Origin of the sequence: Streptomyces sp. GB4-14 (assembly GCF_022696125.1) — a bacterium.
GTDB lineage: Bacteria > Actinomycetota > Actinomycetes > Streptomycetales > Streptomycetaceae > Streptomyces > Streptomyces werraensis.
In genome coordinates this window covers 1541153-1656495 of record NZ_RZHO01000002.1, presented here as the reverse complement: position 1 = coordinate 1656495, position 115343 = coordinate 1541153, and the positions used below count along the sequence as shown (strand labels likewise).

Here is a 115343-nt window from a genome sequence, read left to right as displayed (position 1 = left end):
TACTGGCCGGTGCCGTTGTCGTAGCCCTGCGCGGAGGGGAACTGGCCCGTGTGGGCCGGGTTCTGCGCGCCGGGACGGCCGCCCTGCGGGGCGCCGAAGATGTCACCGCGGACGAACTGGCCCGTGGCCGGAGCGCCGGGACGGCCGTACTGGCCGGTGTCCTGGCCGGGCGCCTGCTGCTGTTCGTCGAACCGGGGGATCTCCGCCGTGGCGCCGGGACCCTGACGGTCGTCGAAGCGCGGCATCGCGGCGGTGCGGGAGACGTCCGGCTCGTCGTGGCCGCGCGGGGCGTCCATCGAGGGGCGCGGCGCCGGCGGCCGGGCGTTGTCGTCGCTCCAGCTCGGCGTGCGCTGCTGCTGGTCGCCGCCGGGCAGTTCGGGACGGTCGCCGCCGCGCGGGGGGAGCTGGGGACGGCGTCCGCGCTCGGGGCCGTTGCCCCGCTGCGGCGGCACCTGGCCCTGGTTGCCGGGCGCGGCCTGCGGGGCGTTCGGGCCCTGCTGCTGTCCGAAGCCGGCGCCCGCCGGAGCGGGACGGCCCTGCGGGGGAGCGGAAGGAGCGCCCTGGTCGAAGAGCGAAGGAGTCTGGTTGCCCGCCGACGGTCCCTGCGGTCCCCGGCCGCCGGGACGGCCCGAGCCGTCCCGCCCGGGCAGCGCGGCCCGCGGGCCCTGGCCGGCCCCGAGGCGCCCGCCGGGCGCACCCGCGCCGAGCGGACCGCCGCCGGACTGGCCGGCCCCGGCGGAGCGCCGCGCGGCGGCGGCGCCCGCGGCGGCCTGCGCTGCGGCCGGACCGCCCGCGCCACCCGGCTGACCGGGCTTGCCCTGCGGCTTCTTGCCGCCCTGGGCGACGTCGACGGGCAGCATGACCAGCGCGGTCGTACCGCCGGAGTCGGACGGGCGCAGCTGGATGCGGATGCCGTGGCGCTGCGACAGACGGCCGACCACGAAGAGACCCATGCGGCGGGAGACGGAGACGTCCACGGTGGGCGGCGAGGCGAGCCGCTCGTTGATCGCCGCGAGGTCCTCGGGGGACAGACCGATACCGGTGTCGTGGATCTCGATCAGGACCCGGCCGTCGGGCAGGGCGTGACCGGTGACCTTGACCTTGGTCTGCGGGGAGGAGAACGAGGTCGCGTTCTCCAGCAGCTCGGCGAGCAGGTGCACGAGGTCGTTGACCACGCGGCCGGCCACCTCGGTGGTCGGCACGGCGGCCAGCTCGATGCGCTCGTACTGCTCCACCTCGGAGGCGGCGGCACGGAGCACGTCGACCAGGGGGACCGGGCGGGTCCACCGGCGGCCGGGCTCCTCACCCGCGAGAACGAGGAGGTTCTCACCGTTACGGCGCATGCGGGTCGCGAGGTGGTCCAGCTTGAACAGCGAGGACAGCTGGTCCGGGTCGGCCTCGCGGGACTCGAGCTCGGAGATGAGCGACAGCTGGCGCTGGATCAGACCCTGGGAGCGGCGCGAGAGGTTGGTGAACATCGCGTTGACGTTGCCCCGCAGCAGGGCCTGCTCGGCGGCGAGGCGGACCGCCTCGCGGTGCACGTCGTCGAACGCCGCGGCCACACGGCCGATCTCGTCCCGGGAGTGCACACCGACCGACTCGACGGTGGTGTCGACGTCCTGCGGGTCCGACTCGGAGAGCTGCTTGACCAGGTCGGGCAGGCGCTCCTGGGCGACCTTGGTCGCGGTCTCCTCCAGGCGGCGCAGCGACCGGATCATGGACCGGGCCACGACGAAGGCGCCGACAAGGGACACACCGAGCACGAGGAGGATCAGCGCACCGGAGATGATCGCGTCGCGCTCGGTGGCGCTGCGCAGCTCACGGGCCTTCTGTTCCATCTCCTCGAGCAGCGAGAGCTCGATGTTCTTCATCTGCTGGATCTTGGTGGAGCTGTCGTCCAGCCAGTCACGGTAGGAGCGCGCGCCCACCGACTGCAGACCGAACTCGGAGGCCAGCGCCCGGCCGGCGTACTCGTCGGTCGCCTTGATCGTGGTGTTGCCCTCTTCGATGGGCAGCAGCAGCTCGGCGGCGGGGTCCTCGCCGTAGATGCTCTTGAAGGCGCGGAGCTCGGACTTCTGGCTCTCCAGGGCGGACTGCGCGTAGAGCCGGTCGTTCTCGTTGAGCTTGCCCTTGGTGGTGTTGCTGGCGGGCAGGGCCGCGGCCAGGACGGCGCGCTGGACCGACGCGTACTCCTTGGCGGAGGAGAAGGACGCCAGGGCACGCGTGCGCTGGATCATGTCGGGGTTGCTGGTCGCCTCCGCCATGTCCTGCGAGAGGTCGATCAGGTTCTCGATCAGGCGGTGGTAGCCCTCGACGGTCTGCGTGGAGTTGTTCTCCTGCTGGAACGCCGTGTTGCGGATCTTGGCGAGCTCGCTCAGGTCGCCGGCCAGCTGGACGAGGTTGTCGCGGACGCCCTTGAGGTTGCCGTCCTTGCTCGCCGAGTCGATCTCCTCGGAGCTGTCGAGGAAGTTCGACATCGCGCGGTCGGTCTTCTCGCGGTAGCCCTTGACCGAGAAGTCCGTGCCCTTGCCGCCGTGCGCGAGCGGACCGGCCGACTGGTCGCGCTCCTCCTGGAGCGCGTGCGCCAGCTCGGTGGCCTGCTTGGTCATGTCCGTCAGCAGCTTCATGTTGTCGAGCTGCTGGATGTCGTCCATCGACTGCTGGATACGCAGCGCGCCGAGCGAGGTGGCCGCGACCACCGGCAGCGCGAGCAGCGACACCAGACGGGTCGAGATCCGCCAGTTGCGCAGGGCTATTCGCGAACCCGGGCCGACCGGGCCGGCGGGGGCGGCCGGCGGGGTGGCCGGAGGTGCGGACGGCGCGCCGGGGCGCTCACCGCCGCCGGGCGGGGTCGGCCCCTGGCTCTGGGCGTGCTGGGGCGAGGAGCTGACGGCCTTGGGGCCAGTCCCGCCCTGCGGCTCCGGCTCCGCCGAAGCGCTGCCATCCCTCTTGAAACGTCCCTGCACTAGCGTCGCAACCTCTGAACCAGGCGCCCCTCCGCGTGAACGGAGAGGCACGGTGTCGGCGTCATAGGGGCGCCCTGAATACGCCCCCGTGGTGGTCGTGATTGTCCGGCGCCGGTTCCCCCATCTCGCCGCCACTCGGCGCGTGGTCGCGCCCCCTGTGCGCCGGCTCGATCCCTGCGGCGGTCCGTGAGATTCCAGCACAGTGCCGGATCTCCAACAAGGCCCGTGGGCTTACCCGTGACATACATGACACCCCGTGTCCGGCGTATCACCGGACGTAGAACGGGATCTTGTTCATTTAGGGCATACCGGTCCGGACCGGCGAGGGTGGGACGGTGTCCCAGTCGGCATGATCAGGAGCGGAATGGTCGCTTCAGGGGGTCAATGTCCGATTCCGGTCGTCGTCGTGCGCGCCCGGGATGCCCGGAATGTCAATCAGATCGTGAGCAAACTCACACCGAGATCACCGCTCCCCGCCCCAAGCCGCCGGGAATCGAATGTTTAGCCTGACGCTTTACAAGGACGGCAGAACTGACAACCCGCGCCCGTCCGGGGTTCTTCCCGGACCTCCGGGCGCCCGTGCACAGGACAGGGTCAAGTAAACAGTGAAGACGACGACGATGTTCCACAAGATCGCCAACCCGCGGCGCACCACGCTCGCGCACCTCGACGGTGCCGACGATCTGCAGAAGCCGGTCCAGCAGGAGCACCCCGTCGAACTCCCGGCCCAGACAGCCAACCCCAAGCGCACCGTCCTCATGGAGATCCCGGTCACGGCAGGCGCCGCGAACTGACACAGGTCCATACGCGCGGCCGCCGCGAAACGCTCAACGCGTGCCGCGCACCGACGAGGGGCGCCCCACCGGCCGAGGTGGGGCGCCCCTCGTCGGTGCGCCGGGCCGGGACCCCTGCGCGTTAGCCTGGAGCGTCAGACTCCAGCCGCTTCAGTCAAGGGGACCAGCATCCCGTGCGCATCGCCAGATTCTCCATCGACGGGAACGTCGCCTTCGGCGCGGTCGAGGGCGAGAAGCAGGACGAGCTCGTCCTGGACATCATCAAGGGCATCCCGTTCGCGGACTTCGAGCTCTCCGGTACCAAGGTCCCGTTGAGCAAGGTCAGGCTGCTGCCCCCGGTGCTCCCCAACAAGGTGGTGGCCTTCGGGCGCAACTACGCGGACCACGCGAAGGAGATGGGCAACGAGGTGCCCGACGCCCCCTTCGCCTTCTTCAAGCCCGCCACCTCGGTCGTCGGCCCCGGCGACGAGATCCAGTACCCCTCCTTCTCGCAGGACGTGCACCACGAGGCCGAGCTCGCCGTGGTCATCGGCCGGCTCTGCCGTGAGGTCCCGCGCGAACGCGTCAAGGACGTGATCTTCGGCTACACCTGCGCCAACGACGTCACCGCGCGCGACGTCCAGAAGCGTGAGAAGCAGTGGGCCCGGGCCAAGGGCTTCGACACCTCCTGTCCGCTCGGCCCCTGGGTGGAGACGGACCTCGACATCGCCGCCGCGCAGGACCTGACGATCCAGCTCACGGTCAACGGCGGCCAGCGTCAGCTCGGCCGCACCAGCGAGATGATCCACTCCATCGAGGACCTGATCGTCAACATCTCCGAGGCCATGACCCTGCTCCCGGGCGACGTCATCCTCACGGGCACCCCGGCTGGGGTCGGCCCCCTCCACGTCGGCGACGAGGTCGCCGTCACCATCGAAGGCATCGGCACTCTCACCAACAAGGTTGTCAAGCGTGGCTAGCGCATCCGGCTCCTCCGTACGCGTCCGTTTCTGCCCCTCGCCCACCGGTAACCCCCACGTGGGCCTGGTCCGCACCGCCCTGTTCAACTGGGCGTTCGCCAAGCACCACGGCGGCACCCTGGTCTTCCGCATCGAGGACACCGACGCGGCCCGCGACTCCGAGGAGTCCTACAACCAGCTGCTGGACTCCATGCGCTGGCTGGGCTTCGACTGGGACGAGGGTCCCGAGGTCGGCGGCCCGCACGCGCCGTACCGTCAGTCGCAGCGCATGGACATCTACCAGGACGTCGCGCGCAAGCTCCTCGACGGCGGTCACGCCTACCACTGCTACTGCTCCCAGGAGGAGCTGGACACCCGCCGCGAGGCCGCCCGCGCCGCCGGCAGGCCGTCCGGCTACGACGGCCACTGCCGCGAGCTCACCGCCGCCCAGGTCGAGGAGTACAAGGCGCAGGGCCGCGAGCCGATCGTCCGCTTCCGGATGCCGGACGAGCCGATCACCTTCACCGACCTGGTCCGCGGCGAGATCACCTACCTGCCGGAGAACGTGCCGGACTACGGCATCGTGCGCGCCAACGGTGCCCCGCTGTACACGCTGGTCAACCCGGTCGACGACGCCCTGATGGAGATCACCCACGTTCTGCGCGGCGAGGACCTGCTCTCCTCCACCCCGCGCCAGATCGCGCTGTACAAGGCGCTGATCGAGCTGGGCGTCGCCAAGGAGATCCCCGTCTTCGGCCACCTGCCGTACGTGATGGGCGAGGGCAACAAGAAGCTCTCCAAGCGCGACCCGCAGTCCTCGCTCAACCTCTACCGCGAGCGGGGCTTCCTGCCCGAGGGCCTGCTCAACTACCTGTCGCTGCTCGGCTGGTCACTCTCCGCCGACCAGGACGTCTTCTCGATCGACGAGATGGTGGCCGCCTTCGACGTCACCGACGTCAACCCCAACCCGGCGCGCTTCGACCTCAAGAAGTGCGAGGCGATCAACGCCGACCACATCCGCATGCTCGACGTGAAGGACTTCGCCGAGCGCTGCCGCCCCTGGCTGCAGGCGCCCCACGCCCCCTGGGCGCCGGAGGCCTTCGACGAGACCAAGTGGCAGGCCGTCGCCCCGCACGCGCAGACCCGCCTCAAGGTGCTCTCCGAGATCACCGACAACGTCGACTTCCTGTTCCTGCCGGAGCCGGTCTTCGACGAGGCGTCCTGGAACAAGGCGATGAAGGAGGGCTCCGACGCCCTGCTGCGCACCGCCCGGGAGAACCTGGCGGCCGCCGACTGGACCTCCGCCGAGTCGCTGAAGGAGGCCGTCCTGGCCGCCGGCGAGGCCCACGGCCTCAAGCTCGGCAAGGCCCAGGCCCCGGTCCGTGTCGCCGTCACCGGCCGCACGGTCGGCCTGCCGCTCTTCGAGTCCCTCGAGGTGCTGGGCAAGGAGAAGTCCCTGGCCCGGATCGACGCGGCCCTGGCGAGGCTCGCCGGCTGACCGCGCACCCGCCGTGCAGGGGCGGCTCCCGGAGATGTCCGGGGGCCGCCCCTCGGCGTTCCCCGGTGCCCTCCGGCCCGTCCCGGTACCGTCGGTGGCATGGACATCCGCGCCGTGGTCTGGGACGTCGATGACACGCTGTTCGACTACACCTCCGCCGACCGTGAGGGCATGCGCGCCCATCTCGTCGCCGAGGGACTGCTCGCGGGGTACGGCTCCGTGGAGGAGGCGCTGGCGCGCTGGCGGGAGATCACCGACCAGCAGTGGGCGCGGTTCGCCGCAGGCGAGGTCGACTTCGAGACCCAGCGCCGCGACCGCACCCGGGTGTTCCTCGGGCGTGAGCTGACCGACGCCGAGGCGGACGAGTGGTTCGAGCGCTACCTGGTCCACTACGAGTCCGCCTGGAGCCTGTTCCCCGACGTGCTCCCCGTGCTGGACGCCCTCGCCGCCAGCCACCGCCACGCCGTGCTCTCCAACTCCAGCCTGCACGTGCAGGACCGCAAGCTGCGGGTGCTCGGCGTGCACGACCGCTTCGAGGCGATCCTGTGCGCCGCCGAGCTGGGCGTCTCCAAGCCGGAGCCCGGCGCCTTCCTGGCCGCCTGCGACGCCCTCGCGCTGCCCCCGGAGCAGGTCGCCTACGTCGGCGACCACCCGGAGATCGACGGCCGGGGCGCCGCGGAGGCCGGGCTGCTCTCGGTGTGGATCGACCGCGCCGACGCCCACGCCACCCTCGAACCGCCGGCCGGTCCGCGCCGCATCGCGTCCCTCGAAGAACTGCCCTCCCTGCTGCGTGGCGATACTCGTTTTGGAGCGTCGTCGTCCTTCAGGTAATGTTCTTCCTGCGCCGCGGGGAGCGGGCCGGAAGGCCGGAGCCCCGAAGCGCAGAACTAGAACGAGATCCCCTCCGGGGCTTGCGTTCCAGTGGCCTATGGTGTAATTGGCAGCACGACTGATTCTGGTTCAGTTAGTCTTGGTTCGAGTCCAGGTAGGCCAGCTCGCAGAGCTCATCTGCACCCGCGGATCACATCCGCAAGCCCCCGTTGTGTAGCGGCCTAGCACGCTGCCCTCTCAAGGCAGTAGCGCCGGTTCGAATCCGGTCGGGGGTACAGATCCTTCCCGCGAGGACAGTCAGGGTAGCTCCCGCTGACCACACGGTGACAACATCCGGCTACGGCCGGGTGAGGATCGCTAGGGCCCCCGTTGTGTAGCGGCCTAGCACGCCGCCCTCTCAAGGCGGTAGCGCCGGTTCGAATCCGGTCGGGGGTACTGACTGGTCTAAACCATCATTGGTCTATGGTGTAATTGGCAGCACGACTGATTCTGGTTCAGTTAGTCTTGGTTCGAGTCCAGGTAGACCAGCTCGGACCTGCGGAAACGCAGGGTCCACGCCCCCGTTGTGTAGCGGCCTAGCACGCCGCCCTCTCAAGGCGGTAGCGCCGGTTCGAATCCGGTCGGGGGTACATCTTCGAAAGCCCTCCACCTCGGTGGAGGGCTTTCGTGCCGTCGGTCACTCGATGCCGTACGGCCGGGCCGACTCTTCCTCCTCCTGCGCCGACCGGTGCAGCGCGCAGCACCGGCTCGAACGGCACCGCGGACGCCACGGCCACCTCCACCTGCCGCTTCGGCTCGTCGTGGGTCGTCAAGGACCGGTTCGCATACCGGCCGGATCGGCCCGCGCGGCCGGAAGCGGCGGAAAGCACTGCGCCGTCGGCGGTGGCCGACGGCGCGTGAGGCGGGGGAGGGGTTCGCCGCGGCGTTGAGGCGGACCCGTTCCCGCGGGGCGGGTGCGGTGGACGGGGGACGTTCAGGAGCGCCGGAGCGCCTCGGAGAGGCGGGCGGCGGCGTCGATGACGGCCTGGGCGTGCATCCGGCCCGGGTGGCGCGTCAGACGCTCGATGGGGCCGGAGACCGAGACGGCGGCCACCACACGGTTCGACGGGCCGCGCACCGGCGCCGAGACGGACGCCACGCCCGGCTCGCGCTCACCGATCGACTGGGCCCAGCCGCGCCGCCGTACGCCGGAGAGGGCGGTCGCCGTGAAACGGGCGCCCTGCAGACCACGGTGCAGCCGCTCGGGCTCCTCCCAGGCCATGAGGATCTGCGCCGACGAGCCGGCCTTCATGGTGAGCGTGGAGCCCACCGGTACCGTGTCCCGCAGTCCGGACAGGCGCTCCGCCGCGGCGACGCAGATACGCATGTCGCCCTGGCGGCGGTAGAGCTGGGCGCTCTCGCCCGTCACGTCGCGCAGGTGGGTCAGCACCGGGCCCGCCGTGGCGAGCAGCCGGTCCTCGCCCGCGGCCGCGGCCAGTTCGGCCAGGCGCGGGCCGAGGATGAACCGCCCCTGCATGTCACGCGCCACCATGCGGTGGTGCTCCAGCGCCACCGCGAGACGGTGGGCCGTGGGTCGTGCCAGTCCGGTGGCACCGACCAACCCCGCGAGGGTGGCCGGGCCGGACTCCAGGGCGCTCAGGACGAGTGCTGCCTTGTCCAGAACGCCGACGCCGCTACTGTTGTCCATGCAACGATACTTGCGTCTCACTCTGTGAAACGCAAGTTCAATTTCTCGTGGAACCCGCCACTCTTGAAGCACGAAGCAACGCGGCCCGTGGACCACCGGGCCTGACGGCGGACGCCCGGTGTCAGGGGCGCGGGCGCCGTCTCACAGATCTCTAGTTGGGCCGGAGGGCAACGTGCCGGCCGGAGGGAAAGCGATGGGTAGGACACTCGCGGAGAAGGTCTGGGACGACCACGTCGTCCGGCGCGCCGAGGGCGAGCCCGACCTCCTCTTCATCGATCTGCACCTGCTGCACGAGGTGACCAGCCCCCAGGCCTTCGACGGCCTCCGCAAGAACGGCCGCCGGGTGCGCCGTCTCGACCTCACCATCGCGACCGAGGACCACAACACCCCGACCCTCGACATCGACAAGCCCATCGCCGACCCGGTCTCCCGGGTCCAGCTGGAGACGCTGCGCAAGAACTGCGCCGAGTTCGGCGTCCGGCTGCACCCGCTGGGCGACGTCGAGCAGGGCGTCGTGCACGTCGTCGGCCCGCAGCTCGGCCTGACCCAGCCCGGCATGACGGTGGTGTGCGGCGACTCGCACACCTCCACCCACGGCGCCTTCGGCGGACTGGCCTTCGGTATCGGCACCTCCCAGGTCGAGCACGTCCTGGCGACCCAGACGCTGCCGATGGCCCGCCCCAAGACCATGGCGATCACGGTCAACGGCGAGCTGCCCGAGGGCGTCACCGCCAAGGACCTGATCCTGGCGATCATCGCGAAGATCGGCACGGGCGGCGGCCAGGGCTACGTCCTGGAGTACCGCGGCGAGGCCATCGAGAAGCTCTCGATGGAGGCCCGGATGACCATCTGCAACATGTCGATCGAGGCCGGCGCCCGCGCGGGCATGATCGCCCCCGACGAGACGACGTTCGCGTACCTCGAGGGCCGTCCGCACGCCCCGAAGGGCGAGGACTGGGACGCGGCCGTCGCCTACTGGAAGACGCTGAAGTCCGACGACGACGCCGAGTTCGACGCCGAGGTCGTCATCGAGGCCTCCGAGCTGTCGCCGTTCGTCACCTGGGGCACCAACCCGGGCCAGGGCGCCCCGCTCTCCGCGTCGGTCCCCGACCCCGCCTCGTACGAGGACGCCTCGGAGCGCCTCGCCGCCGAAAAGGCCCTCGAATACATGGGGTTGGAGGCCGGGCAGCCGCTGAGCTCCATCAAGGTGGACACCGTCTTCGTAGGTTCCTGCACCAACGGCCGTATCGAGGACCTGCGCGCCGCCGCGGACGTCATCAAGGGCCGCAAAGTCGCCGACGGCGTACGGATGCTGGTCGTCCCCGGCTCCGCGCGGGTGGGTCTGCAGGCCGTCTCCGAGGGACTGGACGTGGTCTTCAAGGAGGCCGGCGCCGAGTGGCGGCACGCGGGCTGCTCGATGTGCCTGGGCATGAACCCGGACCAGCTCGCCCCCGGTGAGCGCTCCGCCTCCACCTCCAACCGCAACTTCGAGGGCCGGCAGGGCAAGGGCGGCCGGACGCACCTGGTGTCCCCGCAGGTCGCCGCGGCCACCGCGGTCCTCGGCCACCTGGCCTCCCCGGCCGACCTCGCCGCCGCCGACCGCACGCCCGCTGGAGTCTGATCAGCCATGGAAGCATTCACCACCCACACCGGCCGGGCCGTCCCGCTGCGCCGCAGCAACGTCGACACCGACCAGATCATCCCGGCCCACTGGCTCAAGAAAGTCACGCGGGACGGGTTCGAGGACGGGCTCTTCGAGGCCTGGCGCAAGGACCCCGAGTTCGTGCTCAACCGGCCCGAGCGCGAGGGCGCCACGGTCCTGGTGGCCGGCCCCGACTTCGGCACCGGCTCCTCCCGTGAGCACGCCGTCTGGGCGCTGCAGAACTACGGCTTCAAGGCCGTGATCTCCTCCCGCTTCGCCGACATCTTCCGTGGCAACTCGCTGAAGAACGGCCTGCTGACGGTCGTCCTCGACCAGAAGATCGTCGACGCCCTGTGGGAGCTCACCGAGGCCGACCCCACCGCCGAGATCACCGTCGACCTCGAGGCCCGCGAAGTGCGCGCCGAGGGCGTCAACGCCCCCTTCGAGCTGGACGAGAACTCCCGCTGGCGGCTGCTGAACGGCCTCGACGACATCTCCATCACGCTGCAGAACGAGGCGGACATCGCCGCGTACGAGGCGAAGCGCCCGTCCTTCAAGCCGCGGACCCTCACGGCCTGACCCTCGCGCCGAAGTCTTCGGCAGAGGTCGACTTTCGGCCACCGCGTCACTCCGCCCGTACCCCCGATCGGACCGATCGGGGGTACGGGCGTCTTCGTACCCGTTCGGCTCCGCGTGCCGTCTTGAGAGCCGCCAACTTGCCACGTTAAGAAGGTGGTTGTCGGGGTACACGTGTCACGTGCCCGTGGATCCCGGGTGTGCGCGGACGGCCGTCCGGCGCGGCAGTTGCCCCCTGCGCAGGCGACAACTCGCCCCAGATGGCACAATCTGTGCATGGAACACGACGGCCAACTCCAGCTCTATACGGCGGTCGCGGTCCGGCTCAAGGAAGCGCACTCAAGGGTGCGCGCACTGCAAGTCCCGGAGGGCGTACGTATGGCGCTGACCCGGAAGCTGTTGGTCATTACGGCCGCGGCCAAACATGATCTCGCCGGTGCGGCAAGGGGTCTGGAGCGGTTCATGGCGGACCTCGACGAGGGGCGGATCCCCGACGAGGAACGCTGAACCGGTCGAGACGGCCGAGTTCGTTGCGGCACAAGGGTGATTAGCCCGTTTCGTGTTTGATTTGCGGTATATATCTGCCTAACGTGCGAAAAGCTTGAACACATTCGTTCTGGCGATGTCTCCGAAGGGGAAGACGTGAACAAGGCGCAGCTCGTAGAAGCGATTGCCGACAAGGTGGGCGGCCGCCAGCAGGCCGCCGACGCCGTCGACCACGTACTGGACGCCATCGTCCGCGCGGTCGTCGCGGGGGAGCGGGTCTCGGTCACCGGCTTCGGTTCGTTCGAGAAGGTCGACCGCCCCGCCCGCTACGCCCGCAACCCGCAGACGGGCGAGCGGGTTCGGGTCAAGAAGACCTCCGTCCCGCGTTTCCGCGCCGGTCAGGGCTTCAAAGACCTGGTCAGCGGCTCGAAGAAGCTGCCGCGCGGCGGCGAGGTCGCCGTGAAGAAGGCCCCCAAGGGCAGCCTCACCGGCGGCGCTTCGGCGACGGTGAAGAAGGCCGCGGCCAAGAAGACCACGGCGAAGAAGGCCGCCACCGCCAAGAAGACGGCCGCGAAGAAGACCACGGCCAAGAAGGCCACCGCCAAGACCACGGCGAGCAAGACCGCGGCGAAGAAGGCCCCCGCCAAGTCGACGGCCGCGGCCAAGAGCACCGCCGCGAAGAAGACCACGGCGAAGAAGGCCCCGGCGAAGAAGGCGACGGCCACGAAGGCCCCCGCCAAGAAGTCGACCGCGCGCAAGACCACCGCGAAGAAGACCACCGCCCGCAAGAAGTAGCGGACGCCTCGTCTCCCCCTTCGGGCAAGCGGTACTCATGTGTCGGGCCGGACTCCCCCGGGAGCCCGGCCCGCGGTGTGTCCGGGTCCGCCGGCGCCCGTCAGAACGTCTGCAGCGTCACCAGCGTGATCCGCAGGGACGCGCCCTCGCCCTCCGTCTCCAGCCGCACCCGCTGCCCGGGACGCAGCAGCCGCAGGCCCCCCGCGTCGAACGCCGCGGCGTCGAAGGGGACCGGGGTGCCGTCGTCCAGCAGCACCTGACCGCTGCGGCTGTCGGGGTCGTAGGTGTACGCGGTGGCCTGCATGTGAGGCAGCCTACTGCTGCCCGGCGGGCAGCCGCGCGGCGGCCGCGGCCGTGCGGGGACCGACGCCCAGCGCGAGCGCGGCCCGCAGATCCCCTCCGGTGTCCACGTCCTGGCGCACGGAGTCGACCGCGTCGAGCGTGAGCTCCACGGCACCGGACGCCCGGTGCCTGGCGCGCGAACCGACGCCGAATTGCGGACGCAGTTCACGGCCGCGGCTCGCGGCGAGAAGAGTCGTGCCGAGTCCCGCGGAATCCGCGAGAAAGGACCGCGGGAATTCCGCCGCCGCGTCCAGGACCCGGGCCAGTTCGGAAGGGCGCAGCGCCGGCAGATCCGCGTTCAGCGCCGCCACCGAGGCCGCGCGGCGGGCGGCGCCCACCACCGTCGCCGCATGGGCGAGCGCGGCGTTGAGCCCGGCCCGCGGAAGGTCGGGGACGGTCCCGGCGCCCAGCGCCGCCAGCTCGCGCGCGGCCAGGGCGTCGTTGGTGACGACCACCACATCCCGCACCGCCGGACAGCCGAGCGCGGCGGCCACCGTGTCCTGCGCGAACGCCAGGGCCAGACCCGGCCGCAGACCGTCGTCCGCGGTGTCCGCCAGCCTGCTCTTGGCCTGCGGCAGGGGCTTCAGGGGTACCACCAAGGTCCACTGCACGAGTGTTGCGTCCCTCTCTTGTCACGGCCATTGTCCCCCGGGGCGGCCGACGGCCGCGGGACCGGGCGTACGGTGTTCTCGACAGACCGGCGGCCCGGGGCGACACTTGTGCGGCCCGCCCGGCCTTGAGGGGGCCGGGACCTGGGCCTGTCGTCCGTAAGAGGAAGGTGTACTCGTGCCGCGCCGCAGAATCGGCTTCTGGTACCGCTTCGCCGCGGTGATCTGCAAACCGCCGCTGGTGGTACTGCTCAAGCGGGACTGGCGCGGAATGGAGAACATTCCGGCCGAGGGTGGATTCATCACCGCGGTGAACCACAATTCGCACATCGATCCTTTGGCCTACGCGCACTTCCAGTACAACACCGGCCGTGTTCCGCGATTCCTCGCGAAGAGCGGGCTTTTCAACAAGGGATTCGTCGGCGCCGCGATGCGCGGCACCGGGCAGATCCCCGTCTACCGCGAGAGCACGGACGCGCTGAGCGCCTTCCGCGCCGCCATCGACGCCGTGGAGCGCGGCGAGTGCGTCGCCTTCTATCCCGAGGGCACCCTCACCCGGGACCCGGACGGCTGGCCCATGACCGGCAAGACCGGCGCCGCGCGCGTCGCGCTGCAGACCAAGTGCCCGGTGATCCCGGTCGCCCAGTGGGGCGCCAACGAACTGCTCCCGCCGTACGCCAGGAAGCCGCGGCTGTTCCCGCGCAAGACCAGCAGGGTGCTGGCCGGCCCGCCGGTCGACCTGTCGCGCTTCTACGACCGGGAGATGACGCCGGAACTCCTCAGGGAGGCCACCGAGGCGATCATGGCCGCCGTGACCCGCCTGCTGGAGGAGATCCGCGGCGAGAAGGCCCCCGAGACGCCCTACGACCCGCGCGTGGAGCGGATGGAGCAGCGCCGCCGGACGCGCGCGCAGCGCAACGGGCAGGACCGGACCCGCGGCGAGCGCGCCGCCGTCCGGGAAGCACGCGAAGAGGGGCTGGGCACGTGAGCAAGCCGGTCAAGGCGGCCGTCTTCGGCACCGGATCGTGGGGGACGGCCTTCGGCATGGTCCTCGCCGACGCGGGCTGCGACGTCGTGCTGTGGGGACGCCGCCCCGAACTCGCCGAGGCGATCAACTCCACCCGCACCAACCCCGACTACCTGCCCGGGGTCGAACTCCCCGACAGCCTGCGGGCCACCTCGGACGCCGCCGAGGCCGCGCGCGCCGCCGACTTCACCGTCCTCGCCGTGCCCTCGCAGACGCTGCGCGGCAACCTCGCGCAGTGGCGGGACCTGCTCGCGCCGCGCACGGTGCTGGTGTCCCTGATGAAGGGCGTCGAACTCGGCTCCGCGATGCGCATGAGCGAGGTCATCGAGGACGTCGCCAAGGTCGGCCGGGAGCGGATCGCCGTGGTGACCGGCCCCAACCTGGCCCGCGAGATCGCCGCCCGGATGCCGGCCGCCGCCGTCGTCGCCTGCACCGACGAAGAGGTCGCCCGGCGGCTCCAGACCGCCTGCCACACCCCGTACTTCCGGCCGTACACCAACACCGACGTCATCGGCTGCGAGCTGGGCGGCGCGGTGAAGAACGTCATCGGGCTGGCCGTCGGCATCGCGGACGGCATGGGGCTCGGCGACAACACCAAGGGCTCGCTCATCACCCGCGGCCTCGCCGAGACCACCCGGCTCGGCGTCGCGCTGGGCGCCGACCCGCTGACCTTCTCCGGACTCGCGGGCCTGGGCGACCTGGTGGCCACCTGCTCCTCGCCGCTGTCCCGCAACCACACCTTCGGCACCAACCTCGGCAAGGGGCTGACCCTGCAGGAGACCATCGCGGTCACCAAACAGACCGCCGAGGGCGTCAAGTCCTGTGAATCGGTGCTGGACCTGGCCCGCCGGCACGGCGTCGACATGCCGCTCACCGAGACGGTCGTCGGGATCGTGCACGAGGGCAAGCCCCCTCAGGTGGCCCTGAAGGAGCTGATGTCGCGCAGCGCCAAGCCCGAGCGACGCTGAGCGACGGCCCCCTCCGTTCGGCCCACGCACGGCGTTGCGGGCGCTGTATCCCGGCTCCGGCAGCGGGTACGCTCGTCGCGATATGAGCACCGAGAACCTCCCCCAGAGCCCCGACTCGCCGTCGCGCAAGCCGCGTGTGGCCGTCGTGTTCGGCGGGCGCAGCTCCGAGCACGGGATCTCCGTGGTCACCGCCGGCGCCGTCCTCAAGGCCATCGACCGGACCAGGTACGACGTCCTGCCGATCGGCATCGCCCAGGACGGCCGGTGGGCGCTCACCGCCGACGAACCGGAACGCATGGCGATCACCGAGCGCCGCACCCCCAGCGTCGACCAGCTGGCCGAGTCCACGGAGGGCGCGGTGGTGCTCCCCGTCGACCCTGCGGACCGCGAAGTCGTATACAGCGAGCCGGGATCGGTGCCCAAGGCACTCGGTGAGGTCGACGTGGTCTTCCCGGTGCTCCACGGCCCCTACGGGGAGGACGGCACCCTCCAGGGCCTGCTCGAACTCTCCGGCATCCCCTACGTGGGCTCCGGTGTGCTCTCCTCGGCCGTCGGCCAGGACAAGGAGTACATGAAGCGGGTGTTCACCTCCTTCGGGCTCAAGGTGGGCCCGTACCTGGTGATCCGGCCGCGCGAATGGGCGCGGGACGAGGCCGCCGCCCGCAAGCGGATCGTGGACTTCGCCGGTGAGCACGGCTGGCCGCTGTTCGTGAAGCCCGCCCGGGCCGGCTCGTCCATCGGCATCACCAAGGTCGACGACCTCTCCGGCCTGGACGACGCCATCGCCGAGGCCCAGCGCCACGACCCGAAGATCCTCGTCGAGGCGGCGCTGCGCGGACGCGAGATCGAGTGCGGCGTGCTGGAGTTCGAGGACGGTCCGCGTGCCTCGCTGCCCGCCGAGATCCCCCCGCCGGACGCGCACGCGTACTACGACTTCGAGGCGAAGTACATCGACTCCACGCCCGGCGTCGTGCCGGCGCCGCTGACCGACGAGGAGACGGCCGAGGTGCGCCGGCTCGCGGTCGAGGCGTTCGACGCGGCCTCCTGCGAAGGCCTGGTCCGGGCGGACTTCTTCCTCACCGAGGACGGCGAGTTCGTGATCAACGAGATCAACACCATGCCCGGCTTCACGCCCATCTCGATGTACCCGCAGATGTGGCAGGCGACCGGCGTGAGCTACCAGGACCTCGTCGACCTGCTGATCCAGGCGGCTCTGCGCCGGTCCACCGGACTGCGCTGAGCCGGACCCCGCGCGCGTGTCAGGAGGCGATCCCTTCGGGGATCGCCTTCTTCACGGCCGGGGCCAGGTCGATCAGCACACCCGTGCTGTCCCGCCCGTCGGCCACCTCGACCTCTACGTACGCCTCGCGGTTGGCGGTGGTGAAGCGCTGGACGCCGTCGCCCCGCCGCTCCATCAGCCAGTCGACGCCGTTGACGCCGCCGGGCACCGCGTCGGCGTCCTGACCGTTGGCCACCTCGGGATCCGTCATCTTCGGCGGCCGCCCGACACCGCACCGCAGTATGATCGCCACGCCGCCCCAGCCCGCGGTCAGTTCGGACGCGGGTTCGGGGTCGTCGCGGCTCTCACCGTCCACCGTCGCCGGCAGGACCTCGTCCAGGTTCTGACACAGCTCGGTGACCTTCGCGTCCGGGCTGGGAACCGCCGCGGACACGCTGTCGTCTGCCGAGGAGCAGCCCGCGACGGTGATCAGCACCGCGAGGGCGGAGCAAACGGCGTGCCGGTGACGGAAGGAGTTCACCGGGACAGGGTAGACGGGGGCTACAGATGCACCACCGGGCAGGTCAGGGTGCGGGTGATGCCGTCCACCTGCTGGACCTTGGCGACGACCATGCGTCCCAGGTCGTCGACGGTGTCGGCCTGGGCGCGCACGATGACGTCGTAGGGACCCGTCACGTCCTCGGCCTGGACGACTCCAGGGATCTTGCCGATCAGATCGGCGACGGTCGACGCCTTGCCGACCTCCGTCTGGATCAGGATGTACGCCTGTACCACGGAACCTCCAGGGCGGCCACGAGGATCATGTGGGGAAAAGGAACGCCACGGTATCGCGTCGCCGCTCGTCGCGGGGAGACCTGCGGGAACCGGGACCCCCGCGCCGGGGTACCGGCACGGGAGATGTTGACGGTCGGTTCGACCGTAGCGAGGACTCGGACGACCCGCGACCGGGCACGGACAGGGATAGAAGGGGCGTAAGGGAAATGAAGGGCACTGTTGGTGAGCTCGGGGAGTTCGGGCTCATCAGGGAGCTCACCTCCCGTCTCACCACCACCCCGGCGGTCCGGGTCGGCCCCGGCGACGACGCCGCGGTGGTCTCCGCGCCCGACCGGCGGGTCGTGGCCAGCACCGACGTCCTGGTGGAGGGGCGCCACTTCCGCCGCGACTGGTCCACGGCCTACGACGTCGGCCGCAAGGCCGCCGCCCAGAACCTCGCCGACATCGCCGCGATGGGCGCCGTGCCGACCGCGCTGCTGCTCGGCCTGGTCGTGCCCGCCGAACTGCCGGTGACCTGGCCCAGCGAACTCATGGACGGCCTGCGCGACGAGTGCCAGGTGGCCGGCGCGGCGGTCGTCGGCGGGGACGTCGTCCGCGGTGACGCGATCACGGTGTCCATCACCGCGCTCGGCGACCTGCGCAACCAGGAACCCGTCACGCGGGGCGGGGCGCAGCCCGGCGACATCGTCGCGGTGACCGGCTGGCTCGGCTGGTCCGCGGCCGGGCACGCGGTGCTCTCCCGCGGCTTCCGCTCCCCGCGCGCCTTCGTCGAGGCGCACCGGCGCCCCGAGCCGCCGTACCACGCGGGTCCGGCCGCCGCCGGCCTGGGCGCGACCGCCATGTGCGACGTCAGCGACGGACTGATCGCCGACCTCGGGCACATCGCCGAGGCCAGCAAGGTCCGCATCGACGTCCGCTCCGGCGCGATCGACATCCCCTCGCAGATGAACGACATCGGGCAGGCCGTCGGCGTCGACCCCATGCAGTGGGTGCTGACCGGCGGCGAGGACCACGCGATCGTGGCCACCTTCCCGCCGGACGTGAAGCTGCCCGCCCGCTGGAAGGTCATCGGGGAGGTGCTCAACCCGTCCGCGCTGCCGCAGGTGACGGTGGACGGGGCGCCCTGGACCAGCCAGGGCGGCTGGGACCACTTCGGGGACATCGAGTCATGAGCGCGCCGCCCCGGGTGCTGACGGTGGCCGGCTCCGACTCCGGCGGGGGAGCGGGCATCCAGGCCGACCTGAAGACCATGCTGGCGCTCGGCGTGCACGGCATGAGCGTGCTCACCGCGGTGACCGCGCAGAACTCCCTCGGCGTGCAGGGCGCCTGGGAACTGCCGGTGGAGGCGGTGCGCGCCCAGTACCGCAGCGTGGTCGACGACATCGGCGTGCAGGCGGTCAAGACCGGCATGCTGTCCTCGGCCGAACTCGTCGGGACCGTCGCCGACTTGCTGGCGGGCACGGACGCGCCGACGGTCGTCGACCCGGTGGGCGTCTCCAAGCACGGCGATTCGCTGCTGGCCGCGTCGGCGCTGGACTCCGTCCGCACCAAGCTGCTGCCGGCGGCGACCGTGGTCACCCCGAACCTGGACGAGGTCGCGCAACTCACCGGTGTGCGCGTGGCCTCCGAGCCGGACATGCGGCGGGCCGCGGCAGCCGTGCTGGAGTTCGGCCCGCGCTGGGTGGTGATCAAGGGCGGGCACCTCGCCGGCGGCGAGTCGGAGGAGGCCGTCGACCTCCTCACGGACGGTACGGAGGAACACTGGCTCCGCGCCCCCCGCCACGACAACCGCCACACCCACGGCACCGGGTGCACCCTGGCCTCCGCCATCGCCTCCCACCTCGCCCGGGGGCACACGGTCCCGGAGGCGGTGAGCGCGGCGAAGGCCTACGTCACCGGGGCGCTGGCATCCGGCTTCGCCCTGGGCGGGGGCATCGGTCCGGTGGATCACGGGTGGGCGCTGCGACGCGGGGAGGTCTAGCGGGGCGGGGGAGTCGCCTGTCGCTCCCGCGACCCGGGCCCCCGTCGTGCCGCGCCGGCCTGGCAGGCGGAAGCCGAACCGCGCCGCCGGGCGGCGCACCGGTCCGCGCGACCGGAATTTCCGCAAGGGCTGTCCACGCCCCCGCGCCTACCGCTCAGGGGCGCCGCGGTTCGCCCGACCGCCAGGCCGTGCCGTGCGCTGGGCGCGCGAGCGATCGGGTGCACGTCGTTCACCAGGCCGCCAAGTCCCCGCCGCGTGCCGAGGTGCTGGAGCGGTCGAGCCCACGTCGGTCACCCGGCCGTCAGGCCCACACCCGCCGCCGGGCACAGCAAAAAGCCGGTCCACCCTGAGGTGGACCGGCCCGTTGCGGCGATACCGGCTGTGGCCGCGCGCTCAGCGATTGCGTCAGCGCGAGACCTTGCCGGCCTTGATGCACGAGGTGCAGGCGTTCACGCGCTTCGGCGTCCCGCCGACCACGGTACGCACACGCTGGATGTTCGGGTTCCAGCGGCGGGGCGTACGGCGGTGCGAGTGCGAGATGTTGTTGCCGAAGCCCGGCCCCTTGCCGCAGACGTCGCAGTTGGCAGCCACGGGTCACTCCAAAGACTTCAGATGCACTTACGGTTGATCCCGGCAGGCCGGGATCCAGATCCAGGGCTCGGGGAGCCGGGCGGATCTGAGTGGCGTTGCCAGGGGAGACGCCCGATCGGATCGGGCAACCGGAGCAGCATACAACGGCTGCACCCGTAGGACGAAACTAGCATGCCAGCTCACGGGGCCGCCTGCGGCCCTCTTCCGGCAGGAGGGGGCCCACCGTCTACGCTGCGTGCCACGTCCAGCAGCTCGAGGAGGCGCAGGTGCCGCAGGTGCCGCAGACGTTCGATGCTCTCGCGGTGCGTGCCTGGTGCGGTCTCGCGCTCGACGCGCTCGGACGGGCCCGCGAGGAGATCGACGCGATCAACGTCTATCCCGTGGCGGACGGCGACACCGGCACCAATCTCTATCTGACGCTGGAGTCGGCGGCCACGGCCGTGGAGGCGGTGTTCGCCGGTCACGAGGCGGGCGGAGGCGGGGATCCAGGACCCACCCTGGCCGACGCGGTGCGCGCGATGGCGCACGGCGCCCTGATCGGCGCGCGCGGGAACTCCGGGACGATCCTCGCCCAGCTGCTGCGCGGCATGGCCCAGGTGCTGGCCGGCGACGACGCCCCGGCGCACGCCGACGGGACGGGTCTCGGGCTCGCCCTGCGGCACGCGGCCGACTCCGCCCGGCAGGCGGTGGCGCACCCCGTCGAGGGCACGGTCCTCACCGTCGCCTCGGCCGCCGCCGACGCGGCCGGGGGCGCCGGCGGCGACTGCGGTGCGGTGGCCCGCGCCGCCTACGAGGGCGCCCGCACGGCGCTCGCCGAGACCCCGGACCGGCTGGACGTCCTGCGCCGGGCGGGCGTGGTCGACGCGGGGGGACGCGGACTGGTGGCCGTCCTGGCGGCGCTGGTGGAGTCGCTCACCGGGGAGACCCCCCGGGGCGCGGCGGCACGCGGGCCCGGCCCGCACGCCCGCACCGGGGCCGCGCACACGGTCTCGGCTCCCTGCGCGGACGACGACGCCGTACCGCGGCCCGAAGGCCCCGCCTTCGAGGTGATCTACCTGCTGGAGGCCGAGGACACGGCCGTCGCCCGGCTGCGGGAGCGGCTCGACACCCTCGGGGACTCCCTCGTCGTGGTCGGAGGCGACGGCCTGTGGAACGTCCATGTGCACGTCGACGACGCCGGCGCCGCCGTGGAGGCGGGCGTCGAGGCGGGACGGCCGTACCGCATCCGGATCACCCACTTCGGCGCCGGGGACGCGCACGCGGCGGGGGCCGAGCGGACGCGCGCCGAGCGCGTCCAGCGGGCCGTGGTGGCCGTGGTGCCCGGCGAGGGCCTGGCGGGGCTGTACGCGGAGGCCGGCGCCACGGCCGTGCTCGCCCGGCCCGGGGAGCCGCCCGCGAGCGGCGAGCTCGTCCAGGCCGTACGGCGCGCCCACGCGCGCGAGGTGGTGCTGCTGCCCAACGACGCCGAGCTGCGGCACACCGCCGCCGCGGCCGCCGAGCAGGTGCGGGCGGAGGGCGTCCGGGTGGCGCTCATCCCCACCCGGTCCGCCGTACAGGGCATCGCGGCGCTCGCGGTGCACGAGCCGGAGCGCCGGTTCGACGAGGACGTGGTGGCGATGACCTCCGCCGCCGGCGCGACCCGCTACGCCGAGGTCACCGTCGCCGAGCGGCAGTCCTGGACCATGGCGGGCATCTGCCAGGCCGGCGACGTCCTCGGTCTGGTCGACGGCGACGTGGCGGTCATCGGCCAGGACCTCACCGAGACCGCGCTGGCCGTCCTGGACCGCATGCTCGCGGCCGGCGGGGAACTGGTGACCCTGGTCGTCGGCGACGGCGCCCCGGAGTCCGTCGCCGAACGCCTGGAGGCCCGGGTCCGCGAGGGCTACCTGGCCGTCGACACGGTCGTCTACGACGGCGGCCGGCAGGGCTCCGTCCTGCTCATCGGCGTCGAGTGACCCGGCCGCCGCCGCCCGGCGCGGACGGGTGAGGCGGCCCGCCGTCCCCGCTCTGTCAGTGAGGTGGTGTCCAATGGATCCCGTGCCCGCACTGGACGAACCACTGAAGAAGGTGCTCGGCCCCGCCACCGCGAAGGTGATGGCCGAGCACCTCGGCCTGCACACCGTCGGCGACCTGCTGCACCACTACCCGCGCCGGTACGAGGAGCGCGGCCAGCTCACCCACCTCGCCGACCTGCCGATGGACGAGCACGTCACCGTGGTCGCGCAGGTCGCCGACGCCCGGCTGCACACCTTCGCCTCCAGCCGCGCCCCGCGCGGCAAGGGCCAGCGCCTGGAGGTGACGATCACCGACGGCAGCGGCCGGCTGCAGCTCGTCTTCTTCGGCGCCGGTGTCCACAAGCCGCACAAGGAACTCCTGCCGGGCACCCGCGCGATGTTCGCCGGCAAGGTCTCCGTCTTCAACCGCCGCCTCCAACTCGCCCACCCTGCCTACGAGTTGCTGCGCGGGGACGCCGAGGAGACGGTGGAGACCTGGGCGGGCGCGCTCATCCCGATCTACCCGGCCACCGCCAAGCTGGAGTCCTGGAAGATCGGCAAGGCGCTGCAGACGGTGCTGCCCAGCGCCCAGGAGGCCGCCGACCCGCTGCCCGAGTCGCTGCGCGAGGGCCGCGGCCTGGTCACGCTGCCCGAGGCGCTGCTGAAGATCCACCGCCCGCACACCAAGGCGGACATCGAGGAGGCCCGCGCCCGCCTCAAGTGGGACGAGGCGTTCGTCCTCCAGGTCGCCCTCGCCCGCCGCCGGCACGCGGACGCCCAGCTCCCGGCCGTGCCCCGCCGCCCCCGGCCCGACGGTGTCCTCGCCGCCTTCGACGACCGCCTCCCCTTCACGCTCACCGAGGGCCAGCGCAAGGTCTCCGAGGAGATCTTCGCCGACCTCGCCACCGACCACCCCATGCACCGCCTGCTCCAGGGCGAGGTCGGTTCGGGCAAGACCCTGGTCGCCCTGCGCGCCATGCTCGCCGTCGTCGACGCGGGCGGCCAGGCGGCGATGCTCGCGCCCACCGAGGTCCTCGCCCAGCAGCACCACCGTTCGGTCACGGAGATGATGGGCGAGCTGGCGGAGGGGGGCATGCTCGGCGGCGCGGAGAACGCCACCAAGGTGGTTCTCCTCACCGGCTCCATGGGCGCCGCGGCCCGCCGCAAGGCCCTGCTCGACCTGGCCACCGGCGAGGCCGGCGTCGTCATCGGCACGCACGCGCTCATCGAGGACAAGGTGCAGTTCCACGACCTCGGTCTGGTCGTCGTGGACGAGCAGCACCGCTTCGGCGTCGAGCAGCGCGACGCCCTGCGCGGCAAGGGCAAGCAGCCGCCGCACCTCCTCGTCATGACGGCCACGCCCATCCCGCGCACGGTCGCCATGACCGTCTTCGGCGACCTGGAGACCTCCGTCCTGGACCAGCTCCCGGCCGGCCGTTCGCCCATCGCCAGCCATGTCGTCCCGGCCGCCGACAAGCCGCACTTCCTCGCCCGCGCCTGGGAGCGCGTGCGCGAGGAGGTGGACAAGGGCCACCAGGCGTACGTGGTCTGCCCGCGCATCGGTGACGAGGAGGACGGGGCCAAGGCGAAGAAGAAGTCCCCCGAGGAGGAGGCGGAGAAGCGGCCCCCGCTCGCCGTCCTGGACACCGCCGAGCAGCTCGCGCGGGGCCCGCTGGCCGGACTGCGCGTCGAGGTCCTGCACGGCAGGATGCAGCCCGACGACAAGGACGCCGTGATGCGCCGGTTCGCCGCCGGCGAGGTGGACGTCCTGGTGGCCACCACCGTCATCGAGGTCGGCGTCAACGTCCCGAACGCCACCGTGATGGTGATCATGGACGCCGACCGCTTCGGCGTCTCCCAGCTGCACCAGCTGCGCGGCCGCGTCGGCCGCGGCTCGGCCCCCGGACTGTGCCTGCTGGTCAGCGAGATGCCCGAGGCGAGCGCCGCCCGCCAGCGGCTGAACGCCGTCGCGTCCACCCTCGACGGCTTCGAGCTCTCCCGCATCGACCTCGAACAGCGCCGCGAGGGCGACGTGCTGGGCCAGGCCCAGTCCGGCACCCGGTCCAGCCTGCGCATGCTCGCCGTCATCGACGACGAGGAGGTCATCGCCGAGGCCCGCGCGGAGGCCAACCGGATCGTCGCCGCCGACCCGGACCTGGAGCGCCTGCCCGCCCTGCGCACGGCACTGGACGCCCTGCTGGACGAGGAGCGTGAGCAGTACCTGGAGAAGGGCTGACAGACTGGGACGCGGCCACCGGCCCGCACACACCGACCCGTACTCACGGACAAGGACCGAGGACATGACCCGCGTGATCGCCGGCACCGCCGGCGGACGCCGCCTGGCCGTCCCGCCGGGGCAGGGCACCCGCCCCACCTCCGACCGGGCGCGCGAAGGGCTCTTCTCCACCTGGCAGTCGCTGCTCGGCGGTCCCCTCGACGGCGAACGCGTCCTCGACCTCTACGCGGGCTCCGGCGCCGTCGGCCTGGAAGCCCTGTCCCGCGGAGCCGGACACGTCCTGCTCGTCGAGGCCGACGCCCGCGCGGTGCGCACCGTCCGGGAGAACGTGAAGTCGCTCGGCCTCCCGGGCGCCGAAGTGAGGTCCGGCAAAGCGGAACAGATCGTCCGCGCCGCGCCGCCGGAGCAGCCGTACGACCTCGTCTTCCTCGACCCGCCCTACGCCGTCTCCGACGGCGATCTTCGGGAGATCCTGCTCACACTCCGCTCCCAGGGGTGGCTCGCCGCCGACGCCCTCGTCACCGTGGAGCGCAGCACCAGAGGCGGAGAATTCGCCTTCCCGCCGGGTTTCGAGGCCATCCGGGCCCGTCGGTACGGCGAGGGAACGTTTTGGTACGGTCGCGCCGCCTCTACGTGCGAAGACGCACGATGACCGGACCGGAGAGCGAGGAATCACCAGTGCGCCGCGCCGTATGTCCCGGGTCCTTCGACCCGATCACCAACGGACACCTCGACATCATCGCCCGGGCCTCCCGGCTGTACGACGAGGTCTACGTCGCGGTGATGATCAACAAGTCCAAGAAGGGCCTGTTCGAGATCGAGGAGCGGATCGACCTGATCCGCACCGTCACCGCCGAGTACGGCAATGTCCGGGTCGAGGCCTTCCACGGCCTCCTCGTCGACTTCTGCAAGCAGCGCGACATCCCCGCCATCGTCAAGGGCCTGCGCGCGGTCAGCGACTTCGACTACGAGCTGCAGATGGCCCAGATGAACAACGGCCTCTCGGGCGTGGAGACCCTCTTCGTCCCCACCAACCCCACCTACAGCTTCCTGTCCTCCTCGCTCGTCAAGGAGGTCGCGGCGTGGGGCGGCGACGTCTCCCACCTGGTGCCCGCCGAGGTCCTGACGGCGCTCACCGAACGCCTGCGCAAGGACTGAACGCACCCCGGCGCCACGGACGGCGGGGGCATCCGGTGTCCACCGGACGCCCCATGGCCGTACAGTCGTCCCGTCCGTCTCCAACACAGCTGTAGAGAGTGGCGAGCACACGGTGGACGTGCAGAAGAAGCTGGACGAGATCGTCGCCGCGGTCTCCAGTGCCCGGTCGATGCCCATGTCGGCGTCGTGCGTGGTCAACCGCGCCGAACTGCTCGCCATGCTCGACGAGGTGCGCGCGGCGCTGCCCGACTCCCTTGCCCAGGCCGAGGAGTTGATCGGCGGCCGGGAGCAGATGGTCGAACAGGCCCGCCAGGAGGCCGAGCGGATCATCTCCGAGGCGCACGCCCAGCGCGGCTCGCTGATCGCCGAGACCGAGATCGCCCGCCGTTCCCAGGCCGAGGCCGACCGGATCCTCGCCGAGGCCCGCAAGGAGGCCGAGGAGATCCGCGCCGAGGCCGACGACTACGTCGACTCCAAGCTCGCCAACTTCGAGGTCGTCCTCACCAAGACCCTCGGCTCCGTCGGCCGCGGCCGCGAGAAGCTGCTCGGCACCGGCCCCGGCCTCGACGAGCAGGGCTACGAGGACGAGGACGCCCCCGAGCGCAGCCACGACCCGGAGACGCTGCGCCGCAACGCGGACGCCTACGTCGACGTGAAGCTCGGCGCCTTCGAGGCGGTGCTCGCCAAGACGCTGGAGGCGGTCGGCCGCGGCCGGCAGAAGCTGCACGGCCGGATCGCCACCGACGACCTGGGCGCGCTGGCCGACGACACCACCACCGTCCAGCACTCCAGCGACGCCGACTACCTCGCCGACCTGGCCTCCCTCGCCGAGCAGGACGCCCAGGGCCGCAGGTCCGGGCCGCAGCAGCCGCCCCAGCCCCAGCAGCCCCCGCAGCCGCAGACGCAGCCCTACGCCCAGCCGGAGCCCGCGTACGGCTACGACGTCCAGCAGGCCGACCCCTACGGCGGCTACCAGCAGCAGTACGGCGGCGCCCAGGACCCGTACGCCCAGGCCGGCGGCTACGCCCAGACCGACCCGTACGCGGCCTACCAGGGCTACGACGCCTCCCAGCAGGGGTACGACCCGGGCCAGGCCGCCCAGCACGTGCCGCCTCAGCCGCAGCAGGGGTACGCGCTGGACGAGACGAGCCTGTTCGACACCAGCATGATCACGCCCGAGCAGCTCGAGGCCTACCGGCGCGAGCGGGGCCTCTAGGGGCGGATTGGGCCGAGAGCGAAAGGTCCAGTATCCTGGCTCTTCGGTCGCGCGTATGACCGCGATCCACGCTGCCCGGAACGCATCCGTACGGCAGCGACACCCTCTGAGCTCGAAGATCGAAAGCAGGAATGGCTCTGAACGCCCGCCTCGACCACCGCAACCCCCTCGTGTTCGACACGCACGAGCTGGGGCGGCGGCCCGGTGCGCTGCAGCGCCTGACCCGTACGGTCGACGCTCCCCAGGACCTCGGTATCCAGGGAGTCGTCGGAGTGCCGGAAGGCGCCCCGGTGGAGCTCGAACTCCGGCTCGAGTCGGTCATGGAAGGTGTGCTCGTCACAGGCACCGCCCGTGCCAAGGCCGAGGGGGAGTGCGTAAGGTGTCTGGAGCCGCTCGAGCTGGAGCTCGAAGCGGACTTCCAGGAGATGTTCTCGTACCCTGACGCCGACGACCGGGGCCGCGTGATCGCGGAACCGGGCGACGACGCCGAGGACGACGAGGACCGGCTCCTCCTCGAGGACGGCCTGTTCGACCTCGAGCCGGTGCTGCGCGACGCGGTGGTGCTCGCACTGCCGATGCAGCCGGTGTGCCAGGAAGACTGCCCGGGACTGTGCTCCGAGTGCGGAGTACGGCTGGCGGACGACCCGGACCACCATCACGACGCCGTCGACATCCGTTGGGCGGCATTGCAGGGACTCGCCGGCACCATGAAGGACGGCGAGAAGGACGAGATGAGCGGCGCCGAAGCCGGCGTCGACGAGAAGCAGGAGAAGTAGCCGTGGCTGTTCCGAAGCGGAAGATGTCGCGCAGCAACACGCGCCACCGCCGGTCGCAGTGGAAGGCTGCGGTCCCCACCCTGGTTGCGTGCGAGCGCTGCCACGAGCCCAAGCAGCAGCACATCGCGTGCCCGTCTTGCGGCACTTACAACAAGCGCCAGGTCCTCGAGGTCTGAGCGGCTGGTGAGAGGCACTGTGTCCACGCCGAAGAAAAACTCTGCGGACAACCAGGCCTCGTCCCCAACGCTTCTGGAAGGGCGGCTCGGCTACCAGGTCGAGTCCGCCCTTCTGGTGCGTGCGCTGACCCATCGTTCCTACGCGTACGAGAACGGCGGTCTGCCGACGAACGAGCGCCTCGAGTTCCTCGGGGACTCCGTGCTCGGCCTCGTCGTCACCGACACGCTGTACCGCACCCACCCCGACCTGCCCGAAGGCCAGCTGGCCAAGCTGCGGGCCGCGGTGGTCAACTCGCGTGCGCTGGCGGAGGTGGGCCGCGGGCTCGACCTCGGCTCCTTCATCCGGCTCGGCCGCGGTGAAGAGGGAACGGGCGGCCGGGACAAGGCATCCATCCTCGCCGACACCCTCGAAGCGGTGATCGGCGCGGTCTATCTCGACCAGGGCCTGGAATCGGCGGCGGAGCTGGTGCACCGCCTGTTCGACCCGCTGATCGAGAAGTCCTCGAACCTGGGCGCCGGCCTGGACTGGAAGACCAGTCTCCAGGAGCTCACCGCGACCGAGGGGCTCGGCGTTCCCGAGTACCTGGTCACGGAGACCGGCCCCGACCACGAGAAGACCTTCACTGCTGCCGCCCGCGTCGGAGGCGTCTCGTACGGCACCGGCACCGGCCGCAGCAAGAAGGAGGCGGAGCAGCAGGCCGCCGAGTCCGCGTGGCGGGCCATCAAGGCCGCGGCGGACGAGCGGGCCAAGGCGGCTCAGGAGGCCGAAGAGGTCGTCCAGGCCGCCGAGGCCGAAGCCTCCGGCAAGAGCGCCGACGCCCCGTCGGCCTCCGCCTGACGTAGCACGCGCGACCCGAGCGCCCGTCCCCGCACCGGGGCGGGCGCTCGGTGCTCGTTCCACCGGTCCTGGGAGGGGACGTCATGCCCGAGCTGCCCGAGGTCGAGGTCGTCCGGCGCGGACTCGAGCGGTGGGTCGCCCACCGGACCGTCGCCGACGCCGAGGTCCTGCACCCCCGCGCGGTGCGCCGCCATCCGGCCGGCGCGGACGACTTCGCGCACCGGCTGAAGGGCCACCGCATCGGCGTCCCGCGCCGCCGCGGCAAGTACCTGTGGCTGCCGCTGGAGGACACGGACCAGTCGGTCCTGGCCCATCTCGGCATGAGCGGCCAGCTGCTGATGCAGCCGCACGCCGCGCCGGACGAGAAGCACCTGCGCATCCGCATCCGTTTCACCGAGCCGCAGTCGCCGGACGAGGGCCCGGCGGGCGACACCGAGCTGCGCTTCGTCGACCAGCGCACCTTCGGCGGACTGTCGCTGCACGACAACACCCCCGACGGCCTGCCCGACGTCATCGCGCACATCGCCCGCGACCCGCTCGACCCGCTCTTCGACGACGAGGCCTTCCACCAGGCGCTGCGCCGCAAGCGGACCACGATCAAGCGGGCGCTGCTCGACCAGTCACTGATCAGCGGCGTCGGCAACATCTACGCGGACGAGGCGCTGTGGCGCGCCCGCGTCCACTACGAGCGCCCGACGGCCGGCTTCACCCGCCCGCGCACACTGCAGCTGCTGGGCCACGTCCGCGACGTGATGAACGCGGCCCTCGTCGCCGGCGGCACCAGCTTCGACAGCCTGTACGTCAACGTCAACGGCGAGTCCGGCTACTTCGACCGCTCCCTGGACGCGTACGGCCGCGAGGGCCTGCCCTGCCGCCGCTGCGGTACGCCGATTCGCCGGCGGGCGTGGATGAACCGCTCCAGCTACTTCTGCCCGCGCTGTCAGCGGGCGCCGCGCGCCGCGTCGTAACGCTCCCGGGCCTCGAGGACGGTGTCCATGCGGTCCTCCAGGAGACGGATGAGCGCCAGCAGGTGCTCGGCGACCTCGCGGCCCAGCGGGGTGAGTTCGTAGTCCACCCGGGGCGGGTTGGTCAGCTGCGCCTCGCGGTGCACGAGCCCGTCGCGCTCCAGCGCGTGCAGGGTCTGCGACAGCATCTTCTCGCTGACGCCGTCGACGCGCCGGCGCAGCTCGTTGAACCGCAACGACCCCTCGTACAGCGCCCCCAGCGTCAGTCCTCCCCAGCGCCCGGTCACATGTTCCAGCGTGCCGCGGGACGGGCAGGACTTGGCGAACACGTTGAACGGGAGGTCCCGGTCCTCCGGGGCCGACTGCGTGGTCGTCATAGGCTCAGCGTACTTCAGAGCAGCGCTTACCGAAGGGTGGCGCTTACTGCCGGTAAGCGAAGGGGGAGGTTGGTCGTGCTGATCCGGGACGCCCGGCCCGACGAGGCCGGCGAGCTGACCGAACCGGCCCTCCGGTCGAAGGCCCACTGGGGCTACGACGAGGCCTTCATGGCGTCGTGCCGGGAGGAACCGACCGTCTCCCCGTCGGAGGTGAGGGAGCGGCGGGCCGCGCCGGCCGGACGGGACGGCCGCGTCCTCGGCTTCACGACGGTGGACGGCCGGCCGCCGGAGGGTGCCCTGGGCATGATGTTCGTGGACCTGTCGGCCCTCGGCCAGGGCATCGGCCGCGCCCTCTTCGCACACGCCCTCGCCACCGCCCGGGCCGCCGGTTTCCACCGCCTGACGATCGAGGCCGACCCGAACGCGCAGCGGTTCTACCTGGCGATGGGCGCGGTACGGACGGGAGAGACGCCGTCCGGCTCCATCCCCGGCCGGGTCCTCCCGCTGCTGTCCGTCACCCTGTGAGCGCGGGGCCGCCACGGGTAGACGCCTTCCTGTCGGAAGGGGGGAGCCGTGAAGGCACACAGCGCGCTGTCCGGCCCGACGGCGGCATTCGCCCTCGCGGGCCTGTGGGCCATGCCGGTGCGGCTGGTGATCGGAGTGCAGCGCCTCAGGGCGGGGCGGGCCGCCGACGATGGGCCGGCGCCGCCCGCCTGAGACACGACGAGGGCGTCGGCCGGCAGCTCACCAGAGCCTGGTGGCGCTGCCGGCCGACGCCCGGGCCGAGCCGCCCGGGGCGGCTCAGTAGCCGAAGTTCTGCGTCCACCAAGGGCCGCCCGGGCCCAGGTGGACACCCACGCCGAGGGTCTTGAAGTCGCAGTTCAGGATGTTGGCCTTGTGACCGGGGCTGTCCATCCAGGCTTGCATGACGGCCTCGGCGTCGGCCTGGCCGCGGGCTATGTTCTCGCCGCCGAGGTTGCTGATGCCGGCCGCCTGCGCGCGGTCCCACGGGGTGTCGCCGTCGGGGTCGGTGTGGTCGAAGAAGCCCCGGCCGGCCATGTCGTCGCTGAAGGCCGTGGCCAGCGCGGTCAGTGGTCCGTCCGCGGTGACCGGGCTGCAGCCCACCTTCGCGCGCTCGGCGTTCACCAGCCGCAGCACCTCCGCGGCGGCGGTGGCCTCGGCCGAGGTCTGGCCCTTGCCCTGGCTCTGGCCGCCCGCCTTCCGCTCGGTGTCGGGCGCCGTCCTGCGGTCCTGCGCCTGCTCCTCGGTCTTCTCCGGGGCCGCCGCGGACTCCGTCTTCTCCGGGGTCTTCTCCGCCTCGGGCGTCTTCGTCGGCGCGGTCGGGGTGGACGGCATCGCCGAGGGCGCCGGGGAGGTGGCGCGTCCGCCGTCGCGGCTCGCGGGGGTCGACGCGTCGCGGCTCGGCGCCTCGGCGGAACCGGACGTGCCGCCCTGCTCGGTCGGCAGGTTGGTCGCCACACCGGCGCCGGCCTGCACGTTGTCGCTGGGGCCGCGGTCGCCGCCGAGCTTGTAGTTCTCCAGGCCCGGCACCGCGCCGGTGGCCACCGCGACCGTGCCGATGGCCACGGCGGCGGACACGCCGAGCAGCCCGGTGCGGACCGGCGTCGCGGCCTTCTTCTTCTTGCGGCGCCGCCCGTTCGCGGGCCGGTCGTCCGCGCCGACCGACGAGGTCACGGTGGTGCGGGCGGTACGGACGGGGCGGGGCCGGGGCGTGACGTCCCACTCGGGCAGCGGGTCGTCACCGGCGAAGGAGTGACCCGTGAAGTCGTACTCGGCGGTGCGGGGGCCCGGGACGGTCGGGGCGGTCGGCGCGGCGACGGTCGGACCCGCGAGGGTGTCCGCGGCGGGCGCCGTGTAGGCGTACGCGGCCGGGGCGGGGCCTGCGTCCGGGTAGCCGCCCGGGGTGAAGCCGGCGCCGCCGGAGGAAAGGGCGGTCTCGTCCGTCGCGTACAGGTACGCCTCGCTGAGGGCGTACGTCTGCGCGTAGGCCTCCGGGTTCAGGTACGGCGCGGTGCCCATCGTGGGCGGGCCGTCGGCGCCGGCGCCTCGCGGGTCCAGGCCTTCACCGTAGGAGCCGTCGTGGTGGGTGACCCCGGCGGCGCGGCTCGTGGCGGCGCGGCCGGCGTCGGAGCGTCGGTGGCGTCCCATGTATGGCCTTCCTCGTCCTGGCGGTCGGCCGCGTCTCGCGACCAGTCCGAAACTCGACGATCACGAAACTCACACGAACGAGTGAGTTTCATATGAGATTCATGGGTGGGGACGCTACCGCATGGCGCAAGGGGGAGGAGTGCCCGGTGTGACTTTGTCCGGTTAGGTTGCAGCCATGAGCGAGGATGTGCGACTGGTCGCCTGGGTCCGCGGACATGTCCAGGGCGTGGGCTTCCGCTGGTTCACCCGGGCCAAGGCCCTGGAGATCGGCGGCCTGCGGGGCTTCGCCCTGAATCTCGGCGACGGCAGGGTGCAGGTGGTCGCCGAGGGCCCCCGCGAGCGCTGCGAGCGGCTGCTGGAGTGGCTCCAGGCCGGCGACACGCCCGGGCACGTGGACGGTGTGACCGAGATCTGGGACACACCCCGCGGCGGCTACGACGGCTTCGCGATCCGCTGACGGCCCCTGCCGGGCCGCCGTACCGAAGCCCGCCCGGGACCCGCCGGGAACCGTCCGGGAGGAAAAAAGTGCTGGTGATCGAAGCAAACGGCTTGCCGGCGGCCACCGCGCCCGCCAAGATGATCGCCACGCCCCGAGGACCCGCGAGAAACGCGACGCCGCCGCCGTCCGGCCGTATGCGCCCGGTTGTCCCCCAATACGGGGCGTGATCGTGTTGACCCTCAAACTTTTTGGTGAGACGCTGAAAGCCCCGCGCACCTTAGCTGTTTGGCATGGCTGAACGGCAGCACAACTCCAGGCCTGCCAAGCACCGCGGGTGCGAATCCCTCACGACCCACACCGCATCGGTCGGTCACTCATTGTGGAGGACCATCCATCATGGCAAAGGCGCTTCTCGGTTACGTCGGCGGCTCCGACCCGCGACTCCTCGCCGAGATGCGACGGCTCCAGCAGCGCGTCCAGGACCTGGAATCCGAGCTCGTACGGATCCAGGCGGAGAAGGACGCCCTGAAGGCTGCCGCTTCTCACGACAGGATCATGGAGAGCGTTGACGCACACCAGGCGGAGCCTGCGCTCACCTGATCACTGCACGCTCCACGAACAGCACCGCAGTGGTCGGGCTTGCTCGTCACCACCGCCAGGCAGTCAGAACTGCAAGGGACGCTTCGGCGTCCCTTCTTTCTTCACCCCTCCGCGTCCCGAACCGCTGAGCCTGCCGTCTGTCCGCGGGGAACCCCGCGCCCCCCGCGCGGCGCACTCTCTGTCCCGCGCACCTTTTCACCTTCTCAACGTCTGGCATGCCCTGCGCGTTCACCCGCGAAACCGCGCGCTCATGGAGTGAGACATGCCCGCCGGGTAGAGTCCGACGGCGTGCACCTCAAGGCCCTGACCCTCCGCGGCTTCAAGTCGTTCGCCTCGGCGACCACGCTCCGGTTCAAACCGGGCATCACGTGCGTCGTCGGTCCGAACGGCTCGGGCAAGTCCAACGTGGTGGACGCGCTCAGCTGGGTCATGGGCGAGCAGGGCGCCAAGTCCCTGCGCGGCGGCAAGATGGAGGACGTCATCTTCGCCGGCACCACCGGCCGCCCGCCGCTCGGCCGCGCCGAGGTGTCCCTGACCATCGACAACTCCGACGGGGCCCTCCCCATCGAGTACGCCGAGGTCACCATCACGCGGATCATGTTCCGCAACGGCGGCAGCGAGTACCAGATCAACGGCGACACCTGCCGCCTCCTGGACATCCAGGAACTGCTCTCCGACTCCGGCATCGGCCGCGAGATGCACGTCATCGTCGGCCAGGGCCAGCTCGACTCCGTCCTGCACGCGGACCCCATGGGCCGCCGCGCCTTCATCGAGGAGGCGGCCGGCGTCCTCAAGCACCGTAAGCGCAAGGAGAAGGCGCTGCGCAAGCTGGACGCGATGCAGGCCAACCTCGCGCGCGTGCAGGACCTCACCGACGAACTCCGCCGCCAGCTCAAGCCGCTCGGCCGCCAGGCCGCCGTCGCCCGCCGCGCCGCGGTCATCCAGGCCGACCTGCGCGACGCCCGCCTGCGCCTCCTCGCCGACGACCTCGTCAAGCTGCGCGAGGCGCTCCAGGCCGAGATCGCCGACGAGGCCGCCCTGAAACAGCGCAAGGAGGCGGCCGAGGCCGAGCTGAAGAAGGCCCTCCGACGCGAGGCGCTCCTGGAGGACGAGGTCCGCCGCCTCGCCCCGCGGCTGCACGACGCACAGCAGACCTGGTACGAGCTCTCCCAGCTCGCCGAACGCGTGCGCGGCACCGTCTCGCTCGCCGACGCACGCGTGAAGAGCGCCACCTCCGCGCCCCCGGAGGAGCGGCGCGGCCGGGATCCCGAGGACATGGAGCGCGAGGCCGCCCGCATCCGCGAGCAGGAAGCCGAACTGGAGGCCGCGCTCGAGGCGGCCGAACGCGCGCTGGAGGACACCGTCGCCCACCGCGCCGAACTGGAGCGCGAACTGGCCCAGGAGGAACGGCGCCTCAAGGACGTCGCCCGCGCCATCGCCGACCGGCGCGAAGGACTCGCCCGGCTCAAGGGCCAAGTGGGCGCCGCCCGTTCCCGTGCCGCCGCCGCCCAGGCCGAGATCGAACGCCTCGCCGCCGCCCGCGACGAGGCACGCCAGCGCGCCGTGGCCGCCCAGGAGGAGTACGAGACCCTCCAGGCGGAGGTCGACGGCCTCGACGCGGGCGACGCGGAGCTCGGCGAGCGGCACGAGGAGGCCAAGCGCGGGCTCGCCGAGGCCGAGGCCGCCCTCACCGCCGCCCGCGAGGCGGTCACCGCCGTGGAGCGGAAACGCGCCGCGACCCAGGCACGCCACGAGGCCCTGGCACTCGGCCTGCGCCGCAAGGACGGCACCGGCGCGCTGCTCGGCGCGAGGGACAGCCTCACCGGGCTGCTGGGCCCGGCCGCGGAACTGCTGACGGTGACGCCCGGCTACGAGGTACCGCTCGCGGCCGCGTTCGGCGCGGCGGCGGACGCCCTCGCGGTCTCCTCCCCGTCCGCGGCGGCCGACGCGATCCGGCTGCTGCGCAAACAGGACGCGGGACGGGCCGCCCTCCTCCTGGCCGGCCCGCCCTCCGACACCGCGGGTGAAACCCGCTCCGAGGGCGTGGGGAACGGCGCGCCCACCCCCGACACGCCCGCAGCCTCGACCCTCTCGGGGACCCCCCTCCCCGCGGAGCGCCTGGTCAGCGGCCCCGACGACCTCATGCCGGCCGTGCGAAGGCTGCTGCACGGCATCGTCGTCGTCACCACCCTGGAGGACGCAGAGGAACTCGTCCACGCCCGGCCCGGCCTCACCGCCGTCACCGCCGAGGGCGACCTGCTCGGCGCCCACTTCGCGCACGGTGGCTCGGCCGGCGCCCCCAGCCTCCTGGAGGTGCAGGCGTCCGTCGACGAGGCGGCCGCCGAGCTGGAGGAGCTCGAGGTGCGCTGCGAGGAGCTGGCCGAGGCGCAGGAGGCCGCGGCCGCCCGGCGCCGGGAGTGCGCCGCCCTCGTCGAGGAGCTGGGGGAGCGGCGCCGGGCCGCCGACCGGGAGAAGTCCGCCGTCGCCCAGCAGCTCGGCCGGCTCGCCGGACAGGCACGCGGCGCCGCGGGCGAGGCCGAGCGCGCCGGGGCCGCCGCCGAACGCGCGCAGGAGGCCCTCGACAGGGCGCTCGCCGAGGTGGAGGAGCTCGCCGAGCGGCTCGAGGCGGCCGAGGAGATGCCGTTCGAGGAGGAGCCCGACACCTCCGTGCGCGACCGGCTCGCCGCCGACGGCGCCAACGCCCGTCAGACCGAGATGGAGGCCCGCCTCCAGGTCCGTACGCACGAGGAGCGGGTGAAAGGGCTGGCCGGGCGGGCCGACTCCCTGGACCGGGCCGCCCGCGCGGAACGCGAGGCACGCGCGCGTGCCGAGCAGCGCCGCGCCCGGCTGCGCCACGAGGCGGAGGTCGCCGCCGCCGTCGCCGCGGGTGCCCGCCAGCTGCTCGCGCACGTCGAGGTGTCCCTGTCCCGCGCCGCCGAGGAGCGCACCGCCGCCGAGGCCGCCAAGGCGCGCCGCGAGGAGGAACTCGCCCGCGCCCGCGCCGAGGGACGCGATCTCAAGGCGGAACTCGACAAGTTGACGGATTCGGTTCACCGAGGCGAGGTACTAGGAGCGGAGAAGCGGCTGCGGATGGAGCAGCTGGAGGCGAAGGCGCTGGAGGAACTGGGTGTCGAACCGGCCGGGCTGGTGGCGGAGTACGGGCCGCACCAGCCGGTGCCGCCCTCGCCCCCCGCCGAGGGCGAGCAGCTCCCGGAGGACCCGGAGCATCCGCGCAACCAGCCCCGTCCCTTCGTGCGGGCCGAGCAGGAGAAGCGACTGAGGGCCGCCGAGCGCGCCTACCAGCAGCTCGGCAAGGTCAACCCGCTCGCCCTGGAGGAGTTCGCGGCGCTGGAGGAACGCCATCAGTTCCTCAGCGAGCAGCTGGAGGACCTGAAGAAGACCCGCGCGGACCTGCTCCAGGTCGTCAAGGAGGTCGACGAACGCGTCGAGCAGGTCTTCACCGAGGCCTACCGGGACACGGCCCGGGAGTTCGAGGGCGTCTTCTCCCGGCTGTTCCCGGGCGGGGAGGGGCGCCTGGTGCTCACCGACCCCGACAACATGCTCACGACGGGCGTGGACGTAGAGGCGCGTCCGCCGGGCAAGAAGGTGAAGCGGCTGTCGCTGCTGTCGGGCGGCGAGCGGTCGCTGACCGCGGTGGCGCTGCTCGTGTCGATCTTCAAGGCACGGCCCAGCCCGTTCTACGTGATGGACGAGGTCGAGGCCGCCCTCGACGACACCAACCTCCAGCGGCTGATCCGGATCATGCAGGAGCTGCAGGAGGCCTCGCAGCTGATCGTGATCACGCACCAGAAGCGCACCATGGAGGTCGCCGACGCGCTGTACGGCGTCTCCATGCAGGGCGACGGCGTGTCCAAGGTCATCAGTCAGCGTCTGCGCTGAAACGGCCCGAACTCTTCAAGATGTGAATCCTCTGTGGGATCGCTCCTTGGTCTCCTCCGTGGTCTCCTCTGTGCTTCTGCGTCTCGTAACTCACAGCCGCGGATCTATTGACTTCAAGAGTTGAAGACATAGTCTCTGCAATGTTGTTTTTACCTTCAGGTGCCTACGGCAGAAACCTTGAAGGGCTGACCCCCACCCGGCGATGTTGCCGGTGGCCCGAGGAGTACACGTGACCAGCACTGCGCAGGCACAAGCGTCAGGAGCCAGGACGGCTCACCCCGAACATCTCGGGCATGTCATCTTCATCACCGCTGCCGCCGCCATGGGCGGCTTCCTCTTCGGCTACGACAGCTCCGTGATCAACGGCGCCGTCGAGGCGATCCGCGACCGCTACGACGTCGGCTCCGCCGCGCTCGCCCAGGTCATCGCCATCGCGCTGATCGGCTGTGCCATCGGCGCCGCCACCGCCGGCCGGATAGCCGACCGCATCGGACGCATCCGCTGCATGCAGATCGCCGCGGTCCTCTTCACGGTCAGCGCCGTCGGCTCCGCGCTGCCCTTCGCGCTGTGGGACCTCGCCTTCTGGCGGGTCGTCGGCGGCTTCGCCATCGGCATGGCCTCCGTCATCGGCCCGGCCTACATCGCCGAGGTCGCCCCGCCCGCCTACCGCGGCCGGCTCGGCTCCTTCCAGCAGGCCGCGATCGTCATCGGCATCGCCGTCTCCCAGCTCGTCAACTGGGGCATCCTGAACGCCGCCGACGGCGACCAGCGCGGTGAGCTGATGGGACTGGAGGCCTGGCAGGTCATGCTCGGCGTCATGGTGGTCCCGGCCGTCCTCTACGGCCTGCTGTCCTTCGCCATCCCCGAGTCGCCCCGCTACCTGATCTCCGTCGGCAAGCACGAGCGCGCCCGTCAGATCCTCTCCGAGGTCGAGGGCAGCGAGGTCGACCTCGACGCCCGCGTCACCGAGATCGAGACCGGCATGCACCGCGAGGAGAAGTCCAGCTTCAAGGACCTGCTCGGCGGCAGCTTCTTCTTCAAGCCGATCGTGTGGGTCGGTATCGGCCTGTCGGTCTTCCAGCAGTTCGTCGGCATCAACGTCGCGTTCTACTACTCCGCCACGCTGTGGCAGTCGGTCGGCGTCGACCCGTCGGACTCGTTCTTCTACTCGTTCACGACGTCGATCATCAACATCGTCGGCACCGTCATCGCGATGATCTTCGTCGACCGCATCGGCCGCCGTCCGCTGGCCATCATCGGCTCGGTCGGCATGGTGATCGGTCTCGCGCTGGAGGCCTGGGCCTTCTCCTCGGACCTCGTCGACGGCCAGCTGCCCGCCACACAGGGCTGGGTCGCCCTGATCGCGGCCCACGTCTTCGTCCTCTTCTTCGCCCTGTCGTGGGGTGTGGTCGTGTGGGTCATGCTCGGCGAGATGTTCCCGAACCGGATCCGCGCCGCCGCCCTCGGTGTCGCCGCCGCCGCGCAGTGGATCGCCAACTGGGCGATCACCGCGAGCTTCCCGTCACTGGCGGACTGGAACCTGTCCTTCACCTACGTGATCTACACGGTGTTCGCGGCGCTGTCGATTCCGTTCGTGCTGAAGTTCGTGAAGGAGACGAAGGGCAAGCGGCTGGAGGAGATGGGCTGACGCCCCTCCGCCCCCCTTTGACCCGAGGGGCGGGGTCACCTCCCCGCTGCCCCGCCCCTCGTACGCCACCCCCCACCCGCCCCGGTTCGGATGTGTCCGAGCCGGGGCGGTGGCATGTCCGCGGACGGGTGCGGGTTGTGTGCGGCCGGCGCGTGGTTCCCCGCGCCCCTTTGGCGCCTCGGACGGCGCGCGTCTGTATGGGGGGCGTGGGGGGAGCATGGCTGATACTGGACGGGTTATGGACATCGTCATCCTTGCTGTAGTCATCGCCGTGGTCGTGCTCGGCGCGCTCGGCGGGCTGATCGTCGGGAGCCGGCGCAAGAAGCCGCTGCCCCCGCCGCCGCCCGCCGCGCCCGACATCACCGCCCCGCCGGCCGAGCCGCACGTCGGCGAAGAGGCCGAGACGCCGCGGGAGGAACCGCGGCGCACCATCGAGGAGGTTGATCTTCCGGCGGGCGCCGGTCCCGTCGTCATCGAGGAACCGCCCGCCGCCGAGGCTCCCGAGATCGAGATCCCGGAGCCCACCGCCGGCCGTCTGGTCCGGCTGCGCGCCCGGCTGTCCCGGTCGCAGAACGCCCTGGGCAAGGGTCTGCTCACCCTGCTGTCCCGCGAGCACCTCGACGAGGACACCTGGGAGGAGATCGAGGACACCCTGCTCACCGCCGACGTCGGCGTCCAGCCCACCCAGGAGCTGGTCGAGCGGCTGCGCGAGCGGGTCAAGGTGCTCGGCACCCGCACCCCTGAGGAGCTGCGCACGCTGCTCCGCGAGGAGCTGATCACGCTGGTCGGTCCCCAGATGGACCGCACCGTGCACACCGAGAACCCCGACGGCGGCCCGGGCGTCGTCATGGTCGTCGGCGTCAACGGCACCGGCAAGACCACCACCACCGGCAAGCTCGCCCGCGTCCTGGTCGCCGACGGCAACACCGTCGTCCTCGGCGCCGCGGACACCTTCCGCGCCGCCGCCGCCGACCAGCTGCAGACCTGGGGCGAGCGGGTCGGCGCCCACACCGTGCGTGGCCCGGAGGGCGGTGACCCGGCCTCCGTCGCGTTCGACGCGGTCAAGGAGGGCAAGGAGATGGGCGCCGGCGCGGTGCTCATCGACACCGCCGGCCGGCTGCACACCAAGACGGGCCTCATGGACGAGCTCGGCAAGGTCAAGCGGGTCGTGGAGAAGCAGGCCCCGCTGGACGAGGTGCTGCTGGTGCTGGACGCCACCACCGGCCAGAACGGTCTGGTGCAGGCGCGGGTCTTCGCCGAGGTCGTCGACATCACCGGCATCGTGCTCACCAAGCTCGACGGCACGGCCAAGGGCGGCATCGTCGTCGCCGTCCAGCGCGAGCTGGGCGTCCCGGTCAAGCTGATCGGTCTCGGCGAGGGCGCGGACGACCTCGCGCCGTTCGAGCCCGCCGCCTTCGTGGACGCCCTGCTGGGGGAGTGACACCCCCGGAGCCGTCCGGCCCCGTACGCGAGGAAGCGCCCGCCCCCGGAAACGGTCGGGGGACGGGCGCTTCGCCGTACCGGTAGGGGGTCAGGCGGCAGAGCGGGAGGAAGGTCAGGAGCCCGAGCAGGAAGAGGGTCAGGCGGCGGAGCGGTGCGCCACGTACGCCAGCGTGCCGAGCAGCAGCCGCGCCTCCGGCGGACGGGAGGCGGAGTCCAGGGCGGGGGAGCGCAGCCAGCGCACCGGGCCGAGGCCGCCGTGGTCCGACGGCGGCGCCGTGATGTGCGTCCCGCGTCCCAGGCCGCGCAGATCGAGGGTGCTTGGGTCGTCCCAGCCCATGCGGTACAGCAGGTCCGGCAGGGCGGCCGCGGCGCCCGGGGCGACGAAGAACTGGGCCCGGCCGTCCGGGGTGGCGGCGACCGGCCCGACGGGCAGGCCCATCCGCTCCAGCCGCGCCAGGGCGTGACACCCGGCGGGCTCCGCCACCTCGATCACGTCGAACGCCTGCCCGACGGGCAGCATCACCGAGGCGCCCGGGAACTCCGACCACAGCGCGGTCACCTCCTCCAGCGGCGCGCCCGCGCGGATCGACGGCGCGTGCTCCAGGGGGTGGGCGCCCGGCGCCCGGCAGCCCGCACGGCCGCAGGAGCAGGAACCGGCGACGGCACGGACGCCCGGCACCACCTCCCAGCCCCACAGTCCCGTGTACTCCGCCACGACCGTGCCGTCCGAGGAGCGGCCGCGCCGCCGCGAGCCGGACCGGATGTCACGGATGCCCCGACTGATGCCGATCGTGAAGCCCATGCCCCCTCCAACGGGTCCGGCGCACCGGTGGTTACGTAGCGGACGCAGAGTGTGACTCTCTGTTTCCGCCTTCCCGGTGCGACCTGCGCCAACCAGCGCCTCGATGCACGCGGGGTGGTGCGGTGGGCGCCAAGCGCCCCGGAGTGCACCCGCTGCACCCGTTCTTGTCTGCTCTGTGTCAAGTCAATCGCGGGCCGGCGACGGTGCGTTCATTCGAAGGGGTGGCGAATGGTGGCGATTGAGGTTCCGCCATGGTGGGGCGGGTGATCGTAGGGTTACTGTGTGTGCACGGTTTGGATGGGGCACATGCACTCGTGGGTATGCCGGAGGCAACCCGGCTTTCCGTTCGAAGGGTGGCAACCGCCGGACGGGCGGCCCCAACTACCGGCATTCTGATAGGGCTTGGCGCACTCAGCGACAAGTGGTCTTCAGGGATGGGGGCGTTCCAGTGAGCGGCAACAGCGGTGGCGGGGCGGGTTCTGCGAGTGCGGAGAAGCGCCCGAACGAGCTGCTCACCTCATGGTTCGTCCGCAGTGGCTGGTCCAAGGGCGAGCTCGCCCGCCAAGTGAACCGCAGGGCCCGGCAGTTGGGCGCCAACCACATCTCCACCGACACCTCCCGGGTGCGCCGCTGGCTCGACGGGGAGAACCCGCGCGAGCCGATCCCGCGCATCCTCTCCGAGCTGTTCTCCGAGCGCTTCGGCGTCGTCGTCTCCGTGGAGGACCTGGGCCTGCGCACCACACGCCCTGCGCCCTCCGCCACCGGCGTCGACCTTCCCTGGACGGGCCCGCAGACCGTGGCCCTGCTCAGCGAGTTCTCGCGCAGCGACCTCATGCTGGCGCGGCGCGGCTTCCTCGGGAGCTCGCTGGCCCTCTCCGCGGGCCCGTCCCTCATCGAGCCCATGCAGCGCTGGCTCGTCCCCTCCCCGCCCAGCCCCCTGCCCAGGCCCGAACCGGACGTCGCCCCCTCCTCGGCGCGCGCCCGCGGCCGGCTCTCCAAGCCGGAGCTGGACCTGCTGGAGACCACCACCGTGATGTTCCGGCAGTGGGACGCCCAGTGCGGCGGCGGACTGCGCCGCAAGGCCGTCGTCGGCCAGCTCCACGAGGTCACCGACCTCCTCCAGGAGCCCCAGCCGGAGGCCACCACCAAGCGGCTGTTCAAGGTCGCCGCCGAGCTCGCCGAACTGGCCGGCTGGATGTCCTACGACGTGGGGCTGCAGCCCACCGCGCAGAAGTACTTCGTGCTCGCCCTGCACGCCGCCAAGGAGGCCGGCGACCGGCCCCTCGGCTCCTACGTGCTGTCCAACATGAGCCGCCAGATGATCCACCTCGGCCGCCCCGAGGACGCCCTGGAGCTCATCCACCTCGCCCAGTACGGCAGCCGCGACTGCGCGAGCCCCCGCGTCCAGTCCATGCTGTATGCGATGGAGGCCCGCGCCTACGCCAACATGGGTCAGCCCGGCCGCTGCAAGCGCGCCGTCCGCATGGCCGAGGACACCTTCGCCGAGGCCGACGAGTGGGACGAGCCGGACCCCGACTGGATCCGCTTCTTCTCCGAGGCCGAGCTGTACGCGGAGAACAGCCACTCCTTCCGCGACCTCGCCTACGTCGCGGGCCGCAGCCCCACCTACGCCTCGCTCGCCGAGCCGCTGATGCAGCGGGCCGTGGAGCTGTTCGGCCGGGAGGGCGGCGAGCACCAGCGCTCCTACGCCCTCAACCTGATCGGCATGGCCACGGTCCACCTGCTCCAGCGCGAGCCCGAGCAGAGCACGGTTCTCGCCACCGAGGCCATCAAGGCCGCCAAGAAAGTCCGTTCCGAGCGCGTCAACACTCGTATCCGAAAGACCGTCGACACCGCCGTACGCGACTTCGGGGAGCTCGCCGAGGTCGTCGCGCTCACCGAGCGGCTCGCGGCCGAGCTGCCCGAGACCGCCCAGGCGGTCTGACCCGCGGAGCGATCCCGGACCCCGGCCGCGGCCGGCCCTCCCGAACTGCCCGACTCGGCTCCCCCATGCCAGTCATTCGGAAGGCCGGCCGCGGCCGGTCGTGTGTCTCCCCGGCCGCGGTTCCCCGCCGTACACCGAAGATTGCGCCACGATAACGATCGGCGCGCCCCGGATCCGGCGGTTCACCGACCCGTAACGCACCGGGTGCCTTCGTCACGGCGGCGAAACAACGAGGGGCTTCCACCGAAACGGCGCTGCGCCAGTCTTCATGGCGCATAACCGGCCCACCCCTCAATCCGCTCAAGGCTTCGCCCGCACGGGGCCGTACATACGACGAGGAGACGCCGATGGCACAAGCCATCACCCTGGCAGCAGACGCGCCCACGCTGTCCGCCGCCAACACAGGGTTCATGCTCATCTGTTCCGCCCTGGTGATGCTCATGACCCCCGGCCTGGCCTTCTTCTACGGAGGCATGGTCCGGGTCAAGAGCACGCTGAACATGCTGATGATGAGCTTCATCAGCCTGGGCATCGTCACCATCCTGTGGGTGCTCTACGGATTCTCCGTCGCGTTCGGCGACGACAAGGGCAGCCTCGTCGGCTGGAACTCCGACTGGGTGGGGCTGAGCGACATCGGCCTGACCGAACTCTGGGACGGCTACACCATCCCGGTCTTCGTCTTCCTGGTCTTCCAGCTGATGTTCGCCGTCCTCACCCCCGCCCTGATCAGCGGCGCCCTCGCGGACCGCGTGAAGTTCACCGCGTGGGCCCTCTTCATCGCGCTGTGGGCCACCGTCGTCTACTTCCCCGTCGCGCACTGGGTGTGGGGCGCCGGCGGCTGGGCCTTCGAGCTGGGCGTCATCGACTTCGCCGGCGGTACCGCCGTGCACATCAACGCCGGTGCGGCCGCCCTCGGCGTGATCCTGGTGATCGGCAAGCGCATCGGCTTCAAGAAGGACCCGATGCGCCCGCACAGCCTCCCGCTGGTCATGCTCGGCGCCGGTCTGCTGTGGTTCGGCTGGTTCGGATTCAACGCCGGCTCGTGGCTCGGCAACGACGACGGCGTGGGCGCGCTGATGTTCGTCAACACCCAGGTCGCCACCGGCGCCGCCGTCCTCGGCTGGCTCGCCTACGAGAAGATCCGCCACGGCGCGTTCACCACGCTGGGCGCCGCCTCCGGCGCGGTCTCCGGTCTGGTCGCCATCACCCCGGCGGGCGGCGCGGTCTCCCCGCTCGGCGCCATCGCGGTCGGCCTCGTCGCCGGTGTCCTGTGCGCCATGGCGGTCGGCCTGAAGTACAAGTTCGGCTACGACGACTCCCTCGACGTCGTCGGCGTCCACCTCGTCGGCGGCATCATCGGCTCCCTGCTCATCGGCTTCTTCGCCACCGGCAAGGGCCAGTCCGACGTCGCGGGTCTCTTCTACGGCGGCGGCCTCGACCAGTTCTGGAAGCAGTGCGCCGGTGTCTTCGGTGTCCTCGCCTACTCCTTCGTCGCCTCCGCGGTCCTGGCCCTCCTGATCCACAAGACCATCGGTATGCGAGTCTCCGAGGACGAGGAGGTGGCCGGCATCGACCAGGCCGAGCACGCCGAGACCGCATACGACTTCAGCGGCGCGGGCGGCGGCGCGGCCCGTACGCCGGCCAGCAGCCCCGCCGCCCCGGCCGAGAGCAAGAAGGTGGACGCATGAAGCTCATCACCGCCGTCGTGAAGCCGCACCGGCTCGACGAGATCAAGGAGGCCCTCCAGGCCTTCGGAGTGCACGGTCTGACCGTCACCGAGGCCAGCGGCTACGGCCGCCAGCGCGGTCACACCGAGGTCTACCGCGGCGCCGAGTACACCGTCGACCTGGTGCCCAAGGTCCGCATCGAGGTCCTGGTCGAGGACGACGACGCCGAGCAGCTCGTCGACGTCGTCGTCAAAGCGGCCCGCACCGGCAAGATCGGCGACGGCAAGGTGTGGACCATCCCCGTCGAGACGGCCGTACGGGTCCGGACCGGCGAGCGCGGCCCGGACGCGCTCTGACAGCAGACCGACCGAACAGGAGTCGCCGGGTGACCAGGACGGACATGCACGGCCAGGCAGAGGACTCGGGACCCGGCGGCTACGCGGCGGCCCGGCTGCGCCTTCTCAACGAGAAGGCGCGGTCCGGGCCGCCGCGCCGTTCCGCGCTCGCCGGCCTCACCGACGAATGGCTCGCCGGACTCTTCGCGGCCGGCGCCCCCGGAGCGCGCGGGGTGTCCCTCGTCGCCGTCGGCGGCTACGGACGCGCGGAGCTCTCCCCGCGCAGCGACCTCGACCTGCTGCTGCTCCACGACGGCAGCGCCCCCGAGACCGTCTCGGCCCTCGCCGACCGCCTCTGGTACCCGGTCTGGGACCTCGGCCTCGCCCTCGACCACTCCGTCCGCACCCCGGCGGAGGCCCGCAAGACCGCGGGGGAGGACCTCAAGGTCCAGCTCGGTCTGCTGGACGCCCGGCACATCGCCGGCGACCTCGGCCTCACCACCGCCCTGCGCACCACCGTCCTCGCCGACTGGCGCAACCAGGCCCCCAAGCGGCTGCCCGCCCTGCGGGAGCTGTGCGAGGAGCGCGCCGCACGCCACGGAGAACTGCAGTACCTCCTGGAACCCGACCTCAAGGAGGCCCGCGGCGGACTGCGCGACGCCACCGCCCTGCGCGCGGTGGCCGCCTCCTGGCTCGCCGACGCCCCCCGCGAAGGACTCGCCGAGGCCCGCGGCCGCCTCCTCGACGTACGCGACGCCCTGCACCTGACCACCGGACGCGCCACCGACCGGCTCGCCCTCCAGGAGCAGGACCAGGTCGCCGCCGAACTCGGCCTGCTCGACGCCGACGCCCTGCTCCGCCAGGTCTACGAGGCAGCCCGGACCATCGCCTACGCGGGCGACGTCACCTGGCGCGAGGTCGGCCGCGTCCTGCGCTCGCGCTCGGTACGGCCCCGGCTGCGCGCCATGATGGGCGGAGGGAAGTCCGCGCCCGAGCGGTCCCCGCTCGCCGAAGGAGTCGTGGAGCAGGACGGCGAAGTGGTGCTCGCCCGCGCCGCGCGCCCCGACCGCGACCTCGTGCTCCCGCTGCGCGCCGCGGCCGCCGCCGCCCAGGCCGGGCTCCCCCTCAACCTGCACGCCGTACGCCGCATGGCCGCCGGCGCCCGCGCCCTCCCCTCGCCCTGGCCCGCCGAGGCCCGCCAGCAGCTCCTCACCCTGCTCGGCTCCGGCCGCCCCACCGTCGACGTGTGGGAGGCGCTGGAGGCCGAGGGCCTGATCAGCCTGCTGCTCCCCGACTGGGACCGGGTGCGCTGCCGCCCGCAGCGCAACGCCGTCCACCTGTGGACCGTCGACCGGCACCTCATCGAGACCGCCGTGCGCGCCTCCGCGTTCACCCGCCGGGTCAGCCGCCCCGACCTGCTGCTCATCGCCGCCCTGCTGCACGACATCGGCAAGGGCTGGCCCGGCGACCACTCGGTGGCCGGCGAGGTCATCGCCCGGGACGTGGCCGCCCGCATCGGCTTCGACGCGGACGACGTCACCGTGATCGCCACCCTCGTACGCCACCACCTGCTGCTCGTCGAGACCGCCACCCGGCGCGACCTCGACGACCCCGCCACCGTGCGCTCCGTCGCCGAGGCCGTCGGCTCCCCGGGCACCCTGGAACTGCTGCACGCCCTCACCGAGGCGGACGCCCTCGCCACCGGGCCGGCGGCCTGGTCCTCCTGGCGCGCCTCACTGGTTGCCGACCTGGTCAAACGGGTCGCCGCCGTGCTCGCGGGCCAGGCCCCGCCGGACCCCGAGGAGGCCGCGCCCACCGCACAGCACGAGCGGCTCGCCCTGGAGGCCGTCGCCACCGGTGCGCCCGTGCTGTCCCTGCGGGCGCAGACCGAGCCGCCCGCCGAGCCCTCCGACGACCCGGAACCGCTCGGCGTGGAGCTGCTGATCGCCGTGCCCGACCAGGCGGGCGTGCTGCCCGCGGTGGCCGGGGTGCTCGCCGTGCACCGGCTGACCGTGCGCACGGCCGAGCTGCGCTCGCTGGATCTGCCGGACGGCGTCGACGGCTCCGTGCTGCTGCTGGACTGGCGGGTCGCCGCCGAGTACGGCTCGCTGCCGCAGGCCGCCCGGCTCCGCGCCGACCTGGTCCGCGCCCTGGACGGCAGCCTGGACATCTCCGGCCGCCTCGCCGAACGGGACGCCGCGTACCCGAGGCGCCGCGGGGTGGTCGCCCCGCCCCCGCGGGTCACGGTCGCCCCGGCCGCGTCCCGGCACGCCACGGTGATCGAGGTCCGCGCGCAGGACGCCCCCGGCCTTCTGTTCCGCATCGGGCGTGCGCTGGAGGACACGGCGGTACGGGTGCGGAGCGCGCATGTGAGCACGCTGGGGGCGAACGCGGTGGACGTCTTCTACGTGACGCAGGAGCAGGGTGTGCCTTTGCCGGGCGAAGAGGCGGTGGCTGTGGCGCGGAAGCTGGAGGAGGCACTGCGGGTGTGACCACACCCCGTGCCGCCCGGAAGCGTGTGCGGCACGGGACCCGCCCCGGCCACCGGCCACGGCGGGCGGGGGCGATTCCCTCGCGGGGCCGGATACCCTGGAGGGCAGCCCAGTTCCGCCCCCGACCTCGAGGACCGACGCCACCGTGTTCGATACCCTCTCCGACCGCCTCAGCGCGACTTTCAAAAACCTCCGCGGCAAAGGCAGGTTGTCCGAGGCGGACATCGACGCCACGGCGCGTGAGATCCGCATCGCCCTCCTGGAAGCGGACGTCGCACTGCCTGTCGTCCGCGCGTTCATCAAGAACGTCAAGGAGCGTGCGCTCGGCGCCGAGGTCTCCAAGGCGCTCAATCCGGCCCAGCAGATCATCAAGATCGTCAATGACGAGCTGATCCAGATCCTCGGCGGCGAGACCCGCCGTCTCCGCTTCGCCAAGCAGCCCCCGACCGTGATCATGCTCGCGGGTCTGCAGGGCGCCGGCAAGACCACCCTCGCGGGCAAGCTCGGCAAGTGGCTCAAGGACCAGGGCCACTCCCCGCTGCTGGTCGCCGCCGACCTCCAGCGCCCCAACGCCGTCAACCAGCTCAGCGTCGTCGCCGAGCGGGCGGGCGTCGCCGTCTACGCGCCCGAGCCGGGCAACGGCGTCGGCGACCCGGTGAAGGTCGCCAAGGACTCCATCGACCACGCCCGCGCCAAGGTCCACGACATCGTGATCGTGGACACCGCGGGCCGCCTGGGCATCGACCAGGAGATGATGCAGCAGGCCGCGGACATCAGGGACGCCGTCAGCCCTGACGAGATCCTGTTCGTCGTCGACGCCATGATCGGCCAGGACGCCGTCAACACAGCGGAGGCCTTCCGCGACGGCGTCGGCTTCGACGGCGTGGTGCTCTCCAAGCTCGACGGTGACGCCCGCGGCGGTGCCGCCCTGTCGATCCGGCAGGTCACCGGCAAGCCGATCATGTTCGCGTCCAACGGTGAGAAGCTCGACGACTTCGACGCCTTCCACCCGGACCGGATGGCCTCCCGCATCCTCGACATGGGTGACCTGCTCACCCTGATCGAGCAGGCGGAGAAGACGTTCAGCCAGGAAGAGGCCGAGCGGATGGCCTCCAAGCTGGCGTCGAAGAAGGGCCAGGACTTCACCCTGGACGACTTCCTCGCCCAGATGGAGCAGGTCCGCAAGATGGGCTCCATCTCCAAGCTGCTCGGCATGCTCCCGGGCATGGGCCAGATCAAGGACCAGATCAACAACCTGGACGAGCGGGACGTCGACCGCACCGCCGCGATCATCAAGTCGATGACGCCCGGCGAGCGCCAGGACCCCACGATCATCAACGGTTCGCGCCGCGCCCGTATCGCCAAGGGATCCGGTGTCGAGGTCAGCGCGGTGAAGAACCTGGTCGAGCGGTTCTTCGAGGCGCGGAAGATGATGTCCCGCATGGCGCAGGGCGGCGGCATGCCGGGGATGCCCGGGATGCCGGGCATGGGCGGCGGTCCCGGCCGCGCCAAGAAGAAGCAGAAGCAGGCCAAGGGCAAGCAGCGCTCCGGCAACCCGATGAAGCGCAAGCAGCAGGAGCAGGAGGAGGCCGCGCGGCGCGCGGCGGCGGCCCAGGGCGGGGGCGCCTTCGGTCTGCCGCAGCAGGGCGGCAAGGACTTCGAGCTGCCCGACGAGTTCAAGAAGTTCATGGGCTGAGGCCCGCGCACGAACGCCGCAGGGGCGCTCTCCTCGTCGGAGGAGGCGCCCCCGCGGCGTACGGCGGTGCTTCTCAGGGCACGCGCGCGACGAGGTACCGGAACACGTTCGGCATCCACACGGTGCCGTCCGCGCGCTGGTACGGGTGGAGGGCCTCGGTCAGTTCCTTGTCGACCTGCACCTGGTCGGTGGCGGTGATCGCCGGGTCGAACAGACCCGTCGACTTCAGACCCCGTACGGCGCTGTCGGTGTCCGCGTAGCCGAAGGGGCAGGCCACCCGGCCGGAGCCGTCGGGCCGCAGTCCCGCGCGCCCTGCGACCTGCTCCAGGTCGTCGCGCTCGGTGGGGCGCCAGGCGTCGGCGCCGCCCAGCGGTTCCGCCAGCTTGGCGGCGACCCGCAGCACCGACGAGGTGGCGCAGCGTTCGGGCGGGCCCCAGCCGGCCAGCACCACGGCCGCCCCCGGCCCGGCCAGCGGGAGCGCCTCGGCGAGCAGTTCGCCCAGTCCCTCGGCGTCGCCGGCGAGGCACCCGATCGGTTCGAAGGCGGTCACCACGGTGTACCCGGCGGAGTGGGCGGGGGCCGCCTCGGCGGGGCAGCCCTGCACGATCCGGGTGTCCGTCCGCGAGGGGGTGTCCCGCTCGTCCGGCAGCAGCCGCTCCCGGGCGAGGGCCAGCCGGTCGGACGAGGTGTCCACGCCGGTGATCGCCGCGCCGCGGGAGGCCGCCATCAGCAGGGCCAGTCCTGAGCCGCAGCCGAGGCCCAGCAGCCGGGTCGCCGGGCCCACGTCGAGTCGCTCGTACACCGCCTCGTAGAGCGGTACGAGCATCCGCTCCTGGATCTCGGACCAGTCACGCGCGCGTGCCCGCAGGTCCACGCGCGGGGCCGCCCCCGTGCGTGACGGGTGCTGCCGCACGAGCGTAGGTGTCATAGGTAAGCGCCCCAATCAGCCGAGAGTTGCCGCAGTGCCTTTTCCTGGCCCCCGTGCAGTGCGCCCGCACACCCCCCGTATGCCAGGTAACTCCGCCCTCGACGTGTCGTCCAGTGGAAGGGGGCGGCCGTTTGGTAGTTGCTCGTGCCAGTGGCAAGAATTCACATCCCGGTAATCGGGGGCCGTCCGGTCCGTCACGGCGGGGACGTCCGCGGAACGGTTCCGGCCAACAGCGGCGGAGGCGCCGGCTGCCGGGGGGAGGGCCGGTTCGCGGTGGCGGGGGAGGACCCGGTAGGTTCTGGCGTCACGGCGTTCCGGGTGAACCGGACGCAGCCTTCCGCCGCGAGGGCGTCCGAAAGGGCTCTTGCGCGTCCGAGGGGCGCACGCGCACCGGCGCGTGCGGACCGGATACACGCGGGGGCGTACGTCAGCCTACGCACCACCTTGCGGTGAGCTGCGAGGCTTCTCCGCAGATCAGCGCACCCGTGTTCGTCAGGACGCATCAGTGGCAACTGACGGGTACGTGCAAATTATTTGGGATGCCCCGGAATCGGAACACAGAGGCACCCCGGCTCGTTGTGATTACGTGAGCACGACACAGACACCACCTGTTCTCGCCGCAGAGCTGGCACAGGCGTGGGCCGACATTCAGCGGTACCACCCCGAACTGCCCGATCTCGCCGCGCCCGAGTCCCTGATCGGAGAGTCGTCGTCCGCGTGCGGGCACGAACTCTCCTTCGAGCGACTGCTGCACGAGGCAGTCCACGGCATCGCCGCCGCGCGCGGCGTGCGCGACACGTCCCGAGCCGGGCGGTACCACAACCGCAGGTTCCTGGCCATCGCCGAGGAGCTGGGCCTGGACCACCCCGAGGAGCCGCACCCGAGCAGCGGCTTCTCGCTGGTCACGCTCACCCCCGAGGCGAAGCGCCGGTACCGCCCGACGACGGAGCGGCTGCAGCGTGCCCTCAAGGCCCACACCGCGGCGACGGCGGGAGACACCGCCCGCAGCTTCCGCGGCCCGGCCGCGCGGCACGGCTCGTCCGGCGGCGGGGTGCGCGTGAAGGCGGTCTGCGACTGCGGCCGCAACGTGCGCGTCGTCCCGTCCGTGCTGGCGCAGGCGCCCATCGTCTGCGGCGGCTGCGGAAAGCCGTTCCGCATTCCGGAAGTCGTCGCGGCGAGCTGAGGCCCCGGCACCTCGTGGGTGCCGGGGCCTCAGCCCCGCCGGCCACCGGGCGCACCCGACGCGAAGAGCACCACGCGCCGGGTGCCGCTTCGTCGTGCCCACGTGCCCTCATCCCGCGGCCGTCCGGGTCCTCGGGGTGTGGCACAATGGCTAGCTGTACTCGACAGCCGCACAGGACCCCTCTCTCCTCCGGCTGACGCGTCCATCGGGCACTCGGGTACCGCAACCCCACGCGGCCGTCCGCCGTGCCCAACCACGTCAAATCCAGGAGAACCCACTCCCGTGGCAGTCAAGATCAAGCTGAAGCGTCTGGGCAAGATCCGTTCGCCTCACTACCGCATCGTCGTCGCCGACTCCCGTACCCGCCGTGACGGCCGGGCCATCGAGGAGATCGGCAAGTACCACCCGACGTACAACCCGTCGGTGATCGAGGTCGACGCCGATCGCGTGGCGTACTGGCTCTCCGTCGGCGCCCAGCCGACCGAGCCCGTGCTCGCCATCCTGAAGAAGACCGGCGACTGGCAGAAGTTCAAGGGCGAGCCCGCCCCGGCGCCTCTGCTGCAGCAGCCCGAGAAGCCCGCCCGCCCGTCCTTCGAGGCGATCGGCGGCGACGACGAGGGCAAGGGTGAGGCCATCACCCAGAAGAAGAAGGCTGAGAAGAAGGACGAGGCTTCCGCCGAGTCCGCGTCGACCGAGGCCTGAGCATGCTCGAGGAGGCTCTCGAGCACCTCGTGAAGGGCATCGTCGACAACCCTGACGATGTGCAGGTCGCCTCTCGCAACCTGCGCCGCGGTCGTGTGCTCGAGGTCCGGGTCCACCCGGACGACCTCGGCAAGGTGATCGGCCGCAACGGCCGCACCGCACGCGCGCTGCGCACCGTCGTGGGCGCCATCGGCGGCCGCGGTGTCCGAGTCGACCTCGTCGACGTGGACCACGTCCGCTGACGCCGTAAGCAGTACCGGCTCGGGCCGGGGAGGGCCACTGGGCCGTCCCCGGCCCGCAGTCGTACGACAGGAGAACGAACACAGTGCAGCTGGTAGTCGCGCGCATCGGCCGCGCCCACGGGATCAAGGGCGAGGTCACCGTCGAGGTCCGCACCGACGAGCCGGAGCTGAGGCTCGGCCCCGGCGCCGTGCTGGCCACCGACCCGGCCTCCGTCGGGCCGCTCACCATCGCGAGCGGCCGGGTGCACAGCGGCCGCCTGCTGCTGCGCTTCGAGGGCGTCCACGACCGCACCGGCGCCGAGGCGCTGCGCAACACCCTGCTGATCGCCGACGTCGACCCCGAGGAACTGCCCGAGGGCGAGGACGAGTACTACGACCACCAGCTGATCGACCTCGACGTCGTCACCAAGGACGGTGAGGAGGTCGGCCGGATCACCGAGATCTCCCACCTGCCCACCCAGGACCTCTTCGTCGTCGAACGCCCGGACGGCACCGAGGTGTTCGTGCCGTTCGTCGAGGAGATCGTCACCGAGATCGACCTCGAGGAGCAGCGCGCGGTCATCGACCCGCCGCCCGGTCTGATCGATGACCGCGCCGAGGTCGCCTCCTCCCGCGACGCCGCCGGCACCGGGGACGACGCCCGATGAGGCTCGACGTCGTCACGATCTTCCCCGAGTACCTCGACCCGCTGAACGTCTCCCTGGTCGGCAAGGCGCGCGCCCGCGGCCGGCTCGGCGTGCACGTCCACGACCTGCGCGACTGGACGTACGACCGGCACAACACCGTCGACGACACCCCCTACGGCGGCGGTCCCGGCATGGTGATGAAGACCGAGCCCTGGGGGGACGCGCTGGACTCGGTCCTGGCGGACGGCTACGAGCACGGCGCCCACGAGCCCGCCCTGATCGTCCCCACCCCGAGCGGACGCCCCTTCACCCAGGAACTCGCCGTTCACCTCTCCGAGCGGCCCTGGCTGATCTTCACCCCGGCCCGCTACGAGGGCATCGACCGCCGCGTCGTCGACGAGTACGCCACCCGCATGCCGGTGTACGAGGTGTCCATCGGCGACTACGTCCTGGCCGGCGGCGAGGCCGCGGTCCTGGTGATCACCGAGGCCGTGGCGCGGCTGCTCCCCGGCGTCCTCGGCAACGCCGAGTCGCACCGCGACGACTCCTTCGCGCCCGGCGCCATGGCCAACCTGCTGGAGGGCCCCGTCTACACCAAGCCGCCGGCCTGGCGCGGCCGGGAGATCCCGGACGTGCTGCTCAGCGGTCACCACGGGAAGATCGCCCGCTGGCGGCGCGACGAGGCGCTGCGGCGGACCACCCTCCACCGCCCCGACCTGATCGAACGCTGCGAACCCAAGGCCTTCGACAAGAAGGACCGGGAGATGCTGTCCATCCTCGGCTGGGAACCGGACCCCGCCGGGGAGCCGTACGGCCGATTTTGGCGCAGGACCGGCGGCGTGGAACAATAGGCCGCTGTTGTGCGCCGTCAGGCGAGCGCCCCTGCCGCAGGGGGACACGACGCCCGCCCCGCACCGCACAGCCCGATCCGTTACCTAGTGCCGTTGATGACCTGCGGCATCAGCGAAGAAAGCAGACGACATGTCTCACCTGCTCGACTCCGTCGACTCCGCGTCGCTCCGCAGCGACGTCCCGGACTTCCGTCCCGGCGACACCGTCAACGTCCACGTGCGCGTCATCGAGGGCAACCGCTCCCGTGTGCAGCAGTTCAAGGGCGTGGTGATCCGCCGCCAGGGTTCCGGCGTGCGCGAGACCTTCACGGTCCGCAAGGTCTCCTTCTCCGTCGGCGTCGAGCGCACCTTCCCGGTGCACACCCCGATCGTGGAGAAGATCGAGCTCGTCACCAAGGGTGACGTCCGCCGCGCCAAGCTGTACTACCTCCGTGACCTCCGCGGCAAGGCCGCGAAGATCAAGGAGAAGCGCGAGAACTGAGCGCTTTACCGGCGTCATATCGCGGCCGGATAGCATCTGGCCCCGATGGACACCGAAGCACAGCCGACGGAGCGCGACCGCTCCCTCCCCCCGGACCCCGAGGACTCCTCGGGCACGCCGGGGACGGAGGGGCGGTCGCGTTCCGCGTTGGTGCCGCGCTTCACGGACCGGCTGCCCGGCGGGCGGACCACCCTGACCCTGCTGCTCTGCCTGCTGTTCCTGCTGGCGGTCAACCTGTTCGTGGCGCGGCCCTTCGAGATCCCGAGCGGGTCGATGGAGAAGGGATTGAGGGTCGGGGACCGCGTTCTCGTAAACAAGTTGGCATACACCTTCGGCGACGGGCCGGCCCGCGGCGACGTGATTGTGTTCGACGGCTCCGGGTATTTCGGTGACGCCGACTACATCAAACGGGTTGTCGGGGTGGGCGGGGACCATGTCGTCTGCTGCGACGGGGAGGGGAGGATCCGGGTGAACGGCCGGTCGGTCGACGAGTCGGGCTTCCTGTTCCCCGGCGACAGCCCCTCCACGGTGCGCTTCGACGTGGTCGTGCCCGAGGGGCGGCTGTTCGTCCTCGGAGACCACCGCGGCAGCTCCAGCGACTCGCGTGACCGCCTCGGGTCGCCCGGGGGCGGGATGGTGCCGGTGGAGAAGGTCGTCGGGCGCGCGGAGGCCGTCGTGTGGCCGTTCGGCCGTGCCGGCCGCCTGGAGCCGACGGACGCGTACGCGAAGGTGCCGGCGGGGGAGGCATCCGCGCACGCGGCAGCTCCGACGGGAGGCGGCCATGGGTAACCGCGGCAAGCCCCGCGGCGTGCCGGCGAGCGCCGCCGAGAACCTGCTGCCCACCGGGGCCCGGCGGGCCGTCGCCCCGGGATCCGGCCGCACCCGCGCCGAGCGCCGCAAGCTGCAGCGCAAGGTCAAGCGCCGCCGCAGGCGCAGCGCCGTCAAGGAGATCCCCCTCCTCATCGGCGTCGCCGTCCTGATCGCGCTGGTGCTGAAGACGTTCCTCGTGCAGGCGTTCGTCATCCCGTCCGGCTCCATGGAGCAGACCATCCAGATCGGCGACCGCGTCCTCGTCGACAAGCTCACCCCCTGGTTCGGGTCCAGGCCGCAGCGCGGTGACGTCGTCGTGTTCAAGGACCCCGGCGGCTGGCTCCAGGACGAGCGGACCACGGTGAAGAAGGAGGACCCGGTCGGCGTCAAGCAGATCAAGGAGGGCCTCACCTTCATCGGTCTGCTGCCGTCGGAGAACGAGAAGGACCTGATCAAGCGGGTCGTCGGCGTCGGCGGCGACCGCGTGCAGTGCTGCGACGCCCAGGGCCGCGTCACCGTCAACGGCGTTCCCCTGAACGAGGACTACCTCTACCCCGGCAACGCCCCCTCGCTGACGCCCTTCGACGTCACCGTGCCGGAGGGCCGCCTGTGGGTGATGGGCGACCACCGCGCCAACTCCGCGGACTCCCGCTCGCACCAGGACACCGACTACGGCGGCACCGTCTCCGAGGACGAGGTGGTGGGCCGCGCCATGGTCATCGCCTGGCCCCTCGGCCACTGGAACACGCTCGACGAGCCCACGACATACGCCTCCGTGTCCGACTCGGCGCCCGGGTCGATCGCCGGGGCGCCGCCGTCGCATAGGGTTGCCCCGGACGATCCCGGACAGCGTGAAGAGATTGTCCAGCTCCCGAGCCCTGCGGAACTCCCGCTCGTTATGGGAGTGGTGGGCCTGCGCCGGGCATGGCGCGGGCGGCGGCAGAGAGTGAGGAGTCGGCGTGGGGGATGTGGCGGTAGGCGCACGGTCCGGTCAGGGAGGCGAGGAGCACCGCGGACGCTCCGCGGGGCCGGGCGACCCGGACGCGGGCCACGCCGCGTTCTCCGGGAGTGACGAGCGTGCGGTCGAGGACGGCGGAGTGAACGAGGACGGGACGCGGACCGGCGGCCAGGAACCGGACGGTTCGGAGAAGGACCGGCCGAAGAAGCAGCAGCGCTCCTTCTGGAAGGAACTGCCGATCCTCATCGGTATCGCCCTCGTCCTGGCGCTGCTGATCAAGACGTTCCTCGTCCAGGCGTTCTCGATCCCCTCCGACTCGATGCAGAACACCCTCCAGCAGGGTGACCGGGTCCTGGTCGACAAGCTGACCCCGTGGTTCGGCTCCGAGCCCGAGCGCGGCGAGGTCGTCGTCTTCCACGACCCCGACAACTGGCTGGCGGGCGAGCCGACCCCCGACCCCAACGCGCTGCAGAAGGCCCTCAGCTTCATCGGCCTGATGCCGTCGGCGGAGGAGAAGGACCTGATCAAGCGGGTCATCGGGGTCGGCGGCGACACGGTCGAGTGCAAGGGCACCGGCCCGCTGAAGGTCAACGGCAAGGCGCTCAACGAGCCCTACGTGTACCCGGGCAACACCCCGTGCAGCCAGGACGACCAGGGCGGCCAGTTCAAGGTGAAGGTCCCCGAGGGCCACATCTGGGTCATGGGCGACCACCGGCAGAACTCGCGGGACTCCCGCTACAACACGGCCGACGAGAACCAGGGCTTCGTCCCCGTCGACAAGGTCGTCGGCCGAGCCGTGGTCATCGCCTGGCCGATCAACCGCTGGACCAACCTGCCCGTCCCGGACACCTTCGACCAGCCGGGTCTGAACACCCCGGCGCAGGACGCGGCGGCCCTGACGGTCGCGCCTCCCGCGCTCGCGCTGGCCGGTGCGGTGCCGTTCGCGCTGTGGCGGCGCCGTCGCGCCTGACGGCAGGGACCCGCGCCCCGGAGAGAGGGCGCGGGGAGGGCTGACCCGCCCGGGTACCGCCGGGTAGGGTGCCGCCCATGAGTGGTCAGAGCACGACGCGTACGGTCCCGGGCAGCGGTGGTTCCGGCACGGCACGGAGCGGCCGGACCGGGCAGGTGCTGTCCAACGTGGCCGTCGCGCTCGGGCTGGTGCTGTTCCTCGGCGGGTTCGCCTGGGGAGCCGTGGTCTACCGGCCCTACACCGTGCCGACCACCTCGATGGCCCCGACGATCGACGCCGGCGAGCGGGTGCTGGCGGAGCGCGTCGACGGCGGCGAGGTCCGCCGCGGCGACGTCGTCGTCTTCCGGGACGCCACCTGGTCGAACGCGCCCATGGTGAAGCGTGTCGTCGCCGTGGGCGGCGACACCGTCTCCTGCTGCGAGGACGGCAAGCTCACGGTCAACGGCAAGGAGATCGACGAACCGTATCTCCCCGACGACCCGATGGCGCGGTCCGCCGTCTTCCCCGAGGTGACCGTGCCGAAGGGACGCCTGTTCCTGCTCGGCGACGAGCGCTCCGGATCGGTCGACTCCACGGCCCATCTGACCGACGCCGCCAGCGGCACCGTCGCCCGCGACGCCGTCCAGGCCCGCGTGGACGCCGTCGTCTGGCCGATGGACGGCATGCTCGCCAAGCCCGCCGGCTTCGAGACCCTCGGCCCGCTCTCCACACCGGGACCGCTGCCGAGCGTGCTCGCCGCGGTGGTCGGCGGAGCGGTGCTGGTGCTCGCGGGAGCCGCCTACGGGCCGCTGGCCAGGCGCGCTGCCGCCTCCCGCGCCCGGAGCGCCGCGGGGAGCACCGGTGGCCGCTGAGCCGGCGCCCGCCGCACCGGACTCGTACACGGGCGGGCTGCGCAGGGTCGCCCGGGTGGTGCTGCTCGACCCCGAGGACCGCATCCTGCTGCTCCACGGCCACGAACCGGACGACCCCGGCACCGACTGGTGGTTCACGCCCGGCGGCGGGGTGGAGGGCGACGAGACCCGTGAACAGGCCGCCCTCAGGGAACTCGCCGAGGAGACCGGCATCACCGACGTCGAACTCGGCCCCGTGCTGTGGCGGCGGCGCTGTTCCTTCCCGTTCGCGGGCCGCCAGTGGGACCAGGACGAGTGGTACTACCTGGCCCGCACGACGCAGACGGCCACCGCCGCGACGGCCCTGACCGAGCTGGAACGGCGCAGTGTCGCCGGAGCTCGCTGGTGGACCTGCCCGGAACTGTCGCACACCCGTGAGACGGTGTACCCGACCAAGCTCGCCGGGCTGCTGCGGACACTGCTCGACGAAGGCCCCCCGGCCGCGCTCGTGACCCTGGACACCGAAATCGTCCGGTGACTCCCGGGACTGGCGCACAATGGTGGGATCGCACGGCTGAAGGGGAACATGCCATGAGCGCCGAGGACCTCGAGAAGTACGAGACCGAGATGGAGCTGAAGCTCTACCGGGAGTACCGCGATGTCGTCGGTCTGTTCAAATACGTGATCGAGACCGAGCGGCGCTTCTACCTCACCAACGACTACGAGATGCAGGTCCACTCGGTGCAGGGCGAGGTGTTCTTCGAGGTCTCCATGGCGGACGCCTGGGTCTGGGACATGTACCGGCCGGCCCGCTTCGTGAAGCAGGTGCGTGTGCTCACGTTCAAGGACGTGAACATCGAGGAGCTCAACAAGAGCGATCTGGAGCTGCCGAGCGGGTGAGGCCGTGCTGTGGCCTCGAAGTTCACCCTCGCGGGTGGCGGGGTTGTCCACAGTCGCCGGGTTGTGCACGGGGCCCCGCGGGGGTCCCCGGTGATGCGTGACGGTTGGCGCCGGAGGTGGTGCCGACATGGACGCACGGCAGGACACGCAGGTACGGGACGGCCAGGGGGCCGGTCATGGGCGCGCGGCTCAGGATGAGCCGGGCCGCGGCGGGCAGGCCCGCGGGGCGCTCGGCAGGTACGGGGAGACACTGGCCGCGCGGCGGCTGACCCGGGACGGGATGACGGTGCTGGCGCGCAACTGGCGCTGCGGCAGGACCGGTGAGATCGACATCGTGGCGCGGGACGGCGACGCCCTGGTCGTCTGCGAGGTGAAGACCCGCCGCGCCGGATCCTTCCAGCACCCCATGGCGGCGATCACCCCGGCCAAGGCCGGCCGGCTGCGGGGCCTCGCGGAGCGCTGGCTCCAGGAACACGGGGGAGCACCGCCCGGCGGCGTCCGCATCGACCTGGTCGGTGTGCTGCTCCCGAGGCGCGGCGCCCCCGTCGTCGAGCACGTCAGGGGGGTGGCCTGAATGGCATTCGCGCGTACGTGTTCGGTGACGCTCGTCGGCGTCGAGGGCGTGGTCGTCGAGGTGCAGGCCGACCTGGAGCCGGGAGTCGCCGCGTTCACGCTGGTGGGGCTGCCGGACAAGAGCCTGACGGAGAGCCGCGACCGGGTCAGGGCCGCCGTGGTCAACTCGGGCGGCGAGTGGCCGCAGAAGAAGCTCACGGTGGGACTGAGCCCGGCGTCGGTGCCGAAGGCCGGCAGCGGTTTCGATCTCGCCGTCGCCTGCGCCGTCCTCGGCGCCTCGGAGCGGATCGATCCCCGCGTCCTCCCGGACATCGTGATGATCGGCGAACTGGGCCTGGACGGCCGGGTGCGGCCGGTGCGCGGCATCCTGCCGGCGGTGCTGGCCGCGGCGGACGCGGGCTTCGAGCAGGTGGTCGTGCCGGAGTGCGCCGCCGCCGAGGCCGCCCTGGTGCCGGGGGTGTCCGTGCTGGGCGTACGCAGTCTGCGCCAGCTCGTCGCGGTCCTCACCGACGAGCCGGTGCCCGACGAGGAGCCCCAGGAGCCGGACCGCCCCGATCCGCTGATGGCGGGGCTGTGCGACCCCGGCAGCGGAGCGATCACCGGAATGGGCGGCGGCCCCGGCCGGCACGACCAGGGACTCGACCTCGCCGATGTCGTGGGCCAGCACACGGCACGCACGGCGGTCGAGGTGGCCGCGGCGGGCGGGCACCACCTTTTCCTCGAAGGCCCGCCCGGCGCCGGCAAGACGATGCTTGCCGAGCGCATGCCCTCCATCCTGCCGCCGCTGGACCGCCACGCGTCCCTGGAAGTGACGGCCGTGCACTCGGTGGCGGGCCTGCTGCCTCCTGGCCGGCCCTTGATCGACACAGCGCCCTACTGCGCCCCGCACCACTCGGCCACCATGCAGGCCCTCGTGGGCGGCGGCCCGGGGACGGCGCGGCCGGGAGCGGTCTCCCTGTCCCACCGGGGTGTCCTGTTCCTGGACGAGACCCCCGAGTTCAGCAGCAGGGCGCTGGACGCCCTGCGCCAGCCACTGGAGGCCGGGCACGTGGTCATCGCGCGCAGCGCCGGCGTCGTGCGCTTCCCGGCGCGCTTCCTGATGGTGCTCGCCGCCAATCCCTGTCCTTGCGGCCGGTTCTCGCGCACGGACGACCGGTGCGAGTGCCCGCCCTCGGCGATCCGCCGCTACCAGGCCCGGCTCTCCGGACCGCTGCTCGACCGGGTCGACCTGCGGGTCGAGGTGGACGCCGTCACCCGTGGCGAGCTGACCGCGGTCGGCGCCCGCGGTGAGACCACGGCGGTGGTCGCCGACCGGGTGCGGTCGGCCCGCGACCGCGCGGCCGCGCGGTTCCACGGCACCCCGTGGCGCCTCAACAGCGAGATCCCGGGGCGGGAGCTGCGCAGCCGCTGGCAGGCCGCGCCGGGCGCCATGGACGAGGCCGAGCGGAGTCTGGAGCGGGGCGTGCTGACCGCGCGGGGTATCGACCGCGTGCTGCGGGTCGCCTGGACGGTCGCCGACCTGTCCGGCCACGACCGCCCCGACGCAGGCGACGTCGCGCTCGCGCTGCAGTTGCGGACGGGTGTCCCGCGCGGGGTGCCGATGGTGATCGGGGCGGGGGTATGAGAGGGGGAAGCGGGCCGGCCGGCCCGATGCGGTCCGGTGAATCGACGGGGGCGGTCGGTCGGACGGGACAGGGTGGCTCACCGCGACCGACGCCCTCAGGCGGCCCGCCAGGAGGCGGCGTGTACGACGGCCCGCCACGACGGATCGGCCCGGTGGGCTCGTGTGGAGGGTGCGGGCACGAGGATCCACCGCGTTCCACCGGCCAGGGCTGCGGGCCCGGTGAGGCAGGGAACCACGGCCCAGTGGCACCGACTGGCTCTGGCGGCCCGCCGGGAGAGGCCGGGCAGGACGGACCGCCGCGACCGATCGGCCCTGGCGGCTCGCCTGGAGAGGCCGGGCACGACGGCTCGGTGCGGCCGACTGGCTCCGGCGGCCCGCCGGGCGAGGCCGGGCAGGACGGACCGCCGCGACCGATCGGTCCTGGCGGCTCGCCTGGAGAGGCCGGGCGCGACGGCTCGGTGCGGCCGACTGGCTCCGGCGGCCCGCCGGGCGAGGTCCGGCATGACGGCCCACCCCGTCCGACCGGCCAGGGCATCCTCTCCGGGGCGACCGGGCGCGACGGCCCACCCCCACCGACCGACCATGGCGGCCTCCTCGGCCGGGTCTTCCTCACCCGCGTCATCGAACCCGGCGACGAGACCGGCGGGCGCTGGGTGCGGGAGTTCGGGGTGGACCGTGTGGTGCGGCGGCTGAGGCAGCGCGGGGAGCCCCTGCCGGGCGTCAGCCGGAAGCGGTGGGCCGGGCTGCTGGCGCGGGCCGAGCGGGCCGACCCGCGTCGGGACCTCGCCGTCGCGCAGGACACGGGCGTGCGGTTCGTGTGCCCCGGGGACGCCGAGTGGCCCGGCCAGCTCGACGACCTCGGGGACACCCGCCCGCTCGGCCTCTGGGTGCGCGGCACCGCGGACCTGCGGCTCTGGGCGCTGCGCTCGGTCGCCCTCGTGGGCGCCCGCGCCTGCACCGAGTACGGCGCGTTCATGGCCGCCACCCTCGCGGCCGGGCTCGCCGAGAAGGGGTGGATCGTCGTCTCCGGCGGCGCCTACGGCATCGACGGCGCCGCCCACCGCGGAGCGCTCGGCGCGGGCGGTGCGACCGTCGCCGTACTGGCCTGCGGGGTGGACCGCCCCTACCCGCGCGGACACGCCGGACTGATCGGCCGGATCGCGGAACAGGGAATCGTGGTCGGCGAGTTGCCGCCGGGCGAGCATCCGACGCCCAGCCGCTTCATCCTCCGCAACCGCGTGATCGCCGCCCTTACCCGGGGCACGGTCGTCGTCGAGGCGGCCCACCGCAGCGGCTCCCTGGCGACCGCCCGCGCCGCCCGCCGCCTCGGACGCCACACGATGGGAGTACCGGGCCCGGCCACCAGCGGCCTCTCGGCCGGCGTGCACGAACTGCTCCGGCAGGACGCCGTCCTCGTCACCGATGCCGACGAGATCGTCGAACTGGTCGGCGACATGGGCGAGCTCGCCCCTGAGCGCAGGGGACCCGTCCTGCCCCGCGACCTGCTGGACCCGGCGGTCCGCCAGGTCCTCGCCGCGCTGCCGGCCCGCAAGGCGGCCCACCCGGACGCCATCGCCCGCACGGCGCAGACCACCCCGGACGACGCGATCGCGAAACTGTACGAACTCCGAGCGCTTGGTTACGTCGAACGACACGGCGACGGATGGAAGTTGACGCGCCAGGCGGTGATCTCGGTCCGAGCCGGTGCCGATGTCCGCTGACGCAGCGTGTTCGGCCGTCCGGGGGAACCCCGACACGCCCTGGAAAATACGTCAGTTGAGGTATCCGGGTGATCACGCAGAGCGACGGGTGTGCCCCGGCGGGACGGCCCCCGGAACGTATCTGCGCACGACCCGGCCCCCGTTCTTCGCACACCGCGACGCCGCAGTCACGCTACGCTCACGAGGGTCCAGCCACGAACAGCCCAGAACAGGCACCAGAACAGACATCGGACAGACCGCGCACCCAGGCAGTACCAGCCCACGGCAGAACGGCACTAGGCGACGAATGCCCCAGCACACCTCCGGGTCCGACCGGGCGGCGATCCCCCCAGCCGCCCGCGACGGTGGCAGCGTGCGGCCGCCCGCTCCCTCGACGCTCGACGAGCTGTGGCGGTCGTACAAGGCGACGGGGGACGAACGTTTGCGGGAGCAGCTGATCCTGCACTACTCACCGCTGGTGAAGTACGTCGCCGGCCGGGTCAGCGTGGGGCTGCCGCCCAACGTCGAACAGGCGGACTTCGTCTCCTCCGGGGTCTTCGGGCTGATCGACGCGATCGAGAAGTTCGACGTCGACCGCGAGATCAAGTTCGAGACGTACGCGATCACCCGGATCCGCGGCGCGATGATCGACGAGCTGCGGGCGCTCGACTGGATCCCCCGCTCGGTGCGGCAGAAGGCGCGCAACGTGGAGCGCGCCTACGCCACCCTCGAGGCGCGGCTGCGGCGCACCCCGACGGAGAACGAGGTCGCCGCCGAGATGGGCATCACCGTCGGCGAGCTGCACGCGGTGTTCAGCCAGCTCTCGCTCGCCAACGTCGTCGCCCTGGAGGAGCTGCTGCACGTCGGTGGTGACGGCGGCGACCAGCTCAGCTTCATGGACACCCTGGAGGACACCGCCGCCGACAACCCGGTGGAGGTCGCCGAGGACCGGGAGCTGCGCCGCTTCCTGGCGCGGGCCATCAACACCCTGCCCGAGCGCGAGAAGACAGTGGTCACGCTGTACTACTACGAGGGCCTGACCCTGGCCGAGATCGGCAACGTCCTGGGCGTGACCGAGAGCCGGGTGAGCCAGATCCACACCAAGTCGGTGCTCCAGTTGCGCGCCAAGCTGGCCGGTTTCGGCCGCTGATCCCCGGTCGTGCCCCGGGTGACCGGCCGGCGAACCCCTGGCCGGGGTGGGCAGAGCGTCCGTAAAGTGGACGACGTGCCAAGGATTCGAGCGGCCTCCGTGGCCGAGCACCGGTCGATGCAGCGTGCCGCCCTGCTGGACGCGGCACGCTCCCTGCTGTCCGAGGGCGGTACGGAGGCGCTGACCTTCCCGGCCCTCGCCGAGCGCACGGGCCTCGCCCGGTCGTCGGTGTACGAGTACTTCCGCTCGCGGGCCGCCGTCGTCGAGGAGCTGTGCGAGGCGGACTTCCCCGTCTGGGCGGCCGAGGTCGAGGCGGCGATGGCGGACGCCGAGGGCCCCGAGGGCAAGATCGAGGCGTACGTCCGCAAGCAGCTTGAACTGGTGGGGGACCGGCGGCACCGCGCGGTCGTCGCGATCTCCGCGAGCGAACTCGACGCCGGCGCCCGGGAGAAGATCCGCGCCGCTCACGGCGGACTCGTCGCGATGATCGTCCAGGCACTCGCCGAACTGGGGCACGCCGAGCCGCGCCTCACCGCCATGCTGCTCCAGGGAGTGGTCGACGCGGCCGTGCGCCGCATCGAGCTGGGAGCGGCCGAGCGTCCCGACGTGATCGTCCGGGCGGCGGTCTCCCTGGCGCTGGTCGGCGTCCGGGGCTGAAGCGGCCTCACCGCCCGGGCTCCCCGCCCTCCGTGTCCCCGCCCTCTCAGGGCAACGGCACCCCGAGCACCGGCAGGAGCCGGGACGGACCCCGGTGGAGCAGCCACGGAGGCAGCAGGGAGAGCGGGTCCAGGTAGGTTCCGCCCCGCAGCAGGCCCCAGTGGACGCAAGGCGCCGTGCAGTGGGAGCCGCCCGTCTCCACCGTGCCGATCACCTCGCCCGCCGTCACCTCCGTGCCCTGGGGCACCGAGGCGAGGACCGGTTCGTAGGTCGTGCGCAACGGCGGGTCCCCGGTGCCGGCGAGCTCGACCGACACGACGCCCTTCCCGGCCACCCGGCCCGCGAAGGACACCCTGCCGTCCGCCACCGCCCGTACCGGCGTCCCCGGCGGCGCCGCGAGATCGACACCCCGGTGCCCGGGCCCGTAGACGGTCGCCGGCGGTTCCCAGCCGCGCAGCACCTGCGGACGCACCCCCACCGGCCACGCACGTCCGACGGCCGGGACGGCCTCGTCGTCCGCGGCGCGGAGCGCCCCCGCAACGGCCGCCGAGGACCCGTTCGCCCCCGACGCGAACAACCGTGACGCCGGCGGTGCCAGCAGCGTCGCCACCGTCAGGGCCACCACCAGCACCAGCCGCACACACCGCCTGAACCCTCCGCCCCGCCCGCGCTCATCAGCCGCTTCGGCCCGTTCACGCCACCCATGTCCCTCGCTCCGTCCCGGTCCTCGCATGGCGGAAGCGTCTCCCGGTGACGTGATCTCCGCCGGGACCTGTGGACGGACGGCCGGGTTGTGGACAACGGCGTCACCCGGCACCCCGCGGGTCCCGTACACTTCTGGTGGCGACCCGGGCCACCGGGTCGACTTCGCACGCCCCGACATCGGGACCGGTCACGGCCGTGGCCCGGTGTCAGCGCCCCTCGGTCCTTCGTGGCACGGCGCGTCGTGGGCGTCAGGCGCGGGAGCCGTCCGGCACCCGCGGCACAACCGAGAAATTCAAGGAGATACGGCCATGGCCGTCGTCACGATGCGGGAGCTGCTGGAGAGCGGCGTCCACTTCGGTCACCAGACCCGTCGTTGGAACCCGAAGATGAAGCGCTTCATCTTCACGGAGCGCAACGGCATCTACATCATCGACCTGCTCCAGTCGCTGTCGTACATCGACCGCGCCTACGAGTTCGTCAAGGAGACCGTGGCCCACGGCGGCACGGTCATGTTCGTCGGCACGAAGAAGCAGGCGCAGGAGGCCATCGCCGAGCAGGCCACCCGCGTCGGCATGCCCTACGTCAACCAGCGCTGGCTGGGCGGCATGCTCACCAACTTCTCGACCGTCTACAAGCGTCTGCAGCGCCTCAAGGAGCTCGAGCAGATCGACTTCGAGGACGTGGCCGCCTCCGGTCTCACCAAGAAGGAGCTGCTGGTCCTCTCCCGCGAGAAGGCGAAGCTGGAGAAGACCCTTGGCGGTATCCGCGAGATGCAGAAGGTGCCCAGCGCCGTCTGGATCGTGGACACCAAGAAGGAGCACATCGCGGTCGGCGAGGCCCGGAAGCTCAACATCCCGGTCGTCGCCATCCTCGACACCAACTGCGACCCCGACGAGGTCGACTACAAGATCCCGGGCAACGACGACGCGATCCGCTCCGTCACCCTGCTCACCCGCGTGATCGCCGACGCCGTCGCCGAGGGCCTCATCGCCCGCAGCGGTGGCGCCGAGGGCAAGGGCGAGAAGGCCGCCGGCGAGCCGCTGGCCGAGTGGGAGCGCGACCTGCTCGAGGGTGAGAAGAAGGCCGAGGAGGCCGCTCCGGCCGCCGCCGAGGGCGAGAAGCCGGCCGAGGCCCCTGCCGCCGAGGCCCCGCAGGCCGAGGCCGAGCCCAAGGCCGAGCAGGCCTGACCGCTCCGTCAGAGCCGATGACGGCGGGAGCGGTGACATGACGTCCGCTCCCGCCGTTCACCCGTAGACCGGCGGTGGCCCGGGACCTGCCCGCGCGGCGGTCCCGCCCCGCCGATCTTCGAACCTCCAGACTTCGAGAAAGATTCACAGACTCATGGCGAACTACACCGCCGCCGACGTCAAGAAGCTCCGGGAGCTCACCGGCGCCGGCATGATGGACTGCAAGAAGGCGCTGGACGAGGCCGACGGCAACGTCGAGAAGGCCGTCGAGGCGCTCCGCATCAAGGGCCAGAAGGGCGTCGCCAAGCGCGAGGGCCGCTCCGCCGAGAACGGCGCCGTGGTCTCGGTCATCGCCGACGACAACTCCTCCGGTGTCATCGTCGAGCTGAAGTGCGAGACGGACTTCGTCGCCAAGGGCGAGAAGTTCCAGGGCGTCGCCACCGCGATCGCCGAGCACGTCGCCAAGACCTCGCCGGCCGACATCGAGGCCCTGCTCGCCTCCGAGATCGAGCCCGGCAAGACCGTCCAGGCGTTCGTGGACGAGGCCAACGCCAACCTCGGCGAGAAGATCGTCCTGGACCGCTTCGCGCAGTTCGCCGACGGCTACGTGACGGCGTACATGCACCGCACGATGCCCGACCTGCCCCCGCAGATCGGTGTGCTCGTCGAGCTGGACAAGCCGAACGCCGAGATCGCCAAGGGCGTCGCCCAGCACATCGCCGCCTTCGCGCCGAAGTACCTCTCCAAGGAGGACGTGCCGGCCGAGGTCGTCGAGTCCGAGCGCCGCATCGCCGAGGAGACCACCCGCGCCGAGGGCAAGCCCGAGGCCGCGATCGGCAAGATCGTCGAGGGCCGCCTCAACGGCTTCTTCAAGGACGCCACGCTGCTCGGCCAGCCGTACGCGCTCGACAACAAGAAGTCCGTGCAGAAGGTGCTGGACGAGGCCGGTGTCACCCTGAAGCGCTTCTCGCGCATCAAGGTCGGCATCTGAGTCCGCACCGCGACGGGCGCGCGACCCCGATAGGGTCGACAGCAGTCGTTCGGACACGCGTCCACGCACGCGCGCGTGCCGGACGACAGCAGATCTGACGAGGAGGCCATTGCCGCATGGGATGCGAACCACGCCCCACCGGCAATGGCCTTCTTCGTATGTGCAACACGTGAAAGAGGCGGGATTCGACCATGACGACCAAGGCTGAGAAGAGCGACGACGGCAAAGTGCGCGGCCGGTTTCTGCTGAAGCTGTCCGGAGAGGCCTTCTCCGGTGGCGGAGGCCTGGGCGTCGATCCCGACGTGGTGCACGCCATCGCCCGTGAGATCGCGGCCGTCGTACGGGACGGCGCGCAGATCGCGATCGTGATCGGCGGCGGCAACTTCTTCCGCGGAGCCGAGCTCCAGGTGCGCGGCATGGACCGCGCCCGCTCCGACTACATGGGCATGCTCGGCACCGTGATGAACTGCCTGGCCCTCCAGGACTTCCTGGAGAAGGAGGGCGTCGACTGCCGCGTGCAGACCGCCATCACCATGGGCCAGGTCGCCGAGCCCTACATCCCGCTGCGCGCCGTGCGCCACCTGGAGAAGGGCCGCGTGGTCATCTTCGGCGCCGGTATGGGCATGCCGTACTTCTCCACCGACACCACCGCCGCGCAGCGCGCCCTCGAGATCGACGCCGAGGCGCTCCTCATGGGCAAGAACGGTGTCGACGGGGTCTACGACTCCGACCCCAAGACCAACCCCGACGCCGTCAAGTTCGACGCTCTCGGCTACGGCGAGGTCATCACCCGGAACCTCAAGGTCGCCGACGCCACGGCCGTCACCCTCTGCCGTGACAACAACCTGCCGATCGTCGTGTTCGAACTCCTCCAGGAGGGCAACATCGCCCGCGCCGTCAAGGGTGAGAAGATCGGCACGTTGGTGGGCGATCACGCCGGGCACAACTGACCGGGGGATGGACAATGTCCTGCCGGTCGTGAACCGTGCAGGAAGAAGACGCGACGCAGCCGGCCGCCGCCCCGACCGAGGACCGCAGCCGGGCCTACTCAAGACACGCAGGAGCAAGTGGTGATCGAAGAGACCCTCCTCGAGGCCGAGGAGAAGATGGAGAAGGCCGTCGTGGTCGCCAAGGAGGACTTCGCCGCGATCCGCACCGGCCGTGCGCACCCGGCGATGTTCAACAAGATCGTGGCCGACTACTACGGCGCGCCGACGCCGATCAACCAGCTGGCCTCGTTCTCCGTACCCGAGCCGCGCATGGCCGTGGTGACCCCGTTCGACAAGAGCGCCCTGCGCAACATCGAGCAGGCGATCCGTGACTCCGACCTGGGCGTCAACCCGAGCAACGACGGCAACATCATCCGGGTGGTGTTCCCCGAGCTGACCGAGGAGCGCCGGCGCGAGTACATCAAGGTCGCCAAGGGCAAGGGCGAGGACGCGAAGATCTCGATCCGCTCCGTGCGCCGCAAGGCCAAGGAAGCCATCGACAAGCTGATCAAGGACGGCGAGGTCGGCGAGGACGAGGGCCGCCGTGCGGAGAAGGAGCTCGACGACACCACGGCGAAGTACGTCGCCCAGGTGGACGAGCTTCTGAAGCACAAGGAAGCGGAGCTGCTCGAGGTCTGATGAACGACTCTTCCTGGGGGACGCCGCAGACCGGGTACTGGGGGCCGTCCGACCAGGGACCCGGCCGGGGAGCTGTCCCGGCGGGTCCCGCGTACGATGCGCACCAAGCACAGCAGACGCGGCCCATGCCCATCGTGCCTGACGTACCCGAACACGGCGGAGACCAGGATGCGGACCAGGGGGTTGCTCGGCTGAGCGGCCCCCTGTTCCGAGACGAGCCGACGCGGGCCCGCCCCTTGCCGGGGGAGGTGCCGCAGAATCCGGAGCCCATGCCCCACGCCCCGCAGCCGGCCCCCGCACCGCAGAAGAAGAGCGCGGGGCGGGACCTCGGCGCCGCGATAGGCGTCGGCGTCGGACTCGGCGCGGTGATCGTCGCGTCGCTGTTCGTCGTCAAGGCCGTCTTCGTCGGCGTGATCGCGGTCGCCGTCGTGGTGGGCCTGTGGGAGCTGACGACGCGGCTGGACGAGCGCAAGGGGATCAAGGCCCCCCTCGTCCCGCTGGCGCTGGGCGGCGCTGCCATGGTCGTCGCCGGGTACGCCCGGGGCGCGGAGGGCGCGTGGATCGCCATGGCACTGACCACCCTTGCGGTGCTGGTGTGGCGCATGACGGCGCCGCCGGAGGGCTACCTCAAGGACGTCACGGCCGGCGTCTTCGCAACGTTCTACGTCCCCTTCCTGGCGACGTTCGTCGCGATGCTGCTGAAGGCCGAGGACGGCCCGTGGCGCGTGCTGACGTTCCTGGCGCTCACCGTGGTCAGCGACACCGGCGCGTACGCGGTCGGCTGGCGCTTCGGCAAGCGCAAGCTCGCCCCGCGGATCAGCCCCGGCAAGACCCGCGAGGGCCTGCTGGGCGCGGTCGCCTTCTCGATGGCGGCGGGCGCGCTGTGCATGCAGTTCCTGATCGACGACGGTCAGTGGTGGCAGGGCCTGCTGCTCGGTCTCGCGGTCGCCGCGAGCGCCACCCTGGGCGACCTCGGCGAGTCGATGATCAAGCGTGACCTGGGCATCAAGGACATGGGCACCCTGCTCCCCGGCCACGGCGGCATCATGGACCGCCTGGACTCCCTCCTCCCGACGGCGCCGGTGGTGTGGCTGCTGCTGGCGATCTTCGTGGGGGCGGGCTGAGGTTCCGTTCTCCGGCCTTGCAGTGCGGGCCCCTGTCCTTCACCGAGGACGGGGGCCCGTTCGCGTGCCACCTGCCCGACGAGGAACGGAGCGGATGCCCGAGGTGTCCGCAATCCGGCTGTGTTCCGCTCGGCGGGCTGGGTGAGGGCGGCAGGGATGAGCGGAGTGAGCCTGCCGGGCGTCTCCTGTGAATCGGTCATAGGGTTGCTTGTGACGGCGAAACCGATATCTGGGAGGCCGTTATGGGGGCTCTCCGCTTCGTAGTCGAACCAGACGAGGGCACGTCGGTCTGGCTCGCGGGCCTAGGTGTCGACTTCAAGATCTGGGGCGAGGAGACCGGCAACCAGTTCTCGGTCGTCGAGCACCCCATCGAGCCGGGCCGTCTCGTACCGCCGCACGTTCACAGCCGCGAGGACGAGTTCTCGTACGTCCTGCGGGGCAGGGTCGGCGCACGAGTGGGCGACGAGGAGGCCACGGCAGGTCCGGGCTCGTACATCCTCAAGCCGCGAGGAATTCTGCACACCTTCTGGAACGCCGGACCGGAACCGGCGAGGATCCTGGAGATCATCTCGCCCGCGGGCTTCGAGCGGTTCTTCGAGGCGATGGGCACGGTCGGCGAGACGGCCGCAGATCCCGCCGAGTTCCTCCAGCGCCGGGCCGAGCTGGGCGAGCAGTACGGTCTCGGGTTCTCCGACGAGTGGGTCGCCGAACTCACCAGCAGGTACCAGCTCAGGCTTCTCGGTGAGTGACTGGACCAGCTCTCCCACGGGCACTGATCAGACGCGCCCGCGCCATCCACCGGGGAGAGGCTCACCTCGACCGGTCCTGCCACGACGGTTCTCACGATCGTTGGCCTGCCGCATCGTCGATCAGCTCAGGAGGCAGGTGGGCCACCACCAGGCCGATGGCGTCGTCAGCCGTTGCCGCCACTCCGAGACGGGTCCTGTAACCGGACGCGCCCCTGGCCCGCTGGGCCGTCCCTGGGCCGTCCGAGGGCGCTCAAGAGCGGTCGGCGACGACGGCGACGGCAGGTGTGGCATCCGACACCCGCAGGTCACCCATCTGGATCTGCGACACTGGTACAGCCATGCCTAAGCCCGGAGAACTTACATTCGTCGCGCCGCGCGGAGCCAAGAAGCCGCCGCGGCATCTTGCCGATCTCACGCCTGCCGAGCGCAAGGAGGCGGTTGTCGCGGTCGGTGAGAAGCCGTTCCGTGCCAAGCAGCTCTCGCAGCACTACTTCGCGCGGTACGCGCACGATCCGGAGCAGTGGACCGACATCCCCGCCGGTTCGCGCGGCAAGCTGCAGGAAGCGTTGCTTCCCGAGTTGATGACCGTCGTGCGGCATCTGTCGACCGACCAGGGGACGACCCGCAAGACGCTGTGGAAGCTGTTCGACGGGACGCTCGTCGAGTCCGTGCTGATGCGGTACCCCGACCGGGTCACCATGTGCATCAGCTCGCAGGCCGGCTGCGGTATGAACTGTCCGTTCTGTGCGACGGGGCAGGCCGGACTGGACCGGAACCTGTCGACCGCCGAGATCGTGCACCAGATCGTGGACGGCATGCGGGCGCTCCGTGAGGGCGAGGTGCCCGGCGGCCCCGCGCGGCTCAGCAACATCGTGTTCATGGGCATGGGTGAGCCCCTCGCCAACTACAACCGTGTCGTCGGCGCCATCCGTCGTCTCACCGACCCGGAGCCGGACGGGCTCGGGCTGTCGCAGCGGGGGATCACCGTGTCGACGGTGGGCCTCGTACCGGCCATCCACCGCTTCTCCGACGAGGGCTTCAAGTGCAGGCTGGCGATCTCGCTGCACGCCCCCGACGACGAGCTGCGCGACACCCTCGTCCCGGTGAACACCCGGTGGAAGGTGCGCGAGGTGCTCGACGCCGGGTTCGAGTACGCGGCGAAGTCCGGCCGGCGGCTGTCCATCGAGTACGCGCTGATCCGGGACATCAACGACCAGGCGTGGCGCGGTGACCGGCTCGGGCGGATGCTCAAGGGGCGTCCCGTGCACGTCAACCTCATCCCGCTCAACCCGACGCCCGGCTCCAAGTGGACCGCCTCGCGGCCCGAGGACGAGAAGGCGTTCGTCGACGCGATCGCCGCGCACGGTGTGCCGGTCACGATCCGGGACACCCGTGGCCAGGAGATCGACGGGGCGTGTGGTCAGCTCGCCGCCACCGAGCGGTAGTCTGACCGGCGTCAACACATCTGCATATTCCGACAGGGGAGCGCCACAGCGCTGAGAGTGCGGCACCGGCCGCAGACCCTCCGAACCTGGCCCAGGTCATTCTGGGTAGGGAGATCGGTCATCACTCGAGCTGTTGCGCCCTGCCCGGGACCCCGCCCAGGGATCCCGGGCAGGGCCGCGTCTCTTCCTGGTCACCCCAGGAGGAATCAAGTGGGCATCACCAAGAAGGTCACCGTCCTGGCCGTCGGGCTGGGGCTCGTCACGCTGTCCGCCTGCGGATCGTCCGGCGGGGACGACAGCGGCGGCAGTGGCGGAGGCTCCAGGACCGTGACCCTCGTCAGTCACAACTCGTGGGCCGTGTCCGAGGACGTCGCCGCCGCCTTCGAGAAGCAGTCCGGCTACAAGCTCAAGGTCCTCGAGGACGGGGACGCCGGGCAGGCCGTGAACAAGGCGATCCTGACCAAGGACAACCCCCAGGGCGACGTCTTCTTCGGCGTCGACAACACCCTGCTGTCCCGTGCCCTCGACAACGGCCTCTTCCAGCCCTACGAGGCCAAGGGATCCGACCAGGTCCTGCCCGAGTACCGGGTCGACGAGGACAAGCACCGGGTCACCCCCGTCGACACCGGTGACGTCTGCGTCAACTACGACAAGGCGTGGTTCGAGAAGAAGAAGCTGACCCCGCCGAAGACCTTCGACGACCTGGCCGAGCCGGCGTACAAGGACCTCCTCGTCGTCGAGAACGCCGCCACCTCCTCGCCCGGCCTCGGCTTCCTGCTCGGTACCGCCGCCGAGTACGGGGACGACGGGTGGCAGGACTACTGGAAGAAGCTCAAGGACAACGGCGTCAAGGTCGTCGACGGCTGGGAGCAGGCCTACAACGAGGAGTTCTCCGGCTCGGCCGGCGGCAAGAAGGCCAAGGCCGACCGCCCGCTCGTCGTGTCGTACGCCTCCTCGCCGCCCGCCGAGGTGATCTACGCCGACCCGCGGCCCGGCACGGCGCCCACCGGCGTCGCCGAGGGCACCTGCTTCCGGCAGGTCGAGTACGCGGGCCTGCTGAGCAACGCGAAGAACCCCGAGGGCGGCAAGGCGCTGCTGGACTTCATGGCCGGTGAGACCTTCCAGGAGGACATGCCGCTCAACATGTTCGTGTACCCGGTGCGTGAGGGCGCGCAGGTGCCCGAGGAGTTCGTGAAGTTCGGACCGCAGGCGAAGAAGCCGCGCACCATGGACCCGGAGAAGATCGCCGAGAACCGTGACCAGTGGGTCAAGTCGTGGACCTCGCTCGTACTGAAGTGAGTCCGCCCGGGGCGAGCCCGTCCGGAGGGGGTCCGCGCCGCCCCGGACGGTGGCGCCGGAACGCGGCCCGGCTCGGTCTGATGGCCGTGCCGGCCGCGTTCTTCGCCGTGTTCTTCGCCTACCCCGTGGCGGCGATCGTCGCCCGGGGGCTGAAGGCCGACGGCGGCTGGCAGCCCGGACGGATCGCGGACGTGCTCGCCCAGTCCGACCTCCGCCAGGTGCTGTGGTTCACCACCTGGCAGGCACTCCTCTCCACGGCCCTCACCCTGGTGATCGCCCTGCCCGGCGCCTATGTCCTGGCCCGCTTCGACTTCCCCGGCAGACAGGCGCTGCGCGCGGTGATCACCGTGCCGTTCGTGCTGCCGACGGTCGTCGTCGGCAGCGCGTTCATGGCGCTCGTCGGGCGCGGCGGGCTGCTGGACGAGCTGTGGGGTGTACGCCTCGACACCACGGTCTGGGCGATCCTCCTCGCGCACGTCTTCTTCAACTACGCCGTGGTGGTCCGCACCGTGGGCGGGCTGTGGGCGCAGCTCGACCCGCGGCAGGAGGAGGCCGCGCGGATGCTCGGCGCCTCCCGCCTCACCGCCTGGCGCACGGTCACCCTCCCGGCGCTCGCGCCCGCCGTGGCCGCCGCCGCGCTGATGGTCTTCCTCTTCACCTTCACATCGTTCGGCGTGGTGCAGATCCTCGGCGGACCCGCCTTCTCCACCCTGGAGGTGGAGATCTACCGGCAGACCGCCGACCTCTTCGACCTGTCCACGGCCGCCGTCCTCACGCTCGTCCAGTTCGTCGCCGTCGGCGCGATCCTCGCCCTGCACGCCCGGACCGTGCGGCGCCGGGAGACCGCGCTGCGGCTGGTCGACGCCTCGGTGACCGCCCGCCGCCCGCGCGGCGCCGGACAACGGGCGCTGCTCGGCGGGGTCGTCGCCACGGTCGTCGTCCTCCTGCTGCTCCCGCTCGCCGTCCTGGTGCAGCGCTCCTTCGGCGGCGCCGGCCTCGCCTACTACCGGGCGCTGACCGAGGCCGACGGCGGCGTCTTCCTGGTCGCCCCGATCGAGGCGATCGGCAACTCCCTGCGCTACGCCGTCACCGCCACCGTGATCGCCGTGGTGATCGGCGGTCTCGCCGCCGTCGCGCTGACCCGGCGGGACGCGGGACGGCTGGTGCGCGGGTTCGACGCTCTGCTGATGCTGCCCCTCGGGGTGTCCGCGGTCACCGTCGGCTTCGGCTTCCTCATCGCCCTCGACGAACCCCCGCTGGACCTGCGCGCCTCCTGGATCCTGGTGCCGCTCGCGCAGGCGCTGGTCGGCGTCCCCTTCGTCGTACGGACCATGCTGCCGGTGCTGCGTGCGGTGGACGTGCGGCTGCGCGAGGCGGCGTCGGTGCTGGGCGCGTCACCCTGGCGGGCGTGGCGGGAGGTGGACCTGCCGCTGGTGCGGCGGGCGCTGCTGATCGCCGCCGGGTTCGCCTTCGCGGTGTCGCTGGGGGAGTTCGGGGCGACGGTGTTCATCGCGAGGCCGGACAACCCCACCCTGCCGGTGGCCGTGGCGCGGCTGCTGGGACGGCCCGGGGACCTCAACTACGGGCAGGCGATGGCCCTGTCGACGATTCTGATGATCGTGTGCGCCGTGGCTCTGCTGGTGCTGGAGCGGCTGCGGACCGACCGGACGGGGGAGTTCTAGATGCCCACCGACAGCCTGCCGCCCACCGAAAGCCCGATCCCCGCGGACAGCCTGCTGCGCCTCGAGGACGCGACCGTCCGCTTCGGCGGGCGGGCCGCGCTGGACGCCGTCGGCCTCGGTGTCGCCGAGCACGAGATCGTCTGCGTGCTCGGGCCCAGCGGCAGCGGCAAGTCCACGCTGCTGCGCGCGGTCGCCGGACTCCAGCCGCTGGACGCCGGGCGGATCCTGCTCGACGGACGGGACCAGGCGGGCGTGCCGGCGCACAAGCGGGGCGTCGGGCTGATGTTCCAGGACCACCAGCTGTTCCCGCAGCGGGACGTGGGCGGCAACGTGGCCTTCGGCCTGCGCATGCACGGTACGCCGCGGGCCGAACAGACGCGACGTGTACAGGAGTTGCTGGAGCTGGTCGGGCTGCCCGGGGCGTCCGGGCGGGCCGTCGCCGCCCTCTCGGGGGGCGAGCAGCAGCGGGTGGCGCTGGCCCGTGCGCTCGCGCCCAGCCCGCGGCTGCTGATGCTCGACGAGCCGCTCGGCCAGCTCGACCGGTCGCTCAGGGAGCGGCTCGTCGTCGAACTGCGCGAGCTGTTCGGCCGGCTGGGCACCACCGTGCTGGCCGTGACGCACGACCAGGGCGAGGCGTTCGCGCTGGCCGACCGGGTGGTGGTGATGCGCGACGGGCGGATCGCCCAGTCCGGCACACCGCTCGAGGTGTGGCAGCGGCCCGCCGACGCCTTCGTGGCCCGCTTCCTCGGCTTCGAGAACGTCGTCGAGGCGACCGTCGCCGACGGTGTCGCCGTCACCCCCTGGGGCAAGGTGCCGGTGCCGTGGGACGCCCCCGAGGGCACGCGGCCGCTGCTGGTCAGGCCGGCCGGGGTGCGGCTGGTCCCGGCCGGGGACGGGTTGCGCTGCACGGTGACCGCGCGCACCTTCCGCGGCACCCATGTCGCCGTGCGCCTCCGGCCGGAGGACGCGCCCTCGCTGGAGGCGGCCTGCGCGCTCCGGGACGCCCCGGAGGTCGGAGACGTCACCGGCGTGGAGTTCGACGGCGCGGAAATCGCCGTGCTGGGCTGATCGCCGTTGCCTAGGGTGAGCGGCATGACACGACTGGCCCACGCGCGCTACTGCGACGAGATCGCCCATCAGGTCGGTGAGTTGAGGTCGGTGGTGACCTCGGGGACGGACCTGTCCCGTACGGTGCCGACCACGCCCGACTGGTCACTGGAACAGCTCGTACGGCACCTCGGCGGCGCCCTGCGCTGGGTGGCCGTGATGGTGCGGACCGGGGCCGAGAGGGAGACCCCCGAGGAGGAGGGGCCGGGCTTCGAAGGGCCCGAGGCACGCGGGGACGCCGCCGCGCTGGACGCCTGGCTGGCGGAGAGCGGCGATCTGGTCGTCACCGCGCTCCGGGAGGCCGGTCCCGACGCCCGGGTGTGGAGCTGGGCGGGCATCGAGAACGCCGGCTTCTGGGCCCGCCGCATGACGCATGAGGTGACCGTGCACCGCGCGGACGCCACGCTCGCCGCCGGGCTGCCCTACGAGGTCGCGCCCGAGGTGGCCGCCGACGCGGTCGAGGAGTGGCTGGAGATCGTGGAGTGGGCGCAGCGGACGCTGCCCGACGACGAGGTGCACGGGCTGCGCGGACCCCTGCGCACGATCCATCTGCACGCCACCGACACCGCGCCCGACGGAGAAGCGGAGTGGCTGATCAGGCTGGACGAGGAGGGGGTGTCCTGGAGCCGGGGCCACGAGAAGGCCACGGTGGCGCTGCGCGGGCCGCTCACCTGGGTGCTGCTCGCCTTCTACCGCCGCATCCCGCTGGACGATTCCCGCATCGAGGTCCTCGGGGAGCGCGCGGTGCTCGAACACTGGCTGGAGCGCGCCACGTTCGGCTGACGGTCACCTCGACGGCGAGCGGCCCGCCCCCGGTTCGGGGACGGGCCGCAGGCGTTTCCGTGAGGCGTCAGCGCTGGCTGTTCGCCCCGCGGCGGCGCATGCCGAAGAAGACCGCGCCGCCACCGATGGCGACCAGGGCGGCCGCGACACCGGCGATCACGCCGGTGTTGGAGTTGGCGCCGGTCTCGGCGAGGTTGGACTCACCGGCCGGGGAGGGGGCGTTGTCCGACGTGTCCGCCGGGGGAGCGCTCTCGCTCGTGCTCTCCGACGGGGCCGGGGCCGGCTCCTCGCTCTCCTCGGCCGGGGCCGAGGTCTCCTCCGACGGCGTCGGCTCGGGGGACGGGGACTCCTCGTCCTCCTTGCACGGCGTCGACGGCGTCACCAGGTTCGGCTTGATGTCCTCGTCCACGTACGGCTTGGCCGTGACGTGGATGCGGTACTCGGCGTTGGGCTTCCAGTCCTCCTCGAAGGTGATGGTGGTGCCCTCCTTGGAACCCTTGACCACCTGCTCGCCGACCTTCTCGATGTCGGCGCCGTTGTTCTGGAGGAACACGGTCACGGTGGCGGGGACGCCGGCCGGGTCGACGTCGGTGACGGTGATGACGCCCTTGTCACCGTCGCACTTGGCCTCGGCCGAGAACTCGTTGATGTTGCACGCCGCGGCGTTGCCGGCGGCACCGAGCGCGAGCGCGGCGGACGCGGAGACGACACCGAGGGCGCGCACGGAGCGGGTCACGGTACGGCGTGAAACGGACAGAACTGCCACGTTTGTCCTTTACATGATGCGCAAATGCGGGGGGTTGAGGGAGGGGTGATGAAGAATCAGCACTCCCATGAGGCTCCCAGGTCTATAAGCGTCGCATAAGTAGTGTCAACGCATATGCCTACCGGGGACCCGGGCTTTGCCTATTTGTTAACCACCCGCACGTTTACGCGCCCTCGGGACCGCATCGATCCGGCCGCAGCGTCCGAGAACGGTCACCGACCGTGAGCGGAGGGCCAGTTGGGTCGGCGGCAGGACAACAACCCTGCCGCCACCCTACGTTGACCTCAGCCCTCGACGGCCGCCGGGTCCATCCAGACGACCTCCCAGGTGTGGCCGTCGAGGTCGTCGAAGGAGCGGCCGTACATGAAGCCGAGGTCCTGGGTGTCGCCGGCCACGGAGCCGCCCGCCGCCAGCGCCTTCTCCACCAGCTCGTCGACCTTCTCCCGGCTCTCTGCGCTCAGCGCCAGCAGCACCTCGCTGCTCTTGCGGGCGTCCGAGATCTCCTTCTTCGTGAACTGCGCGTACTTCTCCTTCGTCAGCAGCATCGCGATGATCGTGTCGCTGATCACGACGGACGCCGTGGACTCGTCGCTGAACTGCTCGTTGATGGAGTAGCCGAGCGCCGTGTAGAACGTCCGCGACGCGTCGATGTCCTCGACGGGCAGGTTCACGAAGATCATCTGCTGGTACATGACGGGGCCTCTCCCTCTGTGTGTTGCCGTTCGAGGGGGTAGACCCGAGGGCCGCGCGGAACTCATCGCCCTGGAGGAAAGTTCTTTCGGCCGTCTTGGCTCAGCCGCTCAGCGGCCACGCCGACAGCTCGGCCACCGCCACGGTGAGCGGTCCGAACAGGGCGAGCAGCGCGACCGCGCGCAGGGCGGCGGCCCGGCGCAGCGTCCCCGCGGGCGCCCCCAGCCGCCGCAGCGAGGCCGTCGTGTCCGCGTGCGCCTGCTTGGCCTCGACGGCCGCCGTGAGCAGCGTCGCCACCGTGCAGCCGGCCACGAGCAGCACCCCGAGCACCACGAGGGGACCGGCCGACGGGTCGTCCCGGTCGTGCAGCGACGCCATCGCGTACGCGGCCGACATCACCGCGCAGACCACGCCCAGCGGGCGTCCGATCCGCGTCGCCTCCGTCATCAGCACCCGCCCGGCCAGCAGCCGCAGCGCACCCGGCCGCACCGCCTGGAGCAGCCGCCCGCACAGATGGGTGAGTCCGGGGCCGACCAGGGCCAGTCCCAGGGAGGTCAGGGCCAGCCCGAGGAACGCCGCCGGACCGCCCTCGGAGCCGGCACGGCTCGCCGCCGCCTCCACCGCCAGCCCCACCGCGAGCACCGCGACGCCCCAGGGCAGCCCCGACGGGGCCGCGGTCGGCACGGGGGGCGGGACGACGGCCGGGGAACTGCCGGCGGTCTCCTCGGCCGCTTCGGCCCGTGCACCGTCCTGCTCCGGCGAGGGCGCTTCCGCGGCCGTGCGCCGACCACGCGCGGCGGCCCCCAGCTGGCGGCCGAACCGCCCGTACGCGCCGAACGAATCCTGCACCGGTGTGCGCCGGTAGGCGCCGAACCGGCCGTACGCCCGTACGGCCCGGCCCGCGCCCGTCACGGGCTCGCGCGGCCGCAGCGCCGCCGCCACCGCGGCCGACGCGCTCAGCGGCACCAGGGCCAGCAGTGTCAGCGCGGCCGGCAGCGGCAGGGGACGCCCGGCGGCCAGGAACTCCTGCGCGCCCCCGCCGAGAGGCATGCCGGTCAGGTCGCCGCGCAACTGGAGGAAGGCCAGCAGCGCCAGCACCGAACCGAGCACGCAGGACAGGGCCGTGGTCGCGGCGGAGACCGCCATCAGCTTGACCGGGCCGAGCCCGACCGCCGACAGACCGGGCCGTGGCCGGGTGGCCGGATCGGTGCGGGCGACCGCGACCGCGAGATGAACGGTGGCCGCCAGCGGGGCCGTGCACCAGGCCAGCCGCAGTGCGGAGGCGGCGGGGTCGGGGTGGCTCAGGGCGTGGCCGAGGGCGCTCAGCAGCAGGAAACCCGTGCCGGCCGAGGCGCCCGCGACGAGGAGCCGGCGGACCTGGACGGCGGGCTGGGCCCCGAGGCTCAGACGGAGAGCGAGCACGCCGCCCGGCCTTCCGACTCGGCCGGTCCGGAGACCGGGGGGAGGTGCACGGTCCGCACGCACCGCCCGTCGAGCAGCGACACCGTACGGTCGGCGAGCGCCGCGGTCTGCGCCTCGTGCGTCGCGAGGACCACGGTGATGCCGTGCGAGCGGGCCGCCGTGGTGAGCGTGCGCAGCACATGGGCGCGGTCGACGCGGTGCAGCGGCGCGGTCGGCTCGTCGGCGAACAGCACCGAGGGCGCCGGGGCCAGTGCCCGGGCGATGCACACCCGCTGGCGCTCCGCGTGCGTCAGCTCCACGGGGTGCTTGCGGGCCCGGTCGCCCACGTCGAGACGCTCCAGCCACTCCAGGGCCGCGGCCTTGGCGCGGCGGCGCCCGGTGCCGCGCAGCATGAGGGGCAGCGCGGCGTTCTCCCACACGTTCAGCTCCGGCACCAGGACCGGCGCCGGGTCGATCCAGCCGAACCGGTCACGGCGCAGCCGCTCCCTGGCCGCCGGGCCCATGGTGTGCACGGGCACGCTGTTGAACCAGACCTCGCCGTCGTTCGCGGGCACCAGGCCGGACAGGCAGCGCAGCAGGGCCGACTTGCCGCTGCCGCGCGGGCCTGAGACCGCGAGGATCTCGCCCTCCCGGACGCCGAGCGAGACCCCGCTCAGGCCGGGTGAGCCGTCGTCGTGCCGGAAGTGCAGGGCACGCGCCCAGAGCACGTCGTTGTCCGGTGGGGCCACCATGGCGTACACCTCGGTTCGGATCGGAAATGCCGTGCGCTCTTCGGGTAATTCCCCCGTCCGGGGGAACGAAGGGCGGGCCGATCGGTCACTGGGCACGCTAGGCAGGCGGTGGCGGACGGCGGGACAGCACGCGGCCCCGGGCCGCCGTTTCTCACTCGAACGGGCGGCACCGGGGCCGGTGTTGATCATTCAAAGCGACGATCGGTACCTCGGACGGCCTACGGCCGCGATCAGCTCGTCGGCCTACAGCTTGGTCCACGCCTCCGTGAGCGTCGCGCGCAGGATCTGCTCGATCTCGTCGAAGGTCTCCTGGTTCGAGATCAGCGGCGGCGCGAGCTGGATGACCGGGTCGCCGCGGTCGTCGGCACGGCAGTACAGACCGTTCTCGAACAGCTTCTTGGAGAGGAAGCCGTACAGCACGCGCTCGGTCTCGTCGGCGTCGAAGGACTCCTTGGTCGCCTTGTCCTTGACCAGCTCGATGCCGTAGAAGAAGCCGTTGCCGCGGACGTCGCCGACGATCGGAAGGTCGTGCAGCTTCTCCAGGGTGGAGCGGAACGCGCCCTCGTTGTCGAGGACGTGCTGGTTGAGGCCCTCGCGCTCGAACAGGTCGAGGTTGGCGAGGCCGACCGCCGCCGACACCGGGTGACCGCCGAAGGTGTAGCCGTGCAGGAAGGTGTTGTCGCCCCGGTAGAACGGCTCGGCGAGCCGGTCGGAGACGATGCACGCGCCGATCGGCGAGTAGCCGGACGTCATGCCCTTGGCGCAGGTGATCATGTCCGGGACATAGCCGAACTTGTCGCAGGCGAAGGTGGTGCCGAGGCGGCCGAAGGCGCAGATGACCTCGTCGGAGACGAGCAGCACGTCGTACTGGTCGCAGATCTCGCGGACCCGCCGGAAGTAGCCGGGCGGGGGCGGGAAGCAGCCGCCCGCGTTCTGCACGGGCTCCAGGAAGACCGCGGCGACCGTGTCCGGGCCCTCGAAGAGGATCTGCTGCTCGATCTGGTCGGCGGCCCAGCGGCCGAACGCCTCCGGGTCACCGCCGTGGATCGGCGCCCGGTAGATGTTGGTGTTGGGCACCTTGTGCGCGCCCGGCACCAGCGGCTCGAAGGGCGCCTTAAGGGCGGGCAGGCCGGTGATCGACAGGGCGCCCTGCGGGGTGCCGTGGTACGCGACCGCGCGGGAGATGACCTTGTACTTGGTCGGCTTGCCGGTCAGCTTGAAGTACTGCTTGGCGAGCTTCCACGCGGTCTCCACCGCCTCGCCGCCGCCGGTGGTGAAGAAGACCTTGTTGAGGTCGCCGGGGGCCTCGTGCGCCAGCCGCTCCGCGAGCTCGACGGCCGCGGGGTGGGCGTAGGACCAGACCGGGAAGAACGCCAGCTCCTGCGCCTGCTTGGCGGCCGTCTCGGCGAGTTCCTGGCGGCCGTGGCCGGCCTGCACCACGAACAGGCCCGCCAGACCGTCGAGGTAGCGCTTGCCCTTGTCGTCGTAGATGTGGGTGCCCTCACCGCGGACGATGGTGGGGACGGGCGCGTTCTCGTACGACGACATGCGGGTGAAGTGCATCCACAGGTGGTCGTACGCGGACTTGCTGAGGTCCTTGGGGGTGTCGGTGCTCACGGTTATCGGGTTCCCCACATGTAGGTCTGCTTCTTGAGCTTGAGGTAGACGAAACTCTCGGTCGAACGCACACCGGGCACGGCGCGGATGCGCTTGTTGATGACCTCCAGCAGGTGGTCGTCGTCCTCGCAGACGATCTCGACCATCAGGTCGAAGGAGCCGGCGGTCATCACCACGTACTCGCATTCGGCCATCTCGGCCAGCGCGTCGGCGACGGCCTCCACGTCGCCCTCGACGTTGACGCCGACCATCGCCTGCCGGCGGAAGCCCACGGTGAGCGGGTCCGTGACGGCGACGATCTGCATCACGCCCTGGTCGAGCAGCTTCTGCACCCGCTGGCGCACGGCCGCCTCGGACAGGCCCACGGCCTTGCCGATGGCGGCGTACGGCCGGCGGCCGTCCTGCTGGAGCTGCTCGATGATGGCGAGGGAGACGGCGTCCAACTGCGGTCCGCCGCCGTTCTTGGACTCGCGGGAGTCCTTGGGGTCTGCGCTTCGACTGGCCACGAGGTCACTGTGCACGACGTATCGACAGTTTTGCAAGGCTCGATCGATGAAATCCGTTGTTAACGAAGCTCGCGCTTGCGGATTTCGCAGATGTGAGGGGATCGGGGGTGTTGAAAACGTCAGCCGTCCGTCTAGGGTGGGTGTCTCAGAGGTTGGACACCTCTACCCGTACACACCCGACACCCCGGGCACCCACGAGAAACATCAGGAGGGCCTGCAGTGAGCACCGAGCTGCGTCGTCTGCGCAACTACATCGGCGGTGAGTTCCGGGACGCCGCCGACGGACGGACCACCGAGGTGGTCAACCCCGCGACCGGCGAGGCGTACGCGACGGCTCCGCTGTCCGGTGCCGCGGACGTCGACGCCGCGATGGCGGCCGCCGCCGAGGCCTTCCCCGGCTGGCGCGACACCACCCCGGCCGAGCGCCAGAGGGCGCTGCTGAAGATCGCGGACGCCTTCGAGGAGCGCGCCGAGGAACTGATCGCCGCCGAGGTGGAGAACACGGGCAAGCCCACCGGGCTGACCCGCACCGAGGAGATCCCGCCGATGGTGGACCAGATCCGCTTCTTCGCGGGCGCGGCGCGGATGCTCGAGGGCAAGGGCGCCGGCGAGTACATGGAGGGCCTGACCTCCTTCGTGCGCCGTGAGCCGGTCGGCGTCTGCGCCCAGGTCGCGCCCTGGAACTACCCGATGATGATGGCCGTGTGGAAGTTCGCCCCGGCCATCGCCGCGGGCAACACGGTCGTCCTCAAGCCCTCGGACACCACTCCCGCCTCCACCGTCCTCATCGCCGAGATCCTCGGCTCGGTCCTCCCCAAGGGCGTCTTCAACGTCGTCTGCGGCGACCGTGAGACCGGCCGGCTGATGGTCGAGCACCCGACCCCGGCGATGGCCTCCATCACCGGCTCGGTGCGCGCGGGCATGGCGGTCGCCGAGTCGGCGTCCAAGGACCTCAAGCGGGTCCACCTGGAGCTGGGCGGCAAGGCCCCGGTCGTGGTCTTCGAGGACGTCGACATCGCCAAGGCCGTGGCGGGCATCTCCGAGGCGGGCTACTTCAACGCCGGCCAGGACTGCACGGCCGCCACGCGCGTGCTGGTGCACGAGTCCGTGCACGACGAGTTCGTCCAGGCGCTCGCCAAGGCCGCCTCCGACATCAGGACGGGCATGCCTGACGACGAGGACGTCCTCTACGGCCCGCTCAACAACCCCAACCAGCTCGAGCAGGTCGAGGGCTTCATCGAGCGGCTGCCCGCCCACGCGCGCGTCGAGGCCGGCGGCAAGCGGGTCGGCGACAAGGGCTACTTCTACGCGCCGACCGTGGTCTCGGGCCTCAAGCAGGACGACGAGATCATCCAGAAGGAGGTCTTCGGACCGGTCATCACCGTCCAGTCCTTCACGGACGAGGACCAGGCCGTCGAGTACGCCAACGGCGTGGAGTACGCGCTGGCGTCGTCGGTGTGGACCAAGGACCACGCCCGCGCGATGCGGATGTCGAAGAAGCTGGACTTCGGCTGCGTGTGGATCAACACCCACATCCCGCTGGTCGCGGAGATGCCGCACGGCGGCTTCAAGAAGTCGGGCTACGGCAAGGACCTGTCGGCCTACGGCTTCGACGACTACACGCGGATCAAGCACGTGATGACGTCGCTGGAGGACTAGCGGACGGAGCGTTCGGCCCCGGACCGGTGCAGCGCACCGTCCGGGGCCGACGCGTTTCCGGAGGGCGCACCCGGATTACTTTTTGAACATGTTCAACTCCAGGCGTACGCTCCTGCCATGAGCGACAGAGCCGCCCTGCTCAAGGGCATTCGCGTGTGGCTGGTGTTCTTCGTCGTCTGCCTGGTGCTCAGCGGGGTCACGGCCTTCCCGCTGGTGCACGAACTGCGCTGGACCGAGGAGGCGTTGCGGTCCCTCGGGGCGCCCGAGCGCCTGCCCGGCCTCATGGAGTGGATCGAACGCGTCCGGGACGGGCTCGACACCGCCGACGCCGACCACCCCTTCCTGCTCTACGGCACCGACTGGCTGGCCTTCGCCCACCTCGTCATCGCCGTCGCCTTCCTGGGCCCCTACCGGGACCCCGTACGCAACATCTGGGTCGTGGAGTCCGGCCTGATCGCCTGCGCCGGCGTCATCCCGCTCGCCCTGGTCTGCGGGCCGATACGCGGCATCCCTTTCTGGTGGAGCGTCGTCGACATGGCGTTCGGGGTGTTCGGCGCCGTCCCGCTGTACGTCGTCAGGGCGAGGACCAAGCGGCTGGAGGCGCTCACGGAGGCGGCCGTTCCGGGGGGCGTCGCCGCCCCCGCCCAGTAGGTTGGGCCCATGAGCGGTGAACGGGTGGGCGCGGCCGTCACCTGGGGGCTCCTGGGCGCCTGGGTCGTCCACGATCTCGAGGAACTGGCCACCGTGCCGGGCCGGCTGCGGCGCAACGTGCCCCGGCTGCGGAAGCGGTTTCCGCAGGTGCCGGAGAGGGTGTGGCGGCGGGCCGAGACCCTGGGCGCGGCCGAGTTCGCCACCGCCGTAGGAGTGATGGGGGTCGTCGTCGGGACGGCGTCGGCCGCCGGGCGACTCACGGGAGGACGGTCCGGTCTCTACCAGTCCTCGCTGACCGGCTTCGGACTGCACGGCGTGATGCACATGGCCCAGGCGGCGGCCGTACGCGGCTGCACCCCCGGATCGGTCACGTCACCGCTGGTCGTCCTGCCGTTCACGCTGTGGGCCCGGGGCCGGCTGCGGAAGGCCGGGGTGCTGCGTCCCCCGCGGCCGCGTGACGCGGTGGCCGGAACGGCGGCCGCCGCCGCGGCCACGGTCGCCTCGCACGTCGTGGCGCGCCGGCTGCTCGGTGCGGCGCGCCGGACCTCATGACGTCAGGCGGTCGCGCAGCGCGCACAGGACGTCGATGCGGTTGGTGGTGATCGAGTCCACGCCCGCGGCCAGCAGGCGGCGCATCGAGCGGCGGGTGTCCGGGGTCCACACGGACAGCAGGCAGCCGTCGCGGTGGACGCGGTCCGCGAGGGCCCGGTCCACCAGGCTGAAGCGGTAGTTGAGCCAGCGCGGCCGGACCGCCTCCAGGAGTCCGGCGCGCGGCGGGGCGTGGGAGGTGTGGGTGAGCGCGATCTCCGCGTCCGGGTCCACGGCCCGCACGGCCAGCATGGCGGGGGCGCCCGCGCAGTAGTACACGCGGTCCTGGGCGCCCTGTTCGCGGACGACCTCCACGATCCGGCGCACGGCGCGCTCGCCCGGGGCGCCGGGCAGGTCGATCATCACCCTGCTGCCCTCGGTCGCCGCCAGCGCGTCGGTGAGGGCGGGCACCCCGCCGTCCGTCACCTCGCGCACCTCGTCCCAGGTGAGGGACGCGAGGGGACGGTCGTGGTCCCACAGACGTCCGAGCGTCGCGTCGTGCAGCAGCACCGGGACGCCGTCCCGGGTCAGCCGTACGTCGATCTCGACCGCGTCCGCGCCCCGCCCGATCGCGGAGCGCAGGGACGGGACGGTGTTCTCCCGGACGCGGTAGGGGTCGCCGCGGTGGGCCACGGCGGTCACGTTCTGCATGGTGCCCTTCGCGGGATGGTCAGGAGGCGAGCCAGGAGGCGGTGTACGAGTCGATCTCGGCGGTGATCCGCGCCTTGCCGGCCGGGTCGAGGAAGGACGCCTCGACCGCGTTCTTCGCCAGGTCGGCGAGGCCCCGCTCGTCGAGGTCCAGCAGACGCGCGGCGACCGCGTACTCGTTGGCGAGGTCGGTGCCGAACATCGGCGGGTCGTCGGAGTTGATCGTCACCAGCACCCCGGCCCGGGCGAACTCCTTGATCGGGTGCTCGTCGAGGGTGGCGACCGCGCGGGTGGCGATGTTGGACGTCGGGCACACCTCCAGCGGGATGCGCCGCTCGGCGAGGTGCTGCAGCAGCTTCGGGTCCTGCGCGGCGCTCGTGCCGTGGCCGATGCGCTCGGCGCCCAGCTCGTTCAGCGCGTCCCAGATCGTCTCCGGTCCCGTGGTCTCGCCCGCGTGCGGCACCGAGCGCAGCCCGGCGGCGATCGCGCGGTCGAAGTACGGCTTGAACTGCGGGCGTGGCACGCCGATCTCGGGGCCGCCCAGGCCGAAGGAGACCAGGCCCTCCGGGCGCAGCCGGTCGTCGGTGGCGAGCCGCGTGGTCTCCTCGGCGGCCTCGAGACCGGCCTCGCCCGGGATGTCGAAGCACCAGCGCAGCACGGTGCCCAGCTCGCTCTCGGCCGCCTTGCGGGCGTCCTCGATCGCGTCCATGAAGGCACGCTCGTCGATCCCGCGGCGGGTCGAGGAGAACGGGGTGATGGTCAGTTCGGCGTACCGCACCTGCTGCCGGGCCAGCTCGCGGGCCACTTCGTACGTCAGCAGCCGCACGTCCTCGGGGGTGCGGATCAGGTCGACGACGGACAGGTACACCTCGATGAAGTGCGCGAAGTCCGTGAAGGTGAAGTAGTCGGCGAGGGCCTCGGGGTCGGTGGGGACCTTCGAGTCGGGGTGGCGGGCGGCCAGTTCCGACACGATGCGGGGGGAGGCGGAGCCGACGTGGTGCACGTGCAGTTCCGCCTTGGGCAGTCCGGCGATGAAGGCGTGCAGGTCACGGACCTGTCCGGCGGTGGCCGCGGTGTCGTGGCGGTCGGTCAAGGTTCCTCCCCGGGAACGGCGTCCCGGTCCGGGTCGCGGCGGGACGCGGTGATCGGCTGATCGGTGGTGCGGGGATCATCGTAGGCCCGGCGTACGCGCGAGGGACGTGGGCCGTAGCATGACGGTTCGTCCGAGGAAGGGGTCGCAGCGCATGTCCGACGACGCACCGGCACCGGGGGCAGGGGACCGCACGGGGGACGGAACGGCTCCGGCGGGTTCGTCCACCCCTGACGTGTGGCCAGCACCGGCCGACGGCGGGGCGCCGCACGTGGCTCCCCTGGACGGCTCGCTGGTGGACGCGCGGACCACGGAGACGGGGCGCGCGACACCCCCGCCGCGGGACGCGGAGGCGCCCGCGGCCGATCCCTGGGCGCTGCCCGGCGACCGCGCGCCGGCCTCCGGCGGTCCGGGTGAGACCGTGGTGGCGGGGGAGACCGCGCCGTGGTCGCCGCCCACCGTGCACGACCGGTCGGCTTCCGGGACGTCCGGTGCGTCCGCCGTGCACGACCAGCAGACGGTGACGTCCTTCCCGGCGGCCTCCGACGTGACGCCGCCCGCGCCCGCGTACGGCGGTGCGTGGGCGGGGCCCTCGGGGGCGACGGCGCCCGTGCCGCAGCCCGCCGTCGGACCGGCGGCTGCCGACCCCTTCGCGCCTCCGGCCGCGGGTGCGGCCGTGCCGCCGCCGCCCATCGGGCCGGAGGGGCCGGGGCAGGTCCCCTACGGCTACCCGCACGCGGGGTACCCGGGTGGTGCGCCCGCCCAGGGGTACTCCGGCTGGGGCGGTGTCCCGCCCCTGCCGAGCAACGGCATGGGTGTCGCGTCTCTGGTGCTGGGGATCATCGCGGCGGCCGCGTTCTGCTTGTGGCCGGTGGCCATCGTGCTGGGCGTCCTCGCGGTGATCTTCGGTGCGATCGGGCGCGGCAAGGCGAATCGAGGCGAGGCGACGAACGGGGGGCAGGCTCTGGCGGGGGTCATCTGCGGGGCGGTGGGGGGTGCGTTGGCGCTTGCGTTCGGCGTGATCGTGCTGGTCAGCTGAGCTCGAGGGGCTTCTCCGGACGGGGGTTCACCTCCGAGGCCCGGAGGCGTGCCGTCCGCCGTTGACGGTCCCGGCGGTGACCGGGTGCCGCCTGCGCCCACCCTCCCCCACTCTCGGCTTCGCTCGAGCGGGAGGTACCCCCATCGCCCCAGCGGCACGACTGCCCGCAGCCGGCGTTCTTCGGGGGCGCGGGGAACTGCGCGACCAGCTCCGGACAGCCCGCACCCGGCGTCGAAGAGGTGCCGTCGGACTGCCCGCCGGCAGCGGCGGCGTACGCCGCGCCCCCGTCCCGCGCCCCGGGGCTACCCGGCAGTCCCCGCTTCCGCCCGCGCCGTCTCCCGCAACCGCCTCCGCGCCTCCATCAGCGCGAAGCCCAGCAGGTTCGGTCCGCGCCAGCGGTTCGGGTCGTTCGCCGCCTCCGCGTCGGCCGCCAGGCCTATGCCCCAGACCCGGTCGACGGGGCTGGCCTCGACGAGGACCCGGTCGCCGGTGTTCAGGAGGAAGGACCGCAGCTCACCGTGAGCCGCGAACTTGTGCACGCTGCCCTCCACCACGATCCCGAACCGCTCCCGCCGCCAGATCTCCTCGTCGAAGCCCCGGACCAGGCGTCCCGCCTTCTTCGCCTCCGAGGGATGCCCCGCGGCCAGTACGCGCCGCTCACCCTCCGTGTCGTCGAAGAGGCGGGCCTTGGCCGCCATCATCCAGTGCTCGGCGGTCGCGTACTCCACGCCGTCGACGGTGAACGGGGACGGCCACCACTGGCTCAGGCAGCTCGCCCCCACGCGCCCGTCGGGCAGCGGCCGGTGGCCCCAGAAGTGCAGGTACTTCACCCGCTCCCCGGCCCGCACCGCTTCGATCAGCGCCTCCCGGGACGCCACCGTTCGTACGGTCCCGTCCACGCTCATCACCCCCCATGCCGATCCCTGCGCAGAGCAGTCTCGCAGGCACCACTGACATTCCGTCCTGCCTTTTCCGTTGCCACTCGACACCTGGTCGACAGATTCCGTCGCGTAACCAAATGGCAACAACGGAATCACTTGTTGGAGTGCCTCCGCTCTGTCAGGATCGGCACTCAAATCGAGCTCAAGCCACGCCGCCCCCCTCGGGGACACGGAGGAGAGCGACATGCACAAACCCGGCTCCACCCCGCAGGACCGCTTCCCGGCCGCCGAACGGTTCGCGGACGGCGCGCAGTTCATCGCGGGCCGCCTGACGAAGGGCGCTTCGGGACGCACCCACGCGGTGGTCGACCCGGCCACCGGCGAGGAGGTGTACACCTACGACCTCGCCGGCGCCGACGACGTCGACGCGGCCGTCGCCGCCGCGCGGGAGGCGTTCCCCGCCTGGGCGGCCGCCACCCCCGGCGAGCGCTCCGACGCCCTGCACCGGTTCGCGGCCGTGGTCGCCGAGCGGGCGGAGGACTTCGCCCGCGCCGAGTCCCTGCAGTGCGGCAAGCCCCTGAAGCTGAGCCGCGAGTTCGACGTGCCCGGCACGATCGACAACATCACCTTCTTCGCCGGCGCCGCCCGCCACCTCGCGGGCCGGTCGGCCGGCGAGTACTCGGGCGACCACACCTCCTACGTCCGGCGCGAGCCCATCGGCGTCGTCGGCTCCATCGCCCCCTGGAACTACCCGCTGCAGATGGCCGCGTGGAAGATCCTCCCGGCGATCGCGGCGGGCAACACCGTCGTGCTGAAGCCCGCCGAGCTCACCCCCCTGACCTCGCTGCTGTTCGCGCAGGCCGCCACCGACGCCGGCATCCCGGACGGCGTGATCAACATCGTCACCGGCACCGGCAAGGAGGCGGGTGAGCACCTGGTCGGCCACCCCGACGTGGCCATGACCTCCTTCACCGGCTCCACCGCGGTCGGCAAGCGCGTCGCGGAGATCGCCACCGCCACCGTCAAGCGCCTCCACCTGGAGCTGGGCGGCAAGGCCCCCTTCCTGGTCTTCGACGACGCCGACCTCGACGCGGCCGTCAACGGCGCCGTCGCGGGCGCCCTCATCAACACCGGCCAGGACTGCACCGCCGCCACGCGCGCGTACGTGCAGCGCCCCCTGTACGACGCGTTCGTCGAGCGCACCGCCGCGCTGATGGAGACCGTCCGGCTCGGCGACCCCTTCGCCCCCGGCACCGACCTCGGCCCGCTCGTCTCCCACGCCCAGCGCGACCGGGTGGCCGGTTTCGTCGAACGCGCGCGTGCCTACGCGCGCGTGGTGACCGGCGGTGAGACACCTCTGGGCGATTTGGCACGGGGCGCGTACTATCGCCCCACGCTGATCGCCGACGCCGCACAGGACAGCGAGGTCGTGCAGTCGGAGATCTTCGGACCGGTGCTGGTCGTCCTGCCCTTCGACACCGACGACGAGGGCATCGCACTCGCCAACGACACCCCGTACGGCCTCGCCGCCTCCGCCTGGAGCCGGGACGTGTACCGCACGGGCCGGGCCACCCGCGAGATCAAGGCGGGGTGCGTGTGGATCAACGACCACATCCCGATCATCAGCGAGATGCCGCACGGCGGCTACAAGGCGTCCGGCTTCGGCAAGGACATGTCCGCGTACTCCTTCGAGGAGTACACCCAGATCAAACACGTCATGTTCGACAACACCGCGGTGGTCCGCAAGGACTGGCACCGCACCGTCTTCGGGGACCGATAGCAGCCAGGCCGCCCGACCCGCGGCCACTTCCCGAAAGGGCACCACGCGCATGGAGCAGTACGAGCCCGACCGCCTCTCGCCGGCCCAGGAGGCCGCGATACGGCGCAGTTTCCGCAACGGCAGGGCGGCCCTCACCCGCCGCTCCCTGCTGCGCGCCTCAGCGGGCGGCGCCCTCGCGGTCGGCGGCCTGGGCGCGCTGAGCGCCTGCGGCATCCCCGCGGCCGGGAACACAGAGGGCGGCGTCTCCGCGGAGGACCACTCGGCCAAGGAGAAGACCGTGAGCTTCTCCAACTGGACCGAGTACATGGACATCGACGAGAGCGGCCGCCGGCACCCCACGCTGGACGCGTTCACGCAACGCACCGGCATCAAGGTCAAGTACACCGAGGACATCAACGACAACACCGAGTTCTTCGGGAAGATCAAGCCGCAGCTGGCCGCGGGCCAGGACACCGGCCGCGACATCATCGTCCTCACCGACTGGCTGGCCGCCCGCCTGATCCGCCTCGGCTGGGTGCAGAAGCTGGACGCCTCCAACCTGCCGCATGCCTTCGCCAACGTGGCCTCGTCGTACCGCACCCCCGACTGGGACCCGGGCCGCGCCTACTCGTACCCCTGGCAGGGCATCGCGACCGTCATCGCGTACAACAGGAAGGCGCTCGACGGGGTCGAGGTGAAGACCTTGTCCGACCTGCTGGACAACCCGAAGCTCAAGGGCCGGGTCGGGCTGCTCACCGAGATGCGCGACACCATGGGCATGGCGCTGCTCGACATGGACAAGGACCCGCGGTCCTTCAGCGCCGACGACTACGACGCGGCCCTCGCCCGGCTGCAGAAGTCCGTCGACAAGGGCCAGATCCGCAGGTTCACCGGCAACGACTACACCTCGGACCTCACCAAGGGCGACCTCGCCGCGTGCGTCGCGTGGGCCGGTGACGTCGTCCAGCTCCAGGCCGACAACCCGGACATCGGCTTCGTCATCCCGGACAGCGGCTACATGCTCTCCAGCGACAACATGCTGATCCCCAACAAGGCCCGGCACAAGACGAACGCCGAGCGCCTCATCGACTACTACTTCGAGCCGCAGCCGGCCGCCCAGCTCGCCGCCTACATCAACTTCGTCTGTCCGGTCGACGGGGTGAAGGAGGAGCTCGCGAAGCTCGACGAGGACGCGGCGAACAACCCGCTGATCCTCCCCGACAAGGCCATGCAGGCCAAGTCCCGTGCCTTCCGCTCGTTGAGCTCCGAGGAAGAGACGGCATTCGAAGGCAAGTTCGCGAAGCTCACTGGGGCGTGACGAGATGAAGACCACCGAAGAGACCACCACGGCCGGCGGCGGTGACGTCCGCCTCACCGGGATCAGCAAGACGTACGGCGACTTCACCGCCGTGCACCCGCTCGACCTGACCGTCCCCGAAGGCTCCTTCTTCGCCCTGCTCGGCGCGTCCGGCTGCGGCAAGACCACCACCCTGCGCATGATCGCCGGTCTGGAGGAGCCCACCGCGGGCACGGTCCACCTCGGCGACCAGGACGTCACCGCGCTGCCGCCGTACAAGCGGCCGGTGAACACGGTCTTCCAGTCCTACGCCCTCTTCCCGCACCTCGACATCTACGAGAACGTCGCCTTCGGCCTGCGCCGGCGCGGCATCAAGAGCGTGAAGAAGCAGGTCGAGGAGATGCTGGAGCTGGTCCAGCTCGGAGAGCAGGCGCGCAAGAAGCCGCACCAGCTCTCCGGTGGCCAGCAGCAGCGCGTCGCCGTCGCCCGCGCGCTGATCAACCACCCCAAGGTGCTCCTTCTCGACGAGCCGCTCGGCGCCCTCGACCTGAAGCTGCGCCGCCAGATGCAGCTGGAGCTCAAGCGGATCCAGACCGAGGTCGGCATCACCTTCGTGCACGTCACCCACGACCAGGAGGAGGCCATGACCATGGCCGACTGCGTCGCGGTGATGAACGCCGGCCGGGTCGAGCAGCTCGGCACCCCCGCCGACCTGTACGAGAACCCGCGCACCACCTTCGTCGCGAACTTCCTCGGCACCTCCAACTTCATCGAGGCCGAGGTGGACTCCACGTCGGGTGACGACATCGTGCTCAAGGCGGGCGGCGGCAAGCTGGTGCTGCACCGGGCCCGCGCGAGCGCGCCCGCCACCACCGGCGGCAGGATCCTCGCCGGGGTGCGCCCGGAGAAGATCTCCCTCACCCACGCAGACGACGCGGGCGACATACCCGACGGCCGCAACCGGATCACGGGCCGGATCACCGAGTCCAGCTTCATCGGCGTCTCCACGCAGTTCGTCGTCGACAGCCCGGTCTGCTCCGACTTCGAGGTCTACGTGCAGAACATCGACCGGGACGCCCGGCTGGTGCCCGGCGCCGAGGTCGTCCTGCACTGGAACCCGGACCACACCTTCGGCCTCGACGCGGCACAGTCCCTGCTTGCCGGGACTGTGGGCTCCGCGGGCGTCGAGACGGCCGAGGAAGAGGTCGCCCGATGACCACGGTCACCGAGGCGCCGCCGGCGCCGGCGCCCGTCGCCCCCGAGAAGAAACCGCCGCGCAAACGCGGCCGATGGACGCCGTACCTGCTGCTGCTGCCCGGTCTGCTCTGGCTCGTCGTGTTCTTCGCGCTGCCGGTGATCTACCAGGCCTCCACGTCCGTGCAGACGGGCTCCCTGGAGGAGGGCTACAAGGTCACCTGGCACTTCGCCACCTACTGGGACGCCCTGTCCGAGTACTGGCCGCAGTTCGTCCGCTCGGTGCTCTACGCGGCCTCCGCGACCGTGCTGTGCCTGCTGCTCGGCTATCCGCTGGCGTATCTGATCGCCTTCCGCGCGGGACGCTGGCGCAACCTGATCATGATCCTGGTCATCGCGCCGTTCTTCACCAGCTTCCTGATCCGCACCCTCGCCTGGAAGACGATCCTCGCCGACGGCGGCCCGGTGGTCGGCACCCTGGACGCGCTGCACGTCCTGGACGTCACCGCGTTCCTCGGCTGGACCGCCGGCGACCGGGTGCTCGCCACCCCGCTTGCGGTGGTGTGCGGTCTGACCTACAACTTCCTGCCGTTCATGATCCTCCCGCTCTACACCTCGCTGGAGCGGATCGACCCCCGGCTGCACGAGGCCGCCGGCGACCTCTACGCCAAGCCGTCGACCACCTTCCGCAAGGTCACCTTCCCGCTGTCGATGCCGGGCGTGGTCTCCGGCACGCTGCTGACCTTCATCCCGGCGTCCGGCGACTACATCAACTCGGACCTGCTCGGCTCCACCGACACCCGGATGGTCGGCAACGTCATCCAGTCCCAGTTCCTGCGGATCCTGGACTACCCGACGGCCGCGGCGCTCTCGTTCATCCTGATGGCCGCGATCCTCGCCGTCGTCACGGTCTACATCCGCAAGTCCGGCACGGAGGATCTGGTTTAAATGGCCTTCGTCAATTGGTTCAAGCGCAACGTCGTCGTCATCGCGGGTCTGCTGACGCTGGCCTACCTCCTCCTGCCGAACGTCGTCGTCACGGTGTTCTCCTTCAACCGGCCGAAGGGGCGCTTCAACTACCAGTGGCAGGAGTTCTCCACCGACGCGTGGCGGGACCCGTGCGGGGTCTCCGGGCTGTGCGAGTCGCTGGGCCTCAGCCTGCAGATCGCCTTCTGGGCCACGCTCGGCGCGACGCTGCTCGGCACGATGATCGCGTTCGCGCTGGTCCGCTACCGTTTCCGCGCCCGCGGCGCGGTCAACTCGCTGATCTTCCTGCCGATGGCGATGCCCGAGGTGGTGATGGCGGCCTCACTGCTCACCCTGTTCCTCAACATGGGTGCGGAGCTGGGCTTCTGGACGATCCTGATCGCCCACATCATGTTCTGCCTCAGCTTCGTCGTGGTCGCCGTGAAGGCACGCGTGATGTCGATGGACCCGCGTCTGGAGCAGGCCGCGCAGGACCTCTACGCCGGCCCGGCGCAGACGTTCCTGCGGGTCACGCTGCCGATCGCCGCCCCCGGCATCGCGGCGGGCGCGCTGCTCGCCTTCGCCCTGTCCTTCGACGACTTCATCATCACCAACTTCACCGCAGGTTCGACCGTCACCTTCCCGATGTTCGTCTGGGGCTCCGCGCAGCGCGGCACGCCCGTCCAGATCAACGTCATCGGCACGGCCATGTTCGTGATCGCCGTGCTGCTGGTGCTGGTCTCCATGGCCGTCGCCAACCGCCGCAAGCGGCAGAAGGCATGACTCGCTGATCCACAGTCCGCAGTAGGGAGTTGAGATCATGGCCCCGAGCGCCATGAGCCGTTGGACGCAGTCCCTCTCCGAGGCCCGGCCGGTCTCCTACTGGCTGGACGACCCCGGCCGCCCCGACCCCGAGCCGGCCCTGACCGGGCGGACCACCTGCGACCTGCTGGTCGTGGGCGGCGGCTACAGCGGACTGTGGACCGCGCTGATCGCCAAGGAGCGCGACCCCTCACGGGACGTCGTGCTGGTGGAGGGCCGCGAGGTGGGCTGGGCCGCCTCCGGCCGCAACGGCGGGTTCTGCGCCGCCTCCCTCACCCACGGCCTGTCCAACGGGCTCACCCGCTGGCCGGACGAGATCCACACCCTGGAACGGCTGGGCGCCCGCAACCTCGACGCCATCGAGGAGACGGTCGCCCGCCACTCCATCGACTGCGACTTCGAGCGCACCGGCGAGATCGACGTCGCCACCGAGCCGTACCAGGCGGAGGAACTGCGCGCCTGGTACGAGGAGATCGCCGGCCGGGGCCTGGCCGACGGCTTCGAGTTCCTGGGCGCCGACGCGGTGCGCGAGCAGGTCGACTCGCCCACCTTCCTGGCGGGGCTTTACGACCGCCGGGGCGTCGCGATGCTCAACCCGGCCCGCCTCGCCTGGGGCCTGAAGCGGGCCTGCCTCGACCTCGGGGTGCGCGTGTACGAGCACACGCCCGCGCTCACCCTCAGGCGGTACAACGCCGGCATGTCCGTCCGCACCCCGTACGGCGCGATCCGCGCCCGCCGGGTCGCGCTCGGCACGAACGTCTTCCCGAGCCTGGTGCGCCGGGTCCGCCCCTACACCGTCCCGGTCTACGACTACGCCCTGATGACGGAGCCGCTCACCGACGAGCAGCTCGGCTCCATCGGCTGGAAGAACCGCCAGGGGCTCGGCGACAGCGCCAACCAGTTCCACTACTTCCGGCTCTCCGCCGACCGCCGCATCCTGTGGGGCGGCTACGACGCCGTCTACCCGTACGGCGGCCGGGTGCGCGCCGAGTACGACGACCGGCCGGAGACGTACGCCAGGCTCGCGGGCCACTTCTTCACCTGCTTCCCCCAGCTGGAGGGGGTGCGCTTCACCCACGCCTGGGGCGGCGCGATCGACACCTGCTCGCGCTTCTCGGCGTTCTTCGGCACCGCCCACGCGGGCCGGGTGGCGTACGCGGCGGGCTACACCGGGCTCGGCGTCGGCGCGACGCGGTTCGGCGCGGAGGTGATGCTGGACCTGCTGGCGGGGGAGCGGACCGAGCGCACGGAGCTGGAGATGGTGCGCAGCAAGCCGTTGCCGTTCCCGCCGGAGCCGTTCGCCTGGACCGGCATCGCCCTCACCAAATGGTCCCTGGCCAGGGCGGACGCGCACGGGGGGCGGCGGAACCTGTGGCTGCGGACGATGGACCGGCTGGGGCTGGGCTTCGACAGCTGAGCCTCCGAGGGGCAGGGGAGGGGCGTGCGGAGGTGCTGCGCGGGGGCTTGACAAGCGAATTGGTCTGGACCAAATTGAGCGCGCTCCACCCCTCCAACTCCCCCCTGCCCGGAGGCCCTTGTGGACCGCGCCAGACCCCACGTCCGCCGCCCCCTCGCCGTCCTGCTCACCGCCACCGCCGTCGCCGCGGCCGGCGTCACCGCCCTGACCCCGGACGCCCGCGCGGCCGACGCCGACCTCGCCCGCAACGGAGGCTTCGAGGCCGGCCTCGACGGCTGGACCTGCCCGGCAGGCACCGCCGTCACCTCACCCGTCCGCAGCGGAGCCTCCGCCCTGAAGGCCACCCCGTCCGGCTCGGACAACGCCCGCTGTGCCCAGACAATCTCGGTGAGACCCGACTCCGCCTACACCCTCTCCGGCTACGTCCGCGGCGCCTACGTGTACCTCGGCGCGAGCGGCACCGGCACCACCGACGTCTCCACCTGGACCCAGTCCGCCCCCGACTGGCAGAAGCTCACCACCACCTTCCGCACCGGGCCCTCCACCACCAGCGTCACGATCTACACCCACGGCTGGTACGGCACCGGCGCCTACCACGCCGACGACATCACCCTCACCGGCCCCGGCGGCGGGACCGGGCAGCCGCCCGCCCCGCCGGCCGGCCTCACCGCGTCCGGCGCCACCTCCACCAGCGTCTCCCTGTCCTGGTCACCGGCCGCGGGCGCCACCTCGTACGCCGTCTACCGCGACGGCGCGCGGATCCGCACGGTCACCGGCACCTCGACCACCGTCACCGGACTGTCGCCCTCGACGGCGTACGCCTTCCAGGTGGCCGCCCTCAACGACGCGGGGGAGTCCGCCCGTTCGGCCACCGTCACCGCGACGACCTCGGCACCCGGCTCCGGGGGCGGCGACTCCGGCCTGCCGGCCCACGCCCTGGTCGGTTACCTCCACGCGAGCTTCGCCAACGGCTCCGGCTACACCCGCCTCGCCGACGTCCCCGACAGCTGGGACGTCATCGACCTGGCCTTCGGCGAGCCCACCTCCGTCACCTCGGGTGACATCCGCTTCGAGCGCTGCCCGGCCGCCGAGTGCCCCGGTGTGGAGAGCGACGCCGAGTTCAAGGCGGCGATCAAGGCCAAGCAGGCGGCCGGGAAGAAGGTGCTGATCTCCATCGGCGGACAGAACGGCCAGGTCCAGCTCACCACGACCGCCGCCCGCGACATGTTCGTCTCCTCCGTCTCGAAGATCATCGACGAGTACGGACTCGACGGCCTGGACATCGACTTCGAGGGCCACTCGCTCTCCCTCAACGCCGACGACACCGACTTCAAGAACCCGAAGACCCCGGTGATCGTCAACCTGATCTCGGCGCTGAAGACCCTCAAGGCCAGGTACGGCGACGACTTCGTGCTGACCATGGCCCCGGAGACGTTCTTCGTCCAGCTCGGATACCAGTACTACGGCACCGGCAAGTGGGGCGGCCAGGACCCGCGGGCGGGCGCGTACCTCCCCGTGATCCACGCCCTGCGCGACGACCTGACCCTGCTGCACGTCCAGGACTACAACTCCGGGCCGATCATGGGCCTGGACAACCAGTACCACTCGATGGGCGGCGCCGACTTCCACATCGCCATGACCGACATGCTGCTCACCGGCTTCCCTGTCGCCGGCGACGCCAACAACGTCTTCCCGCCGCTGCGCCCCGACCAGGTCGCCATCGGCATGCCGGCCACGGTCAACGCCGGCAACGGCCACGTGTCCCCGGCGGAGGTCGTCAAGACCCTCGACTGCCTGACGAAGAAGACCGACTGCGGCTCCTACACGACCCACGGCACCTGGCCGTCCCTGCGCGGCCTGATGACCTGGTCGATCAACTGGGACCGCTTCGGCGGCTGGGAGTTCCTGCGGACGTTCGACGGCTACTTCGGCTGACCAGCACCACACCGGTCAGCAGCATCGCGCCGAGGCACCAGCTCCCCACCACGTCCAGCGGCCAGTGGTAGCCCCGGCGCACCAGCCCGTACGACGCGCCCAGGACCAGCAGGGCGCACAGCGCGAGCAGACCCCGGCGTACGGCCGGCGACCCGAGCAGCGGGAGGAGCAGCAGGGTCGCCGTGCCGTACGCGACCATCGCCGTGGCCGTGTGGCCGGAGGGGAAGTAGCCGGTCGCCGGAGGGACGGCGGGGGTGCCGGGGCGGCCGGTCCAGGCCTTGAGCGGGGCGACCAGCACGGGGACCAGGGCCATGGCCGCCGCGCCGGCCGCGGGCGGCAGCCACCAGCGGTCCATACCTGTGGCGCGCAGCCGCCACGCCGTGACGGCCAGCGCGACCGCGAGGACGGGCACGGCGACCTGGACGTTGCCTAGGTCGGAGAGGAGTTCGGAGGCCCGGTCGGGGTGGACCAGGGCGTCGCTCAGGCGTGCGTCGAGGCCGAGGAGCGGGCCGTCGGCGAGGACCTGCCAGGTGATCAGGACGAAGAGGGCGAGCGGCACGGCCAGCAGCAGCATGCGGGACAGCTTCGCAGGCGGGAGGGTGCGGACACACCGGAGGGCCGGCACAAAGGGGGGTGTGCGCCGGCCCTCCGGGGAACGGCTTGCCGTGTCCGGTGCCCGGACGGCCGTCCGGATCGGAACGTCGCGCGCCCCGGGGGGTCTGGGGCGGGCGACCGTCCGATCGTGAGGAGACCCGGGGCCCTCGGGCCCCGGTTGTGTGCGCGAGGCACGACCAGGTCGAAGCTGGGGAGGCCTCGGCCTGAGCCGCCCGCAGTCCCCTGCGGGCGGGGGTGTATCTCTCATCCGGGGAGAAACCTACGGCAGGGGGTGGCCCGGCGACAGGGCCCACGGGCTCCTGTCATCCACCTCGCACACGTTCTTCACACGCTCTGCCGCTGTCCGGATCCGGACGGCCGGGACAGGGGGCCTCGAGCGGTCCACCTGCCCCGATGCGCGATCCGACGCAGCGTCAGGCGAGAACGGGCCGGGTCAGACGCGGGTGAAGGCCTGCTCGATGATGTCGAGGCCCTCGTTCAGCAGGTCCTCGCCGATGACCAGCGGGGGCAGGAAGCGCAGCACGTTGCCGTAGGTGCCACAGGTCAGGACCAGCAGGCCCTCCTGGTGGCAGGCCTTCGCCAGCGCGGCCGTCGCCTCCGGGTTCGGCTCCTTGGTGGCACGGTCCTTGACCAGCTCGATCGCGATCATCGCGCCGCGGCCCCGGACGTCGCCGATGATGTCGAACTTCTCCGCCATGGCGGTCAGGCGGCCCTTCATGACCTCCTCGATCCGCTTGGCGCGGGCGTTGAGGTCCAGCTCCTTCATCGTCTCGATGGCGCCGAGCGCACCGGCGCAGGCGACCGGGTTGCCGCCGTAGGTGCCGCCCAGCCCGCCGGAGTGCGCGGCGTCCATGATCTCGGCGCGGCCGGTGACCGCGGCCAGCGGCAGACCGCCCGCGATGCCCTTCGCCGTGGTGATCAGGTCGGGGACGATGCCCTCGTCCTCGCAGGCGAACCACTGGCCGGTGCGGCAGAAGCCGGACTGGATCTCGTCGGCGACGAAGACGATGCCGTTGTCCTGGGCGAACTTGCTGATCGCCGGCAGGAAGCCCTTGGCCGGTTCGATGAAGCCGCCCTCGCCGAGCACCGGCTCGATGATGATCGCGGCGATGTTCTCGGCGCCGACCTGCTTGGACATCTCGTCGATGGCCTGCGCGGCGGCCTCGGGACCCGCGTTCTCCGGGCCGGTCGGCCAGCGGTAGCCGTAGGCGACCGGCACGCGGTACACCTCGGGCGCGAACGGACCGAAGCCGTGCTTGTACGGCATGTTCTTCGCGGTCAGCGCCATCGTGAGGTTGGTACGGCCGTGGTAGCCGTGGTCGAACACGACGACCGCCTGCCGCTTGGTGTACGCGCGGGCGATCTTCACGGCGTTCTCGACGGCCTCGGCGCCGCTGTTGAACAGCGCGGACTTCTTCGCGTGGTCGCCCGGCGTCAGCTCGGCCAGCGCCTCGGCGACGGCCACGTAACCCTCGTACGGGGTCACCATGAAACAGGTGTGGGTGAAGTCGGCGAGCTGCGCGGAGGCGCGGCGGACGACGGCCTCGGCGGACGCGCCGACGGAGGTCACGGCGATGCCGGAGCCGAAGTCGATCAGGCGGTTGCCGTCGACGTCCTCGATGATGCCGCCGCCGGCCCGCGCGGTGAACACGGGCAGCACGGAGCCCACGCCCTGCGCGACCGCGGCGGTGCGGCGGGCCTGCAGCTCCTGCGACTTCGGGCCGGGGATGGCGGTGACGACGCGGCGCTCCTGCGGAAGTGCGGTCATGCGGGGCTCCTGGGGGGTGTAACGGACGCTCGATGCTTCTTTTCTCGCAGGCTAGGGCGGGGGGAGAAGGCTGGGCATGCTCCATGTGGGCGTTGTCCGGGTGCCCGGGTTGTCCGTCGTGGACATACCCGCCGGGCGGCGGCCGTGCCGACGCGGCGCGACGGTGCGTACCGGCCGGATGCGGACCCCGGCCGTGCCATCGGCGGACCACGCCTGTCGGGGCGTTAGATTGACGTGTCTGTAGGCGTACGAGGCGGCTGCTCAGGGGGCAGGGGCGATGGACAGCGAGGGTACCCAGGACGCGCGGGGCACGCAGGCCGGCCCCGTGCCGCGCCCGGCGGGACCACCTCAGGTACCGGCGGCGCCACCGCGCCCCGCGCACGCACCGGGCGCGCCGCCTCCCCAGGACGGCTCCGCGTTCCTCGCCTGGCTGCGCACCGCTCGCCCGGAGACGCTCCCCGGCATCTGGCGGTTCGGCCACCGGCCCCGGCCCGAGGAGGAGCCGGAGCGCGTCCCCGGCCGTCAGCTGTTCGGCGGGGCGCTGATCGCGTTCCTCGTCGGCTGGCTGATCTGGTCGCTGCTGTGGAACGGCTACCTGGGCGGCTGGTGGCTGCTGCCGCTGTACGCGATGATCCCCGACTCCTGGGCGGAGCCGCACAGCTTCGCCTCCGTCGTGGTCGTCTACGCCTACTACGTGCTCGTCGCCGGGATCATCATGGTCGGCGTGGGCCGGCTCGGCCGCTGGGGCGAGATCTGGCGCCGCTACGGCCCGCCCGCCTGGCGCCGCACCCCTCGCCACGAGCCTCCGCCCGCCCCCGAGGAGGACCCGGCCGCCTGGCCCGCGCTGCGCGCCGCCGGTGCCGTGGACGCCGCCGAGCGGCTCGCCGCCGACGCCCGCGCCGGGCTGATGCGGGACGTCGACCATGCCCGGATCGCCCGCGCCTGGCAGGGCGTGCGCGCCGGCCGGCACAGCCTCGCCACCTTCACCGGGGCGGTGCTGAGGGACGGCGCCGCCGCCTGCCCGCACCCCTCCGGCGCCCGCGACCTGCCCGTCCGGCAGGCCCGCCACGACCTGCTCACCGGCCAGGTGCGGCTCGGCACCACCGCCGACGACCCGCGCAACCCCTACGCCTACCGCGGCGCCGGACTCGCCCTCGGACCCGACCTGCTCGGCACCTCCATGCTCGTGGTCGGCCCCGCCGGGTCCGGCAAGACCGGCGGCGTGGTCCGGCCGGTCGCCGAGTCGCTGTGCCTCCAGGCGCTCGCCGGGCGGACCGCCGTGGTGGTGGTCGGCGCGGCCGGCGCGGGCCTCGGCCCGTCCGACGCCTACGACGTCGTCATCCGCGTCGGCAGCCCCGACTCCGTCTACGACCTCGACCTGTACGGCGGCACCACCGACCCCGACGAGGCCGCCGCCGTGCTCGCCGAGGCGCTCGTCGGCGACCTGGCCGACCCGCACCCCGGCAGCGACACCCGCCGCTCCACCACCGTCCTCGCCCAGCTCCTCGGACCGTTCCGCGCGGTGCACGGACGCTTCCCCTCGGTGCCGGAGCTGCGGCAGCTGCTCGACGGCGCCCCCGTCCCCCTGGCCGCCCTCCGCCAGGGCCTCGAGGAGGCCGGCCAGGAGTCGCTGCTGCGTGAACTCGACGCGCGGGAACGGCAGATGGGCCACCCCGGCGACGTCGGCGGGATCCTCGCCGACCGGGTGGCGCTGCTGGACCGGCCAGCCTTCGCCGGGTTCTTCGACACCTCCGGCGAGTCCCGGCCGTTCACCCTCAAGGCGCTGGACCACCCCGTCCGGGTGCGCGTGGACCTTCCCGAACGGGGCCACGCGGACGCCTCGCGGATGCTGGCGCGGCTGGTCCTCGCCCAGTTCACCGCGAGCGTCACGGTGCGCGAGGACCGATCCCTGTTCGCCTGCCTGGTGCTGGACGACGCCACCGGCGTGATCACCCCCGAGTCCGTCCGCGGCATCCAGCGGCTGCGGTCCGCGGGCGCGGGCGTGCTGCTCACCCTGCGCACCCTGGACGACGTGCCCCGGCCGCTGCGCGGCCCGCTGCTCGGCGCCACCGGCTGCCGCATGGCGCTGTCCGGGGTGACTCCCTGGGACGGCCAGGACTTCGCCGAGGTGTGGGGCAAGGAGTGGACCGAGGCGCGGGACGTCACCGACCGGCAGATCATCGCCGAGAGCCCGGCGGGCAAGGCCGTGCACGCGCTGCGGCGGGCCATCACCGGCAAGGCGCCCACCGCGCGGGCGGTCACCGTCCGCCAGGTCGAGCGGGAGCGCTGGTCGGCGTCCGAGCTGGCGCACGCGGTGCCCGCGGGCCACGCGGTGCTGTCGCTGACGACCGTGAAGGGGGAGCACGCGCCTCCGCTCCTGGTGGACCTGCGGGAGTGAGCGGTCGCGGCCGCCGGGGACCGTACGGTGAGGCAGAATCGACACAGGCCGTTCATACGAGACGGCCAAAAGATCACCGTTCTTCCACACCGACACCCGACCGCCGAACCGAAGGCTCACCGCCCCGATGCCCCCGACGCTCGCCTCGCTCGTCCACCACTCCGCGCTCAAACTGACCGTGCGCGCGGGGGAGGACCGCCTCGACGCGCCCGTCCGCTGGGCGCACGCCAGCGAGCTCGCCGACCCCGTGCCGTACATGGAGGGCGGCGAGCTGCTCCTGATCACCGCGCTGAAACTCGACGCGGAGGACCGGGAAGCGATGCGCCGCTATGTGAAGCGGCTGGCCGGCGCGGGCGTCGTCGGACTCGGCTTCGCCGTCGGCGTCCACTACGACGACATCCCCGAGGCGCTGGTCGAGGCCGCGCGCGAGGAAGGGCTGCCGCTGCTGGAGGTGCCGCGCCGCACACCGTTCCTCGCCATCAGCAAGGCCGTGTCCGCCGCGATCGCCGCCGACCAGTACCGCGCGGTCACCGCCGGCTTCGCCGCCCAGCGGGAACTCACCCGGCACGCCCTCACCGACGGCCCCGAGGGCCTGCTCGCCGCGCTCGCCTCCCAGGTCGACGGGTGGGCCGCGCTCTACGACGCCTCCGGATCGGTCGTCGCCGCCGCCCCCGACTGGGCGGGCCGGCGCGCCGCCCGGCTCACCACGGAGGTCACACGGCTGCGGGAGCGGCCCGCGCCCGCGTCCTCGGTGGTCGCGGGACCGGAGAACGAGGACCGGGTCGAGCTGCACTCCCTCGGCACCGGACGGCGCCCCCGCGCCGCGCTCGCCGTCGGCACCGCGTCCGCCCCCGGCACCGCCGAGCGCTACGCCGTCCACTCCGCCGTCGCGCTGCTCACCCTCACCACCGAACGCTCCCGTTCGCTGCACGCCGCCGAACAGCGCATCGGCGCGGCCGTGCTGCGCATGCTGCTCGCGGGGGAGCCGGACCACGCCCGCACGGTCGCCGGAGACCTGTACGGCGGGCTGCTCGACGCGCCGTTCCGGATCATCGTCGCCCGGGGTGCGGCGGACGGGGACGCCCTCGGCGCCCTCGCCGAGTCCGCCGAGTCCGCCGCCGCGCGGTCGGGCGAGGCGGTGCTGGTGGTGCCGGAGGGGGAGCGGCTGGTCGTGCTGGCCGCGGACGGCGGCACCGTCGTCAGTGCCTGCTGCGACCACGCCGCCGCGCGGGAGGCCGCGCGCAGGACGGACGACGACGAGCTGGTGGTGGGGCTGTCCGCGCCGGCCGGGCCGATCACCGCTTCCGCCGCCTACAAGCAGGCCGAGCAGGCGCTGTCCGTGGCGCGGCGGCGGGGGCGGGTGCTGGTGGAGCACGAGCAGATGGCCGCCGGGTCCGTGCTGCCGTTGCTCGCCGACGATGCGGTGAAGGCGTTCGCCGACGGGCTGCTGCGGGCGCTGCGGGATCATGACGCGACCGGGCGTGGTGACCTTGTCGCCTCTCTGCGGGCTTGGCTGTCCCGTCACGGGCAGTGGGACGCGGCTGCCGCGGATCTCGGCGTTCACCGCCACACGCTTCGGTATCGCATGCGGCGGGTGGAGGAGATCTTGGGGAGGTCCCTGGACGACCCGGATGTGCGGATGGAGCTGTGGCTGGCTCTGAAGGCCACGGCCGCGGACGCGGGGTGAGTGGCGGGGCTGCCGGGCGGGTGCGGGTCGGTGGGGGGTGAGCGCGCAGTTCCCCGCGCCCCTGGGGGTGGTAGTCGCCGTGGTGGTGAGGTGACGGCTGTCCGGGGGTTGAGCGCGCAGTTCCCCGCGCCCCTGAAGGGTGGCAGTCACCGTGGTGGGGACGCGCACGGTTGTCCGGGGCTGGGCGCGCCCCCCGGGGTGGCGCTCGCGCCGTTCGCCCGCTTCGCCTGCGCGTCGGGCCTGGTGCCAAAGTGGCACGGAAGCGCAGGGCACCACTCCTCCCCGGACAAACGCCGCCCCGGCGTGCCGGACCTACCGTGGTGGCCAGCAACCCACGTACACCTCCAACGCGGAAGGGCCGGGACTCGACATGACTTCCACCCACGCCTTCTGGCTCGCCGGCCGCCAGGCCACCGGCGAGACCGCCTTCGACGTCACCTCCCCCTGGGACGGCCGGGTCGTCGGCGCCGTGAGCGTGCCGACCGAGGCACAGGTCGAGGAGGCCGTGGCCGCCGCGTACGCCGTGCGGGACGAGTTCGCCGCCACCCCCGCCCACGTCCGGGCCGCGGCCCTGGACCACGTCAGCCGCCGGCTGGCCGAGCGCACCGAGGAGATCGCCCGGCTGATCTCCGCCGAGAACGGCAAGCCGATGAAGTGGGCGCGCGGCGAGGTCGGCCGGGCCGTGTCCGTGTTCCGCTTCGCGTCCGAGGAGGCACGCCGCTTCAACGGCGGCGACGCCCAGCGGCTCGACACCGACGCGGGAGGCCAGGGCCGGCTCGCCCTCACGCGCCGCTTCCCCAAGGGTGTCGTCCTCGGCATCGCGCCGTTCAACTTCCCGCTGAACCTGTGCGCCCACAAGGTGGCCCCCGCGATCGCCGCCGGCGCGCCCATCGTCCTGAAGCCGGCGCCGGCCACCCCGCTGTCCGCGCTGATCCTCGGCGAGCTGCTGGCCGAGACCGAGCTGCCCGCCGGCTCCTGGTCCGTCCTGCCGGTGCCCAACGAGCGCATGCCCGCCCTGGTCCAGGACGAGCGGCTGCCGGTCATCTCCTTCACCGGCTCCGAGAAGGTCGGCTACGCGATCATGGACTCGGTGCCGCGCAAGCACTGCACCCTGGAGCTGGGCGGCAACGGCGCGGCCGTCGTCCTCGCCGACTTCGCGAGCGACGAGGACCTGGACCGGGCCGCCGCCCGCATCGCCACCTTCTCCAACTACCAGGGCGGCCAGTCCTGCATCTCCGTGCAGCGCGTCATCGCGGACGCCTCGGTGTACGACCGGCTGCTGCCGCGCATCGTCGCCGCCGTGGAGGCGCAGGTCACCGGTGACCCGTCCGACGACGCCACCGACGTCGGCCCGCTGGTCAGCGAGGACGCCGCCAAGCGCGTCGAGTCCTGGGTGAACGAGGCCGTCGAGGCCGGCGCCGCCCTCCTGACCGGGGGCAAGCGCGACGGCGCCTCGTACGCGCCGACCGTGCTCACCGATGTGCCCGCCGATGTGACGATCTCCTGCGAGGAGGTCTTCGGACCGGTGCTCACGGTGCAGAAGGTGAACGGCGAGGAGGAGGCGTTCGCCGCCGTCAACGACTCCAAGTACGGCCTCCAGGCAGGCGTCTTCACCCACGACCTGCAGAGCGCCTTCCGCGCCCACCGCGCGCTCGAGGTCGGCGGCGTGGTCGTGGGCGACGTGCCGTCCTACCGCGCCGACCAGATGCCGTACGGCGGCGCCAAGCAGTCCGGTGTGGGCCGCGAGGGCGTGCGGTTCGCGATGGAGGACTACACCTACGAGCGGGTGCTGGTCCTCACCGGTCTCGCCCTCTGACGGCGACACCCCGGCCACGACAAGGGCCCGGCACCGACGCGTTCGGTGCCGGGCCCTTCGCCGTGCCGGGCTTTCCCCGTGCCGGTCCTCAGACCGTGAAGCCCAGCCGCGCCACCCGCAGTGCCCCCCGCACCCGCAGCCGCACGTCCCGCACCCCGCCTGGCGCCCCGGCGACGGGCGCGGTCACCGTGACGTACGCGTACGGATCCGCCGTGGGCGCCTCCAGGGAGAGGGAGGCGAGCGACGGGCCGCCGTCCAGGGCGACCTCGACCGTGCCCGTGCCGGACATCTCCACCGACACCTCCCGCACCCCGGCGCCCAGGTCGCAGCGGCGGTACAGCAGTGCGCCGTCCTTGCCGCCGAGCGGGGTCACCGCGTCGCCCGACTCCTTCGTCCGGTCGACGATCTCGGTGCCGTCCTGCTCGTCGAAGCCGGCCGCGTCCAGGCCGTGTTCGACGACGGGACGCGGAGCGCCCGGCTCGCCCTCAAGCGTGACCGTGGTGCGCAGCCGCACGTCCTCGCTGGACGCGCCGGCCATCAGTTCGTACGCCCCCGGCTCCACCCGCCACCGCCCGGCCGCCACGTCCCAGAAGGCGAACGCGGACAGCGGCAGGTCGAAGAAGAGGCGGGTGCTCTCGCCGGGGGCGAGCGTCACCCGGCGGTGGCCGAGCAGTTCGCGGCGCGGGCGTGGCACCGACGGGCCGACGGCCCGCCCGTACAGCTGGGCCACCTCGTCGGCCGTGACCGCGCCGGTGTTGGTCACCCCGAACGCGACCCGGACCCCGGACGCCGTCACGTCGGCTGTCAACTCCCCGTAGGTGAAGGCCGCGTAGGACAGGCCGTGGCCGAAGGGGAACAGCGGGGCGCCCTCGAAGTACAGGTACGTCTGGCGTCCGCCGATCACGTCGTAGTCGAGGAGTTCCGGCAGATCGGCGTCACTGGCGTACCAGGTCTGCGGCAGCCGTCCGGCGGGGGAGACGTCCCCGGCGAGCACCCGCGCGAGTGCCGTGCCCGCCGCCTGGCCGCCGTGCGCGGTCCACAGCACCGCCGGGAGGTCCGCCGGGTCCACCGCGTAGGGGTAGGCGGACACCAGGGCGAGGACCGTGCGCGGGTTGGCGGTGCGGGCGGCGTGCAGCAGCCGTTCCTGGTGTGCGGGCAGGCGCAGGGTGGTGCGGTCCTCGGTCTCCCGGCCGTTGATGTGGGGGTCGTTGCCCGCGACCACCACGACGACGTCGGCACCGGCGGCGGCGCGGGTCACGGCGTCCTCGCCGCGCTCGGTGACGACCACCTCGAACACCGCCGGTTCGCCCTCGGCGGCCCGCACCCCGTCCGGGGTGACCCGCACGGGATGCCCCGTTCCCAGGTGACGCAGCAGATGGCCGTCCCCGTGCGGCTCCAGCCGGAACGTCTCCTGCACCACCCAGCCGCCCGGCTGGTCGGCGGAGGCGCGCAGGTGGCCGTCGTCCGCGACCGAGAGGTACCTGCCGTCGGGGGCGCGCAGCGTGAGCACGCCGTCGCCCCAGTCGACGAGGGCGAGTTCGGTGCCGTCCGGTGCGGCCGTGAGCGGCGGCAGGTCGGTGCGGCCGGCGAGCAGCGCGGGGTCGAGGGCGCCTTCCTCGCCGCGTGCCGTCCCCGGGACGTCGGGCGCGGGCGGCACGTGCAGGAAGACGCCGTCGCACGTGCGCAGCAGGACGCGGTCGACGCCCTCGGCGAACTCCACACGGCCGGCGCCGAACCGCTCGTACAGGCCCTCCAGCGGGGTGGAGCGGTGGATGAGGCTGCCGCTGTACCAGTCGAGCTTGCACTCGTCGGCGAGCAGCCCGACCACGGCGATCCGTCGGCCCGGGGCGAGCGGCAGCAGGCCGTCGTTCTTCAGCAGCACGACGGCCTGCTCGGCGGTCTCCCGGGCGAGCGCCCGGTGCTCGGGGGTGTCGAAGGCCCGCTCGCCGGCGTACGGGTCCCGGCCGGGGTCGAACTCGCCGAGCCGGAACCGTACCGACAGCTGCCGCCGGACGGCCGTGCCGATGTCCTCCTCGGTCAACAGGCCCTGTTCCAGCGCCCTCTTGACCCGGGCGACGATCGTCGAGCTGTCGGTGCCGTGGTCGGTGAAGCTGTCGACGCCCGCGCGCAGCGCCGCCGCCGTGGCCTCCTCGTGCGTGCCGAAGTAGTGCTCGGAATCGACCAGGTTGGACGGCGCGCCCGCGTCCGAGCAGACCAGCAGCTCCTCGTCGGTCCAGGTGCGCAGATGCTCGCGCAGGTAGGGCGACACATGGTTGGGGCGGCCGTTGACCAGGTTGTACGCCGGCATCACCCCGGCCACCGCGCCGGCCTCCACGGCGTCGCGGAAGGCGCGCAGGTCGTACTCGTGCAGCACCCGAGGCCGGACCGAGCTGGACGTGGTGTCCCGGCGCGTCTCGTTGTTGTGCGCCAGCCAGTGCTTGAGGACGGGCGCGGTGCGCCAGTACACCGGGTGGTCGCCGCGCAGTCCCCGGGTGTAGGCGGTGGCGATGGACGAGGTGAGGCGCGGATCCTCGGAGTAGCCCTCCTCGTTGCGGCCCCACAGAGGGTGGCGCAGCAGATTCACGGTGGGCGACCAGACGTTGAGGCCGACCCGCCCGTCGCGGGCGCGCATGGCGCGGGCCTCCCGGGAGACCGCCTCGCCCACCCGGCGCACCAGGTCCTCGTTCCAGGTCGCGCCCAGCCCCACGGCCTGCGGGAACACGGTCGCCGGGCCCATCCAGGCGACCCCGTGCAGGGCCTCCTGGCCCGTGCGGAACGCGGCGACGCCCAGCCGCTCGACCGCGGGAGAGAACTGGTGCAGGAAACCGATCCTCTCGTCCAGGGTGAGCCGCGACAGCAGGTCGTCGATGCGCTCGGCGAACGGCAGGTCCGGGTCGCGGAACGGCGGCGTGGGCGGGGTGGGTGCGGTCACGTGGGTCCCCTCGGGATGGAGCGCTACGGCGCTTTCGAAGCGCTTCGATGCTCGATGGGGCCGGGTCGGGTGTCAAGGGACCCGCGACGGTGGACCACTTCGCCTCCGCGGTGCCCGAAGCTCAACTCTCCTGTCCCTCCTCCCTCGTGATCGTGCGTCCGTCACAGGAATTGTCGGAGCGGGCCTTGTGTGCCTCTAGGTGTTCACTTAACCTCGCAGCAACATCGAAGCGCTTCGACTGTGAGGCCGCCGTGATGGCGTGCATCTCCCGCCGGACGACCGCTTCCGATCGGCCAGTTCCACCGAAGACACCACAGCCGACGGCCACCTGCCGGGTGTCCTGGTGCGCCACGAAGGGTTGACGCAATGACGCCGAACGCCGCTTCCTCCTCCGGGCCGAGCCGGAGAAGCTTCCTCACCTCCACGGCGGCCGCCACCGCGGCCGTCGCCGTCGGGTCGCCGCTGCTGGCCGCCTGCGGCGGCGGGGGCCAGGAGGGCCGCAGGGAAGGCACCACCTCGGGCAAGGAGGCCGCGAAGATCCTCCCGGCGTTCGTGGCGTCGAGCGTCGTCACTCCCGACATCCCGGCGAAGAACGGATCGGCGGCCGGCTTCACCCGGGCGATACCGACGGCCCAGTTGAAGACCTCCGTGCCGAAGACGCTCGGCAGCGGCGGGAAGCTGACGGTCATGTCCCCGTTCTGGGGCACCCCGCCGAAGGACGACAACCCCTACTACACGGCGATGAACAAGGCCGTCGGCGTCGACGTCACCTGGCAGAACCAGGACGGCGTCACCTACGACCAGAAGCTCGGCGCGGTGCTCGCCTCCAGCGAGGTCCCGGACGTGGTCGTCGTCCCCGGCTGGAACCTCATGGGCCGCATCCCGAGCGCCGTCAACGCCAAGTTCGCCGACCTCGGCCCCTATCTGTCCGGCGACAAGGTGAAGGACTACCCGAACCTCGCGGCCGTCCCCACCGAGGCCTGGCAGCGCGGCATCTTCGGCGGACAGCTGCGCGGCATCCCCATGCCGGCCCCGTACGTCACCGACATCGCGCCGCTGTACCGCAAGGACCTGTTCGCGAAGAAGGGGTACAGCGTCCCGAGGAGTCCGGACGAGTTCCTGGCGTGGGCGAAGGAGGCGACCGACGCCAAGTCCAAGCTGTGGGCCTGCGACGACATGAAGTGGACGGCGTTCCACATCTTCGGCGTCCTCTCCGGCGCCGACAAGGCGCTCTGGTGGAACCTGGAGGGCGACAAGCTGGTCAACCGCATCGAGACCGAGCAGTTCCTCGAGGCGCTGGAGTGGACCCGCAAGCTGTACGCCGCCGGGGTGGTCCACCCGGACGCGGTGCAGGGCAAGGCCGGCGGCGACTCGGGCAACCGGTTCACCGCCGGCGAGGTGCTGGTCTACAACCAGAACATCTCCGACTGGTGGGGCAAGACCGCCGAACAGCGCACGCAGAGAACCGACTTCGAGATGGCGGCGTTCGACTACTTCGGCCCCGACGGAGGCGACCCCACGCTGTGGGCGGTCCAGCCGGCCAACATCTTCACCTTCGTCTCGAAGAAGGCCTCCGAGCAGCAGATCAAGGACTTCCTCGCGCTCTGCAACTTCTGCGCCGCGCCCTACGGCACCAAGGAGTTCATGCTCACCGCCTACGGCGTCGAGGGCACCGACTACACCTTCGAGAAGGGCCTGCCCGTCAAGACCCAGCAGGGCGTCAACGAGGTCAACGGCGCCTACGACTACACCGGCAACCCGGCCCCGTACATCGCCTACCCCGACCTGCCCGAGATCACCAAGGGAATGGTCGAGTGGCAGCAGCGCATGGGCGCCTTCACCAAGAAGTCGTCGTTCTTCGGCCTCACCGTCACCGAGCCCGCCCGCTGGTCCAACCTCGCCGACGACTTCGAGCAGCTCGAGGACGACGTGGTGCGCGGCCGCAAGAAGATCAGCGATGTGCAGCAGGCCGTGTCCGACTGGCGGAGCAGGGGCGGCGACGGACTGCGCGACTGGTACCGCAAGCTGCTCGACGACAACGGCTCGGCCGACTGACCCGGAGCGAGGCGAGGAGACGGCCGTGTCGCACAGCACGGTGCCCCGGGGGACGACCGAGGCGCAGACACCCCCGCAGGACGACGGGACGACCAAAACCCCCGAGGGCCCGGTCCCGTCCGGGAAGGGCGGGCGCGGGTCCCCCGCGAGGAAGGCCGGACGGCTCGCGTTCCGGATCAGATGGCGGCGTGACCGCACGCTGATCCTGATGACCGTGCCCGCCCTGCTGCTGGTCCTGGTCTTCAACTACGTGCCGATCCTCGGCAACGTGGTCGCCTTCCAGGACTACGACCCCTATCTCAGCGAGAACGGCTTCGTCGCCATCTTCGAGAGCCCGTGGACCGGGTTCGAGCAGTTCGAGCGGATCTTCGCCGACTCGGCCTTCTGGCACGCGGTGCGGAACACGTTCGTGCTGTTCTTCCTGCAGCTGGTGCTCTACTTCCCGATCCCGATCCTGCTCGCGCTGCTCATCAACAGCGTGGTGCGGCCCCGGGTGCGGGCGGTCGCCCAGGCGATCATGTACCTCCCGCACTTCTTCTCCTGGGTGCTCGTCGTCACCGTCTTCATGCAGATCTTCGGCGGCGCCGGCATCATCGCGCAGACCCTCCGCCGGCACGGCCACGAGGGTTTCGACCTGATGACGAACCCGGAGATCTTCAAGTACCTGGTGACCGCCGAGACCGTCTGGAAGGACGCCGGCTGGGGCATCATCGTCTTCCTCGCCGCCCTCTCCTCCGTCTCCAACGACCTGTACGAGGCCGCCGCCATGGACGGCGCCGGCCGCTGGCGCCGGATGTGGCACGTCACGCTGCCCGCGCTGCGCCCGGTGATCGCCCTGCTGCTGGTGCTGCGCGTCGGCGACGCCCTCACCGTCGGCTTCGAGCAACTGCTGCTGCAGAGACAGGCGGTGGGCGTCGACGCCTCCGAGGTTCTCGACACCTACGTGTGGTGGAACGGCATCCGCAACCAGGACTTCAGCTACGCCGCCGCGGCGGGCCTCATCAAGGGCGTGGTGGGCCTCGGCCTGGTCCTCACCGCCAACAAGGTGGCCCACCTCATGGGCGAGCAGGGGGTGTACAAGAAATGACCGCAGTCCTCGGCACCCGCCCGGACCGGGAGGAGACCCGGGTGAAGAAGCCCGGCCGCTGGTCCGCGCCGCCCCGCCCGGTGTGGGAGGAGGAGCCGTCCCGCGCCGGTCAGGCGGGCAAGGGCATCGCCCTCGGCCTCGCCTGCCTGGCCATCCTCTTCCCGCTGTGGATCGTGATCGTCACCAGTCTGCAGACCAAGAAGACCATCGACGAGGCGGGCGGCCTGGTGGTGATCCCCAAGGGCATCACCTTCGTCGCCTACCAGGAACTCCTCGGCGGCGGACAGGTGCAGCGCGCCGCCCTGGTCAGCGTCGGCGTCACCGTCGCCGGCACGCTGTTCAGCATGGCCGTGTCGGTGCTGTGCGCCTACGGCCTCTCCCGCAGCGGCTCGCTGGGGCACCGCTGGATCCTGATGACCCTGCTCGCCACGATGTTCTTCGGCGCCGGCCTCATCCCGACCTACCTGCTGGTGCAGGCGCTCGGGCTGACCGACACCTATCTGGCGCTGATCCTGCCGAGCGCGGTGAGCGTCTTCAACATCCTGGTGCTGCGCGCGTTCTTCATGAACATCTCGCAGGAACTCGTCGACAGCGCCCGCATCGACGGGGCGGGGGAGTGGCGCATCCTGTTCCGCATCGTGATGCCGCTGTCCCGCGCGGTCGTCGCGGTGATCTCCCTGTTCTACGCGGTGGGCTACTGGAGCGCCTGGTTCAACGCCTCCATCTACCTCACCGACCAGGACATGATGCCGCTGCAGAACGTCATGATCCAGCTGGTCCAGAAGCAGGAGCGGCCCGTCGGTCTTTCCGCGCAGATCAACACGGGGCAGCTGTCGCCGCTGGCCATCCAGATGGCCGTGATGGTGCTGGCCCTGCTGCCGGTGGCCGTGCTCTCGCCCCTCGTCCAGAAGCACTTCAAGAAGGGGATGCTCACCGGCGCGGTCAAGGGGTGATCCCCTGTGCGGGACGCCCCCGGGCGTCCCGCACCCGCGCGCGCATCCTCCCCGTCCGCCCCTTGCCCGAGGACCTGACATGCCCGTGGCCCCTCCCCGCCGGCGCCCCGCGCCCGCCGTCCGACCCCGGGGGACCGTCTGATGCCCCGCCTGGCCGACGTCACCCGCGGCCGCATCCTCTACGGCGGCGACTGGAACCCCGAGCAGTGGCCCGAGGAGACCTGGGAGGAGGACGTCCGCCTGATGCGCGAGGCGGGCGTCAACTCCGTGACCCTCGGCGTCTTCTCCTGGTCCCGGATCGAACCCCGGCCCGGCGAGCGGCACTTCGGCTGGCTGGACCGGCTGATGGACCTGGCGCACGGGAACGGCATCGGCGTCGTCCTCGCCACCCCCACCGCCTCCCCGCCGCCGTGGATGGGCCGGCTGCACCCGGACACCCTGCCCGCCGACCCCGACGGCCACACCGAACTGTGGGGCGGACGCCAGCACTTCTCCCACTCCAGCGGCACCTACCGGCGCCTCGCCGCCGCGATCACCGAGGACCTGGCCGCCCGCTACGCCGCCCATCCCGCGCTCAGCCTCTGGCACATCAACAACGAGTACTGCACCTACGACCACGGCGACGAGGCCGCCGCCCGCTTCCGCACCTGGCTGCGCCACCGGTACGGCACCCTCGACGCCCTCAACACCGCCTGGGGCACCGCCTTCTGGAGCCAGACCTACGGCGACTGGGAAGAGGTGCTGCCGCCCCGGCGCACCCACTACCTGAAGAACCCCGCGCAGGTCCTGGACTTCCGGCGCTTCACCTCCGACATGCTCCTGGAGTGCTTCACCGCCGAGCGCGACATCGTCCGCCGGCACACCCCGCACCTCCCGGTCACCACCAACTTCATGCCGCTGTGGTCCGGGCAGGACGCCTGGCGCTGGGCCGAGGAGGAGGACGTCGTCTCCGTCGACCTCTACCCCGACCCGGACGACCCCTTCGGCGCGCAGCACGGCGCGCTCGTGCAGGACATGACCCGCTCGCAGGCACGTGGTCCGTGGATGCTCATGGAACAGGCGGCCGGCGCGGTCAACTGGCGCCCGGTGAACCGCCCCAAGCCGCGCGGCCTCAACCGTCTGTGGTCCCTCCAGGCCGTCGCGCGCGGCGCGGACGCCGTCTGCTGCTTCCAGTGGCGGCAGTCCCGGCAGGGCGCCGAGAAGTACCACTCCGGGATGCTCGGCCACGCCGGCCCCGAAGGCCGCGCCCACCAGGAGGTCCGCAGGCTCGGCGCGGACCTGGCGCGGATCGCCCCCCGCGTGAGCGGCGGCGCGGTCACCGCCGAGGTCGCCGTGCTGCACGACTGGCACGCCTGGTGGGCGAGCGACCAGGAGGGCCGCCCGTCCCGGGAGACGGGCCACGCCGAACTCCTCGGGGCCTGGCACCGTGCCCTGTGGCGGGCCCACCTCACCACGGACGTCGCCCACCCCGAGCACGACCTCACCGGATACCGGACGGTCGTCGTCCCGCAGCTGCACCTCCTCACCGACCGCGCCGCCGACAACCTCGTGGCGTACGTGCGCGGCGGCGGCACCCTGGTCTGCGGCTTCGGCACCGGCGTCGTCGACGAGGACGACCGGGTGCGGCCCGGCGGCATGGACGAGCGGCTGCGCGGCCTCTTCGGCATCCGCACCCTGCACGAGTGGTGGCCGCTGGAGCCGGGCACGGCCGTGGAGGCGGAGGGCGGCCTGCGCGGCACCCTGTGGTCGGAGGAGCTGGAGCCCGACGGCACCGCCGACGAGACCCTCGCCTACCGGGGCGGCGAACTGGACGGACTGCCCGCCGTGCTCCGCAAGGGACGCGCCTGGTACGT

At 71.9% G+C, this 115343-nt stretch carries 103 protein-coding genes, 5 tRNA genes, 1 pseudogene and 1 riboswitch (2 of these 110 running past the window's edge); of the genes and pseudogenes, 85 read left to right on the top strand and 24 right to left on the bottom strand.

Features of this window, described 5'->3' with window-relative positions; all coding sequences use genetic code 11:
• Positions 1–2966 carry the 5' portion of a sensor histidine kinase gene (locus tag ELQ39_RS08560; RefSeq protein WP_242591546.1) on the bottom strand. The gene continues 709 nt to the left of window position 1, outside the view, so only the first 2966 of its 3675 coding nucleotides appear in the window; it begins with the start codon at positions 2964–2966; its stop codon lies beyond the left edge, outside the window.
• Positions 2967–3571: 605 nt separating this feature from the next.
• Between ELQ39_RS08560 and ELQ39_RS08555 the strand changes: the two genes are divergently transcribed.
• The 9 genes from ELQ39_RS08555 (at position 3572) to ELQ39_RS08515 (ending at position 7656) form a co-directional block, all read left to right on the top strand.
• Positions 3572–3760, top strand: coding sequence for a hypothetical protein (locus ELQ39_RS08555; protein ID WP_225629395.1), 189 nt, complete (start codon positions 3572–3574; stop codon positions 3758–3760).
• A gap of 173 nt (positions 3761–3933) precedes the next feature.
• A complete protein-coding gene (locus ELQ39_RS08550) occupies positions 3934–4719 on the top strand; it encodes a fumarylacetoacetate hydrolase family protein (RefSeq protein WP_225641965.1) in 786 nt (261 codons plus the stop codon).
• The gene (gene gltX, locus ELQ39_RS08545) at positions 4712–6196 is read left to right on the top strand and encodes a glutamate--tRNA ligase (protein ID WP_190005327.1); all 1485 of its coding nucleotides are present in this window, start codon (positions 4712–4714) and stop codon (positions 6194–6196) included. Before ELQ39_RS08550 ends, gltX begins: the two co-directional genes overlap by 8 nt.
• 99 nt (positions 6197–6295) lie before the next feature.
• Positions 6296–7027, top strand: coding sequence for an HAD family hydrolase (locus ELQ39_RS08540; protein ID WP_242591545.1), 732 nt, complete (start codon positions 6296–6298; stop codon positions 7025–7027).
• 91 nt (positions 7028–7118) lie between these two features.
• Positions 7119–7190, top strand: a tRNA-Gln gene (locus tag ELQ39_RS08535).
• 39 nt (positions 7191–7229) lie between these two features.
• Positions 7230–7302: transfer RNA gene (locus ELQ39_RS08530), tRNA-Glu, on the top strand.
• 87 nt (positions 7303–7389) lie between these two features.
• A tRNA-Glu gene (locus tag ELQ39_RS08525) sits at positions 7390–7462 on the top strand.
• A gap of 21 nt (positions 7463–7483) precedes the next feature.
• Positions 7484–7555, top strand: a tRNA-Gln gene (locus tag ELQ39_RS08520).
• A 28-nt stretch (positions 7556–7583) separates the two neighbouring features.
• Positions 7584–7656, top strand: a tRNA-Glu gene (locus ELQ39_RS08515).
• Positions 7657–8000: 344 nt separating this feature from the next.
• On the opposite strand, the gene ndgR is transcribed toward ELQ39_RS08515, so the two are convergent.
• Positions 8001–8714, bottom strand: a complete 714-nt coding sequence (ndgR, locus tag ELQ39_RS08510; protein WP_006130487.1) for an IclR family transcriptional regulator NdgR — start codon at positions 8712–8714, stop codon at positions 8001–8003.
• A 193-nt stretch (positions 8715–8907) separates the two neighbouring features.
• On the opposite strand from ndgR, the gene leuC reads away from it, so the two are divergent.
• From leuC to ELQ39_RS08490, 4 genes are all read left to right on the top strand, one after another.
• The gene (leuC, locus tag ELQ39_RS08505) at positions 8908–10335 is read left to right on the top strand and encodes a 3-isopropylmalate dehydratase large subunit (RefSeq protein WP_190005329.1); all 1428 of its coding nucleotides are present in this window, start codon (positions 8908–8910) and stop codon (positions 10333–10335) included.
• A 6-nt stretch (positions 10336–10341) separates the two neighbouring features.
• Positions 10342–10935 (top strand): 3-isopropylmalate dehydratase small subunit, encoded by a 594-nt coding sequence (leuD, locus tag ELQ39_RS08500; protein ID WP_163086736.1) that lies wholly within the window; start codon positions 10342–10344, stop codon positions 10933–10935.
• A 273-nt stretch (positions 10936–11208) separates the two neighbouring features.
• Positions 11209–11439 carry a hypothetical protein gene (locus ELQ39_RS08495; RefSeq protein ID WP_031024167.1) on the top strand — a complete coding sequence of 77 codons (231 nt, stop codon included), beginning with the start codon at positions 11209–11211 and terminating at the stop codon, positions 11437–11439.
• A 135-nt stretch (positions 11440–11574) separates the two neighbouring features.
• Positions 11575–12213: an HU family DNA-binding protein gene (locus ELQ39_RS08490; RefSeq protein WP_031024168.1), complete on the top strand. Its 639-nt coding sequence runs from the start codon at positions 11575–11577 to the stop codon at positions 12211–12213.
• A gap of 100 nt (positions 12214–12313) precedes the next feature.
• On the opposite strand, the gene ELQ39_RS08485 is transcribed toward ELQ39_RS08490, so the two are convergent.
• Positions 12314–12517, bottom strand: a complete 204-nt coding sequence (locus ELQ39_RS08485; protein WP_031024169.1) for a hypothetical protein — start codon at positions 12515–12517, stop codon at positions 12314–12316.
• A gap of 10 nt (positions 12518–12527) precedes the next feature.
• Positions 12528–13166 (bottom strand): 2-phospho-L-lactate guanylyltransferase, encoded by a 639-nt coding sequence (gene cofC, locus ELQ39_RS08480; RefSeq protein ID WP_242591544.1) that lies wholly within the window; start codon positions 13164–13166, stop codon positions 12528–12530.
• A gap of 175 nt (positions 13167–13341) precedes the next feature.
• Here cofC and ELQ39_RS08475 point away from each other — a divergent pair, with 175 nt between their 5' ends.
• The 3 genes from ELQ39_RS08475 to ELQ39_RS08465 all read left to right on the top strand — a co-directional run bounded on the left by ELQ39_RS08475 (position 13342) and on the right by ELQ39_RS08465 (position 16398).
• Positions 13342–14151 (top strand): lysophospholipid acyltransferase family protein, encoded by an 810-nt coding sequence (locus ELQ39_RS08475; protein WP_242591543.1) that lies wholly within the window; start codon positions 13342–13344, stop codon positions 14149–14151.
• Complete coding sequence (locus ELQ39_RS08470; protein ID WP_190005333.1) at positions 14148–15158, top strand: NAD(P)H-dependent glycerol-3-phosphate dehydrogenase; 1011 nt, start codon at positions 14148–14150, stop codon at positions 15156–15158. The genes ELQ39_RS08475 and ELQ39_RS08470 overlap by 4 nt, the downstream gene beginning before the upstream one ends.
• An 82-nt stretch (positions 15159–15240) precedes the next feature.
• Positions 15241–16398 (top strand): D-alanine--D-alanine ligase family protein, encoded by a 1158-nt coding sequence (locus tag ELQ39_RS08465; protein ID WP_242591542.1) that lies wholly within the window; start codon positions 15241–15243, stop codon positions 16396–16398.
• A 19-nt stretch (positions 16399–16417) separates the two neighbouring features.
• Here the strand turns inward: ELQ39_RS08465 and ELQ39_RS08460 are convergent, their stop codons facing one another.
• Together ELQ39_RS08460 and ELQ39_RS08455 are read right to left on the bottom strand one after the other, a co-directional pair.
• Complete coding sequence (locus tag ELQ39_RS08460) at positions 16418–16918, bottom strand: DUF3515 domain-containing protein (RefSeq protein ID WP_190005335.1); 501 nt, start codon at positions 16916–16918, stop codon at positions 16418–16420.
• Between the two features lie 20 nt (positions 16919–16938).
• The gene (locus ELQ39_RS08455; protein ID WP_004983019.1) at positions 16939–17172 is read right to left on the bottom strand and encodes an Lrp/AsnC family transcriptional regulator; all 234 of its coding nucleotides are present in this window, start codon (positions 17170–17172) and stop codon (positions 16939–16941) included.
• Positions 17173–17378: 206 nt separating this feature from the next.
• Between ELQ39_RS08455 and ELQ39_RS08450 the strand changes: the two genes are divergently transcribed.
• Together ELQ39_RS08450 and thiD are read left to right on the top strand one after the other, a co-directional pair.
• On the top strand, positions 17379–18344 hold the full coding sequence (locus ELQ39_RS08450; protein WP_225641968.1) for a thiamine-phosphate kinase: 966 nt from the start codon (positions 17379–17381) through the stop codon (positions 18342–18344).
• A complete protein-coding gene (thiD, locus tag ELQ39_RS08445) occupies positions 18341–19153 on the top strand; it encodes a bifunctional hydroxymethylpyrimidine kinase/phosphomethylpyrimidine kinase (protein ID WP_190005337.1) in 813 nt (270 codons plus the stop codon). The genes ELQ39_RS08450 and thiD overlap by 4 nt, the downstream gene beginning before the upstream one ends.
• A gap of 405 nt (positions 19154–19558) precedes the next feature.
• Here thiD and rpmB read toward each other — a convergent pair whose 3' ends face one another.
• Complete coding sequence (gene rpmB, locus ELQ39_RS08440; RefSeq protein ID WP_004924906.1) at positions 19559–19744, bottom strand: 50S ribosomal protein L28; 186 nt, start codon at positions 19742–19744, stop codon at positions 19559–19561.
• 266 nt (positions 19745–20010) lie between these two features.
• Between rpmB and ELQ39_RS08435 the strand changes: the two genes are divergently transcribed.
• The 9 genes from ELQ39_RS08435 to mutM all read left to right on the top strand — a co-directional run bounded on the left by ELQ39_RS08435 (position 20011) and on the right by mutM (position 29106).
• Positions 20011–21699 (top strand): DAK2 domain-containing protein, encoded by a 1689-nt coding sequence (locus tag ELQ39_RS08435; RefSeq protein ID WP_242591541.1) that lies wholly within the window; start codon positions 20011–20013, stop codon positions 21697–21699.
• A 73-nt stretch (positions 21700–21772) separates the two neighbouring features.
• The gene (gene recG / locus ELQ39_RS08430; RefSeq protein WP_242591540.1) at positions 21773–23974 is read left to right on the top strand and encodes an ATP-dependent DNA helicase RecG; all 2202 of its coding nucleotides are present in this window, start codon (positions 21773–21775) and stop codon (positions 23972–23974) included.
• A 64-nt stretch (positions 23975–24038) separates the two neighbouring features.
• Complete coding sequence (gene rsmD / locus ELQ39_RS08425) at positions 24039–24626, top strand: 16S rRNA (guanine(966)-N(2))-methyltransferase RsmD (protein WP_242591539.1); 588 nt, start codon at positions 24039–24041, stop codon at positions 24624–24626.
• A 26-nt stretch (positions 24627–24652) separates the two neighbouring features.
• Positions 24653–25132, top strand: a complete 480-nt coding sequence (gene coaD / locus ELQ39_RS08420; RefSeq protein ID WP_006130469.1) for a pantetheine-phosphate adenylyltransferase — start codon at positions 24653–24655, stop codon at positions 25130–25132.
• A 112-nt stretch (positions 25133–25244) separates the two neighbouring features.
• Complete coding sequence (locus ELQ39_RS08415; protein WP_225641972.1) at positions 25245–26348, top strand: ATP synthase F0 subunit B; 1104 nt, start codon at positions 25245–25247, stop codon at positions 26346–26348.
• A 131-nt stretch (positions 26349–26479) separates the two neighbouring features.
• Positions 26480–27124, top strand: coding sequence for a YceD family protein (locus ELQ39_RS08410; protein WP_225627664.1), 645 nt, complete (start codon positions 26480–26482; stop codon positions 27122–27124).
• A gap of 2 nt (positions 27125–27126) precedes the next feature.
• Positions 27127–27300: a 50S ribosomal protein L32 gene (rpmF, locus tag ELQ39_RS08405; protein ID WP_003951102.1), complete on the top strand. Its 174-nt coding sequence runs from the start codon at positions 27127–27129 to the stop codon at positions 27298–27300.
• A 19-nt stretch (positions 27301–27319) separates the two neighbouring features.
• Complete coding sequence (rnc, locus tag ELQ39_RS08400; RefSeq protein ID WP_190005343.1) at positions 27320–28138, top strand: ribonuclease III; 819 nt, start codon at positions 27320–27322, stop codon at positions 28136–28138.
• Positions 28139–28221: 83 nt separating this feature from the next.
• Positions 28222–29106: a bifunctional DNA-formamidopyrimidine glycosylase/DNA-(apurinic or apyrimidinic site) lyase gene (gene mutM / locus ELQ39_RS08395; RefSeq protein WP_190005344.1), complete on the top strand. Its 885-nt coding sequence runs from the start codon at positions 28222–28224 to the stop codon at positions 29104–29106.
• On the opposite strand, the gene ELQ39_RS08390 is transcribed toward mutM, so the two are convergent.
• The gene (locus ELQ39_RS08390) at positions 29079–29480 is read right to left on the bottom strand and encodes a winged helix-turn-helix transcriptional regulator (RefSeq protein ID WP_163087067.1); all 402 of its coding nucleotides are present in this window, start codon (positions 29478–29480) and stop codon (positions 29079–29081) included. The genes mutM and ELQ39_RS08390 overlap by 28 nt on opposite strands.
• 75 nt (positions 29481–29555) lie before the next feature.
• Between ELQ39_RS08390 and ELQ39_RS08385 the strand changes: the two genes are divergently transcribed.
• Both ELQ39_RS08385 and ELQ39_RS08380 read left to right on the top strand, forming a co-directional pair.
• The gene (locus tag ELQ39_RS08385; RefSeq protein ID WP_242591538.1) at positions 29556–30005 is read left to right on the top strand and encodes a GNAT family N-acetyltransferase; all 450 of its coding nucleotides are present in this window, start codon (positions 29556–29558) and stop codon (positions 30003–30005) included.
• A gap of 48 nt (positions 30006–30053) precedes the next feature.
• Positions 30054–30197: a hypothetical protein gene (locus tag ELQ39_RS08380; protein ID WP_242591537.1), complete on the top strand. Its 144-nt coding sequence runs from the start codon at positions 30054–30056 to the stop codon at positions 30195–30197.
• A gap of 84 nt (positions 30198–30281) precedes the next feature.
• Here ELQ39_RS08380 and ELQ39_RS08375 read toward each other — a convergent pair whose 3' ends face one another.
• On the bottom strand, positions 30282–31649 hold the full coding sequence (locus ELQ39_RS08375) for a CAP domain-containing protein (RefSeq protein ID WP_242591536.1): 1368 nt from the start codon (positions 31647–31649) through the stop codon (positions 30282–30284).
• 175 nt (positions 31650–31824) lie between these two features.
• Between ELQ39_RS08375 and ELQ39_RS08370 the strand changes: the two genes are divergently transcribed.
• The 5 genes from ELQ39_RS08370 to ftsY all read left to right on the top strand — a co-directional run bounded on the left by ELQ39_RS08370 (position 31825) and on the right by ftsY (position 39677).
• Positions 31825–32106, top strand: a complete 282-nt coding sequence (locus ELQ39_RS08370) for an acylphosphatase (protein WP_242591535.1) — start codon at positions 31825–31827, stop codon at positions 32104–32106.
• Positions 32107–32484: 378 nt separating this feature from the next.
• A complete protein-coding gene (locus tag ELQ39_RS08365) occupies positions 32485–32688 on the top strand; it encodes a hypothetical protein (RefSeq protein ID WP_006130460.1) in 204 nt (67 codons plus the stop codon).
• Between the two features lie 288 nt (positions 32689–32976).
• On the top strand, positions 32977–36588 hold the full coding sequence (smc, locus tag ELQ39_RS08360; RefSeq protein ID WP_242591534.1) for a chromosome segregation protein SMC: 3612 nt from the start codon (positions 32977–32979) through the stop codon (positions 36586–36588).
• A 229-nt stretch (positions 36589–36817) separates the two neighbouring features.
• A complete protein-coding gene (locus tag ELQ39_RS08355) occupies positions 36818–38236 on the top strand; it encodes a sugar porter family MFS transporter (protein ID WP_190005348.1) in 1419 nt (472 codons plus the stop codon).
• 238 nt (positions 38237–38474) lie between these two features.
• Positions 38475–39677: a signal recognition particle-docking protein FtsY gene (gene ftsY / locus ELQ39_RS08350; RefSeq protein WP_190005349.1), complete on the top strand. Its 1203-nt coding sequence runs from the start codon at positions 38475–38477 to the stop codon at positions 39675–39677.
• A 138-nt stretch (positions 39678–39815) separates the two neighbouring features.
• Here the strand turns inward: ftsY and ELQ39_RS08345 are convergent, their stop codons facing one another.
• Positions 39816–40481 carry a bifunctional DNA primase/polymerase gene (locus ELQ39_RS08345; protein ID WP_190005350.1) on the bottom strand — a complete coding sequence of 222 codons (666 nt, stop codon included), beginning with the start codon at positions 40479–40481 and terminating at the stop codon, positions 39816–39818.
• Positions 40482–40929: 448 nt separating this feature from the next.
• On the opposite strand from ELQ39_RS08345, the gene nsdA reads away from it, so the two are divergent.
• The 5 genes from nsdA to ffh all read left to right on the top strand — a co-directional run bounded on the left by nsdA (position 40930) and on the right by ffh (position 48616).
• The gene (gene nsdA, locus ELQ39_RS08340; protein WP_225627657.1) at positions 40930–42426 is read left to right on the top strand and encodes a transcriptional repressor NsdA; all 1497 of its coding nucleotides are present in this window, start codon (positions 40930–40932) and stop codon (positions 42424–42426) included.
• A gap of 347 nt (positions 42427–42773) precedes the next feature.
• Complete coding sequence (locus tag ELQ39_RS08335) at positions 42774–44114, top strand: ammonium transporter (RefSeq protein ID WP_225627654.1); 1341 nt, start codon at positions 42774–42776, stop codon at positions 44112–44114.
• The gene (locus ELQ39_RS08330; protein WP_006130453.1) at positions 44111–44449 is read left to right on the top strand and encodes a P-II family nitrogen regulator; all 339 of its coding nucleotides are present in this window, start codon (positions 44111–44113) and stop codon (positions 44447–44449) included. Before ELQ39_RS08335 ends, ELQ39_RS08330 begins: the two co-directional genes overlap by 4 nt.
• A gap of 44 nt (positions 44450–44493) precedes the next feature.
• Entirely contained in the window at positions 44494–46920 is a 2427-nt protein-coding gene (locus ELQ39_RS08325; RefSeq protein WP_228755624.1) for a [protein-PII] uridylyltransferase, read from the top strand.
• Positions 46921–47065: 145 nt separating this feature from the next.
• The gene (gene ffh / locus ELQ39_RS08320) at positions 47066–48616 is read left to right on the top strand and encodes a signal recognition particle protein (RefSeq protein ID WP_190005354.1); all 1551 of its coding nucleotides are present in this window, start codon (positions 47066–47068) and stop codon (positions 48614–48616) included.
• Between the two features lie 73 nt (positions 48617–48689).
• On the opposite strand, the gene ELQ39_RS08315 is transcribed toward ffh, so the two are convergent.
• Entirely contained in the window at positions 48690–49544 is an 855-nt protein-coding gene (locus ELQ39_RS08315) for a methyltransferase domain-containing protein (RefSeq protein WP_242591533.1), read from the bottom strand.
• A gap of 586 nt (positions 49545–50130) precedes the next feature.
• Here ELQ39_RS08315 and ELQ39_RS08310 point away from each other — a divergent pair.
• The 17 genes from ELQ39_RS08310 (at position 50131) to ELQ39_RS08230 (ending at position 63801) form a co-directional block, all read left to right on the top strand.
• Positions 50131–50727, top strand: coding sequence for a hypothetical protein (locus ELQ39_RS08310; protein WP_033275912.1), 597 nt, complete (start codon positions 50131–50133; stop codon positions 50725–50727).
• A gap of 282 nt (positions 50728–51009) precedes the next feature.
• On the top strand, positions 51010–51429 hold the full coding sequence (gene rpsP, locus ELQ39_RS08305) for a 30S ribosomal protein S16 (RefSeq protein WP_190005356.1): 420 nt from the start codon (positions 51010–51012) through the stop codon (positions 51427–51429).
• A 2-nt stretch (positions 51430–51431) separates the two neighbouring features.
• Positions 51432–51671 carry an RNA-binding protein gene (locus ELQ39_RS08300; protein ID WP_003973401.1) on the top strand — a complete coding sequence of 80 codons (240 nt, stop codon included), beginning with the start codon at positions 51432–51434 and terminating at the stop codon, positions 51669–51671.
• A gap of 83 nt (positions 51672–51754) precedes the next feature.
• Positions 51755–52318, top strand: a complete 564-nt coding sequence (rimM, locus tag ELQ39_RS08295) for a ribosome maturation factor RimM (protein WP_190005357.1) — start codon at positions 51755–51757, stop codon at positions 52316–52318.
• Positions 52315–53148, top strand: a complete 834-nt coding sequence (gene trmD, locus ELQ39_RS08290; RefSeq protein WP_242591532.1) for a tRNA (guanosine(37)-N1)-methyltransferase TrmD — start codon at positions 52315–52317, stop codon at positions 53146–53148. Before rimM ends, trmD begins: the two co-directional genes overlap by 4 nt.
• A 130-nt stretch (positions 53149–53278) precedes the next feature.
• Positions 53279–53629, top strand: a complete 351-nt coding sequence (gene rplS / locus ELQ39_RS08285) for a 50S ribosomal protein L19 (RefSeq protein ID WP_190005359.1) — start codon at positions 53279–53281, stop codon at positions 53627–53629.
• Positions 53630–53674: 45 nt separating this feature from the next.
• Complete coding sequence (lepB, locus tag ELQ39_RS08280) at positions 53675–54418, top strand: signal peptidase I (RefSeq protein WP_225627651.1); 744 nt, start codon at positions 53675–53677, stop codon at positions 54416–54418.
• Complete coding sequence (lepB, locus tag ELQ39_RS08275; protein WP_242591531.1) at positions 54411–55511, top strand: signal peptidase I; 1101 nt, start codon at positions 54411–54413, stop codon at positions 55509–55511. Before lepB (ELQ39_RS08280) ends, lepB (ELQ39_RS08275) begins: the two co-directional genes overlap by 8 nt.
• Positions 55408–56367 (top strand): signal peptidase I, encoded by a 960-nt coding sequence (gene lepB / locus ELQ39_RS08270; protein ID WP_391668997.1) that lies wholly within the window; start codon positions 55408–55410, stop codon positions 56365–56367. The genes lepB (ELQ39_RS08275) and lepB (ELQ39_RS08270) overlap by 104 nt, the downstream gene beginning before the upstream one ends.
• A gap of 77 nt (positions 56368–56444) precedes the next feature.
• Complete coding sequence (gene lepB / locus ELQ39_RS08265; RefSeq protein WP_225627648.1) at positions 56445–57218, top strand: signal peptidase I; 774 nt, start codon at positions 56445–56447, stop codon at positions 57216–57218.
• On the top strand, positions 57208–57735 hold the full coding sequence (locus tag ELQ39_RS08260; protein WP_242591530.1) for an NUDIX hydrolase: 528 nt from the start codon (positions 57208–57210) through the stop codon (positions 57733–57735). Before lepB (ELQ39_RS08265) ends, ELQ39_RS08260 begins: the two co-directional genes overlap by 11 nt.
• Before the next feature lie 53 nt (positions 57736–57788).
• Positions 57789–58097, top strand: coding sequence for a DUF2469 domain-containing protein (locus ELQ39_RS08255; protein WP_003993268.1), 309 nt, complete (start codon positions 57789–57791; stop codon positions 58095–58097).
• Positions 58098–58224: 127 nt separating this feature from the next.
• On the top strand, positions 58225–58671 hold the full coding sequence (locus ELQ39_RS08250) for a YraN family protein (RefSeq protein WP_225627646.1): 447 nt from the start codon (positions 58225–58227) through the stop codon (positions 58669–58671).
• The gene (locus ELQ39_RS08245; RefSeq protein WP_242591529.1) at positions 58672–60294 is read left to right on the top strand and encodes a YifB family Mg chelatase-like AAA ATPase; all 1623 of its coding nucleotides are present in this window, start codon (positions 58672–58674) and stop codon (positions 60292–60294) included.
• Between the two features lie 533 nt (positions 60295–60827).
• Positions 60828–62015: a DNA-processing protein DprA gene (dprA, locus tag ELQ39_RS08240; RefSeq protein WP_242595567.1), complete on the top strand. Its 1188-nt coding sequence runs from the start codon at positions 60828–60830 to the stop codon at positions 62013–62015.
• Positions 62016–62301: 286 nt separating this feature from the next.
• Positions 62302–63144 carry an RNA polymerase sigma factor WhiG gene (gene whiG, locus ELQ39_RS08235; RefSeq protein WP_189903445.1) on the top strand — a complete coding sequence of 281 codons (843 nt, stop codon included), beginning with the start codon at positions 62302–62304 and terminating at the stop codon, positions 63142–63144.
• 99 nt (positions 63145–63243) lie between these two features.
• A complete protein-coding gene (locus ELQ39_RS08230) occupies positions 63244–63801 on the top strand; it encodes a TetR/AcrR family transcriptional regulator (RefSeq protein WP_190005413.1) in 558 nt (185 codons plus the stop codon).
• Positions 63802–63847: 46 nt separating this feature from the next.
• On the opposite strand, the gene ELQ39_RS08225 is transcribed toward ELQ39_RS08230, so the two are convergent.
• Positions 63848–64441: a M23 family metallopeptidase gene (locus ELQ39_RS08225; RefSeq protein WP_242591528.1), complete on the bottom strand. Its 594-nt coding sequence runs from the start codon at positions 64439–64441 to the stop codon at positions 63848–63850.
• A 373-nt stretch (positions 64442–64814) separates the two neighbouring features.
• Between ELQ39_RS08225 and rpsB the strand changes: the two genes are divergently transcribed.
• The 11 genes from rpsB (at position 64815) to ELQ39_RS08170 (ending at position 76501) form a co-directional block, all read left to right on the top strand.
• Entirely contained in the window at positions 64815–65693 is an 879-nt protein-coding gene (rpsB, locus tag ELQ39_RS08220) for a 30S ribosomal protein S2 (RefSeq protein ID WP_242591527.1), read from the top strand.
• Positions 65694–65847: 154 nt separating this feature from the next.
• Entirely contained in the window at positions 65848–66684 is an 837-nt protein-coding gene (gene tsf, locus ELQ39_RS08215) for a translation elongation factor Ts (protein ID WP_190005367.1), read from the top strand.
• Positions 66685–66875: 191 nt separating this feature from the next.
• The gene (gene pyrH, locus ELQ39_RS08210) at positions 66876–67634 is read left to right on the top strand and encodes a UMP kinase (RefSeq protein WP_190005368.1); all 759 of its coding nucleotides are present in this window, start codon (positions 66876–66878) and stop codon (positions 67632–67634) included.
• Between the two features lie 120 nt (positions 67635–67754).
• A complete protein-coding gene (gene frr, locus ELQ39_RS08205) occupies positions 67755–68312 on the top strand; it encodes a ribosome recycling factor (protein ID WP_006136598.1) in 558 nt (185 codons plus the stop codon).
• Positions 68312–69436, top strand: a complete 1125-nt coding sequence (locus ELQ39_RS08200; RefSeq protein WP_242591526.1) for a phosphatidate cytidylyltransferase — start codon at positions 68312–68314, stop codon at positions 69434–69436. The genes frr and ELQ39_RS08200 overlap by 1 nt, the downstream gene beginning before the upstream one ends.
• A 242-nt stretch (positions 69437–69678) precedes the next feature.
• Positions 69679–70185 carry a cupin domain-containing protein gene (locus tag ELQ39_RS08195; protein ID WP_242591525.1) on the top strand — a complete coding sequence of 169 codons (507 nt, stop codon included), beginning with the start codon at positions 69679–69681 and terminating at the stop codon, positions 70183–70185.
• A 338-nt stretch (positions 70186–70523) separates the two neighbouring features.
• Positions 70524–71630: a 23S rRNA (adenine(2503)-C(2))-methyltransferase RlmN gene (gene rlmN / locus ELQ39_RS08190; protein ID WP_225627638.1), complete on the top strand. Its 1107-nt coding sequence runs from the start codon at positions 70524–70526 to the stop codon at positions 71628–71630.
• 24 nt (positions 71631–71654) lie between these two features.
• Positions 71655–71760: riboswitch (TPP riboswitch) on the top strand.
• Positions 71761–71840: 80 nt separating this feature from the next.
• Positions 71841–72929 (top strand): thiamine ABC transporter substrate-binding protein, encoded by a 1089-nt coding sequence (locus ELQ39_RS08185; RefSeq protein ID WP_242591524.1) that lies wholly within the window; start codon positions 71841–71843, stop codon positions 72927–72929.
• Positions 72905–74611, top strand: coding sequence for an ABC transporter permease (locus ELQ39_RS08180; RefSeq protein WP_391669025.1), 1707 nt, complete (start codon positions 72905–72907; stop codon positions 74609–74611). Before ELQ39_RS08185 ends, ELQ39_RS08180 begins: the two co-directional genes overlap by 25 nt.
• Complete coding sequence (locus ELQ39_RS08175; RefSeq protein WP_242591522.1) at positions 74612–75679, top strand: ABC transporter ATP-binding protein; 1068 nt, start codon at positions 74612–74614, stop codon at positions 75677–75679.
• A gap of 24 nt (positions 75680–75703) precedes the next feature.
• Positions 75704–76501: a maleylpyruvate isomerase family mycothiol-dependent enzyme gene (locus tag ELQ39_RS08170; protein WP_242591521.1), complete on the top strand. Its 798-nt coding sequence runs from the start codon at positions 75704–75706 to the stop codon at positions 76499–76501.
• A 67-nt stretch (positions 76502–76568) separates the two neighbouring features.
• Here the strand turns inward: ELQ39_RS08170 and ELQ39_RS08165 are convergent, their stop codons facing one another.
• The 6 genes from ELQ39_RS08165 to ELQ39_RS08140 all read right to left on the bottom strand — a co-directional run bounded on the left by ELQ39_RS08165 (position 76569) and on the right by ELQ39_RS08140 (position 82248).
• Positions 76569–77237 (bottom strand): LAETG motif-containing sortase-dependent surface protein, encoded by a 669-nt coding sequence (locus ELQ39_RS08165; protein WP_190005377.1) that lies wholly within the window; start codon positions 77235–77237, stop codon positions 76569–76571.
• A 314-nt stretch (positions 77238–77551) separates the two neighbouring features.
• On the bottom strand, positions 77552–77959 hold the full coding sequence (locus tag ELQ39_RS08160) for a VOC family protein (RefSeq protein ID WP_190005378.1): 408 nt from the start codon (positions 77957–77959) through the stop codon (positions 77552–77554).
• 100 nt (positions 77960–78059) lie between these two features.
• Positions 78060–79379, bottom strand: coding sequence for a hypothetical protein (locus tag ELQ39_RS08155; RefSeq protein ID WP_242591520.1), 1320 nt, complete (start codon positions 79377–79379; stop codon positions 78060–78062).
• Positions 79361–80110 (bottom strand): ABC transporter ATP-binding protein, encoded by a 750-nt coding sequence (locus ELQ39_RS08150; protein WP_242591519.1) that lies wholly within the window; start codon positions 80108–80110, stop codon positions 79361–79363. The genes ELQ39_RS08155 and ELQ39_RS08150 overlap by 19 nt, the downstream gene beginning before the upstream one ends.
• A gap of 243 nt (positions 80111–80353) precedes the next feature.
• Positions 80354–81727 carry an aspartate aminotransferase family protein gene (locus tag ELQ39_RS08145; protein WP_190005381.1) on the bottom strand — a complete coding sequence of 458 codons (1374 nt, stop codon included), beginning with the start codon at positions 81725–81727 and terminating at the stop codon, positions 80354–80356.
• A 2-nt stretch (positions 81728–81729) separates the two neighbouring features.
• Complete coding sequence (locus ELQ39_RS08140; protein WP_190005382.1) at positions 81730–82248, bottom strand: Lrp/AsnC family transcriptional regulator; 519 nt, start codon at positions 82246–82248, stop codon at positions 81730–81732.
• Between the two features lie 204 nt (positions 82249–82452).
• Here ELQ39_RS08140 and ELQ39_RS08135 point away from each other — a divergent pair, with 204 nt between their 5' ends.
• From ELQ39_RS08135 to ELQ39_RS08125, 3 genes are all read left to right on the top strand, one after another.
• Positions 82453–83892: a gamma-aminobutyraldehyde dehydrogenase gene (locus tag ELQ39_RS08135; protein ID WP_190005383.1), complete on the top strand. Its 1440-nt coding sequence runs from the start codon at positions 82453–82455 to the stop codon at positions 83890–83892.
• Between the two features lie 117 nt (positions 83893–84009).
• Positions 84010–84543 (top strand): hypothetical protein, encoded by a 534-nt coding sequence (locus tag ELQ39_RS08130; protein ID WP_242591518.1) that lies wholly within the window; start codon positions 84010–84012, stop codon positions 84541–84543.
• 9 nt (positions 84544–84552) lie between these two features.
• Positions 84553–85095 carry an HXXEE domain-containing protein gene (locus ELQ39_RS08125; RefSeq protein WP_242591517.1) on the top strand — a complete coding sequence of 181 codons (543 nt, stop codon included), beginning with the start codon at positions 84553–84555 and terminating at the stop codon, positions 85093–85095.
• Here ELQ39_RS08125 and ELQ39_RS08120 read toward each other — a convergent pair.
• Both ELQ39_RS08120 and ELQ39_RS08115 read right to left on the bottom strand, forming a co-directional pair.
• Complete coding sequence (locus ELQ39_RS08120; RefSeq protein WP_242591516.1) at positions 85090–85782, bottom strand: glycerophosphodiester phosphodiesterase; 693 nt, start codon at positions 85780–85782, stop codon at positions 85090–85092. The two genes, ELQ39_RS08125 and ELQ39_RS08120, sit on opposite strands and share 6 nt — an antisense overlap.
• 19 nt (positions 85783–85801) lie before the next feature.
• Positions 85802–86925: pseudogene (locus ELQ39_RS08115) on the bottom strand (adenosine deaminase).
• A gap of 215 nt (positions 86926–87140) precedes the next feature.
• On the opposite strand from ELQ39_RS08115, the gene ELQ39_RS08110 reads away from it, so the two are divergent.
• On the top strand, positions 87141–87908 hold the full coding sequence (locus ELQ39_RS08110) for a DUF4190 domain-containing protein (protein ID WP_242591514.1): 768 nt from the start codon (positions 87141–87143) through the stop codon (positions 87906–87908).
• A gap of 302 nt (positions 87909–88210) precedes the next feature.
• Here ELQ39_RS08110 and ELQ39_RS08105 read toward each other — a convergent pair whose 3' ends face one another.
• A complete protein-coding gene (locus ELQ39_RS08105; RefSeq protein ID WP_242591513.1) occupies positions 88211–88813 on the bottom strand; it encodes an NADAR family protein in 603 nt (200 codons plus the stop codon).
• Positions 88814–89033: 220 nt separating this feature from the next.
• On the opposite strand from ELQ39_RS08105, the gene ELQ39_RS08100 reads away from it, so the two are divergent.
• The 7 genes from ELQ39_RS08100 to ELQ39_RS08070 all read left to right on the top strand — a co-directional run bounded on the left by ELQ39_RS08100 (position 89034) and on the right by ELQ39_RS08070 (position 98179).
• Positions 89034–90569 (top strand): gamma-aminobutyraldehyde dehydrogenase, encoded by a 1536-nt coding sequence (locus ELQ39_RS08100; protein ID WP_242591512.1) that lies wholly within the window; start codon positions 89034–89036, stop codon positions 90567–90569.
• Positions 90570–90618: 49 nt separating this feature from the next.
• A complete protein-coding gene (locus tag ELQ39_RS08095; RefSeq protein ID WP_242591511.1) occupies positions 90619–91866 on the top strand; it encodes a polyamine ABC transporter substrate-binding protein in 1248 nt (415 codons plus the stop codon).
• 4 nt (positions 91867–91870) lie between these two features.
• Entirely contained in the window at positions 91871–93061 is a 1191-nt protein-coding gene (locus ELQ39_RS08090) for an ABC transporter ATP-binding protein (protein WP_190005391.1), read from the top strand.
• The gene (locus ELQ39_RS08085) at positions 93058–93987 is read left to right on the top strand and encodes an ABC transporter permease (RefSeq protein WP_242591510.1); all 930 of its coding nucleotides are present in this window, start codon (positions 93058–93060) and stop codon (positions 93985–93987) included. Before ELQ39_RS08090 ends, ELQ39_RS08085 begins: the two co-directional genes overlap by 4 nt.
• Complete coding sequence (locus tag ELQ39_RS08080) at positions 93988–94788, top strand: ABC transporter permease (protein WP_190005393.1); 801 nt, start codon at positions 93988–93990, stop codon at positions 94786–94788. It abuts the gene before it with no gap.
• 37 nt (positions 94789–94825) lie between these two features.
• Positions 94826–96244 carry an NAD(P)/FAD-dependent oxidoreductase gene (locus ELQ39_RS08075; protein WP_242591509.1) on the top strand — a complete coding sequence of 473 codons (1419 nt, stop codon included), beginning with the start codon at positions 94826–94828 and terminating at the stop codon, positions 96242–96244.
• 120 nt (positions 96245–96364) lie between these two features.
• Positions 96365–98179 (top strand): chitinase, encoded by a 1815-nt coding sequence (locus ELQ39_RS08070; protein ID WP_242591508.1) that lies wholly within the window; start codon positions 96365–96367, stop codon positions 98177–98179.
• Here ELQ39_RS08070 and ELQ39_RS08065 read toward each other — a convergent pair.
• Both ELQ39_RS08065 and gabT read right to left on the bottom strand, forming a co-directional pair.
• Positions 98118–98753 carry a phosphatase PAP2 family protein gene (locus ELQ39_RS08065; RefSeq protein ID WP_242591507.1) on the bottom strand — a complete coding sequence of 212 codons (636 nt, stop codon included), beginning with the start codon at positions 98751–98753 and terminating at the stop codon, positions 98118–98120. The genes ELQ39_RS08070 and ELQ39_RS08065 overlap by 62 nt on opposite strands.
• Before the next feature lie 474 nt (positions 98754–99227).
• On the bottom strand, positions 99228–100562 hold the full coding sequence (gabT, locus tag ELQ39_RS08060; RefSeq protein ID WP_190005397.1) for a 4-aminobutyrate--2-oxoglutarate transaminase: 1335 nt from the start codon (positions 100560–100562) through the stop codon (positions 99228–99230).
• A 277-nt stretch (positions 100563–100839) separates the two neighbouring features.
• Between gabT and ELQ39_RS08055 the strand changes: the two genes are divergently transcribed.
• The 3 genes from ELQ39_RS08055 (at position 100840) to ELQ39_RS08045 (ending at position 106463) form a co-directional block, all read left to right on the top strand.
• Positions 100840–102960 carry an ATP-binding protein gene (locus ELQ39_RS08055; RefSeq protein WP_242591506.1) on the top strand — a complete coding sequence of 707 codons (2121 nt, stop codon included), beginning with the start codon at positions 100840–100842 and terminating at the stop codon, positions 102958–102960.
• 127 nt (positions 102961–103087) lie between these two features.
• Positions 103088–104647: a PucR family transcriptional regulator gene (locus ELQ39_RS08050; RefSeq protein WP_242591505.1), complete on the top strand. Its 1560-nt coding sequence runs from the start codon at positions 103088–103090 to the stop codon at positions 104645–104647.
• A gap of 370 nt (positions 104648–105017) precedes the next feature.
• Positions 105018–106463 (top strand): aldehyde dehydrogenase family protein, encoded by a 1446-nt coding sequence (locus tag ELQ39_RS08045; protein ID WP_190005399.1) that lies wholly within the window; start codon positions 105018–105020, stop codon positions 106461–106463.
• A gap of 88 nt (positions 106464–106551) precedes the next feature.
• Here ELQ39_RS08045 and ELQ39_RS08040 read toward each other — a convergent pair whose 3' ends face one another.
• Complete coding sequence (locus ELQ39_RS08040; protein WP_242591504.1) at positions 106552–109395, bottom strand: glycoside hydrolase family 3 C-terminal domain-containing protein; 2844 nt, start codon at positions 109393–109395, stop codon at positions 106552–106554.
• 366 nt (positions 109396–109761) lie between these two features.
• On the opposite strand from ELQ39_RS08040, the gene ELQ39_RS08035 reads away from it, so the two are divergent.
• The 4 genes from ELQ39_RS08035 to ELQ39_RS08020 all read left to right on the top strand — a co-directional run.
• Complete coding sequence (locus ELQ39_RS08035; protein ID WP_242591503.1) at positions 109762–111450, top strand: extracellular solute-binding protein; 1689 nt, start codon at positions 109762–109764, stop codon at positions 111448–111450.
• 25 nt (positions 111451–111475) lie between these two features.
• Positions 111476–112537 carry an ABC transporter permease gene (locus tag ELQ39_RS08030; RefSeq protein WP_225627613.1) on the top strand — a complete coding sequence of 354 codons (1062 nt, stop codon included), beginning with the start codon at positions 111476–111478 and terminating at the stop codon, positions 112535–112537.
• The gene (locus ELQ39_RS08025) at positions 112534–113490 is read left to right on the top strand and encodes a carbohydrate ABC transporter permease (RefSeq protein ID WP_242591502.1); all 957 of its coding nucleotides are present in this window, start codon (positions 112534–112536) and stop codon (positions 113488–113490) included. The genes ELQ39_RS08030 and ELQ39_RS08025 overlap by 4 nt, the downstream gene beginning before the upstream one ends.
• Before the next feature lie 141 nt (positions 113491–113631).
• A protein-coding gene (locus ELQ39_RS08020; RefSeq protein WP_242591501.1) for a beta-galactosidase crosses the window boundary here: on the top strand, positions 113632–115343 show its 5' portion. Its footprint extends 259 nt past the window's final position; only the first 1712 of its 1971 coding nucleotides appear in the window; its start codon is at positions 113632–113634; the stop codon falls past the right edge of the window.

Coding starts and splice junctions, on each gene's coding strand:
- ELQ39_RS08540 (WP_242591545.1), top strand. CDS start 6,296: ATGGACATCCGCGCCGTGGTCTGGGACGTCGATGACACGCTGTTCGAC.
- ndgR (WP_006130487.1), bottom strand. CDS start 8,714: ATGGACAACAGTAGCGGCGTCGGCGTTCTGGACAAGGCAGCACTCGTC.
- leuC (WP_190005329.1), top strand. CDS start 8,908: ATGGGTAGGACACTCGCGGAGAAGGTCTGGGACGACCACGTCGTCCGG.
- leuD (WP_163086736.1), top strand. CDS start 10,342: ATGGAAGCATTCACCACCCACACCGGCCGGGCCGTCCCGCTGCGCCGC.
- ELQ39_RS08495 (WP_031024167.1), top strand. CDS start 11,209: ATGGAACACGACGGCCAACTCCAGCTCTATACGGCGGTCGCGGTCCGG.
- ELQ39_RS08485 (WP_031024169.1), bottom strand. CDS start 12,517: ATGCAGGCCACCGCGTACACCTACGACCCCGACAGCCGCAGCGGTCAG.
- ELQ39_RS08465 (WP_242591542.1), top strand. CDS start 15,241: ATGAGCACCGAGAACCTCCCCCAGAGCCCCGACTCGCCGTCGCGCAAG.
- ELQ39_RS08450 (WP_225641968.1), top strand. CDS start 17,379: ATGAAGGGCACTGTTGGTGAGCTCGGGGAGTTCGGGCTCATCAGGGAG.
- thiD (WP_190005337.1), top strand. CDS start 18,341: ATGAGCGCGCCGCCCCGGGTGCTGACGGTGGCCGGCTCCGACTCCGGC.
- recG (WP_242591540.1), top strand. CDS start 21,773: ATGGATCCCGTGCCCGCACTGGACGAACCACTGAAGAAGGTGCTCGGC.
- rsmD (WP_242591539.1), top strand. CDS start 24,039: ATGACCCGCGTGATCGCCGGCACCGCCGGCGGACGCCGCCTGGCCGTC.
- ELQ39_RS08410 (WP_225627664.1), top strand. CDS start 26,480: ATGGCTCTGAACGCCCGCCTCGACCACCGCAACCCCCTCGTGTTCGAC.
- mutM (WP_190005344.1), top strand. CDS start 28,222: ATGCCCGAGCTGCCCGAGGTCGAGGTCGTCCGGCGCGGACTCGAGCGG.
- ELQ39_RS08390 (WP_163087067.1), bottom strand. CDS start 29,480: ATGACGACCACGCAGTCGGCCCCGGAGGACCGGGACCTCCCGTTCAAC.
- ELQ39_RS08375 (WP_242591536.1), bottom strand. CDS start 31,649: ATGGGACGCCACCGACGCTCCGACGCCGGCCGCGCCGCCACGAGCCGC.
- ELQ39_RS08370 (WP_242591535.1), top strand. CDS start 31,825: ATGAGCGAGGATGTGCGACTGGTCGCCTGGGTCCGCGGACATGTCCAG.
- ELQ39_RS08365 (WP_006130460.1), top strand. CDS start 32,485: ATGGCAAAGGCGCTTCTCGGTTACGTCGGCGGCTCCGACCCGCGACTC.
- ftsY (WP_190005349.1), top strand. CDS start 38,475: ATGGACATCGTCATCCTTGCTGTAGTCATCGCCGTGGTCGTGCTCGGC.
- ELQ39_RS08345 (WP_190005350.1), bottom strand. CDS start 40,481: ATGGGCTTCACGATCGGCATCAGTCGGGGCATCCGTGACATCCGGTCC.
- ELQ39_RS08335 (WP_225627654.1), top strand. CDS start 42,774: ATGGCACAAGCCATCACCCTGGCAGCAGACGCGCCCACGCTGTCCGCC.
- ELQ39_RS08330 (WP_006130453.1), top strand. CDS start 44,111: ATGAAGCTCATCACCGCCGTCGTGAAGCCGCACCGGCTCGACGAGATC.
- ELQ39_RS08325 (WP_228755624.1), top strand. CDS start 44,494: ATGCACGGCCAGGCAGAGGACTCGGGACCCGGCGGCTACGCGGCGGCC.
- ELQ39_RS08315 (WP_242591533.1), bottom strand. CDS start 49,544: ATGACACCTACGCTCGTGCGGCAGCACCCGTCACGCACGGGGGCGGCC.
- ELQ39_RS08300 (WP_003973401.1), top strand. CDS start 51,432: ATGCTCGAGGAGGCTCTCGAGCACCTCGTGAAGGGCATCGTCGACAAC.
- trmD (WP_242591532.1), top strand. CDS start 52,315: ATGAGGCTCGACGTCGTCACGATCTTCCCCGAGTACCTCGACCCGCTG.
- rplS (WP_190005359.1), top strand. CDS start 53,279: ATGTCTCACCTGCTCGACTCCGTCGACTCCGCGTCGCTCCGCAGCGAC.
- lepB (WP_225627651.1), top strand. CDS start 53,675: ATGGACACCGAAGCACAGCCGACGGAGCGCGACCGCTCCCTCCCCCCG.
- lepB (WP_242591531.1), top strand. CDS start 54,411: ATGGGTAACCGCGGCAAGCCCCGCGGCGTGCCGGCGAGCGCCGCCGAG.
- lepB (WP_225627648.1), top strand. CDS start 56,445: ATGAGTGGTCAGAGCACGACGCGTACGGTCCCGGGCAGCGGTGGTTCC.
- ELQ39_RS08255 (WP_003993268.1), top strand. CDS start 57,789: ATGAGCGCCGAGGACCTCGAGAAGTACGAGACCGAGATGGAGCTGAAG.
- ELQ39_RS08250 (WP_225627646.1), top strand. CDS start 58,225: ATGGACGCACGGCAGGACACGCAGGTACGGGACGGCCAGGGGGCCGGT.
- ELQ39_RS08245 (WP_242591529.1), top strand. CDS start 58,672: ATGGCATTCGCGCGTACGTGTTCGGTGACGCTCGTCGGCGTCGAGGGC.
- whiG (WP_189903445.1), top strand. CDS start 62,302: ATGCCCCAGCACACCTCCGGGTCCGACCGGGCGGCGATCCCCCCAGCC.
- rpsB (WP_242591527.1), top strand. CDS start 64,815: ATGGCCGTCGTCACGATGCGGGAGCTGCTGGAGAGCGGCGTCCACTTC.
- tsf (WP_190005367.1), top strand. CDS start 65,848: ATGGCGAACTACACCGCCGCCGACGTCAAGAAGCTCCGGGAGCTCACC.
- pyrH (WP_190005368.1), top strand. CDS start 66,876: ATGACGACCAAGGCTGAGAAGAGCGACGACGGCAAAGTGCGCGGCCGG.
- ELQ39_RS08200 (WP_242591526.1), top strand. CDS start 68,312: ATGAACGACTCTTCCTGGGGGACGCCGCAGACCGGGTACTGGGGGCCG.
- ELQ39_RS08195 (WP_242591525.1), top strand. CDS start 69,679: ATGGGGGCTCTCCGCTTCGTAGTCGAACCAGACGAGGGCACGTCGGTC.
- rlmN (WP_225627638.1), top strand. CDS start 70,524: ATGCCTAAGCCCGGAGAACTTACATTCGTCGCGCCGCGCGGAGCCAAG.
- ELQ39_RS08175 (WP_242591522.1), top strand. CDS start 74,612: ATGCCCACCGACAGCCTGCCGCCCACCGAAAGCCCGATCCCCGCGGAC.
- ELQ39_RS08170 (WP_242591521.1), top strand. CDS start 75,704: ATGACACGACTGGCCCACGCGCGCTACTGCGACGAGATCGCCCATCAG.
- ELQ39_RS08160 (WP_190005378.1), bottom strand. CDS start 77,959: ATGTACCAGCAGATGATCTTCGTGAACCTGCCCGTCGAGGACATCGAC.
- ELQ39_RS08150 (WP_242591519.1), bottom strand. CDS start 80,110: ATGGTGGCCCCACCGGACAACGACGTGCTCTGGGCGCGTGCCCTGCAC.
- ELQ39_RS08130 (WP_242591518.1), top strand. CDS start 84,010: ATGAGCGACAGAGCCGCCCTGCTCAAGGGCATTCGCGTGTGGCTGGTG.
- ELQ39_RS08125 (WP_242591517.1), top strand. CDS start 84,553: ATGAGCGGTGAACGGGTGGGCGCGGCCGTCACCTGGGGGCTCCTGGGC.
- ELQ39_RS08120 (WP_242591516.1), bottom strand. CDS start 85,782: ATGCAGAACGTGACCGCCGTGGCCCACCGCGGCGACCCCTACCGCGTC.
- ELQ39_RS08105 (WP_242591513.1), bottom strand. CDS start 88,813: ATGAGCGTGGACGGGACCGTACGAACGGTGGCGTCCCGGGAGGCGCTG.
- ELQ39_RS08100 (WP_242591512.1), top strand. CDS start 89,034: ATGCACAAACCCGGCTCCACCCCGCAGGACCGCTTCCCGGCCGCCGAA.
- ELQ39_RS08095 (WP_242591511.1), top strand. CDS start 90,619: ATGGAGCAGTACGAGCCCGACCGCCTCTCGCCGGCCCAGGAGGCCGCG.
- ELQ39_RS08090 (WP_190005391.1), top strand. CDS start 91,871: ATGAAGACCACCGAAGAGACCACCACGGCCGGCGGCGGTGACGTCCGC.
- ELQ39_RS08085 (WP_242591510.1), top strand. CDS start 93,058: ATGACCACGGTCACCGAGGCGCCGCCGGCGCCGGCGCCCGTCGCCCCC.
- ELQ39_RS08080 (WP_190005393.1), top strand. CDS start 93,988: ATGGCCTTCGTCAATTGGTTCAAGCGCAACGTCGTCGTCATCGCGGGT.
- ELQ39_RS08075 (WP_242591509.1), top strand. CDS start 94,826: ATGGCCCCGAGCGCCATGAGCCGTTGGACGCAGTCCCTCTCCGAGGCC.
- ELQ39_RS08065 (WP_242591507.1), bottom strand. CDS start 98,753: ATGCTGCTGCTGGCCGTGCCGCTCGCCCTCTTCGTCCTGATCACCTGG.
- gabT (WP_190005397.1), bottom strand. CDS start 100,562: ATGACCGCACTTCCGCAGGAGCGCCGCGTCGTCACCGCCATCCCCGGC.
- ELQ39_RS08055 (WP_242591506.1), top strand. CDS start 100,840: ATGGACAGCGAGGGTACCCAGGACGCGCGGGGCACGCAGGCCGGCCCC.
- ELQ39_RS08050 (WP_242591505.1), top strand. CDS start 103,088: ATGCCCCCGACGCTCGCCTCGCTCGTCCACCACTCCGCGCTCAAACTG.
- ELQ39_RS08045 (WP_190005399.1), top strand. CDS start 105,018: ATGACTTCCACCCACGCCTTCTGGCTCGCCGGCCGCCAGGCCACCGGC.
- ELQ39_RS08035 (WP_242591503.1), top strand. CDS start 109,762: ATGACGCCGAACGCCGCTTCCTCCTCCGGGCCGAGCCGGAGAAGCTTC.
- ELQ39_RS08025 (WP_242591502.1), top strand. CDS start 112,534: ATGACCGCAGTCCTCGGCACCCGCCCGGACCGGGAGGAGACCCGGGTG.